The following is a 112,262-nucleotide window of genomic DNA, read 5'->3' as shown; positions in this document are numbered from 1 at the left end:
CCACGTTGGTCGCCTTCACCAGGAAGTGCGGACGACCCTTCACCTCGTAGTAGATGCGGCCGGTGTACTCCCCGATCACTCCCAGCATGACCATCTGCACCCCCGCCAGGGCCGTCACGGCGGTGATGATGGTCACATAGCCCGGAGTCTGGACCCCGTTGATCAGCGCGGCGCCCACGATCCAGGCGGTGTAGAGGCCCGCGCACAGCAGCAGTCCCATGCCCAGCCAGAGGGCGGCGCGCAGCGGGCGGTTATTGAAGGACAGCAGTCCGTCGATGCCGTAGTTGAGCAGTCCACGCAGGTTCCAGGAGCTGTTGCCGGCCTCGCGCGCGGCGTTCTCGTACTCGAAGGTGGTGCTCGGGAAACCCACCCAGGCGAACAGGCCCTTGGAGAAGCGGTTGTACTCGGTGAGGGCCAGCACGGCGTCCACCACGCGGCGCGAGAGCAGCCGGAAGTCTCCGACGCCGTCGACGAGTTCGACGTCGACCAGGCGGTTGACGAGCCGGTAGTACAGGCGTGCGGTGAGGGTCCGGGCGAGACCGTCGCCGGTGCGGCTGCGCCGGGCGATGACCTGGTCGTGGCCCTCCTCGCGCAGCTGGATCATCCTCCGGATCAGTTCCGGCGGGTGCTGGAGGTCGGCGTCCATGACGATCACGGAGTCGCCGGAGGCGTGCCGCAGGCCGGCGAGCAGGGCGGCCTCCTTGCCGAAGTTGCGGCTGAAGGAGACATAGCGGACCCGTGCGTCAAGGTCGGCCAGGTGTTTCAGGACGGCGAGCGTACGGTCGCGGCTGCCGTCGTCGACGTACACGAACTCCATGTCGTGGCCGAGCGGCAGCAGTTCCTCGGCGACGCTCTGGATCTTCTCGTGGAAGCGTTCGAGGACGTCTTCCTCGTTGTAGCAGGGTGCGACGATCGATATCAGCATGGCGGATCCCCCCAGGGGCGCGGTCAGGGTGCGGTGGTCACGCGCTCGCGTGGTGGTGTGGTCGTGGGCGGCACGGGGGCGCGCCGACGGCGGACGGCGGTGAGGGCGGTGAGCACGGCGAGGGCCGCGAGCGAGACGAGGCCGACGATCGTGCCCAGCCGCCGGCCGGGTGGGTGGAAGCTGCAGGTCAGACTGGTCGAGCGGCCGTCGAGGCGGACGGCGATCAGGCCGTGGTAATCGCCGGCGGGCCTGGCCGCGCCGTCGCCGGTTGCGCAGCGCCAGCCGGCGATGCGGGGTGCGGCGACGACCGCGATCCCTTTGCTGCCGGCGGGCAGTCGGGCGTGGACGGTGCCGTCGGAGACGCTCACCTCGGTGGCGCCGGTGGCCTTCAGCCGGGCCGCTGCGGTGTGCAGCCGCGCCGTGTCCAGGCAGCCGACCGCGCCGGGCGGGACACGGCCGGGACGGTCCGGGGTCAGCTCGATCCGCACGCGCCCGGAGGCAGGGGTACGGCCGAGCGGTTCCATGGCGGCGCGGTTGCGGCCGTACTCGAACCGGAAGGGGACGTCGGTGCCGGAGCCCGCGAGCCGCGCGGTGCCGGAGAAGTGCGGGGCCCACAGGTTCACTTGTGTCCCGGCCGGACAGCGGGCGGTGATCGTCGGCCCGGTCATGGCGTTCCCTGAGCCCACGGAGCGGCTCTTCACCGGCTTTCCGAAGTCGTCGTACACGGCGACGCGGGGCACGGTGTAGACCCGGCTGCCGAGCAGCAGTTCCTGGTTTCGGTACGGCGAGGGGCCGAAGGGGGTGCCGTCGGGAGCGGTCCGCACGGTCACCAGGGGCGGCACCTCGCGCCGGGTCACGGTGATCGTCCCGGTGGTCCCGGGCAGCGCCCCCTGGTGCGGGTCCGGCGGGTTGTGCAACCGGGCGCCGACGGAGAAGACCACGTCGGTGACGGCGTTGTCCAGGCTCTGCACACTGCGGCCGCGCGAGGTCCAGCCGCCGCCGAGGGCGGTGAGGGTGCGGCTGAGGACGTCCGGGGTGAGGCTGCTGTAGTACTGGGCGCCCTGGCCGCCGACCAGCATCGGGTCGTTGCCGACCGTCTGGTCGCGGCCGGGGTCGGTGCGGTAGCGGGGCCAGCCGTCGGCCTCGGCGATCGCCGCCGCCTGCCGCCGCTGCCGCTGTCCCCAGGGCGCGTAGTCGTCCAGGTGCTTCAGGCGCAGCTTGGTGGCGACGGCGGAGGTGGCGGCGGTCTCGCCGATCTGTGCGCCGAGGAGGAGTACGACGGCCAGGCCGGCGAGTCGCGTGCGCGGCCCGGCGCGGCCGAGGAGGACGAGTCCGGTCAGGGTGCCCGTGACGGCGAGCAACAGCACCGGCCAGGTGTGCGGCCGCACGAGCGTGCTGCGGCTCGCGACGGCGGTGATCAGGACGAGCAGCGCGGTCGCGGCGCCGAGGGCCCGTCCGTCGGGAAGGCCGTACGACAGGGCGTGCCAGGCGGCGATGACCAGCAGTCCGCACAGGACGAAGGCCTGCCGGTAGGAGCTGCCCTGCGGGGTGGCGAAGGCGTGCCAGACCAGACTGGTGGGCGCCCACTGGAGCGACAGGGCGACCGCGAGTACGAGCGTGGTCCAGCCCGCGCGCACCGGGGCGGGGACCGCGCGGTGGAAGGGCAGGGCGAGGGCGAGCACCAGGGCGGTGATGCCGACGTAGAGGGCCGGGGAGCCGAAACCGTAGGTCGTGGGCAGGAGGCGGGCCAGCAGGTCCTCGCCGGGCACGGGGGTGAACTGCCGTACGCGGCCGGGGTAGGCGTACTTCGTACCGAAGTAGATCACCGTGACGAGCGGGGCGGCGAGGCCGACGCCGAGGGCGACGGTGAGGGTGGCGCGGCCGGCCGCCGCGAGGGCCTGCCGGCGCGGCGGGCGGGCGAGCAGCAGGCGCAGCAACAGGACCAGGGCGGCGCCGAGGGTGGCCATGTAGGCGGTGTAGAAGTTGGCGGTCCAGGCGAGCGCGACTACGGGGACGCCGAGGAGGCGCCGGCGACCCGCGGTCGCCCATTCGCCGACCAGGCACAGCAGCGGCAGGGCGATCAGCCCGTCGAGCCACATCGGGTTGTAGTCGGCGTCGGCCACGGTCCAGCCGCACAGCGCGTAGGAGGCGCCGAGCAGTCCGGCGGCCCACCAGCGCCCGGGCCGCAGGGTGAGCAGCAGCCAGGCCATGGCGGCCGCGGCGCAGGCGATCTTCAGGACCGTGACGACGTAGACGGCGAGGTCGATCCGGTCCCGTGGGAAGACGGCGACGAGCAGGGCGAAGGGGCTGCCGAGGTAGGTGCCGAGGTCGGGCAGGAAGCTAGAGCCGTACCCGGACTGCCAGTTGACCAGGAGGCCGCCGTCGGCGTGGCCGTGCAGCAGGTCCCACAGGTGGGCGTGGAAGGGCACGTACTGGTTGCCGAGGTCGTTGACGCTGCGGGTGCGCGGTCCGAAGGGGTAGCTGCGGGCGAGGACGTCACCCGCGCAGAACGCCGTGATGGCGACGGCCGCGGCGAGCAGGGCGGCGGCACGCCTCGGAGGGGATATCGGTGTCACACCCTGTTGCATTTTCCGGCGTTCCCCCACAAAGGTGTGCCCGTCTTTTTCGCCGACTTAGACGGTCCGTGTTTCGGGTTGGTTGTGCGCGTACCCAAAAGTGGCGCGCTGCCCTCCGAATACGGGAAACACCGCATGAATTTAATGACTTCCTGGAAAAGCTCTGATTTCCGGGAGGTGTTTTTAAGGTGAACTGGACGGACCGGTCTTGCGTGCGGCGTAGGCACGGGCGGCCCGGACCCGGTTGCCGCACTTGGTGGTGCACCAGCGGCGGGCGCCGTGGGAGCGCAGGAACCAACGGGCGCAGCCCTGGGCGGCGCACTCGGTGAGTTGGTCGGCGTCGGCGCCGGTGAGCAGCTCGGTGGCGTCCTCGGCGAGCAGCGAGAGCGCGGCGGCGGCCGGGTTTCCGGTGTCGGGGAGGTCCGCGCGGTGGGGGCCGTCGGCGGTCCAGGCGAGCCGGGGGGTGGCGGGCGCGGCGGCGAGCGCGGTGTTGAGGGTGTCGAGGGCGTCGGCGGGCGGGAGAGCCGCACGGACGCGGGCCTCGAAGAGGGTGCGCAGCGCCTCACGCAGGGTGCGCAGCCTGCCGGACTGCCTGCCGTTGATCACCACCCGGTCGGGCAGCAACTCGTGCCGGACGAGCCAGAGATGCGCGGCCTCGGTGTCGTCGAGCAGGTCGACCTGGCCGTGGCTGACGGTGAAGCGCGTGTTGACCAGCGCCAGCGAGAGATACCGGTCCTCGCCCGGGACCGGGAGCCGATGCAGGTAGACGGGGGCCTCGTGATGCACGGCCCTCATGGTAATCCTTGCGGTTCTCCGTGAGGAGGACTTAGCGTGTCTCACGGAGAACAATAGCGAAAACCGTGAGACAAGACCGTGAGAGGTGAGCCGTCGTGGCCTTCGACGTGCACGCGCTGCGCAAGGACTTCCCGATCCTGGAGCGGACCCTGGACGGCGGCGCCCCGCTCGTCTACCTGGACTCCGGCGCCACCACCCAGAAACCCCTGCAGGTGCTCGACGCCGAGCGGGACTTCTACCTGAACCGCAACGCGGCCGTGCACCGCGGCGCGCACCAGCTGGCGGGCGAGGCGACGGAGGCGTACGAGCAGGCCCGGCAGACCGTCGCCCGGTTCATCGGCGCCGCCGCCGACGAGGTGGTCTTCACCCGCAACACCACCGAGGGCATCAACCTGGTCGCCTACGCGCTGGGCAACGCCGGCCGGCTCGGTCCGGGCGACCGGATCGTGGTGACGGAGATGGAGCACCACGCGAACCTGGTCCCCTGGCAGCAGCTCGCGGAGCGGAGCGGGGCGAGCCTCGACTGGTTCGGGCTCACCGACGAGGGCCGGCTCGACCTGTCCCGAGCCGAGGAGCTGCTGGACGAGCGCACCAAGGTGCTCGCCCTCAGCCACCAGTCCAATGTGCTCGGCACGCTCAACCCGGTGCGCGAACTCGCCGGCCGCGCACATGCGTTCGGCACGCTGGTGGTCGTGGACGGCGCCCAGTCCGTGCCGCACCGCCCGGTCGACGTGACGGAACTGGGCGCGGACTTCCTCGCCTTCTCCGGGCACAAGATGCTCGGCCCGAACGGCGTCGGCGTGCTGTGGGGCCGCGCGGACCTGCTCGCCGGACTGCCGCCGTTCCTGACCGGCGGCTCGATGATCGAGATCGTGGAGATGGACCGCACCACGTTCCTGCCGCCGCCGCAGCGCTTCGAGGCGGGCGTGCCGATGACCTCGCAGGCGGTGGGGCTCGCTGCGGCGGTGGAGTACCTGGAGCGGCTCGGCATGGCGGAGGTGGCGGCGCACGAGGAGGCGCTCACCGCCCGCGCACTGGAGCTGCTCGCCGAGGTCCCGGGCGTCCGGATCGTCGGCCCCACCGAACTCACGGACCGGGGTTCGGCGGTCTCCTTCACGGTCGACGGCATCCACCCGCACGACGTGGGCCAGGTGCTGGACGAGCGGGGCGTGGCCGTCCGCGTCGGCCACCACTGCGCCCGCCCGATCGTGAAGCGGTACGGCATCCCGGCGACGACCCGGGCGAGCTTCTACGTCTACAACACGCCGGCCGAGGCGGACGCGCTGGTGGAGGGCGTGCGGGCGGCCCAGAAGTACTTCGGCGTCTGATCGCCGGACCGCGCTTGACCTGGAGCGCGCTCCAGGTTCTACCGTTCTTGGCATGACCAGCGGACAGCCCCTCCCTGAGGATCGGGAACCGTCGTTACCCATAGCCCAGGTCGCCGAGCGCACGGGTCTCTCGCACGACACCCTGCGGTACTACGAGAAGGCCGGCCTGATCGACCGGGTCGGCCGGACCACCGGCAACCAGCGCCGCTACCGGACGGCGGACCTGGCCTGGCTGGAGTTCCTGCTGCGGCTGCGCGAGACGGGCATGCCGATCGCCGAGATGCAGCGCTACGCGCGGCTGCGGGCGGAGGGGGACGGCACGCTCGCCGAGCGGCTGGCGATGCTCCGCGAGCACCGCGCCGCACTGGCCGACCGGATGCGGGCGCTGCGGCGCAACGCGTCCGCGCTGGACGACAAGATCGCACACTACGAAGGGCTGCTCCACGACGGGCGGCCGGGAACGGACCACCGGACATGAGCCAGAGCACCACCCGTGAAGAGCGCTTCGCCCACGGCCTGGAGGTCCTGAAGAAGGTCGACGGGGAGGCCGGGCAGCGCGTTGTGGACTCGCTCGCCGACATCAACCCGGAACTGGGGCACCAGATCGTCGCCTGGGCGTTCGGGGAGATCTACGACCGGCCCGGACTGGCCCCCCGCGACCGCCAGTTGGTCACCCTGGGCATGCTCACCGCGCTCGGCGGCTGCGAGGCCCAGTTGGACGTCCACGTGAACGCGGCACTGAACGTGGGCCTCACGCCCGAGCAGATCACGGAGGCGCTGCTGCACTCCGCCGTCTACTGCGGGATACCGAAGGCGTTGAACGCCACCTTCGCCGCGAAGAAGGTCTTCGCCGAGCGCGGACTGCTGCCGCTCGGACAGCAGCCCGCGGACGAGGTCCCGGCTACTTCTGCTTGATCACCTCTGCTTGGTCACCTCTGCTTGATACGGAGGAAGGTGATGGAGTTCGCCGGGAAGGTGTAGCTGAACTTGTCGGCGACTTGGGCGAAGGTGGACGTCCGCGGTGCGACCGCCGTGGACGTCTCACTGTTCACCGCGTCCGGTGCGGCGGCGAGCGTGGTCACCTTCGCCCGGGGCGGCGGCGGCCTCGGAGCCCACGGTGAGCCGCCCGGTGGTGCTGGTGCGGCTCGTGGTGAAGGTGGCCTTGTACTGGGCCCAGCCGCCCCTGCGCACGGCGATCCGGCGGGGGTCACCAGCTGTTCGAAATATCAGACACTGGTCATCACTTCGAACGCACGGTAAAGAGGCGGGGCGCGAGCACATCAATGGGGCGAACGCGGTCGGCCGTAGGCTCTCCTCATGGATCTGCAGCCCCGGTACTGGCCGGTCACCGACGTGCCGGCCTATCTGGCCGGCCGCTGGCGGGTCGAGCGCGGCGTGCGAGACCTGGCGAGCGGAGCGGAAGGGCACTTCTCAGGGGCGACCGTCTTCACCGCGCTGAAGGCCGGCGGCCTGCTCCACGAGGAGTCCGGCACCTTCACCTGGCAGGGCGTGGCGCGCCCCGCCACCCGCACGCTGCGCTTTCTGCCAGGGCCCGTGCCGGGCACGGCGGACGTGCGGTTCGCGGACGGGCGGCCCTTCCACGCGCTGGACCTGAGCTCGGGGCGGTACGTCGCCGAGCACCCGTGCGCGGCCGACCTCTACCAAGGCGAGTTCACCGTCCGGGACGCAGACCGCTGGCGCTCGGTGTGGCGGGTCGGCGGCCCGGCGAAGGATCTGGTGCTGACCACGGACTATGTGCGCGAGGGCTGAGCCGAGCCGGCCTCGAGGCGGAGGTTCCAGCGGCCCGCGCGGCCGGTGACGGTGGACGTGGACAGCGGGCGCACGTCGATGTTCCAGTACGTCGAGGGCGGTGCCTTCAGGGCGTAGACCAGGGCCGCGCGGATGACGGCGGGCTCGGCGACGGCGACGATCCGGCCCCCGTCCTCCGCCGGCCGGGTGTCCAGCCAGCCGCCGACCCGGGAGATGAAGGCCAGCAGGGACTCGCCGCCGTGAGGGGTGGCGCGCGGGTCGGCGAGCCAGGCGTCCACCGCGTCCGGCTCTCGGGCCATCGCCTCGCCCAGGGTCAGTCCACGCCAGCGGCCCATGTCGCAGTCCCGCAGCGCCAGCTGGGCCAGCGGGGCGTACCCCAGCGCGTCGCCGGTGGCCCGGCTGCGCGGGGTCGGCGAGCAGTACCGCAGGTCGGCGGCCCCCAGCGGCAGCAGATCCCCGGCGGCGCGTTGCACTTCGTCCCAGCCGGCCTGGTCCAGCGGCCGGTCGTCGTCGAAGCGCTCCGCGAGCAGCGGGGTGCTGCGCGCGGCGGCGACGAACGTCACCCTCAGTGCCATGCGGTGATGGTGAGCCGCAGGTGAGTGCAGGGTCAAGGGGTGCCGCCTGTGAGTTACGGCGGGTGTGCGGCGGCTCACCCGGACTCGAAGCGGTGGACCATCCACTGGTCGGGGCGGTCCAGCGAGCGGAAGCCCAGCTTCTCGTACACCCGGTGCGCGTCCTCCGTGGCGAGCAGGATCCGGCGCAGTCCGTACGGCTTCAGGTGGTCGCGGATGCGGCCGACGAAGGCCGTACCGACGCCCTTGCCGCGCACCGAGGGGTCCACGTACACATCGGCGAGCCAGGCGAACAGCGCCTGGTCGGTGACCACGCGCGCGTACGCCACCTGCTCCCCCGAGGCCCGCTCGTACACCCCGAAGTTCAGCGAGCCCGCCATCGCCCGCTGGTGTTTCTCGCGAGGCCGGCCGATCGCCCAGTAGGCGTCGGTCGACAGCCAGCCGTGGACCCGGTCGACGTCGACGCGGTCGGGGTCGGCGGAGAACTCGTAGCCGTCGGGGAGTTCTGGTGAGCTGTCCATGGCGTGATCCTCGCAGGTCAACGCGGCACCGGTCGAACGGCTTTCGGCGCGCCGCGCAGGCTCTGGAACACCTCGTCACAGGCCGCCCGCAGCCGCCGTACGCCCTCCGTGAGCTCCCCGGTGCCGGCGACCGCCGCGAAGCTCAGGCGGAGGTGGGCGGCGGGGGGTTCGGCGCTGAAGTAGGGGCGGCCGGGGGTGAGGGCGACGCCCGCGCGGAGGCCGGCCGCGGTGAGGGCTGACTCCTCGGTGCCGTCGGGCAGGCGCAGCCACAGGTGGTAGCCGCCGGACGGGACGTGCGGCAGGGCCAGTTCGGGCAGGTGCAGGGCGAGCGCGGTCGTCATGGCCTCGCGGCGGGCCTTCAGCTCGGCCGACAGCGCCCGCAGATGGCGGGGCCAGGCCGGGGAGCCGACCAGTTCGAGGGCGGCCTCCTGCAGCGGCCGGGGGACGAAGAAGCTGTCCACGACCTGGATGGCGCGCAGGCGTTCCAGCACCGGGCCACGCGCGGCCAGCGCACACACCCGGAAGCTGGGCGAGGTCGCCTTGGTCAGCGAGCCGACGTGCACGACCACGCCGTCCGGGTCGTCGGCGGCCAGTGGGCGGGGCAGCGGGCCCGCGTCGGCGTGCACCAGGCGCCGTACGAAGTCGTCCTCGACGACGAAGGCGCCGGCCTCACGGGCGATGCGCAGCACCTCGGCGCGCCGGCCGGGGGCCAGGACGGCGCCGGTGGGGTTCTGGAACAGGGGCTGGCAGACGAACACCCGGGCGCCGCTGGCCCGGAAGGCGTCGGCGAGCAGCTCGGGGCGCACTCCGTCGGGGTCGACGGGCACCGGGACCGGGCGCAGCCCGGCGGCGCGGGCGCAGGCCAGCATGCCGGGGTAGGTGGGCGACTCGACCAGGACGGGTTCGCCGGGCGGGGCGAGGGCGCGCAGGGCGGTGGCCAGGGCGGGCTGGCCGCCGGCCGCGATCAGCACCTCGGCCGCGGTGACGGCCCCGCCGATCTCGCGCGCGAACCACTCCCGCAGCTCCGGCAGGCCCTCCAGCGGCGGCCTCCCCCAGGCGCCCGGCCGCCGCCCGGCCCGGGCCAGGGCCGCCGCCATGGCCCGCTCGGGCTGCAGGGAGGGATGCAGATAGCCGCCGTTGAACTCCAGCACGCCGGGCGGCGGCGCGGCCAGCGAGACGGTGACCCCGGAGGCGTCCACCGTGCGCGGTACGAGCTCGGCGGCGCCGTCGGCGCTCAGCGCGACCTCCTGCCAGGAGGTGTCCCCGACGGGGGTCTCCGTCGTGCGCGGCCGGGCCCGGAAGGCGCCTGCCCCGGGCCGGGTGACCACCAGTCCCTCGGCGGCCAGCTGGGCGAGCGCGCGCGCGACGGTCACCGGGCTCACGTGGAACCGCTCGACCAGCTCCCGGCTCGACGGGAGCTTTCCACCGGGAGAGTAGCGGTCAAGGTCTCGTCGGAGCTGTTCTGCCAGTTCAGTGACGCTGTTACGCTGGTGCATGAGAACACAGAGTAGCGCTACTGCTCCGAGCCCGATAGCGGTCACCGCTCCCCGCGAGCGTCGCGGCCTCGGCACCGGTCTCGCCGCCCTCGGCGTCGCCTCCTTCTCCCTGACCTTCCCGGCCACCGCCTGGGGCCTGGAGGGCTTCGGCCCCTGGTCGCTGGTGGCCGTACGCAGCGTCCTCGCCGCGCTCGTCGCGGGCGGCTGCCTCCTGGTTCTCCGGGTGCGGCTGCCGGAGCGCCGGCATCTGCCGGGTCTCGCGGTCGTCGCCACCGGTGTCGTGCTCGGCTTCCCGATGCTGACGACCCTCGCCCTGCAGACCTCGACCACCGCGCACGCCGCCGTCGTGGTGGGGCTGCTGCCGCTGACCACCGCCGTGTTCTCGGCGCTGCGCATCGGCAGCCGCCCCTCGCGCCGGTTCTGGCTGGCCGCGCTGGCGGGGGCCGCGGCCGTGGTCGCCTTCACCGTCGGGCAGAGCGGCGGCGCGCTGACAGCAGCCGACGGCTATCTGTTCGCGGCCCTGCTGGTGTGCGCGGCCGGCTACACCGAGGGCGGCCGGCTGGCCCGGGTCATGCCGGGCTGGCAGGTGATCGGCTGGGCGCTCGTGCTGTGTCTGCCGCTGAGCGTGCCGGCCGCCGCGGTGGCGCTGACGTACGAGCCCGTCCAGCTCACCGGGCACGCCATCGCCGGTCTGCTGTGGGTGGCGCTGGGCTCGCAGTTCCTCGGCCTGGTCGTCTGGTACCGGGGGATGGCCGTCATCGGCATCCCCCGGGCCAGCCAGTTGCAGTTGGCTCAGCCGCTGCTCACACTGGTGTGGTCGGCGCTTCTGCTGGGCGAGCACTTCACGGCGGCCGCTCCGGTGACCGCCGTCGCCGTGCTCGTGTGCATCGCCGTCACACAGCGGTCGTGACCATGAGGAGGGCCTGCGAGATGCGTGCAGCCAAGGGTGACCACCTCGTCCAGCATGGCAGGGTGGTCGGCCAACACGACCAGGAAGCGGAAGTCCTCGAAGTGCTCGGGGACGAGGGCAACCCGCCCTACCGTGTCAAGTTCCAGGACGGACACCAGGCGATCCTGTCGCCCGGGCCCGACTGCCAGGTCAAGCACAAGGAAGAGCGACAGCGGTAGGTCACCGCCGCGGCTTCACCGCTCCTCCGTAGTGGTCGGTGATCACGCGTGTCATCGCCCCGATCGGATCGGCCGCCACGTCCGCGGCGGCGAAGAACACATGCCCGCGCACCTGCGGGTAGCCGGCGGCGAGGGTGAGGTGCCGGGACAGCTCGACCGGGTCCTGCCAGGCCGAGGGCTGCCCGGCGGCCCCCGCCCGGTACAGGGCCTCGCCGATGTAGAGGTGTGTCTTCGTGCCCTTCGCGACCGCCGCCCACCACTCGACCAGTTTCGCGTAGTCGGCGGCGGCGAAGCCGATGTGCCAGTACAGCTGCGGGACGATGTAGTCGATCCAGTGGCTGCGCACCCAGGTGCGGGTGTCCGCGTACAGGTCGTCGTACGTCTGCGCGCCCGCCTGGGTGTCCGAGCCGCGCGGGTCGGTCGAGGCGTTGCGCCACACCCCGAAGGGGCTGATCCCGAACCGGGTGCCGGGCCGGACTCTGCGGATGCCGGCGGCCATCTCCTTCACCAGCCTGTTGATGTTGTCCCGCCGCCAGGCGGCCCGGCTGGAGAAGTCGCCGCCGTAGCGGTCGTAGGCGTCATCGTCGTCGAAGGTCTGCCCCGCGACCGGGTACGGGTAGAAGTAGTCGTCGAAGTGGACGGCGTCGACCGGGTACCTGACGACCGCGTCGAGCATCGCCTGCTGGACGAAGGCGCGGACCTCGGGCAGGCCGGGGTTGTAGTAGAGCTTCCCGCCGTAGGGCACCGCCCAGTCGGGGTGCCTGCGGGCCGGGTGCGCGGCGGCGAGCCGGCTGCGGTCGGTGTGGTTCGCGATCCGGTACGGATTGAACCAGGCGTGCAGTTCCAGGCCCCGGGAGTGGGCCTCCTGCACCGCGGTGCCCAGCGGGTCCCAGCCGGGGCTGCGGCCCTGGGTGCCGGTGAGGTACTCCGACCAGGGCTCGTACGGAGAGGGCCACAGGGCGTCGGCGGTGGGCCGTACCTGGAAGATCACCGTGTTGAGCCGGTCACGGGCCGCCCGGTCGAGATGGGCGATCAGCTCCCGCCGCTGCGCGGTGGCCGTGAGCCCGGGCCGGGACGGCCAGTCCCGGTTGGACACGGTCGCGAGCCACACGCCCCGCATCTCGGCGGCCGCACGGGGCCGATGCCGCGCGGCCGCAGCCGCCCCCGGCGCTGCGACGGCCCGGGGCCAGCGATCCCCCGCGACCGCCGCGCCAGGCGCGTTGACCAGCGTCGACAGTGCCGCCAAGGCGAAGGTCCGCCGTGCCAGATGCCCCATGCGCACACCCCATACGCTCCGGATCCGTTCCGTCACGGATCGTTCCGCGCCCCAGGATGCCCCCACCCCGCCGATCGATCATCGATACTTGACGGTAACGTGCTCGATCGGAGCAGGCGCCGAACCCGGAGGTCCTGCCAGCGAGCCGGAGAACAGCGAAGGGGACGATGTGACCGACATCGAGCGCGTCGGAGTCGTGGGCTGCGGCCAGATGGGCGCGGGCATCGCCGAGGTGTGCGCCCGCGCGGGACTGGACGTGAAGGTCGCCGAGACCACCGGCGAGGCCCTGGAGATAGGCCGTACCCGGCTGTTCAACTCCCTGGCCAAGGCGGCCGAGCGCGGCAAGATCACCGAGGAGGAGCTGGACGCCACGCAGGCGCGGCTCACCTTCACCACGGACCTCGGCGAGTTCGCGGACCGCGACCTCGTGATCGAGGCGGTCGTGGAGAGCGAGCCGGTGAAGACGGAGATCTTCCAGGTCCTCGACCAGGTCGTGACCCGCCCGGACGCCATCCTCGCCTCCAACACCTCCTCGATCCCGCTGGTGAAGCTGGCGGTCGCCACCTCCCGCCCGGACCACGTGGTCGGCGTCCACTTCTTCAACCCGGCCCCGGTGCAGAAGCTGGTCGAGCTGATCCCGGCGCTCACCACCTCCGAGGGCACGCTCAGCCGCGCCCAGGTCTTCGCCGAGAAGGTGCTCGGCAAGCACGCCATCCGCGCCCAGGACCGCTCCGGCTTCGTGGTCAACGCGCTGCTCGTGCCCTACCTGCTGTCGGCGATCCGGATGTTCGAGTCGGGCATCGCGAGCCGCGAGGACATCGACAACGGCATGGAGATGGGCTGCGCCCACCCGATGGGCCCGCTGAAGCTCTCCGACCTGATCGGCCTGGACACCATCGTCTCCATCGCCAACTCGATGTACGCCGAGTACAAGGAGCCGCTGTACGCCGCTCCCCCGCTGCTCCAGCGCATGGTCGAGGCGGGCCGGCTGGGCCGCAAGACCGGCTCGGGCTTCTACACCTACGGCTGATCACACAGAGCTACTCCTCACGGGCCCGGCACCGCACTCGGTGCCGGGTCCATCTGTTTCACACACCGTGTGCGCGCCGGGCACGCATATGCCCCGCGCACACGCTCCCCACGCGCCCACCAGCAGAGTTCACTCTTCATGCCCACGCAACGGATGTGGCGGACCACATCCGGCTACAGAGAGGAATGAAACGTGACCACCGATTCCGATCATTCCGTGGTCCAGGAGGAACTCGCAGAGTTACGTCGCCGCCTCGACGTCGCGTACGCACGCGTCGAGGGAGGGCTGGCGCTGCTCAGTCACCGCACCAAGGAGACCGCCAAGGAAGTGGACGAGCTGAACTCCCGGATGGTCTCCATGGAACACGCGCGCTGGCCCCTGCCGTCGGTCGCCGCGCTCACGGCGCTGGGAGCGCTCGTCGTGACGGTCTGGCAGGCGCTGGCCCGCTAGGCACCGGGGCCACCAGGCACCGGAACCACTCGGGCCCGCTAGCCCTCGGCGAGCCTGAGGTGGTGCAGCAGGAGTAACGCGGCCGCCATGTTGGCGGCCGGGACCTCCCCACGGGCGATGAGGTCGGGAACGAGTTTGAGGGGGACCCATTCCCGGCGGTCCGACTCGAAGTCGTCCACGGGATGCCCGATGTACTCGCCCCGGTCGGACCAGTAGATGTGGTGCCGGGCGTCGGTGAGGCCGTTGGACGGCTCCACGCTCATGAGGTGGTGCAGGGGCCCCGGCCGCCAGCCGGTCTCCTCCTCCAGTTCCCTGGCGGCCGCGCTCGCCATGTCCTCGCCGTCCTCGACGACGCCCGCGGCCAGTTCCCAGCCCCAGCTGTCGGTGATGAAGCGGTGCCGCCACAGCAGCAGCACCTCGTTCGCCTCGTTGACCACGGTGGCCACGGCCACCGGCCGCAGCCGTATCAGGAAGTGGTCCAGGTGCCGGCCGTCCGGCAGCTCGACATCTGCGAGATTGACGCTGAACCAGCGGTTTGCATACACAGTTTGTTCGTTCTGCTTCGTCCACTGCACGGTTCTGCCACCTTCCGCCGAGTAAGTGGCAATATCGCAGCAGGGACTGTGCACCTACAGGGGGCCTACAGCGGTACGCGCAGTGCCCCGTCGATGAGTTCGGCGGCTTCGGCGGTGCCGGCCGAGCCACAGCGCGCCAGGTGTTCGCGTACCGCGCGGAGTCTGTCGCGCAGCCGCTGGGACTCCATCCCGCGTGCCTGCTCCGCCATCTGCACGGCGGTGACCACCGCCTTGTCGGCGTTGCCCTGGCGCAGTTCGATGGTGCTGAGCATGGCGAGCCGGTGCACCCGCCCCCGGTCGTGGGCCGGGTTGTCGACGGCCGCCGCCGCGTGCTCCCGGGCGGCGGCCAGCTCGCCGAGACTCAGCAGCGCCTCGGCCACCTGCACGTTGACCAGGCCCGGCTGGACATAGCCGGTCTCGTCGGGCTCGTATCCGCGCCGGATCCGCTCGGCCGCCGCCTCCGCGCGCCGGATGCAGGACAGGGCCCCCGCGGAGTCGCCGAGGTGGGCGTAGGCCTTGGCCTGCATCGCGTACAGGTCGGAGGCGAGCGCCGGGGTGATGTGCTTGCCGGCGGCCCGCAGCGCGGCCTCGGCGAAGGCGACGGCCTGCCGGTACTCGCGCATGAACAGCGACTGGTTGACCAGCAGCGCTATGACGTACGCGCCAAGTCCCCGGTCACCGCTGGCCTTTGCCAGCCGCAGCGCCTGGTGGAAGTAGCGCTGGGCGAGACCGTGGGCGTCGGAGTCGTACGCGCAGATGCCCGCGATCGCCACCAGCCCGCCCGTGGCGCGATGCAGTTGGCGTCCGGTGGCATCGGTGTAGCTGCCCCGCAGCAGCGGCGCCGCCTCGGCGTTGAGGAAGCCGACGATCCGGGTGCGGGTCGCGATGCCGCCGGCCTTGCGGTACATCTGCTCGTAGTGCGTCCGCGCGGCGCGCAGCATCTCGATGTCGGCCGGGGTGACCCGGTGCCGGCCGCCGCGGGAGACATCGACGTCCTCGGGCGGGTTCTCCCACTCCCACACCGGCATGACGGCCGGGGTCCCGGTGACGGCGGGGGCGCCCAGCACATGCGGCCGCTGCTGTTCGTCGGAGCGCCACAGGGCGGTCGCCCGCTCCACGAAGCCGCCCAGCGAGCCGGCGTGCGGGGTGCTGGGCTCGCCGGGCACGCCCAGACCGATGTCGTCGAGGGTGACGGGACGGCGGAGACGGGCGGCGAGCACCTCACAGATCAGGTCGGGGACCTGTCCGCGCGGTCTCTGGCCCTTCAACCAGCGTGCCACGGCGGTGTGTTCGTACCGGAGCGCGAGGCCGCGCCTGCGGCCCGCCTGATTGACGTGGGCGGCGAGACCGGCGTGCGAGATCCCCGCCTCGTCCAGGATCGCGTCGAGCAGAGTGTTGGGCTGCATGGGATGCCCCCCGAGTGGCCTGGTGCCGTTCAGCGTAGTGCGCTGCCGTTCACACGGGGTGTGAACGGAACACGTGCATCCGCGCTGTACACGCGCTGTCGCTGAGCGTGCTGTCCCGGTTGACTTAGGTGCCGGCCAAGCCGCCGGCTCCCCCTCGAAAAGCGGTGGCTTGGCCGGGCCGACTACTGAGGTGTTGCCAGCGGTGCGTTGTCGGCTGCGGGTGGCCCGTGGCCGGTCGCGCACGTCCCCGCGCCCCTGATGTCCACACCTCTTTTTCGATCGTTCCGCAGGACCAGAAGTGCTATGTCGTCCGTCGGGCGGCCGGTTGTGTGGTGCAGGAGGGCGGTGAGGACCGTACGCAGGACCCTCTGGGGGGACACCGGATGATCGCGTACGGCCTTGCGCAGCGCGTCCGGCAGCGAGAAGAAGCGGCCCCGGGTGTCCCGGGCGTCCTCCACACCGTCGGTGAAGAGGACCAGGGAGTCGCCGGGAAACAGCTGTCCGCAGGCGCGCGCTTCCAGGGCCGTCGGCAGTGGGAAGGGGCCCAGTGGCGGAAGCGGGTCGACGCGCGTCAACGGCTCGACTCTCGTGCCGCTGAGCAGATAGGGCCACGGGTGACCGCAGTTGAGGGCGCGCAGGTCACCCTCGCCGTCGATCTCCAGGAGCAGGACGGTGACGAACTCCTCGGCGACCGGGTGGTCGGGGGCCCGGCCGCCGTTCGCGGGGTGTTCGGCGCGGGCGCGTTCGCGCAGGTGCCGGGCGAGGGCGCGGTCCAACCGGCCCAGGACGCCGCCGAGTTCGGCCTCGTCGTGGGCGGCCTCACGGAAACTGCCGAGGACGGCGGCGACCGTGCCGAGGGCGGCGAGACCGTGCCCGCGTACGTCGCCCATCACCACCCGCACCCCGTGCTCGGTGGCGATCGCCTCGTACAGGTCGCCGCCGACGCTCGCGCCCCGGTCCGCGGACAGCTGGGCCGCGGCGACGTTCAGCCCGTCCAGGCGTGGCGGCAGGGGACGCAGTACGACGCTCTGCGCCGCCCGCGCCACCCGGCGGGCCTGCCGCAGCTCCCGCAGCAGCGCGCGGCGGACATGGGCTATCAGCCCGGTGCCGACGGCGAGGAAGACGGCGCTGGTGACGATGCGCGCGCCGAGCCCGGTCTGCTGGGCGAGCGGGCAGCCGAACTTGTAGGCGACCGCCGCGGCTCCCCAGACCGTGGGCAGTACGGCTCTCCGCGCGGTGGGTGCCCGTGCCTTGATGCGGATCATGCCTCTGGTCCCCCATGTGGGCCCTGACAGAGCAGACGGACCGACCCCGAAAGGCCGGTCCGATTCTGTCGAGGGCATGGCCCGGGAAGACCAGATCGTCGTCAGTTCCCACCCGAACGAGTGAGTCCGCGTCCGTCAACCCGCATTTATGCAGCTCGCCATGGGGGTGACCGGGTTCCCCGGCCCTCAGCCGACGGCCTTCCGCACGAGCTCGCCGATCCTCGCCTCGTCGGCGGCGGACAGCTCCTTCAGGGCGTAGGAGGCCGGCCACATGGTGCCCTCGTCGAGGTTCGCCCGGTCGCTGAAGCCGAAGGTGGCATAGCGCGACGTGAACTTCTCCGCGCTCTGGAAGAAGCAGACGACCTTGCCGTCCAGGGCGTACGCGGGCATCCCGTACCAGAGCTTCGGGGCGAGCCCGGGCGCGGCGGCCTTGACGACGGCGTGGAGCCGCTCGGCCATGACCCGGTCGGAGTCCCGCATCTCGGCGATCTTGGCGAGCACGGCGGCCTCCTCCTCGGCCGCCTTGGCGGCGCGCGACGCGCCGCGCGTGGCCGCCCTGACCTCCTTTGCCCGCTCCTTCATCGCCGCTCGCTCCTCGTCCGTGAATCCCTCGGACGTGGCGGCGGTGCTCCTGGCGGTCTGCTGCGTGGCCTTCACGGTGGATCTCCTTCGGTTGTCTCAGGGTCGGGCGGGGACGGTGGGTGTCAGCCCCACGCGCCGGCGATCTGGCGGGTGGTGGCGTTGAGCCGGTTGAACAGGTTGGTGACACCGATCATCAGGACGATCGCGGCCAGTTGCTTCTCGTCGTAGTAGGTGGCGGCCGTGTCCCAGACCTCGTCGCTCACCGCGTCGGGACGGTCGGCGAGCCGGGTCGCGGCCTCGGCCAGCGCGAGGGCCGCTCGCTCCTCGTCCGTGAAGTACGGCGCCTCCCGCCAGGCGGCGACCGTGGCCAGCCGCTCGTCGCTCACTCCGGCCTTGCGGGCCGTCTTGGCGCCGGCGTCGACGCAGGCGCTGCACCCGTTGATCTGGCTGACCCGCAGATGCACAAGCTCCAGCGTCTGCCCGTCCACTCCGCCGGAGTGCACGGCCTTGAAGAGCTGCTGGACGGGCTGCATGGCGTCGGACAGGACGACGGCGGGGTTCTGCATACGGGACTGCATCTCGGTCCGCTCCTCCACTGGTTCGCTTGTGGTCGGTGCCCCTGTCGTCGGGGCGTGACTCCATGACAGCCGCACCGGCCTGTCCGGGCCATGGCGATGGGACGCCGTGGGACAGCCGAAAGGGCCTTGACCAGCGGCGAATTGGCTGGGAAGACTTCAGCCGGAACGGGACGGAGACCGGGGGGACAGTGGACGGGCACACACGGACGACGACGACCGACCCGCAGGAGGAACTGGCGGCCCGGCTGCGCCTGCTGCAGGAGCTGTCCGGGCTCGGGGTGCGGGCCCTCGCGCGGGACACCGGCCTCAGCTCCTCCTCCCTGTCGCGGTACCTCAACGGGCAGACCGTGCCGCCCTGGCCCGCCGTGGTGGCCCTCTGCCGGCTCGTCAAGCGCGACCCCCGCCCCTTGCGTCCGGTGTGGGAACGGGCCTCGAACCCCTTGCCCGCGCCCCCGAAGAGCACCCGTCAGGGCCGCCCGCCGGCCCGCAACGACCTGCCGCGCGACGTGCCCGACTTCACCGGGCGCGAGGAGCGGCTCGCCGCCGTGCTGGCCGCCGTCGCGAGCCATCGGGCGGTCTCCGTCGACGGCATGGCGGGCGTCGGCAAGACCTGTCTGGCGGTGCACGCCGCGCATCGGCTCGCCGCCGACTTCCCGGACGCGCAGCTCTATGTGGACCTGCACGGGTTCACCGAGGGCCGGGCGCCGCTCGGCCCCGACGCCGCGCTGCGCATGCTGCTCGGCGCGCTCGACGTGCCGTCCGAGAAGGTCCCGCAGGACGGGCTGGAGCAACTGGCCGCCTGCTGGCGGTCGGAACTGGCCGGCCGGCGGGTCGTCGTGGTCCTCGACAACGCCGCCGACGCCGAGCAGGTGCGCCCGCTGCTGCCCGGTGCCGGTCCCTCCGTCGCCCTGGTCACGAGCCGCAACCGGCTGCTCGGACTGGACGAGGTGCCCCCGGTCTCGCTCGACGTGCTGAGCCCCGAGGAGAGCGCCCGACTGCTGGTCCGGGCCAGCGGCGACCCCGGCGGGCCCGAGGGCAGACTGGCCCGCGATCCCGGCTCCGCCGCCGAGGTGCTGCGGCTGTGCGGCCATCTGCCGCTGGCCCTGCGCCTGGCCGGGGCGCGGCTGCGGCACCGGCCGGGCTGGACCGTGGGCGTCCTCGCCGAACGGATGACGCAGGGCGCGGGCGAGTTCGACGCCGCGTTCAGCGCGGCGCTGGCGATGTCGGTACGGCAGCTGAACCGCTCCCAGGCCCGGCTGTTCCGGCTGCTGGGCCTGCTGCCCGGGGAGTCGTTCGACGAGTACGTGGTGGCGGCGCTGGCGGACGTGCCGCTGCACGGCGCCCGGACGATGCTGGAGGACCTGCTCGACGCGCACCTCGTCCAGCAGCCGACGGTGGGCCGCTACCGGCTGCACGACCTGGTGCACCAGCACGCGCGGCGGGCCGCGGTGGAACAGGACGCGGCGGCCGACCGGGAGCGCGCCCTCGGCCGGGTGCTCGACTACTACGTGCACGCGGCGGCGGCCGCCGACGCCGCGATGCCGTTCCTGTCACCCGGCCGGGCGCCCTCCGCCGGTCACCGCCCGGCCGAGCTGCCGGAGTTCCGGGACAAGCACGCGGCCTTCGCCTGGTTCGTCACGGAGTACGGCAACCTGATGGCGGCCTTCGAGACGGCGGCTGCCGTCGGGGCCGATGTGCATGTGTGCGAGCTGCCGCGCTTCCTGCGGGCCTACTTCGCGCGGCGCTGCGGCACCACGCATCTCAACGTCCTCTTCGAGCGGTCGCTGGCCGCCGCCGAGCGCCTGGACGATCCGGTACAACTGGCCGAGGCACACAGCGATCTGGGCTACGCACGCTACAACGGGGGCCGGACGGCCGAGGCCGCCGCGGCGTACGAGGCGGCCGGACTCCGGCTGTCCCAGGCGGGCGACGCCCGGGCGGAAGCCGAACTTGCCGTCCGCCGCGGCTACTTGAGCTGGGACGCGGGACAGGTCGAGGAGCCGCTCGAACTCTTCCGGCTGGCGGGGAAGCTGTACGAGCAGGCCGGCTGCCCGACGGGAGCGGCCCACGCGGCCGCGTCGGAGGCCTGGACGATGCTCCAGCTGGGACACCGTACAAAGGCGGCCCAGCGGGCCCGGGAGGTGCTGAATCTGCAGCCCACCGACCCCGCCTGGCCGCCCGGTCTCACGGCCCGGATCACACTCGGCCTGTCCATCGCCCCGGAGGACCCCGAGGAGGCGGCGGACCAACTGCGTCAGGCGCTGACGCTGGCCCGCGAGGACGGGCACCTCAACAACCAGGCGTGGTGCCTCAACTGCATGGGCGTGGCGCTGCGGCAGATGGGCCGGTACGAGGAGGCACTGGCCAGCCACCGGGAGGCCTTCGCGCTCCTGGACGAGCTGTTCGAGGAACACTGGAAGATCCATTTCCTCAACGGCTACGCCGAGACCTGCCGCCTCGCGGGCCTCCCGGAAGAGGCGCTACGGCTGCACCGCGAGGCCCTTGAGCTGGCCCGGAGGCTCGGCAACCAGCACGCGGAGGCGCTGGCGCAGGAGGGCATACGGGAACTCACCACTGGGGTTCACTGACAGCGCCCAGAAGGGACGCGGGGCTGTGTTCCATATGTGGCTCCGCCGCGTGGGCGCGGCCGGCCACGAAGAACCCGCAGCCGGCCGCGCACCGAACCCCTACGGCGACTAGCCCCGAAGCACAGCCCCGGTCCGCTCACCGGCAAGGGCAACCGCCGCATCCCGGGCGGCCGACGCCTCGTCGACCGTCAGCGTCCGGTCACCGGCCCGGAATCGCAGCGCATACGCCAGCGACTTCTTGCCCTCGCCCAGCTGCTCCGCGTTCTCGTACACGTCGAACAGCCGGATGGACTCGAGGAGTTCACCCGCACCCTCACGCAGCGCCGCCTCGACCTCCCCGGAGGGGATGGGCTTGTCGACCACGAGGGCGACATCCTGCGTGGCGACCGGGAACGTGGAGATGCTCGGCGCCTGCGGAGCGCCGTCGCCCACCGTCTCCAGGGCGTCCAGGTTCAGCTCCATCGCACAGGTGCGCTCGGGCAGCCCCAGGGCCTTCAGAACGCGCGGGTGCAGCTCTCCCGCGTGGCCGATGACCTGCTCCGCACCGTCGGCGACGACGACCAGCTCGGCACAGCGGCCGGGGTGCCAGGGGCCGTACTGGCCCTTGCGGACGGTCAGTTCGGCACCGGCTTCCCGGGCCACGGCGCGTCCGGCCTCCACCGCGTCCGCCCAGTCCGCCGGACGGCCCTTGCCCCACCAGCCGGCCTGCTCGTGGGCGCCGGTGAGGACGACGGCCACATGCCGCGGCTGCACGGGCAGCGCGGCGTTCAGCACGGCGATCTCCTCGTCGGTGGGACGCCGGTCGACGGGCAGGTGCGTGGCGACGCGCTGCTCCTCGCGGGGGTGGAACACCAGCCCGGTCTCGAACAGCGCCAGGTCGTGCGAGCCCCGGCCGTCGTTGCGCCGCAGCGCGCCGAGCAGGCCCGGCAGCAGCGTCGTACGCAGCGCGGGCTCCTCGTCGCTGAGCGGGTTGACCAGCTTGACGACACGGCGGGCCGGGTCGTCGGCCTCCAGGCCGAGCTGGTCGAAGACCTGCTCGCCGACGAAGGGGTAGTTCGGCGCCTCGACACAGCCCGCGCCGGCCAGCGCCCGCCCGACCCGGCGGTGCAGCCGCTGGCGGTGGGTCAGGCCACGGCCCGAGGGCAGCTTGGGCAGCGTGGAGGGCAGGTTCTCGTAGCCCTCCAGGCGGATGACCTCTTCGGCGAGGTCGTTCGGGTCGACCAGGTCGGGCCGCCAGGACGGGACGGTGACGGTCAGCTCGTCCTGCCCGTAGACGTCGCAGCCGACCTGCTGGAGGCGGCGGACGACCGTCTCACGGCCGTAGACCACACCCGCGACCTTGTCCGGGTGGTCGGCCGGGATGGTGATGGTGTGCGGCGCCGAGGGCGCGACGACCTCGGTGACGCCGGCCTCCGCCGTACCGCCCGCGAGCAGCACCAGCAGGTCCACCGTGCGCTGCGCGGCGGCCGCGGCGGCCTGCGGGTCGACACCGCGCTCGAAGCGGCGGGACGCCTCGGACAGCAGCTTCTGGCGGCGGGACGTCCGGGCGATCGCGACGGCGTCGAAGTGGGCGGCCTCGATGACCACGTCGGTGGTCCCGTTCACCCCGTCCTCGGTGACCTCGTGGTCGGCGATCTCGGTGTTGGCGCCGCCCATCACACCGGCGAGGCCGATGGGGCCGCGGTCGTCGGTGATGACCAGGTCCTCGGCGTGCAGCTTGCGCTCGACGCCGTCGAGGGTGACGAGCTTCTCGCCCTCTTCGGCGCGGCGCACGCCGATGGTGCCCTGGACCAGCTTGCGGTCGTAGGCGTGCAGCGGCTGGCCCAGCTCCATCATCACGTAGTTCGTGACGTCGACGGCGAGCGAGATCGGGCGCATGCCGACCTTCTGCAGCCGGCGCTGGAGCCAGATCGGCGAGCGGGCCTCGGGGCGCAGACCGGTGACCGTGCGGGCGGTGAACCGGTCGCAGCCGAAGGGGTCGGAGACCTGGACCGGGTAGCCGTAGGCGTTCGGGGCCGGCACGTCGATCAGGGCCGGGTCGCGCAGCGGCAGGCCGTAGGCGATGGCGGCCTCGCGGGCGACGCCGCGGATGGACAGGCAGTCGCCGCGGTTGGCGGTGACGGCGATGTCCAGGACCTCGTCGACCAGCTCCAGCAGCTCGACGGCGTCCTTGCCGATCTCGGTCTCCGGCGGCAGCACGATGATGCCGTGGGTGCCGTCGTCGCCCATGTTCAGCTCGTCGCTGGAGCAGATCATGCCGCGGGAGACGCGGCCGTAGGTCTTGCGCTCGGCGATCCGGAAGTCGCCGGGCAGCACGGCGCCGGGCAGGGCCACGACGACCTTGTCGCCGACCGCGAAGTTGCGGGCACCGCAGATGATCTCCTGCGGCTCACCGGTGCCGTTGGCCTGGGCGACGTCGACGGTGCAGAAGCGGATCGGCTTCTTGAACTCCGTCAGCTCCTCGATCGTCAGGACCTGGCCGACGACGAGCGGGCCGGTGAGGTCGGCGCCGAGCTGTTCGACGGTCTCGACCTCCAGGCCGGCCGAAATGAGCTTGGCCTGGACGTCGCGGCCGGTCTCCGTGGCCGGCAGGTCGACGTACTCCCGCAGCCAAGAAAGCGGGACCCGCATCAGATCTCCATCCCGAACGGCCGGGTGAACCGGACGTCACCCTCGACCATGTCTCGCATGTCTTCGACGTTGTGGCGGAACATCAGCATCCGCTCGATGCCGAACCCGAAGGCGAAGCCGCTGTACCTCTCCGGGTCGACGCCGCAGGCGGTGAGCACCCGCGGGTTGACCATGCCGCAGCCGCCCAGCTCGATCCAGCCCTCGCTGGAGCAGGTGCGGCAGGGCCGGTCGGGGTTGCCGACGGACTCGCCCTTGCAGACGTAGCAGAGCATGTCCATCTCGGCGCTCGGCTCGGTGAAGGGGAAGAAGTTCGGCCGCAGCCGGGTCTTCATGCCCTCGCCGAACAGGGACTGGACCATGTGGTCCAGGGTGCCCTTGAGGTCGGCCATGGTCAGGCCCTCGTCCACGGCCAGCAGCTCGACCTGGCGGAACACCGGGGTGTGGGTGGCGTCCAGCTCGTCGGTGCGGTAGACGACGCCGGGGCAGATCACGTAGACCGGCAGCTCACGGTCGAGCAGCGAGCGGATCTGGACCGGCGAGGTGTGGGTGCGCAGCACCACACCGGACTCGGTGCCGCCGTCCGGGCCCTGCACGAAGAACGTGTCGGCCTCGCCGCGGGCCGGGTGGTCCGGGCCGATGTTCAGGGCGTCGAAGTTGAACCACTCCGCCTCGACCTGCGGGCCCTCGGCGACCTCGTAGCCCATGGCCACGAAGATGTCCTCGATGCGCTCCGAGAGCGTGGTCAGGGGGTGGCGGGCGCCGGCCGGGACGCGGTCGTACGGCAGCGTGACGTCGACGTCCTCCTCGACCAGCACGCGGGCGTCCCGCTCGGCCTCCAGCTCGGTCTGGCGGGCGGCGAGGGCCTTGTTCACGGCGCCGCGGGCCATGCCGACGCGTTTGCCGGCCTCGGCCTTGGCGTGCGGGGGCAGGGCGCCGATCTCGCGGTTGGCGAGGGCCAGCGGCGAGGCGGGGCCGGTGTGGGCGACCTTGGCCTCGTGGAGCGCGTCGAGGGAGTCCGCGGCGGCGAAGGCGGCGAGCGCCCCGTCCCGCATGCGCTCGATCTCTTCCGGTTTCAACGCCTCGACCTCTACAGGGTCGTACGACTTATTCGGTGCCGACATCTCTTCCCGTGCTTCCGATTGGCTGGCGGATGGTCCCCGTGACCGGTTGGTGGGCCGTGTGAAGGACACAAAGGTGCCAAAGGCCGAGTCTAACGGGGTGGAGATAGACGAATGGCCCGTGGGCCGCTAGGCGAGATACGCCGGCGCGCCCACGGGCAACGTAAATCGGAACTCGGCGCCGCCGCCGGGGGCGCGGCCGACCGTGATGGTGCCGCCGTGGGCCTCGACGATGCCCTTGACGATGTACAGCCCGAGGCCGGTGCCGCCGCGCTTGCTGCCCCGCCAGAAGCGGGTGAAGACGCGGTTCATGGACTCCTCCGGGATGCCGGGACCCTCGTCGCTCACCGTGACCGACGTGCCGGTTTCCTCGCCCTCGCGCGGGGATGCGCAGGGCGTCACGTCCATGCTGACGGTTCCCTCGCCGTGCCGCACGGCATTTTCGATCAGGTTGCTGAGCACCTGGTCGATCTTGTCGGGGTCGGCCCACAGACCGGGCAGCGGCTGTTCGATGCGGAGCAGGAAGCGGTCGGCGGGCTGGCCGGCGGCGACGTAGGCCTGGATGTGCCGGGAGACGGCGGCCCCGATGTCGACGGGCTGCCGGCGCACCTCCAGCCGCCCGGAGTCGATCCGCGAGATGTCGAGCAGCTCGGCGATGAGCCGGGTGACCCGGTCGGCGTCGGCGTCGACGGTCTCCAGCATCAGCCGCTTCTGGTCGTCGGTGAAGCGTTCCCACTTGGCGAGGAGCGTGGCGGTGAAGCCCTTCACGGAGGTGAGGGGCGAGCGCAGTTCATGGGCGACCGTCGCTATCAGCTCGGCATGGCTGCGCTCGGTACGCCGGCGGGCCTCGGTGTCCCGCAGGGAGACGACGACCCGCTGGACGGGCCCCAGACGCCGCTCCCGCACATACCGGGCGGACACCAGCACCTCCCGCCCGCCGGGCAGCAACAGATTGCGCTCCGGCTGCCGCACCCGGATTGCGAGCCCTCCGTAGGGATCGGTGAGCTGCCACCAGCGGCGGCCCTCCAGATCCTCCAACGGCAGCGCCTTCTCCAGCGGCTGTCCGAGGGCGTCGGCGGCGTGTAGGGCGGTGATCCGTGCGGCGGCGGCGTTGAAGCAGACGACGCGGCCGTGCTCGTCGGCGACGACGAGGCCGTCGGGCAGCTGGTCGGGGTCGAGGCCGGAGCCGTGGTCAGCGTGCCGGGACGCGGGTGTACGCCGCGCGTCCCGCCCCTCCGGCGCGCTGCTCGTGCCGGCCACACTCATCCCCGTACCCCACCTCTCAGACGGCGCAGGGCCCCGAGCTGGTCACCCTACTAGCTCTGGGTGACGGAACGGCACCCTCCGGAGGCGCGCTGTGCACGGGCCGACGCGTAGAGACATACGGCGGCGGCGGTGGCGAGGTTCAGGCTCTCGGCCTTCCCGTGGATCGGCACGCGCACCACGGCGTCCGCGAGCGCGCGGGTCTCCTCCGGCAGCCCCCAGGCCTCGTTGCCGAACACCCACGCGGTCGGCCCGCCCATGGACCCCTTGTCCAGCTCCTCGTCCAGGTCACGGTCCCCCGCCCCGTCGGCGGCGAGGATGCGCACCCCGGCGTCCTTCAGCCCTTCGACGGCCCGCTCGACGGGCACGCCGACGGCGACGGGCAGGTGGAAGTGGGAGCCCACAGAGGCGCGTACGGCCTTGGGGTTGTACAGGTCGACGGAGGCGTCGGTGAGGACCACGGCCTCGGCGCCGGCGGCGTCGGCGCAGCGCAGCACGGTGCCGGCGTTGCCGGGGTCGCGCACATGGGCGAGCACGGCGACCAGCTGGGGCCGGGCGGCGAGGATCTCCTCGAAGGGCGTGTCCAGGAACCGGCACACCCCGACCAGCCCCTGCGGGGTGACGGTGGTCGATATGTCGGCGATGACGTCCTCGGACGCGAGATGCACCCGGGCGCCCGCGTCCCGCGCGGCCCCGATGATGTCGGCGTACCGCTCCGCGGCCTCGGCGGTGGCGAACAGCTCGACGAGGGTGGGCGTGCCGTCGACCCGATGCCCGGCCGCCTCCCGGACGGCCTGCGGCCCCTCCGCGAGAAACAGCCGGTCCTTACCCCGGAAGTTCCGCTTGGCGAGCCGCCGGGCGGCGGACACACGGGCGGAGCGGGGGGAGATCGGGTCGGGGCTGACGGGGGGCATCCTCTTGTTCACCTTCAAGATCTTCTCTTTGTGGCACCGCCCAGGTGTCGCGCCCCGAAGGGGTGCGGGGAACTGCGCGGGCGACCACGACCCACCCGCAGCCGAACGACGGCCGAGGGACCCCAACAACAGGACCCGCAAGCCGTAAAAGCCTGCGGGTCCAGTGAGCGTCGGCTCAAAGCCGGCGCAGCGTCACGCGGCCTTGGGCGCGTTGACGTCCGACGGCAGCGCCTTCTGCGCGACCTCGACGAGGGCGGCGAAAGCGCCCGCGTCGTTCACCGCCAGCTCGGCCAGGATCTTGCGGTCGACCTCGACGTTCGCGGCCTTCAGACCCTGGATGAAGCGGTTGTAGGTGATGCCGTTGGCGCGGGCAGCGGCGTTGATGCGCTGGATCCACAGCTGACGGAAGTCGCCCTTGCGCTTCTTGCGGTCGTTGTAGTTGTAGACCAGCGAGTGGGTGACCTGCTCCTTGGCCTTGCGGTAGAGGCGCGAACGCTGACCGCGGTAGCCGGAGGCCTGCTCGAGGATCGCCCGGCGCTTCTTGTGGGCGTTGACTGCCCGCTTGACGCGTGCCACTTGTTAACTCCTTGTAGCGGGGCCGTGGGGGGTACTCACACGACCCGGAAACGATTCGGTCCCGGTCCAGACGTACGGCGCTCAGACGGCGCCGCGGGTCACTTGCCGAGAAGCTTCTTGATCTTCGCGGCGTCGCCCGGGGCCATCTCGGCGTTGCCGGTGAGGCGACGCGTGACGCGGGACGACTTGTGCTCGAGCAGGTGGCGCTTGCCGGCGCGCTCGCGGAGCACCTTGCCGGAGCCGGTGATCTTGAAGCGCTTGCTGGCACCGCTGTGCGACTTGTTCTTCGGCATAGCGCCGTTATCTCCTCGTCGGTGGCGCTCCGGTGCCCGGTCGCGAAACCGGGCACGGTGGAGCGTCGCTGTTCTGTCGATTACATCCTCGGGGACCCTCGGGTCCCCCGGGATCACGCCTCGGCGGGCTCCTCGGCGGACGCCTCGGCCTCGGCAGGGTTCTGCGAACGCCCGGGGTTGGCCTTCGCCTCCGCCTTGCGGGCTTCCTGCGCCTGTCGGGCCTCGGCCATGGCCTCGGTCTTCTTCTTGTGCGGACCGAGGACCATGATCATGTTCCGGCCGTCCTGCTTCGGGTTCGACTCGACGAAACCGAGGTCCTGGACGTCCTCCGCGAGACGCTGCAACAGTCGGTAGCCCAGCTCGGGCCGGGACTGCTCGCGACCACGGAACATGATCGTGATCTTGACCTTGTCGCCCTGCTTGAGGAACCGTACGACGTGACCCTTCTTGGTGTCATAGTCGTGCGGGTCGATCTTCGGCCGGAGCTTCATCTCCTTGATGACCGTGTGCGCCTGGTTCTTGCGCGCCTCACGGGCCTTCATGGCCGACTCGTACTTGAACTTCCCGTAGTCCATGAGCTTGCACACGGGCGGACGGGCGTTCGCCGCGACCTCGACCAGGTCCAGGTCGTACTCCTGCGCAAGCTCCAGTGCCTTAGCGAGTGGGACGATGCCCACCTGCTCGCCACTGGGACCGACAAGTCGCACCTCGGGAACGCGAATCCGGTCGTTGATGCGGGGCTCGGCGCTGATGGATCCTCCTCGGTAGCACCACACGGTTGTCTGGCGGACAGCCGCGTATGTCTGTTCAGTAGACCTAACCGCGCCGAAGCAGAAAAAATGCCCCGGACGATCACAGGCGGGGCTCCAATGACTACCGGAGCACCGCCGCGGTGACCGCGGGGCGCACTTTCGGGCGACTCCATCGTCCGTACGGAACGATGGTGGCCGCCTGACCGGATGACCCGCCGTCCCGGGGGACGGTCAGGTGGGAGATCGGAGCCTCCACTTGTGGGCCGCACACATGCATGTTCGGCCGGTCGTCAACCAGGTTACCAGGATCGATTGACAAGGCCTAATCGAGAACCCGTAAGCGGGAACCGCTTATCGTGTGGGGCATGAGTGAGACCCCTCTTGAGAGCCCCGACTTCGACGCGATGACCCGCGACATCGCCGAGGTCCCCGCCGTCGAGGTGATCGTGACGGTCGCCGTCAACCTGATGAGCGCCGCCGCCGTGAAGCTCGGGCTGAGCGAGGAGGGCGAGAAGTACAAGGACCTGGACGAGGCCCGCAAGCTGATCACCGCGCTCGCCGGATTGCTGGACGCGGGCACGACCGAGATCAGCTCCTTCCACGCGGCGCCGCTGCGCGACGGCCTGAAGTCGCTGCAGCTGGCGTTCCGCGAGGCGTCGATCGTCCCGGACGAGCCGGGCCAGGGACCGGGCGAGAAGTACACCGGCCCGGTCTACGGCTAGCTATCCCTTCACGTACAGGGGCTCGCCCGGAGGCGTGGTCCCGGCCGGCAGCAGTGCCAGGTCGAGGCCGCGCACCAGGCGGGCCCTCAGTGTTTCGTCGGTGGCGAGCCGCTCGGCGACCGCGCGGGCGGCCTCGGCGGGCGGTGCGGCCGGGTCGAGGACGAGGGCGAGGGTGCCGTCGGCCCGTCCGGGCCCGAGGTGGGCGCGCAGCACGGCGGGCTCCGCCGCCACCGCCGTACGGACGGCCTCGATCACGGCCCGGTCGGCGAGCGGGTCGGTGCTGGTGCGGCCCTCGGCGAGGGCGAGCAGCGCCGGGCCGGTCAGCTCGAAGGGCACCGGTCCGGCGAGGTCCAGCACGACCGTGTCGGCCTTCTCGTGGGCGGCGGCCTGCAGCGCCTGGTGCAGGGGTACGGCGACCGGGCGGGCCCCGGGATCCCAGCGGGCGAGGGAGTCGGTGGAGGTGAAGGCGGGCAGGGCGGTGCGGTGGCCGGCCTTCAGGGTGGGTACGGCCATGTCGCTGGTCTTCTCGCGGCGCAGCCCGACCACCCGTCGCCCGCCACCCTTGTTCGACGCTTCGCGGCCCCCTTCACGGTCCTCCTCGACCTCACCGAGCACGGCGACGACCGGGACCAGCAGACGGGCAGTCTTCAGCGCTTCGAGGACGGGCCCGAGGGCGCTGTGGTCCTCGGCCCAGGCGGCGAGCGCGGCGCTCAGCCGGGGGTCGGCGGAGCCGTCGTCGTCGGAGAAGCCGGGGTCGGGAATGTTCTTGTTCGCCACGGTCACCGACCCTATAGGGGGGAAGCTGCTGCCCTTGTGCGGGGCCGGAAACAGTGCCGTCATCGCTTTCACAGGAATCTCAGTATTCGCTGACCTTGATCTCACGTCCGCCTAACGGGGCGCACAGTCCGCGCCCCGAGCATCGCGGGCATGGAGTCCTCCAGAGCCCGCCGTGGCCGTCGTGCGCGCCCATCCCGGCGCGGTCCGCTGCTGTCCGTCGCGCTCGCCGTGGTCGCCGTGGGCGGGGTGACGGCCGGGGGCACGGTGTATGTGAAGGCACGGGCGCACTCGGGGGCGGCGGCCGTATCGTCGGCGGCGACGCCCTCGGCCTCCCCCTCGGCCGGGGCGGGCGAGGAGGCCTCGGTGGAACCCGTGACGGAGCCGGCGGTGGACCGGGAGGCGCTGCTGGGCAAGGCGATGACGGCGGTGAGCGTGCCCTCGGGTGCGCGGGTGTCGGTGGCGGTGCTGGCGGTGGACTCCGGGGAGAGCGCCGCGTACGACGACGCGGTCTTCGACACGGCGAGCATCGTGAAGGTCGACGTCCTGGCCACACTGCTGCTCCAGGCGCAGGACGCGGGCCGGCAGCTGACGGCGGCCGAGAAGGCGTACGCCACGAAGATGATCGAGAACAGCGACAACGCGTCCGCGACGGCGCTGTGGCACACGATCGGGCGGGCGGGCGGCCTGGACGCGGCGAACAAGCGCTTCGGCCTGACCACGACCTCCGGCGGCGAGGGCGAGCTGTGGGGACTGACGCAGACCACGGCCGCAGACCAACTCGTCCTGCTCCAGCAGGTGTTCGGGGCGAACTCCAAGCTGAACGCGGCCTCCCGGACCTATGCGCAGGGGCTGATGGAGTCGGTGGAGGCAGATCAGCGGTGGGGGGTGTCGGCCGCCGCGGAGGGCAACTCCTGGGCACTGAAGAACGGCTGGCTGCCGCGCAGCACGACCGGGCTGTGGGACGTGAACAGCATCGGGCGGATCATGGTGGACGGCTCCGATTACCTGGTGGCGGTGCTGTCGAAGGGCACGCGGACACAGGCGAAGGGCATCGCGCTGGTGGAGGCGGCGGCGAAGGCGGCGGTGTCGGCGTTCGCCGGTAAGTGATCGGTGTGAACCGATAATTGACGTGGTTTCCGACCCCAAATGATCTAGCCTTTAAGGAACTTGACGATGAGCGGGCCGGACGATGGAGTCCTCTTTACTTTTCGATGTGCGCCTCGGGTCCGGCCACGGAAGGAGCGCGATGCCTCCCGTACGCCCAACTCGCCGTTCCCTCATAGCCGGTGGCCTCGGAGCCGCAGCCGCCCTCGCCGTTCCCTTGTCGGTGTCCGCACCGGCAGCGGCGGCCGATCTCGTCCCCATCCGCCTGGCCGGGCCGACCGGGCCCCTGCCGGTGGGTGCCGTGGAGCTGCACCTGGTCGACCCCTCGCGGACGGATCCCTGGTCGGGGCAGCCGCGCGAGGTGATGGTGACCGTGACGTACCCCGCCGTCGACGTCCATGACCGCAGGATGCTGCCCTGGCTGCCGGCGGGTGCCGAGCGTGCGCTGAAGGCCCGCTTCGGCGGCGCGGTGGACGGCTACGCGCTCCCCCAGACCCACAGCGCGGACCGCGCACCGGCCCGGCCGGGCCGCCGTCCGGTGCTGCTCCACTCGCCGGGCTACCGGTCGGACCGCACCTTCAACACGCTGCTCATCGAGGAACTGGCCTCCTGGGGCTATGTCGTGGCCGCGGTCGACCACCCCTACGACTCGAGCGAGGTGGAGTTCCCGGACGGCCGCGTGGTGGTCAACCGCCCCGACGACGCGAGCGACGAGGCCCGCACGGCCGCGGTCCTGGTGCGCGCCGCCGACCTGCGGTTCGTCCTCGACGCGCTGGCCGTGCTGGACCGGGGCGGCAACCCCGACGCCGAGCGGCGCCCGCTCCCGCGCGGGCTGCGCGGGACGCTGGACCTCACGCGGGTCGGCGCCTTCGGGCACTCCCGGGGCGGCGCCGCGTCGGCGCTCGTGATGTATCTGGACGAGCGGGTGCGGGCCGGCATCGACCTGGACGGCGCCCTGTACGGCCCGGTGGTCGAGCACGGTCTCGACCTGCCCTTCCTGCTGATGGACACGGCGATCCACGACGGGCTGAACCAGGACGGCTCCTGGCCGCCGTTCTGGCGGCACCTGCGTGACTGGCACCGCTGTCTGCGGCTCGCGGACGCGGACCACAACTCCTTCACCGACATCGTGGCCGTCGCCCCGCAGGTGCCCGAGCCGGTGCGGCAGCAGTTGCAGGCCGGCACGATCCCCGCCGACCGGGCGGTCGCGGCCGTCCGGGCGACCGTGCGGGCCTTCTTCGACCTCCAGCTGTGCGGCCGCCCGGACACCGGGCATCTGCTGCGGGGCGCGTCGCAGCGCTACCCGGAGATCCTGTACATCGCCGGTTAGCGGGCTGGCGCCCGGACGCCCTCAGACCCGCTGCCTGCGGCCCCGCCACAGCACCACGCCCGCCACCAGCAGGACCCCGCCGGTGCCGCCGGCCAGGGGGCCCGCCCAGTCGGCGGTCGAGGACGAGGCCTTGGGGGCGTCCGGACCTTCGCCGAAGTACTTCTTCCCGTACGACGCCGCCCGCAGGCTCTGCGACCTGAGCCGCTCGGCCGCCCGCAGCGCGGCCGCCGGGTCGATCATGCCGAAACCGCGGGAGTCGTCCCGGCCGCCGACCGGCGCGTTCCGGGCGGTGTCCTCCAGGAGCTTCTTGACCTGGGCCGGGCTCAGCTCGGGATGGGCGGCCTTGACCAGGGCCGCGGCGCCGGAGACGAAGGCGGAGGCGGCCGAAGTGCCCCAGCCCGCGTAGTACCTGTGGTCGGGGTCGGCGATGACCACGTCGACGCCGGGTGCGCTGACCGCGGCGTACCAGCGGCGGGTCGAGAAGGAGGCGCGGGTGCCGTAGCGGTCGACGGCGGTCGCGGCGATGACTCCGGGGTAGGCGGCGGGATAGGAGACATGGTCGCCCTTGTCTCCGCCGTTGCCCGCGGAGGCGACGACCACCACGCCCTTCTTCAGGGCGTACTGCACGGCCTCGTCCTCGCTGGGTTCGGGGTGCGCGGAGTTCGAGTCGTCGCCGAGGGAGAGGTTGATGACGTCGGCGCCGTGGTCGGCGGCCCAGCGGATGCCGTCGGCGAGGGCGCTGCCGCGGCTGGTGCGGGCCTTGGCGCGGGCGGGGTCGCCGTCCTCCAGGATCACGCGCACGGGCAGGATCTTCGCCTCCGGAGCGACGCCCATGACACCGGCGCCGTTGCCCGGACCGTGGCCGTGCCCGGCGATGATGCCGGCCATGGCGGTGCCGTGCCGGGCCCAGTCGCGGTCGCCCTGCTCGGCACCGAAGCCGATCATGTCCTTGGCGGGTAGGACGTTGCCGGCGAGGTCCGGATGGTCGGCCTCGACGCCGGTGTCCAGGACGGCGACGGTGACGCCGCGGCCCTTGGTGGTCCGCCAGGCCTCGTCCAGGTGCAGCGCGGACAGGCCCCACTGCTGGGCGCGTATGCCGTCCGCGTGGGCCGTGGTGGCCGGCGCCAGGGCGAGGGCGCCGGCCAGCAGCAGGCTCAGCGCCGCGCGGGCGGGTTCCACACGGTGGCGGACGCGTGCCGATTGCCTCGATCGCCTCATGAAGGATTCTCCGTGGCCGTGCCGATGCTCTGGCGCAGGCGCCGTTCGATGCGGTCGGCCAGTCCCTGCGCCTCGTTGCCGAGCCCGGCCTGGGCCGGTGCGGTGGTGGCGCCGGCGCTGACGGCGCCGGCGGCGGGCTGGGGCGAATCGACGCTGCGGCCGTCGGCCCAGCCGGAGACGGCGTAGGCGACGACGGGGGCGTCGGTGAGGACGGAGATGGTCCAGGAGGCGCGCTGCTTGTCGCCGAAGCCGGCCGCGGCGGTGCCCTTGGCCGCGTACGGCCGGGGCATCAGGTCGGCGCGCCGGTCCAGGCGCTCGGTGCGGAAGCGGTGGGCGAGCGCGGACATGGCGGCCGGGTCGGCCTTGGTGAACAGCAGGCCGACGGTGGTGACATAGCTCTGGGTGGCGTCGGTGTACGTGGCGCGCAGGAGTCGCTGGCAGCCGACCGGGGCGAGCACCTTCTGCAGCAGCGGGTCGAAGGCGTGCGCGCAGCCGGTGTCCGGGGCCACGGCGATCCTGGTCCAGGTGCGGTCGGCGCCGCCGGGTCCGGCGCCCGTGCCCTGCACAGTGAGCGGGAACAGCTGGTCGACGGGCACGTTGTGCCACAGCGCCCCGGCGGTGGCGAAGTGGTCGCCGGTGGCGTCGTCCCCGCCGTCGTCGGTGAGCCAACTCCCGGTCACCGCACCGCCGATGAGACCGAGACCGAGCACGAGACAGGCGGCAGCGGCAGCGGTACGGGGTCCCACCCGGTGCCAGGCCCGCTCGCTGAAGGCCTCGGGCTCCCCGAACGTCACGACGGGCCGCGCGGCCGCGGCGACGCTCCAGGACAGCGCGGGGTCCGGCCCGAAGGCACCGGCGGGTGGTGGCGGGCCGACGGGATGGGCGGGCGCCATCGGGCTCCACGCGGGCGCGGCCCGCCCGGCGGTGGGCGCGGCAGCGGACGTCGGGGCGGAGGCGGTACCGCGCTCGCCGGTGGACCCGGCGGCCGAACGACCGGGGACGGCCGCAGTACGACGCTCACCGTTCGTCCCGGCGGACGGACTTCCGGGAGCGGGGGCCGGGGCGGGCGCGGCACCAGGACGCGGTGCCTTCGGGGAGTCGGTGATCGGGCGGAGCCGGGCCGTCGTCTCCGACGCGGTGACGGGGCGGAGCCGGGCCGTCGTCTCCGACGCGGTGACGGGGCGGAGCCGGGCCGTCGTCTCGGCGGGGGTCTCCGCAGGGGCGTCAGGCTTCCCGGACTGCCGTCCGGGGCGGTGGGCGGAGCCCGCGGATCCGACCGCACCGGTCTCGTTCCGGCGCGCCTCGCGCCCCGTGCTGGGCGGGGCGTCGGGGAACCGGGCGGAGGCGGGCGGTGGCGGGGGGCTCACGGGCTCGCCGGCGGCGGGCACGACGGGGTGCGGTACGCCGGGCCGAGCCCCCTGCCCGGCACGAGCACCGGCGCCCCCGCGGGGAGCCTGGCCGTCACGCCCGGCGTCGGTGAAAGGGGAGCCGCTGCCCGCGGACCGACCAGCCGAAGGCGAGCCGTTGCCCGCGGACCCCGCGACCGCAGGCGAGGCGTCGCGCGCGGACCGCCAAGCCGAGGACGAGGCGCCGCCTGTGGACCGCCCGATCGAGGACGAGGCGTTGCCCGCGGACGCCGCGGCAGAAGGCGAGCCCTGACCCGCGAAGCCTCCGGCGGTTGCCCGCCCCTCACCTCCGGCTGTGCCGGCCGAAGACCCGCCTCCACGGGTGAAGCCCTCGGCCGGCGCGTGACCCTCGCTGGCGGCGGCCGCCGAAGAAGCGTCCTCCTCGCGCGCCCCAGCCCCGGTGGACGGGCGGCCGGCTCGCGGTGTGAAGACCGACGGCTCGTCGTCGGCGTCGGCGGGCGGGGTGGACGGGCGCGGTGGGGCCGAGGGGCGTGGGGGTATGGGAGCGTGGCGTGCCTCGGTGGTCATGCACCCCCCGTTTCCTCGTGCCCGGGCCGTCCTCACGTACGCGGGCCGCTGCGCTGCTCGGCCGCGCCCGGCGCGGAAGCTCCGTCCCGGGCACGCATACCCGTACGGCTGGACCGGCATCCCGGTTCAGGTGAAGCGGCCGGGCGCCTTCCGGCGTACGTGCGCGTCACTCTACGGGTTGTCCGGACCAGAATCAGAACCAGTCCGGAGCACCGGGGCATCTGCCCGGAACGTCCCCCTACCCTGCGGTAATCCTGTCTGGCAGGCTTCCGTCATGACTGCGCGCGCCGCCGACCGGGCCCGTTACGACCGGGCCACCGCCCATCTCGACGCCCCTCTCGCGATCGTGGACCTGGACGCCTTCGACGCCAACGCGGCCGACCTCGTCCGCCGGGCCGCCGGCAAGCCGGTCCGGGTCGCCAGCAAGTCGGTTCGCTGCCGGGCCCTGCTGGAGCGCGTCCTGGCCATGGACGGCTTCCAGGGCATCATGTCGTTCACCCTCGCCGAGTCGCTGTGGCTCGCCCGCTCCGGGTTCGACGACGTCCTGCTGGCCTATCCGTCCGCCGACCGCAGCGGTTTCGCGGAACTGGCCGCCGATCCCAAGCTCGCCGGTGCGGTGACCGTGATGGTGGACGATCCGGCGCACCTCGATCTCATCGACGCCGCCCGCGACGGCGGACGCGAAGTGGTACGTGTCTGCCTGGAGTTGGACACCTCGCTGAAGCTGCTCGGCGGCCGGGTCCGGGTCGGGGCGCGGCGTTCTCCGCTGCACTCCCCCGCCCAACTCACCGAGCTGGCCCGGTCGGTGGCCCGGCGCCCGGGCTTCCGGCTGGTCGGGATCATGGCGTATGAGGGGCACATCGCGGGCGTCGGGGACGCGGTGGCCGGGCGGCCGCTGAGGTCCCGGGCCATCCGGCTGATGCAGGCGACCGCCCGCCGGGAACTGGCCGAGCGGCGGGCCGCGGTGGTGCGCGCGGTGCGGGAGGTCGTGCCCGGCCTGGAGTTCGTCAACGGCGGCGGCACGGGCAGTGTGCAGCACACCGCCGCCGAGGACTCCGTGACCGAGATAGCGGCCGGTTCGGGGCTGTACGTGCCGCGCCTCTTCGACAACTACACGTCCTTCACCGGCCGTCCGGCCGCCCTCTTCGCCCAGCCCGTCGTACGCCGCCCGGGCGTCGGCGTCGTCACCGTGCTCGGCGGCGGCTACCCGGCCTCCGGCGCCGCCGGCCCCGACCGGCTGCCGGTGCCGTACCTGCCGGAGGGGCTGCAGTACGACCCCCAGGAAGGCCCCGGCGAGGTGCAGACCCCGCTGCTCGGCTCGCCCGCCGACGACCTGCTCATCGGCGACAAGGTGTGGTTCCGGCACGCCAAGGCGGGAGAGCTGTGCGAGCGGTTCGCGGCTCTGCACCTCGTCGAGGGCGACGAGGTGACAGCGACCGTGCCGACCTACCGGGGTGAGGGGCAGACGTTCCTCTGACGGCGCAGCGTCCTACAGGGGCGTGACGTACGCGCCCGCGATTCCGCCGTCCACCAGGAAGTCGGTGGCGTTGACGAAGGAGGAGTCGTCGCTGGCCAGGAAGGCGACGGCGGCGGCGATCTCCTCGGCCTCGGCGAACCGGCCGACCGGGATGTGCACGAGACGGCGCGCGGCCCGCTCGGGGTCCTTGGCGAACAGCTCCTGCAGGAGCGGGGTGTTGACCGGTCCCGGGCACAGGGCGTTCACGCGGATGCCCTCCCGCGCGAACTGCACACCCAGTTCCCGGGACATGGCCAGCACGCCGCCCTTGGACGCGGTGTAGGAGATCTGCGAGGTCGCCGCGCCCATCCGCGCCACGAAGGACGCGGTGTTGATGATGGAGCCCTTGCCCTGGCGCCGCATGTAGGGGATGGCGGCCTTGCAGCACAGGTAGACGGAGGTGAGGTTGACCTCCTGGACCCGCTTCCAGGCCTCCAGGCCGGTCTCCAGGATGGAGTCGTCGTCGGGCGGGGAGATGCCGGCGTTGTTGAAGGCGACGTCGACGCTGCCGTAGGTGTCGTAGGCCGTCTTGAACAGCACCTCGACCTGCTCGGGGTCGGTGACGTCGACCTTCACGAAGAGTCCGCCGACCTCGTCGGCGACGGCCTTGCCGCGGGCCTCGTCCACGTCCGCGCAGACCACGTGGGCGCCCTCGGAGGCGAGCCGGCGTGCGGTGGCGAGGCCGATGCCGCTGCCGGCTCCGGTCACGACGGCGGTACGGCCGACCAGGCGGCGGCAAACACTGTTGTCGGTCACTGTGCGGGGCCCTCCGTGCTGATGAAGACGTTCTTGGTTTCGGTGAAGGCGGTCAGGGCGTCGGGGCCCAGCTCACGGCCGAGGCCGGACTGCTTGAAGCCGCCGAACGGGGTCCAGTAGCGGACGCTGGAGTGGGAGTTGACGGACAGGTTGCCCGCGCGCACGGCCTGGGAGACGCGCAGGGCGCGGCCGAGGTCCCGGGTCCACAGGGAGCCGGAGAGGCCGTAGGGGGTGTCGTTGGCGAGGCGGATCGCGTCCTCCTCGTCGGTGAAGGGCAGCAGGACGGCGACGGGGCCGAAGATCTCCTCGCGGGCCGCCTGGCCGTCCGGCCGCTCCCCCGTCAGGACCGTCGGCGGGAACCAGAAGCCGGGGCCGTCGGGGGCGCTGCCGCACAGCGCCGGGGCGTCCTCGGGGACGTACGACCGTACGCGGTCGAGCTGCTGACGGGAGATCAGCGGGCCCATCTGGGTCTTCTCGTCGGCGGGGTCGCCCACGACGACGGAGGCGAGGGCGTCCGCGAGGAAGTCCCGGGCCTCCTCCAGCACCGGTTCCTGCACGAGGATGCGGGTGCGGGCGCAGCAGTCCTGGCCGGAGTTGTCCAGGAAGGAGAAGGGGTTCAGGGCGGCCTTGAGGTCGGCGTCGGCGAAGACGACGTTGGGGCTCTTGCCGCCGAGTTCGAGGGTGACCGGCTTGACGAGCCTCGCGCAGCGCTCCATGACCTCGCGGCCGGTGCGGGTGGACCCGGTGAACACGATCTTCGCCACGTCCGGGTGGTCGACCAGGGCGCGCCCGGCGGTTGGGCCGTAACCGGGCAGTACCTGGAACACGTGCTCGGGCAGGCCCGCCCCCAGGGCGAGTTCGGCGAGGCGGAGCGCGGTGAGCGGGGTGGTCTCGGCGGGCTTGAGGACGACCGCGTTGCCGGCCGCGAGCGCCGGGAAGGAGCCCCAGGCGGCGATCGGCATCGGGAAGTTCCAGGGGGCGATCACGCCGACGACACCCAGGGGCTCCTGGAAGGTGACGTTCCAGCCGCCGGGCACCGGGATCTGCTTGCCGAGGAGGCGTTCGGCCCCGCCGGCCGCGTACAGCAGCAGGTCGCGGGCGTTGCCGGCCTCCCAGCGGGCGTTGCCGACGGTGTGGCCTGCCTCGCGGACCTCCAGCTGGGCGAGTTCTTCGAGGTGCGCGTCGACGGTGTCGGCGAAGCGGCGCAGCAGCCGGGCCCGGTCGGCGGGGGCGAGGGCGGCCCATCCGGTCTGGGCGCGCGTGGCCCGTACGACGGCGGCGGCCACGTCCTCCTCGCTCGCGGCGGGGACGGTGGCGACGACCTCTTCGGTGGCGGGGTTGACGACGACGAGTTCGTGCGGGTCGGACACGTGATGACCTTTCACAGGCGTTGTCACAGGCGTTCGAAGGAGCGACGCAGCTCCCAGTCGGTGACCGCGGCGTCGAAGGCCTCCAGCTCGACGCGCGCCATGTTGCGGTAGTGCGCGACGACCGCGTCGCCGAAGGCGGCCTTCGCGATCGGGCTGTTCTCCCACAGCTCGGCGGCCTCGCGGAGAGTCGTCGGCACGTGCTCGAAGTCGGCGGTGTAGGCGTTGCCCGGGCACGGCTCGGGCAGTTCCAGCTTCTGCTCGATGCCGTACAGGCCGGCCGCGACCAGACCGGCGACGGCGAGGTACGGGTTCACGTCCCCGCCGGGGAGGCGGTTCTCGAAGCGCCGGGAGCGGCCGTGGCCGACCACGCGGAGGGCGCAGGTGCGGTTGTCGTGGCCCCAGGCGACGGCGGTGGGGGCGAAGGAGCCCGGCTGGAACCGCTTGTAGGAGTTGATGTTCGGGGCGTAGAGGAGCGAGAAGTCGCGCAGGGCGGCGAGCTGTCCGGCGAGGAAGTACCGCATGACGTCCGACATCCCCTCGGGGCCCGCCATGGCGTTGGTGCCGTCGGCGTCGACGAGCGAGAGATGGATGTGGCAGGAGTTGCCCTCGCGTTCGTTGAACTTGGCCATGAAGGTGATCGAGACGCCCTCCTGGGCGGCGATCTCCTTGGCGCCGGTCTTGTACAGCGCGTGCTGGTCGCAGGTGACGAGGGCGTCGTCGTAGCGGAAGGCGATCTCGTGCTGGCCGGGGTTGCACTCGCCCTTGGCGGACTCGACGGTGAGGCCGGCGCCGGCCATGTCGTTGCGCAGCCGGCGCAGCAGGGGCTCGATGCGGCCGGTGCCGAGGATCGAGTAGTCGATGTTGTACTGGTTGGCCGGGGTCAGGCCCCGGTAGCCCGCGTCCCAGGCCTGTTCGTAGGAGTCCTTGAAGACGATGAACTCCAGCTCGGTGCCGACCTGGGCGGTGTAGCCGAGCTCGGCGAGCCGGTCCAGCTGGCGGCGCAGGATCTGGCGGGGCGCGGCGACGACCGGGGAGCCGTCGTTCCAGGCGAGGTCGGCGACGAGCAGGGCGGTGCCGGGGTGCCAGGGGATGCGCCGCAGGGTGGCGAGATCGGGGTGCATGGCGAAGTCGCCGTAGCCGCGGTCCCAGGAGGACATCGCGTAGCCGTCGACCGTGTTCATCTCGGTGTCGACGGCGAGGAGGTAGTTGCAGCCCTCGGTGCCGTGGCGCAGGACTTCGTCCAGGAAGAAACGGGCGGCGAACCGCTTGCCCTGCAGCCGCCCTTGCATGTCGGGGAAGGCGAGGACGACAGTGTCGATCTCACCGCTTGCGACGAGGGCGTGCAGTTCCTCGACGCTGAGCGGGGGTGTGCGGTCTGCCACGGGAGAGCCTCCTTCGGCGCCTTCGCGCTTTTTCGGCCGGGCCGGGAGCCATAAGGTATTGCTCAGAACCATTGCTTGGGAAGGGGGTACGGCGGATGTCGCGGGAGACGGAGTGGCCCGGGGCGCATGCGCCGGGAGTCGACCGGCTCGCTCCGGTGCTGCGGCCGGTGCGGGCGGGCAACGGCTTCGAGGAGGCGCTGGAGCAGATCCTCCAGGTCGTGCGGCTGGGGCTGGTGCCGGGCGGGGAACGGCTGCCGGCCGAGCGGGAGCTGGCGGAACGGCTCGGGATCAGCCGGGTGACACTGCGCGAGGTGCTGAAGGTGCTCCAGGACCAGGGGCTGGTGGAGGCGCGGCGCGGGCGCTACGGCGGAACGTTCGTCCTGCCGCGCACGGACGCCGGCGGGGAGGACGAGCTGCGGCGGCGGATCGCCGAGGTCGACATCGAGGACGTGCTGCGCTTCCGCGAGGTGCTGGAGGTGGGCGCGGCCGGGCTGTGCGCGGCGCACGGGCTGACGGACGGGCAGGCGGACCGGCTGCGCGAGGCGCTGGCCCGCACGCACGACGCCCCGCTGGCCGACTACCGCCGCCTGGACACCCTCCTCCACCTGACCCTCGCCGAGCTGTGCGGTTCCCCCTCCCTGACCGCGCAGTACGCGGCGGTCCGGGCCACGGTGAACGACCTGCTCGACTGCATCCCGCTGCTGGTGCGCAACCTGGAGCACTCGCAGCGCCAGCACACCGCGCTGGTCGAGGCGGTACTGGACGGGGACGCGGACGGCGCGCGGGAGATGATGCGCGAGCACTGCGCGGGCACGGCGGCGCTGTTGCGGGGCTTCCTCACATGAGTGCACTCTTGTAAAGGTGTGAATGTAAACCTTTTGCTTCCGGGGAGGGCGGCATGACCGTACGACCGCTGATCGGCGTCAGCACGTATCTGGAGACCGGCGCGCGCTGGGGCGTGTGGGAGCTGGACGCGGCGCTGTTGCCGGCCGGCTATCCGCGGCTGGTGCAGCGGGCCGGCGGGCTGGCCGCGATGCTGCCGCCGGACGCACCCGAGCGCGCTGCGGAGACCGTGGCCCGGCTGGACGGGCTGGTGATCGCCGGCGGCCCGGACGTGGACCCGGCCCGGTACGGCGCCGCGCGCGAGCCCCGTACCGGTCCGCCCGCCAAGGCCCGTGACGCCTGGGAACTGGCCCTGATCGAGGCCGCGCTGGACACCGGAATGCCGGTGCTGGGCATCTGCCGCGGCATGCAGCTGCTGAACGTGGCGCTCGGCGGGACGCTGGTCCAGCACCTGGAGGGGCACGCGGAGGTGGTCGGCGTGTTCGGCGGCCACCCGGTGAAGCCCGTGCCGGGGAGCCTGTACGCCGGGATCGTCCCGGAGGAGGCGACCGTGCCCACCTACCACCACCAGGCCGTGGACCGGCTCGGCGCGGGACTGGTGCCGTCGGCCTACGCCGCGGACGGCACGGTGGAGGCGGTCGAGCTGCCCGCGGACCGGGGCTGGGTGCTGGGCGTGCAGTGGCACCCCGAGATGGGCGAGGACCTGCGGGTGATGTCGGCGCTGGTCACGGCCGCCGCACGGGGCACGGCCGGACAGCCGTAGTCCCGGACCGGGTCGGAGCCGCCTTCCGAGCCACTCCAGGGCCGCATCGCCCTGGCCGCGCTGGAACGGGCGCAGGGTGGGCAGTCCCGGCGGTGCCGGGTCTGGGAGCTGCGCGGGAAGTAGCCGGGGGAGGCGCCCCGCCTGCGCGGGCAAGCGAGACCCCTCGGCCGGCAGCACCCCGCACCCTGCCGGTGCCGGGCGAGTGAACCGACCCCCGATCAGCCTCGCCCCGTCACCCCCGCGTCAGCGACAGCAACTCCCGTGCCGGACCGGTCGGTCGGTGTCCCGTCGGCCAGACCGCGCGCAGTTCGCGGTGCAGGGAGACGCCCTCCACGGGGATGCTGACCAGACGCCGCATGGCCAGTTCCTCCCCCACGACCAGCTCGCTGAGGACCGAGGGGCCCGCGCCGCTGACGGCCGATGCCTTGACCGCCGTGGTGGAGGACAGCTCGATCAGGGGGCGGGCGAGGCCGCCGAGCGCCACGTCCAGGACCTGGCGGGTGCCGGACCCGCGCTCGCGGAGGATCAGCGGGGTGCCCGCCAGCTCCGCCGCCGTCACGGGGCGCCGTCGGCGGGCCCAGGGATGGCCGGGCGCGGTGACGACGATCAGGCGGTCGCGGGCGATGACGGCGGAGTCCAGGCCCGTCGGGACCGACAGGCCCTCCACGAACCCGAGGTCCGCCTCCCCGGCCAGCAGGAGTTCCGCGACCTTCGCCGAGTTGCCCGCGAGCAGTGACACGGCCGTGTCGGGCCGCTCGGCGTGCAGCGCGAGGAGCCAGCCCGGCAGCAGGTACTCGGCGATGGTCATGCTCGCCGCGACCCTGAGGCGCGAGTCCCGCCGGTCCCGCAGCGCCCGCGCACCCGCGTCGAAGGCCGCCGCCGCCTCGACCACACGGCGGGCCCAGTCGGTCACCAGGGCGCCCGCGTCCGTGAGCCGGGAGCCACGGGGCGAGCGGTCGACGAGGGCCACGCCCAGTTGCCGTTCCATGGAACGGATCCGGCTGCTGGCGGCGGGCTGGGTGATGCCGACCTCGCGCGCCGCCGCGCCGAGACTGCCCAGCCGCGCCACCGCCAGCAGCAGCTCCAGTGCGGCCAGGTCGGGCACCCGGTGCGCCAGTGACGCCGTGCGCTCCGGTTCCGTCCGCTCTCGCCGCTGCCCCGCCACCTCGCTCATAAGACCAGCTTATGCCCTGATAGAAATGAACTCCCTGGTCAGGGGCGAGCGGCGACGGCACGGTGACACCATGGTCACCGCAGCACAGCCCTTGTCCACCGCTTCCGCCCTCCGCACCGAACGGCTCCGCCACCTGGGCCCCAACTGGTACGCCGCCGTCATGGGCACCGCCATCCTCGGCTCGGCCGGCGTCGCCCTGCCCACGCACGCGGCAGGTCTGCGCCATCTCTTCGCCGGGGCCTGGGTCCTGTCCCTGATCATGCTGGTGATCCTGCTCGCGGCCCGGGCCGTGCAGTGGGCGCACCATCGCGACCGGGCCCGCGCGGATCTCCTGGACCCGGCCGTGGCGCCCTTCTACGGCTGTCTGTCGATGGCCCTGCTGGCGGTGGGCGGCGGTGCCCTGACGGCCGGGCGGAACCTGATCGGCCCCGCTACGGCCGTCGCCCTGGACGCCGTCCTGTTCACCGCGGGTACGGCGATCGGGCTCGCGGCCGCCGTGGCCGTGCCGTACCTGATGGCCGTACGGCATCGCGTCGAGCCCGCGCAGGCGAGCCCGGCCTGGCTGCTGCCGCTGGTCGCACCCATGGTGTCGGCCGCGCTCGGCCCGCTGCTGGTGCCGTACCTGCCGGCCGGCCAGCCCCGCGAGACCCTGCTGCTGGGCTGCCTCGCGCTGTTCGGGCTGAGCCTGCTCGCGACGCTGCTGATGCTGTCACTGGTCTTCGCCCGGCTGGTCTCGGGTCCGCTGCCGCTCGCTCTCACCCCGACGCTGTTCCTGGTCCTCGGCCCGCTGGGGCAGTCCACCACCGCGGTCGGCAGGATCGCGGAGGGGGCTCCGGGCGTCGTACCGGCCGCGGACGCCCGCGGCCTCGCCGTCCTCGCCGTCCTGTACGGGGTGCCGGTCATGGGGTTCGCGCTGCTGTGGCTGGCGCTGGCGACCGCGCACGTGGTGCGGGCCCGTCGGCAGGGCATGCGATTCACGATGAGCTGGTGGGCCTTCACCTTCCCGGTGGGCACGTGTGTCACCGGCGCGATGGCGCTCGCCCGGCACACCGGTCTCGCGGTCTACGACGCGCTGGCCGTCGGGCTGTACGCCCTGCTCGCCGCCGCGTGGCTGGCGGCCGCGACCGGCACCGTACGCGGCCTGCTCAGCGGCGAACTGCTCGCAGCGCCTCGGACAGCACCCGTGGCGCCTCGCACAGAGACGGGCCGTACCAGGTCAGATGCCGCCCGCTGACCAGGGCGCAGGGCAGGCCGGGGAAGGCCTCCGGGCCGTCGTCGGCGGTGAAGCGGTAGGGCTCGTCGGGCAGCACCACCAGGTCCGGGGCCGCTGCCAGAAGTTCGTCCAGGGGGACGCGGGGGTAGCGGTCGGGGTGCCCGGCGTACAGATGGTCGGCGCCGAGCCGGGCCAGGACGTCACCGGCGAAGGTGTCCCGGCCGAGGACCATCCAGGGCCGGCGCCAGATCGGTACCACCGTGGTCGTACGGGCCTCGGGCCGGGGCAGCGCCGCCCAGGCCGCCTCGGCCTCCGCCAGCCAGCGCGGACGCCCCGGCGCGCCGCACGCGGTGAGCACCCTGGCCAGCTCGGCGAAGGCCTGCGGCACGCTCCGCACCTCGGTGACCAGCACGTGAAGGCCCGCTGCGCGCAGGGCGTCCAGGTCGGGGGCGCGGTTCTCCTCCTCGTTGGCGATCACGAGGTCGGGGGCGAGGGCGAGGATGCGGTCGAGCCCGGGGTTCTTGGTACCGCCGACCCGGGTGACGTCCAGGCCGGGTGGGTGGGTGCACCAGTCGGTGGCGCCGACGAGGGCGCCGGGGAGCGTGACGGCCACCGCCTCGGTCAACGAAGGAACCAAGGAGACGATCCGCGCCACCATCAGCGCGACCGGTCCTGAACGGCCTCGATGTGCTCGGCGACCGCCACCACGACGACCCGGGTGTCCGGCACCGTCGCCCGCCAGCGATGACGTACCCCACCGGTCAGATAAAGAGTGTCGCCTCGCCCGAGGCGATACGCGCGCCCCTCGGCCTCGATCTCCACCGCGCCGTCGGCGACGTACATCAGCTCGTCGTTGCGGTGCTGGAACTCGCGGCCGGCGTCGTGGTCGCCGGTGAACTCGGAGGCGTGCAACTGATGGTGGCCGCGGACCAGGGAGCGGGTCCGGGGCGCGAAGTCGCCCTCGGTGGCCGGGTCGGCGCGGACGAGGTCCACGCTGGCCGCCGGGTCGGCGGCGGCGAGGAGTTCGACGGCCGTGGTGCGCAGGGCGTCGGCCAGCTTCTCCAGCGAGGTGCGGCTGGGGCGGGCCCGGTCGTTCTCGACCTGGCTGAGGAAGGGCACCGACAGACCGCTGCGCTCGGCCACGACGGCGAGGGTCAGCTCCAGGGCACGGCGGCGCCGCCGGACGGCCGCGCCCACCCGGACGGGCTGCTGTTCTTTGTGGTCGCCCATCGCTCCGGCTCCCTCCCTCGCTCGTCGTGCCGCTGTCCGGGTGCCCGGGTCGGGACACACCTCTCCTGATGACTTCTCTGCACCCTACGCATGTTCGGCAAACCGTTTCACGCGGCTGTCACATACCCGACATGCTGCCGAGCCGCCACCCTCACGGTTCGCGCCAGCGTGACGGGGCCGCGGGCCGCTCCTGGACGCGGTCCGGACCGGGGCGAACATGCCGACCAGCAGGGCCGGGGGCCGGGGTGGGGGCCAATGATCGTCACGCACCGTGGTTGGCCGGATCGCTGCCGTGTCGGGAGGGTGTGGCGACGGTGCCTGCCGACGCCGCGAGGGGCGGGCCGCGCCGGACGCTCGACGGCGTCCGGCGGTGCCCGCCCCTCGGGTGGCGGTCCGGGAAGGTCAGGTCACCCGGCCGCCTGGCTCTTGGCGCCCTTCTTGGCGGCCGGTGCCCACTTGTCGACCAGGCCGGGGTGCTCGCGCAGCCAGGCGCGTACGGCGTCCTGCTCCTTGCCCTTGCCGGCCTTCTGGATCTGCGCCTCCAGACCGGTGAGCTGCTTCTCGGTCATGGAGAAGTCCTTCAGCCAGCGGCCGACCTGCGGGTTGTCCTGGGCGAAGCCCTTGCGGGCCAGGGTGTGCACGCCGTCGCCGCCGCCCCAGGCGCCCTTGGGGTCCTTGAGCTTCTTCAGGCCGTAGTCGTTGTAGGCCCAGTGCGGGGACCACAGGGTGACGACGACCGGCTGCTTCCTGGCGTAGGCGCGCTTGAGCTCGGCGAGCATGGCCGGCGTGGAGCCGTCGATGACCTGGTACGTGCCGTCGAGGCCGTACTGCTTGAGTACCTTGCTCTTGAGCAGGCCCATCTCGCCCGCGCTGGGCTCGATGCCGACGATCTTCCCGCCGAACTCGGAGGCGTGGTCCTTCAGGTCCGCCAGGGAGTTCACGTCGTGCACATAGGAGGGGACGGTCAGCTCCAGGGAGGTCCGCCCGTACCAGGAGCCGAGGTCGTCGAGCTGCTTGCCGTACTTCTTCCAGTACTCGGCGTGGGTGGTGGGCAGCCAGGAGTCGGTCTCGAAGTCGAGCTGGCCGGTGGCGAGGCCGGTGTAGAGGGGGCCGGCCGCGTACTGGGTGGTGGTGACCTTGAAGCCGCGTTCCTCCAGGATCTCCTTCCAGAGGAAGGTGGAGGCGACGCCCTCGTCCCAGGGGATGTAGCCGATCCGGATCTCCTGGCCCTTGCCGACGTTCGTGCCGGAGGCCTCGGAGGAGGTGCCGGCGGGCGAACCGAAGATCCCCGTACCGCCGGCGACGAGCGCGAGCACGACCACGCCGACGACCGCGACGGCCGGGCGCGGGCGGTACGACCACGCGCGCGTGGGTGCCTTGGCGGCGGCCCTGCGGCCCAGCGGGGAGAGCTGGGTGCCGAGGGCACCGGTGATGCGGTCCAGGTAGATGGCGAGGACGACGATGCCGACGCCCGCCTCGAAGCCGTAGCCGATGTCGAGCTGGCCGATGGCCTCGTTGACGGCACCGCCGAGACCGCCGGTGCCGACCATGCCGGCGATGACGACCATGGACAGGCCCAGCATGATCACCTGGTTGACGCCGGCCATGATGGTCGGCAGGGCGAGCGGCAGCTGGACCCGCCACAGGATGTCGCGCGGTGCGGTGCCGAACGCCTCGGCGGCCTCGACCAGTTCGGCGTCGACCTGACGGATGCCCAGCTCGGTCATGCGGACGCCGGGGGCGAGCGCGAAGATCAGGGTGGCGACGACACCGGCGGCGGTGCCCAGGCCGAAGAACAGCATGGCCGGGATCAGCAGGACCATCGAGGGCATGGTCTGGAGCAGGTCCAGGACGGGTCGTACGGCCGCGCCGACCGCCTTGGAGCGGGCCGCCCAGATGCCCAGCGGCAGCGAGATCGCCAGCGCGATGAGGGTCGCCACCAGGACCAGGGCGAGCGTGGACATGGCCTGGTCCCACAGGTCGAGCGAGTCGACCAGCGCGAATCCGGCGAAGGCGAGGACGCCGGCGAGCAGTCCGCGCAGCCACCAGGCGATGACGGCGAGGATGCCCGCCATCAGCAGCGGCTGGGGCGCGCCGAGGACGGCGTCGATGCCGTCGTACATGCCCTCCATGACCGCCTTGATGGCGTCGAAGAGCCAGGAGAGGTGGTCGACCAGCCAGTTGACGCCGGAGTCGACCCAGTCGCCGAGGTGGATCCTAGGCACGGCTGATCACCTTCTTCCCGCCCTGGTCGCGCCGGTTGTCGCACGCCGCCGGCTCGCCGTGTTCGTCGCCGAGGAAGCCGACGAGGCGCCGGCGGGGTACGACACCGACGAGGGTGCGGCGGGTGTCGAGCACGGCCACCGCGTGGGGCACGCGCGCGCTGATGGCGCACAGCTCGGTGAACGGCGTGTCGGGGGCCGCGGTCTCGCAGCCGCAGTCGGCCTCGTCGCCGCGCAGATCGGTGTCCATGACGGCGGCGGCGGTCAGCACGCGGGAGCGGTCGACGTCCTGGATGAAGGAGGCGACGTAGTCGTTCGCGGGGCGCAGCAGGATGTCCTCGGCGGTGCCGGTCTGCACGATGCGGCCGTCGCGCATGACGGCGATGCGGTCGCCGAGGCGCATGGCCTCGTTGAGGTCGTGGGTGATGAAGACGATGGTCTTCTTCAGGGTCTTCTGCAGTTCCAGGAGCTGGTCCTGCATGTCGCGGCGGATCAGCGGGTCCAGGGCGCTGAAGGACTCGTCCATGAGGAGCAGGTCGGCGTCGGTGGCGAGGGCGCGGGCGAGGCCGACGCGCTGCTGCATGCCGCCGGACAGCTCGTCGGGCCAGGAGCCCTCCCAGCCGGCCAGGCCGCACAGGGCGAGCGCCTCGTCGGCGCGGCGCTCGCGCTCGGCGCGGGGCACGCCCTGCACTTCCAGGCCGTAGGCGGCGTTGTCGCGGACGCTGCGGTGCGGGAACAGCGCGAAGTGCTGGAACACCATGCTGATCTTCTTCGAGCGCAGCTCGCGCAGTTCTCGGGCGGTCAGCGCGGTCAGGTCCTCGCCGTCGAAGCGGACGCTGCCCGCGGTCGGCTCCAGCAGGCCGTTGAGCATGCGCAGCAGGGTGGACTTGCCGGAGCCCGACAGGCCCATGACGACGAAGATCTCGCCCGCCTCGACGCGGAAGGAGGCGTCGATCACGGCGGCGGTGGTGCCGTCGGCGCGCAACTCCTTCCGGTCCGCGCCCTGCCGCAGGCGTTCCACCGCTCGGTCCGGTCCTCTGCCGAACACCTTGAACAGGTGCTCGGCCTCAAGCCTGGGTTGCACGCGTACCTCTCGTCTCGGGGGGCGGGACAGTGACGGCGCCTCCCCGGGATCGAGATGGTCAAACTTTTAAGTGGCTCAGCTCACAGCGCGGTCTACGATGCCCGCCTACCGCTGTTGGGGGGCAACCGTGGATCGACCCGACGACACACGCGCGTCCGCGCTGCGCTTCGTCACCGAACTGGTCGCCTGGGTGGCCACGCCATGGGCCCTTTCGGAGCACTCCTGGCCCCTGGCCGTGCTCGCGCTGGTGGTGCTCGTCGGCCTGCCGACGGTGTTCTCCACTCCGGGCGACAAGGCGAGCGTGATCGTCCCGGTCCCGGGCGGCGTCACCATCCTGTTCGTACTGCTCCAGCTGGTGGCCGCCGTGGTCTCGGCCTGGTGGCTGTGGCCGGCCTGGGCCGCCGTGCCCGTGACCCTGCTGGCCTGCGCGACCCTCGTCACGGAGCGGCCGCGCTGGAGGTGGCTGCTGTCGCCGACCGGGTGACTGTCGGTGCGGTACGGCATGATGCGAACGTGACCGGACGACTCATGCTGCTCGACACCGCATCCCTGTACTTCCGCGCCTACTTCGGCGTCCCGGACTCCGTGAAGGCACCCGACGGCACGCCTGTGAACGCCGTGCGCGGACTGCTGGACTTCATCGACCGGCTGGTCAGGGACCACCGGCCGCAGCACCTGGTGGCCTGTATGGACGCCGACTGGCGGCCGCAGTGGCGGGTGGACCTCATCCCCACCTACAAGGCCCACCGGGTCGCCGAGGAACACGAGGACGCGCCGGACCTGGAGGAGGTGCCGGACACCCTCTCCCCGCAGGTGCCGGTCATCGAGGAGGTGCTGGACGCGCTCGGCATCGCCCGGGTCGGCGTCGCGGGATACGAGGCGGACGACGTGATCGGCACGTTCACCGCGCGCGCCGCGGTCCCGGTGGACATCGTCACCGGCGACCGCGATCTGTACCAGCTGGTGGACGACGCGCGCGGGATCCGGGTGCTGTATCCACTGAAGGGCGTCGGCACCCTGCAGCTGACCGACGAGGCGGTGCTGCGCGAGAAGTATGGGGTCGACGGGCGGGGGTACGCGGATCTGGCGCTCCTGCGCGGCGACCCGAGCGACGGCCTGCCGGGCGTGGCCGGGATCGGCGAGAAGACGGCCGCCAAGCTGCTCGCCGAGTTCGGCGACCTGGCCGGGATCATGGCGGCGGTCGACGACCCGGGGGCGAAGCTCACGCCGTCGCAGCGCAAGCGGCTCACCGAGGCCGGCCCTTATGTCGCGGTCGCGCCGAAGGTGGTGCGGGTGGCGGACGACGTACCGCTGCCGGACGTCGACACGGCTCTGCCACAGGCCCCGCGGGACCCGGCGGGCCTGGAGCAGTTGGCCAAGCGCTGGGGGCTCGGCGGCTCCCTGCAGCGGCTGCTGACCACCCTCGCCGTGGGACCCGCGGGACCGTGACCGGAATATTCCGGCAAAGGGCTCTCCACCGGTGGCCGGGAAAGAGGTGTGACCGCAGGGCGAGATGCTAACTTAGGTAAACCTAACCATCTTGCAGGAGGTCGTGATGGCAGAGCGTCCGGTACGAAAGCCGCGCAAGACCCGCACCGCCCACGTGGTCCGCACCGAGCGGCTGACCCCGCACATGCAGCGTGTGGTGCTCGGCGGCGAGGGCCTGGCCGACTTCGCGGCGGACACCTGCACCGACCACTACGTGAAGCTGCTCTTCGGCCCGGAGGGCGTGACCTACCCGGAACCCTTCGACCTGGAGCGGATCCGTGCGGAGTTCCCGCGGGAGCAGTGGCCGGTGACCCGGACCTACACCGTGCGCGCCTGGAACCCCGAACGCCGCGAGCTGACCCTGGACTTCGTCATCCACGGCGACGAGGGCCTGGCCGGCCCGTGGGCATGCCGTGTGCGGCCGGGCGAGACCGTGCGCTTCATGGGCCCCGGCGGCGCCTACGCCCCCGACCCCGCGGCCGACTGGCATCTGCTCGCCGGTGACGAGAGCGCGCTGCCCGCGATCGCGCGGTCCCTGGAGGCGCTGCCCGCCGGCGCCCGCGTCCATGCCTTCGTGGAGGTGTCCGGCCCCGAGGAGGAGCAGAAGATCGACTCCGATGGGGCGGTCGTCTGGCTGCACCGGGGGGACCGGCCGGTCGGCGAGGCACTGCTGGAGGCCGTACGCGCCCTCGAGTTCCCCGAGGGCCGGATGCACGCGTTCGTGCACGGCGAGGCGGGCTTCGTGAAGGAGCTGCGCCGGCTGCTGCGGGTCGAGCTGAACGTCCCGCGCGAGGACCTGTCGATCTCCGGCTACTGGCGCCTGGGCCACAACGAGGACGGCTGGCAGGCCTCCAAGCGGGAGTGGAACGCCCGTATCGAGGCCGAGCAGGAGAGCGGCGCGGCGGCGGCGTGACAGCGGCCCCGCTCAGCTCTCGTTGATCTTGCCGAACGGGATGTGCACGCTCGGCGTGGTCCGGGACATGCGCTGAAGGTGTGTCACCTGGTCGTCGAAGAAGATGTGCGGCCTGAGCACCTTCATCACCGCGCCTTTCTCGATGCCCCCGAGGAAGAAGGCGCCGTTGACCGTCACGCCCCACTGCTTCAGGCTCCGCACGGCCCTCTCGTGCGCCGGCGCGGCGCGCGCGGTCACGATGGAGACGTGGACCCGGGTCGGGTAGTCGGGGTCGGTCCTGCGTCGTTCCTCCTCCCGGCGCTGTATCCGGTTGACACCGGCGAGGAAGTCCCGCAGCGGTCCGGGGTCGTGCGGGGTCGCCGCGTTACGGCTCTCGTGCGCGCGGAACTCCTCCAGACCGCCGGACTGGTACACCTGCTCGGCGGCATCACTGGCGAGCACCCCGTCGAAGTCGAACGCGATCCGCAGCTCCGGGTCGTCCGGATCGTCCGCGTACGACGATCCGAGCACGTGCCCGGCCGGCAGGCCGGCGGCGACCGCCTCGCGTACGTCGTCGCCGTTCGCGGACAGGAACAGGGACATGTTCAGCGCGGTCATGAACGCGTACGGGGCTCTGCCCTGCATGAACACGGCCCGGCTGACCGGCAGTTCATGGGCCTCGATCGACCGCATGACCCGCAGGCCGGTGTCGGGGTCGTTGCGGGAGAGGATGATGACCTCGACGAGCGGATCTCCCGGCTCGCCGAGGTCGTTGAGCGACAGCAGCCTGCGGATGAACGCGAACGCGACCCCGGGCCGGAGCGTGTTGTCCACGTTCTCCTCCTGGTAGGCCCGGTAGACCTCCTCGCCCTGCTCGCGGAACACGGCGTCCGACTCCCGCAGATCGAACAGGGCGCTGGAGGCGACTCCGACGACGAGCCGGTTCGCGAGGTCGTAAGGCGGCATGTCCTACATCATCACACCGACCGCTGGTAGGAGCGGAAGGTGCGGATCGACAGCCACACCGCCGCGATGGCGAGCGCGAGCAGCGCGCCGCCGCGGCTGAGGACGTCACTCCAGTCGGGATGCCCGGACATCGCGGAACGGCCCGCCACCATGGCCCAGTTGAGCGGGTTGAAGTCGGCGATGTGCCGCATCCAGGCGGGCATCTGCGAGGGGGCCATGAAGGCGCTGGAGAGGAAGGTCAGCGGCAGCAGCAGGAAGGTGTTGATGCCGATGATCGACTCCCGTTCGCGCACGAGCATGCCGAGCGCGTTGGACAGGGCCCCGAAGATGGTGCCGAGCAGGACGGCGGCCACTACGAGGATCGCGATGCCGCCGACGCCGCCGGGGTAGTCGGCGCCGCCGAGCAGGCCGAGCAGCACGATGACCACCGACTGGAACGCCGTGACCAGGCCGTTGTTGACGACGTTGCCGTTCATCAGCGCCGCCCGGCTCACCGGGGTGGTCAGGAACCGGTCGAGGGTGCCGCGCTGGATCTCCTCCAACGTGCCCATCCCCGCCCACATGTTGGAGCTGAGGGCGCTCATCACCACCACGCCCGGTACCAGGTAGTCCAGGTAGGAGGTGGTGCCGAAGCCGCCCAGTTCGACGACCTTCTTGAACAGGTTGCCGAACAGGAACAGCCAGATCACCGGCTGGATCAGGGTGATGACGGCGTAGGCGGGCTGCCGGGCGAACACACGCAGTTGGCGCTGCGTCATGTACCAGGTCTGGGTGAGGGCGGCGCTCATCGGACACCTCCGGCGAGCACGGCGCCGGTCTCGGCCTCCGCCTCGGCGTACCGGCGGCCCGCGTGGCGCAGATAGACGTCGTCCAGCGAGGGCCGGGCGACGGTGGCCGAGGAGACGGTGACCCCGGCCCGGTCCAGCGCGGCGAGCAGGGCGGGCACCGTGGCCGCTCCGTCGTCGGCGCGGACGCTGATCCGGCGCCCCTCGCACAGCGCCTCGTGCACCCCGGGCAGCGCGGTCAGGGCGCCGGTGAGCAGGGTGCGGCCAGCCTCTCCGACCGGTTCGCCCAGCTCCAGGTGGACGGCGTCGCCGCGCAGTTCGCCCTTGAGGGCGTCCGGGGTGCCCTCGACCACGATCCGGCCGCGGTCGACGATGGCGATGCGCTCGGCCAGCCGGTCGGCCTCCTCCAGATAGTGCGTGGTGAGCAGGATGGTCAGCCCCTCCTCGCCGGCCAGCCGGCCGATCTCCTCCCACATCGCGGTGCGCGCCTCCGGGTCGAGGCCGGTGGTCGGCTCGTCCAGGAAGAGCACCTCGGGCCGGTGCACCAGCCCGAGGGCGACGTCCAGACGGCGCCGCATGCCGCCGGAGTAGCCCTTGACCGGCCGGCGGGCGGCGTCGGCGAGGCTGAACCGCTCCAGCAGCTCGTCCACCCGGCGGTTCAGTGCCGCAGCGGTCAATCCGTAGAGGCGGCCCTGGAGTTGGAGGTTCTCCCGGCCCGTCGCGACCGGGTCGGCGCCGGACTGCTGGGCGACCACGCCGATCGCGCGGCGCACCCGGTCGGGGTGGCGCAGCACGTCGTGTCCGGCGACGGTCGCGGTGCCGGAGTCGGGGCGGGCGAGGGTGGTGAGGATCTTGACGGTGGTGGACTTGCCGGCGCCGTTGGGGCCGAGGAGTCCGAAGACGGTCCCCGGTGCCACGGTGATGTCCATGCCGTTCAGGGCGGTGACGTCACCGGGATAGGCCTTGACGAGCCGGCGCGCCTCCACTGCGGGCGCACGGGTGTTCATGACGACTGCTCTCCAGCGTGTGCGAAGGACGGAAGATCCACGTGAAGAGCGCCGGGCTATCCTGGGTGTGCCGCACCTCGATCGCCCGGAGCCGCCGCACGACGGATCCGTTTCGGGGTTCGAGACCCCGGCGGAGCTGCTGCAACAGCCCCGCCGGGGTCGTGTTCTCTCTCAGGTGGACGCGGTGAACTCCGGTGGGAGCTCCCCGGTTTCATGGAAGTGCCGCCAGTCGTCGACGCCCGGCAGGGTGCTCTCCTCGATCTCCGCCAGGAAGCCGCGGACCCACTCGGCCTGCGCCGCGGTCATGTGCAACTGGTACTCGACCTCGACGAGGAAGAGCCGAGGCAGCGTCTCGGACAGCTTCTCCAGCGCTCCCCGCCCGCTCGCCACCTGGACCTCCAGCGCGCTGAGCCGCTCCTGAAGCAGCCGCACCACCTCGTCCGGGTGCAGCGCGCCCATGAGCGAGAGGGCGGTTTCGAAGATCGGGTACTCCTTCACCGGGACGGCCATGAGGTCCGACAGCCACTCGGTCAGCTCCTCGCGCCCGGCGTCGGTCAGCCCGTACACCGTGCGCTCGGGGCGGTTGCCCTGCCGCTCGACGTCGGTCACCTCGACGAAGCCGTGCTTCTCGAGGTTCTGCACGACCGTGTAGAGCGAGCCGTACTTGATCTTCGTGCTGGTGTCCTTGCCCTGGCGGCGCAGGGTCTGGGCGATCTCGTACGGGTGCATGGGCTTCTGCCAGAGGGTCGCCATCACCGCGAGCGCCAGCGGGTTGCCGAGCTTGCGACGTTTCATGGCCACGGCGATCACCTCGCTTCCGAATATCCGCACACGAATATATCGCGTCCCACTCGCGATGGTCAATACACACGATGTATCGCGTCTCCCGAGTGATCGCGCGCGGGGGTCAGTCGCCGCGCACGCGCGCGTGGAGGTGCATGTCGTGCCAGCCGTCGGAATGGAGCAGGGCGCTGCGCTTGGTGCCCTCGGCGGTGAAGCCGGCCTTCACGGCCACGCGGCAGGAGGCCTCGTTGGCGGTGGCGTGGGAGAGTTCGAGGCGGTGCAGACCGATCTCCTCGAACGCCCAGCGGGACAGCGTGGTGGTGGCCCGGACCGCGACGCCCCGGCCACGCGCGCGTGCCACCGTCCAGTACGCGACCTCGGCGCAGCCGTCGTCGAGCAGGATCCGGCGCAGGGCGACGCGGCCCAGCAGTTCGTCGGTGTCCGCGTCCACGACGGCCCACTGGGCCTGGCTCTCGTCCTTCCAGCAGCTCTGCCACCGCGCGATCCAGCCGGCGACCTCCTCCTCGGAGTCGGCGGACCTGATGTGCCACTGGTGCATCAGCGGATCCTGGAAGGCGGCGTACACGGCGGACGCGTCCTTCGCCTGCCAGGGGCGCAGCAGCAGCCCGTCGCCGCCGGGAAGGCTGGGCTGGGGGACACGGGCGAGGGTGCCGGCCGGGACGACCGGGCTGTTGAGATACGGCATGATCCTCATCCTGCCGACCGCACGGCCGCAGGCCCACCGGTTTCCGCCTCGTACCCTTGACCCCGATGAGACGCCGTACGCCACCTCCGCCCGCCCCGCTCCCCCAGCGCGACGGGGTCGACCCCGTGCGGGTGCGGCTGCCGTACGGCGGGATGTGGGCCACCGTGCGGGAGCATCTGGTGGAGCGGCTGACGGGGGCCGCGCCCGGGATGATCGAGTCGATGTTCGACTCCGGGCTGATCGTCGGCGCCGACGGGCGCGCGGTGGCGCCGGACGCACCGTACGAGCCGGGGATGTTCGTGTGGTTCCACCGCGAGCTGCCCGCCGAGGTACCGGTGCCGTTCCCGGTGGACGTCATCCACCGCGACGCGCACATCGTCGTCGCCGACAAGCCGCACTTCCTCGCCACGACCCCGCGCGGCAGCCATGTCGCCGAGACCGCGCTGGCCCGGCTGCGCCGCGAGCTGGGCATCCCCACGCTGACCGCCGCGCACCGCCTGGACCGGCTGACGGCAGGACTGGTGCTGTTCACCGTGCGGCCCGAGGAGCGCGGGGCGTATCAGACGCTGTTCCGGGACCGGCGGGTGCGCAAGGAGTACGAGGCGGTCGCACCGTACGACCCCTCGCTGGCCCTGCCCCGGACCGTGCGCAGCCGGATCGTCAAGGAGCGCGGGGTGCAGGCGGCCCGGGAGGTCGAGGGCGCGCCGAACGCCGAGACGTACGTCGAGTCGGCCGGGCACCGGGGCGGGCTGGCCCGGTACCGGCTGGTCCCGGCGACCGGGCAGACCCATCAGCTGCGGGTGCATCTGAACGCGCTCGGCGTGCCCGTCCTCGGCGACCCGCTGTATCCGGAGGTGACCGCCCCGGTGCCGGCGGACGACTTCCGGCGCCCGCTGCAACTGCTCGCCCGCAGGCTGGAGTTCACCGATCCGGTGACCGGCGCGGAGCACACGTTCGTCAGCGGACGTGTGCTCCGCGCCTGGGAGTCGTACGACAGCTGGGCCGGCCGGAGCTGAGTGCTCGGCGGGCTTACCCGACGGCCCGGTTACTCGCCCCGCCACCAATTCAGCAGCCGCCGCCAGATGTTCTGCCGGCGTGCCACCGGTTCCGGAGCCGGAGCCGTGGGGTAAGGCCCGGGCACCACGGGACGGGGCGGGGCGGGGCGGGGCTCGACGCCCGCGGGCCGGTCGGAGCCCGGGGTGCCGGACTGCCAGCTGCGCTGCGGCGGGACCGGCATGGGCCTCGGCAGGAGGTTGACGTCCTGCTGCGGCTTCGGCTCGAAGCGCACCGGAAGGGACACCAGGTGCCGGGAGGCGATGGACGCACGCCAGCGCAACTCCTCCTCGGCACAGTCGAGTTGGATGTCGGACAGCCGGATCAGCAGCGCGTCGACGCCGACGTCGGCGATGGCGCGGCCGATGTCCTGGCCGGGGCACTCGTGCGGGCCGCCGCCGAAGGCGAGGTGGGAGCGGTTGCCCTGCATGCTCGCGGACAGGTCGGGGCGGATGCGCGGGTCGAGGTTGCCCGGCGCGGGCGCGAAGAGCAGGCCGTCGCCCTTGCGAATCCGCTGCCCGCCCAGCTCGGTGTCCTGCTTGGCGTAGTAGCCCAAGACGGTGCTGAACGGCGGCTCGTCCCACAGCGACTGCTCGATCGCCTCCGGCACGGTCATCTGGCCGCCGTTGAGCTGGGCGCGGAAGCCCGGCTCGGTGAGGACCATGCGCAGCGCGTTGGCGAGGAGGTTCGCGGTGGCCTCGTAGGCCGCGAAGAGGACGAGCCGCAGATGTTCGCGGACCTCGTCGTCGCTGAGTCCGGCCGGGTGGGTGACGAGGTGACTGGTGAAGTCCTCCTGGGGCCGGACGCGGCGCCGGGTGGTGAGCCGGCTGAGCGCGTCCATGACGTAGGCATGGCTCTGGATGGCGGTCTCCGTGCCCTTGAGGGCGTCCCGGGCGGCCTGCACCATCCGGTCGTTGTACTCCTCGGGCATGCCGAGGATCTCGCACATGACGGCCATCGGCAGATGCTCGGCGAACTGGGAGACCAGGTCGGCCCGGCCGCGTTCGCAGAAGCTGTTGACCAGGCCCTGGGTGTGGCGGCCGATGTGGCGGCGCACGGTGCGATGGTCGATGGTGGCCATGGCCGCGGTGACCGCGGCGCGCAACCGCTGGTGCTCGTCGCCCTCGGCGTGCGAGCAGATCGGCTGCCAGGCGATGTGCGGCATCAGCGGGTGGTCGGGCTTGACCATGCCCTCCACCAGCGGGGTCCAGATCCGGCTGTCCCGGGTGTACACGGAGGGGCTGCGCACCAGGTGCTGGTTCTCGGCGTGCCCGAGGACCACCCACATCGGTACGTCGTCGTGCAGCAGCACGGGTGCCACGGGGCCGTGCTGCTCCCGCAGCCGCTCGTAGAGGGCGCCCAGGTCCTCCGCGTCAGGGCCGTAGAGCCGGTGCAGCCCGCCGGGGCCCAGGCGGTGCGCGGGGCAGCCCGGGGGCGGTCCGGGGGTGGGGTCTGTGTCGGTCAGGGACGGGGATTCAGACGTCACGGTGTCGCTCCGGAACGAAAGGGTGTGGGGGTCGGTCGGCCGGGGATCAGGTGAGGGCGCGGGAGAGGGCGATCGAGTGCAGGAAGCGCATCAGGGTCATCAGCACCTCCTTGCTGGAGGCCCGGCGGCGTACGTCGCAGTCGATGATCGGGATCTCCGGGGTCAGGTCGAGCGCGGTGCGCAGTTCCTCGATCGGGTAACGGGGCGCGTCCGGGAAGGAGTTGATGGCGACGACGAAGGGCACGCCGCGCTCCTCCAGCCGGCCCATGACGTCGAAGCTGACCTCCAGACGCCGGGTGTCGACGAGGACGACCGCGCCGAGCGCGCCCTCGAACAGCCCGTTCCACAGGAACCAGAAGCGCTCCTGGCCGGGGGTGCCGAAGAGGTAGAGCACCAGCTTGTCGGTGATGCTGATGCGGCCGAAGTCCATGGCCACGGTGGTGGCCGTCTTGGACTCGGAACCGTAGTTGTCGTCCACGCCGATGCCGGCCTGGGTCATGGTCTCCTCAGTGGTCAGCGGTCTGATGTCGCTGACGGAACCGACCATGGTCGTCTTGCCGACACCGAAGCCACCCACGATCACGATCTTCACCGCGGTCTCGGCCGTGTGCGGCAGATGGTCCTCGGTGCGTGGTCCGGGGATGGTGTCAGAGCCGTTGAAGTCCATGCATCACCGCTTCGAGGAGTGAACGGTCCGGGAGCGCCCGACGGACGACAGGGGCGCGCACCTGCACCAGTTCGGCCGTGATCAGCTCGGTGAGCAGGACGGTCATCGCGCTGAACGGCAGGTTCAGATAGGCCGAGAGTTCGGCCACGGACAGGGGGTTGGCGCAGAGCCGCATGACCGCGGCCTGCTCCGGTGAGGCGGCCATCTGGGGCGCGTCGCGCGCCACGATCAACGTCACGAGGTCGAGGTCGGCGCGTGCGCCGTCCTCGGATCCGGCGACGGTGTACAGCCGTTCGGGGTTCTTGGGCTCGGCCTCTCCGTCGGCCGGCTCGGGCGCCGGTGGCTGCGGTCGTGGAGGCGGCGGGGGCTTCGGCTCGCGCCGTTTGCGTCGTGGAGGAGTCATACGCTCTGCCCGTTCCGCCGGGGCGGACTGGTGAGGTGGGCGCCGATCCGGACGACGAGGTCGCGCATCATGCCGCTCATCCGGCCCGGCTCGCAGGTCACGTCGGCGAGGACGGCGAGGTAGGCGTTGTCGCCGGCGTTCATGAGGTAGAAGTAGCCGCCGTCGATCTCGAAGACGACGACCTGCATGTCGCCGGCGCCGGGGAGCTCCTTGATGATGGCGCCGGCCAGGCTCTGCACGCCCGCGCAGGCGGCGGCCACGCGGTCGGCGGCGTCGGGGTCGCCGCCGTAGCGGGCAATGCGCAGTCCGTCCGCGGAGAGGACCACGATCATCTCGATGCCCGGCACGCCGTCGTTGAGCTGCTTGAGCATCCAGTCGATGTTGCCTCGCTGCTGGATCACTTGGGGTCCCCCTCGTCGTCGGCCTCGGTGGTGCCCTCGACGGGCTCGTCCGCATAGTCGTTGAGCAGGTGCACGTACTTTTCCGGGTGCCTCGTGAAGTCGGTCAGTTCGGGCCCGGTGGCGCCCTCGGGCATGCCCTTGCGCAGGCCGTTCCAGAAGTCCTCGATCCCCTGACCGAGCGGCCGCTCCATGAGCTTCCTGCGCTCGGGGTCCATCTCGGGCTCCCGGTCGGGCTTGGGCTGCGACCAGATGGTGGGCCTGCCCTCGCGCTCGGCCTGCTCGACCTCGGCCTTCTCGGCGAAGCGCTGACTGATCGGGGTCTTCATCCGGCTACGGCGCTGCGGCAGGCCGCCCGCCGTCCACTCGGTGACCACCGGGACGTCGTCCTCCATGGAGATCCCGGCCGGGATCTTGGGGCTGGTGGGGCGGCGCCGCTTCGGCGGGCGCTTGGGGCCCTCGACCGCGCCGAGCGCGGGGATCGGCGTACCGGTGGCGCCGATGCCGTGGGCGGCGCCGACACCGGGCTCGGTGGTCGTCATCACACGCGGTACGACGAGGATCGCGCGGCAACCGCCGTAGGCGGAGGCCCGCAGCGAGACCTCCATGTCGAACATCTTGCACAGGCGGCCGACGACGGCGAGGCCGAGGCGCGGGTTGTCACCGAGGTTGTGGGCGTCGTCGAGGTTCTTGGCGTCCTCGATCATCTTCTCGATGCGGGCGCGGGACTCCTCGCTGAGGCTCACGCCGGCGTCCTCGATCTCGATGGCGATTCCGGTCTGCACCTCGGTGGCGGTGACGTGCACCTTGGCCGTGGGCGGCGAGTAGCGGGTGGCGTTGTCGAAGAGCTCGGCGGCGGCGTGGATGACCGGCTCGACGGAGGTGCCCTTGATGTTGATGTTGACGATGGAGTTCAGCTGGATGCGGCGGTACTCCAGGATGCGCGACATGGCGCCGCGCAGCGTGCTGTAGAGGGAGACCGGCAGCGGCCACTGGCGGCCGGGACGGCCGCCGCCGAGGACGGAGATGGTGTCGGCGAGCCGGCCGATCAGTGAGGTGCCGTGGTCGACGCGCAGCAGGTCGTCGAAGACCTCGGGGTTGCGGCCGTGGTCCTCCTCCATCTCCCGCAGTTCGTTGGACTGCTGGTGGACGATGGCCTGGACGCGGCGGGCGATGCTCACGAAGGACTGCTCGGTGGCGTCGCGCATGTTGATCTCGCGCTCGGCTCCGCGCATCGCGGCGCGGAACAACTCGCGGTAGGAGTCGGGCAGGCTGCGCAGTTCGGGGTCGACGTCGTAGCCGTTGACCATCACGTCCCGCAGCGGTTCTCCGGCCCGCAGCCGCAGATGGCCGTGGGGGATGACGTCGGACGCGAAGCGCCCGATCAGATCGTCGTGGGCGGCGAGCCGGTGCTCCAGGTACGCGGTGTGACGGGCGTGCTCGGCCTGTTCCTCGCGGAGCCTGCGGCCGCGGCGGGCGGCCTCCGCGCCGGTGACGAGGACCAGCAGCAGGGCCACGGCCCCGACCACGCCGACGGCGATCCGGGCCGACGCCGGCCCCAGGGCGACGGCCGCACCGGCCGCGGCGACCATCACTATGGCCGGCGGCAACAGCACGCGTGCGTAAGGACGTTCACGGCCACCGGGAGGCTTCTGAACACTCACCATGGATGCCTTCTGGGATGAATCGGCTGGGTGTCGGGGGAGCTTTCGAGGGAAGGTTCATGGAACTGTCGGGATTTGTCTCATGTTTGGGAACAGGCGCACGAATTCGCCTCAACTCGGTGCGCCGCGGGCGAGCTTAGTCCGAGCGGATCATCGCCGTGTCATATTCGGCAAGCACCTGAAATCGCCCGTACGACCGGAGTACGCTCGGCTCCATTTACACGGTGGGCATTCGTTCGCACACACTGGGTGATGGCGTACGAACGTACGAAAGCCGCTCACCGTGACAGGTGAACGGCTCGTACGACCCCTGACCTCCGGGCCGCCGTCGGGGACGGATCACCCTGACGGTGGAAGCGGTGGTCACCCCACCGAGGAGTAGGCGACAACTCCCCGCAGCAACTGGTCGACGGCCTTGCGCGCCGCCTTCGTCACGGTCGACCCCTCCACGGGAGCCGCCGCCGAGATCTGGCCCAGAACGTCGATGACCTGCTTGCACCAGCGCACGAAGTCCCCCGCGGGCATGTCCGCCTCGCGCAGCACCTCGTCCAGCCCCTTGCCCGAGGCCCACATGTACGCGGCCCAGGCGAAGCCGAGCTCCGGCTCGCGCTGCCCGACGCCCTCGGTCTGGTTGATCCGGAACTCCTCCTCCAGACCGTCCAGCCGGCCCCAGATCCGGACCATCTCACCGAGCGCGGCCTTGGCCTTGCCGGAGGGCACCTTGGGCGCCATCGCGTCGTCGCCGACCCGGGCCTCGTACACCAACGCCGAGACGCAGGCGGCGAGTTCGGCCGGGCTGAGCCCCTCCCAGACCTGCTCGCGCAGGCATTCGCTGGCCAGCAGGTCGAGTTCGCCGTACAGCCGGGCCAGGCGCTTGCCGTGCTCGGTGACCTCGTTGCCGCGCAGGTAGTCCAGCTCGGTCAGCAGGGCCACGATCCGGTCGAAGGTCCGCGCGATGGTGTTCGTCCGGCCCTCGATGCGGCGCTCCAGCTGCGAGGTGTCGCGCAGCAGCCGGTGGTAGCGCTCGGCCCAACGGGCGTGGTCCTCACGGTCGTTGCAGCCGTGGCAGGGATGCGCGCGGATCGCGGTCCGCAGCCGGGCGATCTCGCGGTCGTCGGCGGCCTGCGAGCGCTTCTTGCGGGCCCGCTCCGGCGGGATGTGCCCGGCCTTGGTGCGCAGCGCGGAGGCGAGGTCCCTGCGGGACTGCGGCGAGCGCGGGTTGAAGGACTTCGGGATCCGCATCCGGTCCAGGGGCTCGACCGGCACCGGGAAGTCCATCGACGCCAGCCGCTTGACCTGCCGTTCGGCGGTCAGCACCAGCGGGCGCGGACCGTCGAGGTGGTCAAAGCCGCGGTGGCCGTTGGAGCGGCCGGCGGGCAGACCGGGGTCCAGCACCAGGGCCAGACCGGCGTACTTGCCCGTGGGGACGTGGATGACGTCGCCCGGCTTGAGCCTCTCCAGGGCGCTGGCGGCCTCGGCACGCCGCTGGTTGGCGCCCTGCCGGGCCAGCTCGGTCTCCCGGTCCTTCAGCTCGCGGCGCAGCCGCGCGTACTCCTCGAAGTCGCCGAGGTGGCAGGTCATGGAGGCCTTGTAGCCGGCCAGGCCCTCCTCGTTGCGCTGCACCTGGCGGGAGATCCCGACGACCGACTTGTCGGCCTGGAACTGCGCGAAGGAGGTCTCCAGCAGCTCGCGGCTGCGGTGCCGGCCGAACTGCTCGACCAGGTTGACCGCCATGTTGTACGACGGCTTGAAGCTGGAGCGCAGCGGGTACGTGCGGGTGCCCGCGAGACCGGCGAGGTGCTCGGGGCTCATTCCGCGCTGCCAGAGCACGACCGCGTGGCCCTCGATGTCGATGCCCCGGCGGCCGGCCCGGCCGGTCAGCTGGGTGTACTCGCCCGGCGTGATGTCGGCGTGCTGCTCGCCGTTCCACTTGACGAGCTTCTCCAGCACCACCGAGCGGGCGGGCATGTTGATGCCGAGCGCGAGGGTCTCGGTGGCGAACACCGCCTTGACCAGGCCGCGTACGAACAGCTCCTCGACGACCTCCTTGAAGGTCGGCAGCATGCCCGCGTGGTGGGCGGCGATGCCGCGCTCCAGGCCCTCCAGCCACTCGTAGTAGCCGAGGACGTGCAGATCCTCCGGCGCGATGTGCGCGGTGCGCTCCTCGACCAGGGCGCGGACCTGTTCCCGCGCCTCCTCGTCGTTCAGCCTCAGGCCCGCGTACAGGCACTGCTGGACGGCGGCCTCGCAGGCGGCGCGGCTGAAGATGAACGTGATGGCCGGGAGCAGGCCCTCGGAGTCCAGGCGCTCGATGACCTCGGGCCGGCCCGGTGTCCACACGCGCGAGCGCTGTCTGCGCTCGCGCTCCCGGTCGGCCTCGCGCATCGCGCGGCCGCGTCTGCGGTCCTGGTACGACGGCCGGGTCGCCTCCATGCGGGCGAGGCGGGCGAGGTCGGGGTTGACGGCCTTCTTGTGGCCCTCGCCCTCCTCGAACAGGTCGTACATCCTCCGTCCGGCGAGGACGTGCTGGAACAGCGGCACGGGCCGGTGCTCGGAGACGATCACCTCGGTGTCGCCGCGGACGGTGTCCAGCCAGTCACCGAACTCCTCGGCGTTGGACACGGTCGCGGACAGTGACACCAGCGTCACCGACTCGGGGAGGTGGATGATCACCTCTTCCCAGACAGCGCCGCGGAAGCGGTCGGAGAGGTAGTGCACCTCGTCCATGACCACATAGCCGAGGCCGAGGAGGGTCTGGGAGCCGGCGTAGAGCATGTTCCGCAGGACCTCGGTGGTCATCACGACCACCGGGGCCTCGGAGTTCACGCTGTTGTCGCCGGTGAGCAGGCCGACCTTGCCGGTGCCGTAGCGGCGGCACAGGTCGGCGTACTTCTGGTTCGACAGCGCCTTGATGGGTGTCGTGTAGAAGCACTTCTTGCCCTGCTGCAGGGCGAGGTGGACGGCGAACTCGCCCACGATCGTCTTGCCCGAGCCGGTGGGGGCGGCCACCAGTACGCCCTTTCCCGTCTCGAGTGCCTGGCAGGCCTCGATCTGGAAGGGGTCGAGGCCGAAGTCGTACATCTCGCGGAAGGACGCGAGCGCGGTGGCCTGCTCGGCTGCCCGCCTGCGGGCTGCCGCGTACCGCTCGGCCGGAGAGAGGTCCTCTGTCATCGTGCTTTCGAGCGTACCGGGCCCCACTGACAACAGGACGATCATTATCCGGAACGTGGGCTGATCGACAAAGCCGGATGCCCCCGTCCATCAGGGCGGGGGCATCCGGCGTGGTGCGGTGAGGGGCGGGCTCAGGTCACGTCGTCGTAGCCGTTGACCCGGTCCGTGCCCGCCTGCTCGGGCAGGGCCCGGCTGGCCGCGACGGGCTCGATCTCGCCGATGTCCTCGGGGGTGAGGTCCAGCTCGGAGGCCTCGTCGTCGGCGGGACCCGCCGCCTCGCGTCGGGCCCGGCGGCGGTCGTTGAGCAGCGAGAAGGCCACGGCGATGAAGAACAGCGCCCAGATCGGCGCCGCCAGCGCCAGCATCGTGCCCGGGTCGGGGCTGGGCGTGGCCACGGCCGCGAAGGCGGCGATGCCGACGATCATGCCGCGCCACCAACCGAGCATCCGCCGGCCGGACAGGATGCCGGTGAGGTTGAGCATCACCAGCAGCAACGGCATCTCGAAGGCGAGGCCGAACACGACCACCATGCGCGTGACCAGGTCGAGGAGCTCGTCCAGCGGAAGCAGGTTCTCCGTACCGCTCGGCGTGAGGTCGACCAGGAACTTCGCCGTCACGGGCAGCACGTGGTAGGCGAGGTAGCCGCCGACCAGGAAGAGCGGGAAACCGAGACCGACGAACGCGTAGGCGTACTTCTTCTCGTGCCGGTGCAGGCCCGGTGCGACGAACGCCCACAGCTGGTAGAGCCAGACCGGCGCCGCCAGCACGACGCCGGCCGTCAGCGCGGTCTTCAGGGCGAGAGTGAACGGCCCCAGCAAACCACTGACCGTGATGTGCGCGCAGTGGGCGTTCTTGCTCTTGGCCAGCTGCCCGAAGGTCTGCCCGCAACCGACCGAGTCGAGCACCGGCCGGGTGATGAAGTTGATGATGTCCTTGTAGAAGAAGGCAGAGATCACCGCGACGACGACGATCGCCAGGACGCCCTTCGCGAGCCGGTTGCGCAGCTCACGCAAGTGATCCGCGAGCGGCATCCGCCCCTCGGGATCCTTCTCCTTATTGCGGGCAGGCTTGGGCAACCCACATCCTCATCTCGTGCAGCGGACCGGATGCCCCGGTCCTCGCGTCAGCGCTGGGTCGTGTCCGTCGGCTCGTTGACCGGCCGGGAGCTGGTCACGTCGCCGGGCGCCGCCTGGATCGTGCGCTGAGCCGGGGTCTGCTCCTCGGCGGGCTGGGCGGGGGTGGAAGACTGCTTGCCTTCGTCCTTCATCGCCTTGGCCTCGCTCTTGAGGATGCGCGCGGACTTGCCGAGCGAGCGCGCCATGTCCGGAAGCTTCTTGGAGCCGAACACGAGGACGATCACCAGAACCAGGAGCACCAGGTGCCACGGCTCAAGTGCGTTGCGGAACATAGTCTTCACCTTCTCACTGAGGCGGGGCGGCGGGGCTGTGTCCGGCCGGTCGGACATGTGTCCGAGCATCGTGCTGGCAGCGATCGTAACGCCCGGGGGTGAACGTAGGACAATCCCCGTGCGTACTCCCACTCCCTCTGCGGACCGCGCCTCGTTGTCCGGGCCGCGATCGCCAGCGTACCTGGACGTGCCGGTCGGATGACAGGGCGAAGTGACCCAAAGCGCACGGTCTTGGAGGTATCACAGCGCATCCACGGCACGGCCCGCGCTGACCGCAGCCCGCTCCAGGTCCTCGGCCGCCCGGTTGATCCGGCGCGCGGAGTCCGCGACCTGCTGCCCGAGACGCCGTGCCTCCAGGAAGACCCGGACGGCGAGCACCCCCAGCACCGCGAGACCCAGGAAACCCACCGCTACCGCGAACATCGGCCAGAACATGACGTCGAGACTAGACCGTGGAGTGCAGCCGCAGCGTGCGGACCCCGCCACCGGTGAGCAGTTCGACGATGCGCTCCCCGGCGGGCTTGCGGACGGCGGCCCCGCACTCGGGGCAGGTGAAGGAGTAGAACGTCGTCCGGCTGGTGGCCCCGATGGCGAGGCGCAGCGCGCTCGCGGCTAGCTCGAAGCGGCCCCGGCAGTCCGGGCAGCCCGCCTTGAACACCACGGGGACCACTCTCTTCATCCCGGCGAAGGCGGCCGCCACCGTCATCTCACCCGCACGCTCGCTCACAGCCCTCGCTCCTTGTCCTGGTCGTTCGCCAGCGATCGCCGTCTTCGTCCGCGGCGCCGTCGTGGCCGGTCGCGTCCCCCCAAGTTCTCGGCTTCGCTCGAACCCGGGACGACCCCCATCGCGGCGGGGCCGCACGTCACACACGGCCCGGCGCCCCTTCGGAGCGCCCGCTCACGCCCCGGCGCTCTCCGGTTGCGCCGCGTCATACGCAGCCAGCGCCTCGGCGGCCGCTCTGCGGGCGCTGTCGGCCAGCTCCGGTGGGGAGACGATCCGGCCGTCGCCGCCGAGCCGCAGTGCCAGCCGGCGCAGGGAGGCCGGATCGGGGGTGCGCAGAGTGATACGCAGCCCGCCGTCGGGAAGCTCATCGGCGCTGTCGTGCGGGTAGTACTCGGCCACCCAGCGGCCGCCCGGGCCGACCTCGACCACGACCTCCGGGTCCTCGGCGGCCGGCTGCACCAGGGCCACGGAGAGGTCGCGCAGCTCCATCTCGGGCGGCGCGGACGGCTCGTCCAGGATCCGGATCTCTGCGACCCGGTCGAGCCGGAAGGTGCGCCGCGCCTCGGAGCGGCGGCACCAGGCCTCGACATAGGTGTGGCCGACGCTGACCAGGCGGATCGGGTCGATCTCGCGCTCGGTGACCTCGTCGCGGGCCGGGGAGTAGTAGCGGATCCACAGCCGGCGGCGCTCGGAGATCGCCCGGTCGACGTCCGCGAAGACCCCGCCCTCGGACTCGAAGGTCACCGACAGCCGTGCGCTGGCGCCGGCGGCCTCACCGGCGGCGGCCTCCACCTTGGCCGTCGCCCGCAGCAGGGCCTGACGGTCGCCCTCGCGCAGGCCCGGCAGGGTCGAGACCGCCCGGGCGGCCACCAGCAGCGCGGTGGCCTCGTCCGCGGCCAGCCTGAGCGGCTCGGCCGCCTCCTCGCCGAGCGCGGCCGGGTTGTGCCACCAGATCCGCTCGCCGTCGGTGTCGATGTCCAGCAGATCGCCGCCGCGGAAGCTGGTGCCGCACATCGGCAGCAGATCGAGGTCGGCGACCAGCTCGTCCTCGGTGATGCCGAACGCGCGCGCGACATCCGCGATCCGGGCGCCGGGGCGCTCCCTGAGGTAGGTCACCAGGGAGAGCATCCGCCGGGTCTGGTCGATGGCGTTCACGGGCCTGACCGGTTTGCCTGCCACAGTCCTGCTCCCCTCAGCCCTTGGCCACGGCACGCAGCCGGTCCACCACGTCCGCGCGCAGCTCGGCCGGCTCCAGAACCACCACGTCCGGCCCGAACTCCACCAGCCAGGCGTCCAGGCCGTGCCCGTACGGAATCTCCAACTCGTCCCAGCCGTCGCCGAGTTCCCGCACCCGGCCGGCCTTCGCCCGAAGGGGGTAACCGGCCCCGGCACGCAGCCGGATCAGCGCCGTACCGTCGGCGATCTCGCCCGCCCAGCTCGCCACGGTCTCGCGCACGGTGACGACATCGGGCACGGCAGCGGTGAAGCCCGTACCGCGCGAGCGGACCCGGCCGGTGATCCGGGACAGCCGGAAGACGCGCTCGGCACCCCGGTCCCGGTCGTAACCGGCCAGGTACCAGTGCCCGCGCCAGCACTCCAGCGCCCACGGCTCCACATGCCGGGGCTCGGGGCGGGCGGCGGAGGCCTTGCGGTAGTCGAAGACGACCGGGCGGCGGTCCCGGCAGGCCAGCATCAGCGGCTCGAAGGCGGCCTCGTGCACCGGGATACGCGGCTCCAGGGCGCCGTGCGCCTCGTAGGGGTCGACGTCCTCGGGGAGCCCTGCGGCGCGCAGCTTCTGCAGGGCGCCGCTGGCCGCGCCGGCGAGGCGGGCCTGCTGCCACACCTTCGCGGCGAGACCGAGCGCCGCGGCCTCCTCGGCGTCCAGGGTGATGGGCGGCAGCCGGTTGCTGTCGCGGCGGGCCAGATAACCGACCTCGCCGTCCAGGTTCTCCACGGTCGCGATGACCAGGCCCAGCTCGCGCAGATCGTCCTTGTCCCGCTCGAACATCCGGTTGAAGGAGTCGTCGGAGCCCGCCGCGCCCTTTTCCGGCCTGGAGGCCTCGACGTACGCCTCGATGGAATCCCGCAGCTCGCGCTTGCTGAGTGGCCGCCGTGTGCCGAGCAGACACAGCGCGAGGTTCATCAGCCGCTCGGCCTTGGCAATGGCCATCGACGCCCTTCGCCTTTCCTATGGTGCTTCCGACCGATGACCGTACCGCTCCCGGGTGCGGTGGCAAAAGCCGAGGGCCCATGCCCGGGCAGGCATGGGCCCCAGGTGATCGGAACCGGTCGGACACGGCCGGTCGATCAGGTGTGGATCCCGTGTGGACCGACAGGGGATCGCGCAAGCGATCAGACGCCCAGCAGGTCCACCACGAAGATCAGCGTCTCGCCCGGCTTGATCGCGGGGGTCGGGCTCTGGTTGCCGTAGGCCAGGTGGGCGGGGATGGTCAGCTGGCGACGGCCGCCGACCTTCATGCCCTGCACACCCTGGTCCCAGCCCGCGATGACCCGGCCCGCACCCAGCGGGAAGCGGAACGGAGTGCCACGGTTCCAGCTGGCGTCGAACTCCTCGCCGGTGCTGAAGGCGACACCCACGTAGTGCACGGTGACGTTCTGGCCCGCCTGCGCGACCGGCCCGTCGCCCTCCCAGATGTCCTTGATCTCGAGGTCCGCCGGGGGCTCGCCGCCCGGGAAGTCGATCTCGGGCTTCTCGATGTTCACGTCAAAAGCTCCTGCGTGTGTACGACACGAAACGCGGACAGTCTTTCATCTCCGCAGGCCCGCCGCCCGCCATGGACACCGGCTTCCTTCGCCCGCAACCGACGGCACCGGCTACATCGCCGCGAGGATGTCCACCGTGAACACCAGCGTCGAACCCTTCTTGATGACACCACCGCTCGGCGGAGTGTCGCCGTAACCCAGCTCCGGCGGCACCACGATCAGCACCCGGCTGCCCACCTTCTTGCCGACCAGACCCTGCGCCAGACCCTTGACCGCCTGCTGCATCTGCTGCAGCCCGAACTGGCTCAGCCTGCCCGAGCCGTACGTCCGCTGGAAGGTCTTGCCGCTGTCCCACACCAGCCCCTGGAACTGGCACAGCACCGTCTGGTCCGCCTTCACCTCCGGACCGTCGCCCTCAAGGACGTACGTCGACACCAGCTTCTTCGGCGGGGCCGTCTTCGGGACGGTGACCTTCGGGACGTTGCCGTCGGTGTTCGTGGCCACCTTGGGCAGCGCGGCGTCGCTCTGCGCGACCTGCCGGCCCTTGGCCGAGCTCTTGGAGTTGAACGAATCGATCAGGTCGACGACGAACACCAGCGTGTCCGTGCCCTTGATACCCGCCTGCGGATTGCCCGACGTGCCGTAACCCCAGGTCGGCGGCACCGCCATCAGCACCCGGCTGCCCGTCTTCCTGCCCGCCAGCCCATACCGCCAGCCGTCGATGATGCTGCCCTGGGCCAGCTGCATCACCAGGGGACGCTTGCGGTCGTAGGAGTTGTCGAAGACCTTGCCCGTGTCCCAGATCTGACCCAGGTAGTTCGCCTGGACGAAGTCGTTCTCCGCGACCGTACGACCACTGCCCGCGATCACCGTCTTCACCGTCAGGTTCTTCGACGGCTCACCCGGCCCCTTGGCCACGGTCGGCTTCTCACCGAACTTCGTGCCCGCCGTGATCGCCGGCAACGGCCCGTCCACGATCTTCGGCGGAGGTACCGTCGACACCGACGGCGACGGCGAGACACCGGCCTTGCTGGAGCCGGACTTGCCGTCACCGCATCCGGCGAGCGTGACCAGTCCTGCGGGAACGGCGGCGAGGAGAAGTGAACGTCGGCGCACGGAAGAGCCTCGTAATCGATCGATCTTGCGGATGGCGTGCGCGCAACTCTACGACGCGAGAAGGGCGCCGTACGGGAAACGTACGACGCCCGTGTGGCGTTCCGGCATTTCACACCCGAAACGCTTGACTCACCCGCTTTCGACTACATTCCGGCGATCAACTTCTCCACCCGGTCGTCCACCGAACGGAACGGGTCCTTGCACAACACGGTGCGCTGCGCCTGGTCGTTGAGCTTCAGATGCACCCAGTCGACCGTGAAGTCCCTGCGCTGTTCCTGTGCCCGCCGGATGAAGTCACCGCGCAGCCGCGCCCGAGTCGTCTGCGGCGGAACCGACTTGCCCTCGAAGATCTTCAAGTCGTTGCAGATCCGGGCCGCCTGACCCTTCTTCTCCAGCAGGTAGTACAGGCCACGACGACGATGGATGTCGTGGTAGGCGAGGTCTATCTGAGCGACCCGCGGATGCGACATCGTCATGTTGTTCTTGGCCCGGTACCGCTCGATGAGCTTGTACTTCATCACCCAGTCGATCTCGGTGGCGATCCGGTCCAGTTCCTCGGTCTCGATCGCGTCCAGCGTACGGCCCCACAGCTCCAGGACCTGCGCGACCGTGCCGGTGCGGATCCCCCGGCGGTCACAGAAGTCCACGGCCTTGTCGAAGTACTCCCGCTGCACCTCCAGCGCGGATGCCTCCCGGCCGCTGGCCAGCCGCACCTTTCGCCGGCCCGTGATGTCATGGCTGACCTCGCGGATCGCCCGGATCGGGTTCTCCAGCGTCAGGTCACGCATCACCGTGCCCGCCTCGATCATGCGCAGCACCAGGTCCGTCGCGCCGACCTTCAGCAGCATCGTCGTCTCGGACATGTTCGAGTCACCGACGATGACATGCAGCCGGCGGTAACGCTCGGCGTCCGCGTGCGGCTCGTCACGGGTGTTGATGATGGGCCTCGAACGGGTCGTCGCCGAGGACACGCCCTCCCAGATGTGCTCCGCGCGCTGACTCACGCAGTACACGGCACCGCGGGGGGTCTGCAGCACCTTGCCTGCGCCGCACAGCAGCTGCCGGGTGACCAGGAACGGGATGAGGATGTCCGCGAGCCGGGAGAACTCCCCGTGCCGGGCCACCAGATAGTTCTCGTGGCAGCCGTAGGAGTTGCCCGCCGAGTCGGTGTTGTTCTTGAAGAGGTAGACGTCGCCCGCGATTCCCTCCTCGTGCAGGCGTCGTTCCGCGTCCACCAGGAGTCCTTCGAGAATGCGCTCGCCGGCCTTGTCGTGGGTGACCAGTTCGATCACATTGTCACATTCGGGGGTCGCGTATTCCGGATGTGAGCCCACGTCGAGATAGAGCCGGGCGCCGTTTCGCAGAAAGACATTGCTGCTGCGGCCCCATGACACGACACGGCGGAAGAGGTACCGCGCCACCTCGTCAGGAGACAGGCGGCGCTGTCCCCTGAACGTGCACGTGACGCCGTACTCGTTCTCCAGCCCGAAAATGCGGCGGTCCATGAGTGAACATTACGCCCGATCCCCCGAGCTGAAACGGGGTTCGGCAGCACGATTTGGATCATTTTCCGATGAAGACGCAACGACCCCGCCCCGCGCGGGAGCTGCGAGGACCCGCCCCGTGGCGAGCAGCACCAGCAACGACACCGCCCCCGCCGCACCCGGAACGGCGAACCCCCACACCGTGCCACCGGCCTGGACCACAGGCCCCGCCACGCCCGTACCCACCGAGGCACCCACGGTGAACGTCGTCACAAGCCAGGAGAACGCCTCGGTGACCGTACCGCTCGGCGCATGCCGGTCCACGATGATGAACGCACAGGCGATACACGGCGCGAGGAACACCCCGGAGAGCACCGAGAGCAGCACCATGGCCGGCGCACCCGGCGTCAGCATCAAAGGCAGGTAACACACCGCCAGAAGGGCCACGAGCGCGCTCAGTCGCCGCTCCGGCGAACCACCCCACCGACGGGCCCCGTACACCGTGCCACCGACCAGCGCACCCAGGCCCAGCCCCGCCATCATCCAGCCGTACACCGCGTCACCGCCATGACCGTCGGCGTACGACACCGACGCGACCGTGATCGAGCCCAGCGCGATGCCCACGAACAGGAACGAACCGAGCAGGACCAGCAGACCCGGCGAACGCAGCGCACCCAGCCAGTGCGCCTCACGCGGCGCCGACCGCCACGCGCGCGAGGGCGGCGACACCACCACCGAGAGCGCACCCAGCACCCCCAGCAGGTTCAGCACGAGCAGGGCGGCACGCTCGTCCCACAGGGACACGCACAACGTCACCAGCAGCGGCCCCACCGTGAACATGATCTCCTGCGCGATCGCGTCCATGGCGTACGCCGTGTGCACCTGCTCCTCCCGGCGCAGCACCGACGGCCACAGCGCGCGCAGGCCCCCCTCCAGCGGCGGCGCGAACAGACCGGCCGCCGCCACGGCCGCGTACGCCGCCGGCAGCGGATCGGTGCCGGAGAACGCGAAGACCGCCATGGACAGGGCCGCGAGCACCGCCGCCGGCAACTGGACACGCGGCTGACCGTGCAGATCCACGAGACGGCCCAGCACCGGCTGGCCCACGGCGTTGGCGACGCCGTACACGGCGGCGAGGGCACCCGCCAGGCTGTAGGTACCGCCCTCGGCACGGACGAACAGCACCAGGGCGATCGCGGCCGTTGCGTTCGGCAGCCGCCCCACCAGGGTGCCGGTGAGCAGCCGCAGCGCGTGCCGCGCCCGGAGTATCTCCAGATATCCCGTGGCCATGTGCGCCCTCCAGCCTCAAGTTTTACGTATAACGTCCCCAGTCATACGTACCATGTGCGCTGTTCGGAGGTCCAGACGAAAGGGCAGGCCCACGGTGGCACGCAGCAGCACGCGCCCGACCAGCCGGGACGTCGCCCAGGCCGCCGGGGTCTCCCAGGCCGCCGTCTCACTCGTCCTGGGCGACAAATGGCGCGGCCGAGTCTCCGAACCTGTCGCCGAGCGGGTCCGCGAGGCGGCCCGGGAACTGGGCTACCGGCCCAACCTCGCCGCCCGCAACCTCCGCCTCGGCCACACCCGCACCGTCCTGCTGGTCGTACCCGCCCTCACGACCGAGTTCTTCGCCGGCGTCTACACCGGCGCCGCACGCGTGGCGGCCGACAATGGCTTCGGAGTCGTCCTCTACCCCTCCCCCGAAGGCATCGGCCCCGCCCGCGACCCCTTCGCCTCCGCACAGTCCGCCCTCGACGGTGTCATCGCCTCCTCCATGGCCGCCGACGCCCTCACCGCAATCCGCGGCGACCAACTGCCCCTGGTCATGCTCGACAGCGACCCCGGAGGCAGCCTCGGCGCCGCCACCGTCAACCTCGACATCACCGACGGCATCCGCCAGGTCACCGAACACCTCCTGGACCTCGGCCACCGCCGCATCCTCCACCTCGCCGCCGACGTGCCCTCCTGGACCTTCGAGATACGCGCGCGTGAACTCGCGACACGCATGGCCGCCGTACGGGGGACGGAGGTGCGTACGGCCCGGGCCCCGATCTCCATCGAAGGAGCCCTCACCGCGACCGAGGCCGCGCTCACCACACCCGGCCCCCGGCCCACCGCCGTCGTCTGCGACGACGACAAGCTGGCCGCCGGCGCCTACAAAGCCCTGCGCCGCCTCGGCCTGCGCATCCCCCACGACGTCTCGGTCACCGGCGTCGACGACCTCGGCCTCGCCACCGCCATCGACCCCGAACTGACCACCGTACGACTGGACGCCGAGCTCTTCGGCGAACGCGGCATGCAGGCCCTCCTCGCCGTCCTGGAGGGCCGGGAGCCGGAGAGCGGGGACATCCCGGTCGAACTGGTCGTACGAGGCTCCACGGCCCCGCCACGCACCGCCTAGCCCCCCCGCCGCCCTACGGGAACGCCGTGTGCCCCGGCCAGAAGTACGGCCGGGGCACACGGGAACAGGCAAGGGCGACGGATCACTCCTCCTCGGAGTCCTCCTCCACGGAACTCTCCGCCTCGGTGGCCGCACCGTCCGCCGCCAGCAGACGCGCCAGCTGACGGCCCACGATGCGCTTGAACTTGCGCTTCTGCGGACGCGTACGATCCAGCACCGCCACCTCGAGACGCTCCGCGGGAATCTCCCGCTCGCTGCCGTTGGTGTCGCGCGACAGAGCCTGCACCGCCAGCTTCAAAGCCTCCGCCAGCGACATCCCGTCACGGTGACGCTGGTCCAGGAAGCTACTGATCTGCTCGGCATTGCCACCCACCGCGACCGAGCCGTGCTCGTCCACGATCGACCCGTCATGCGGCAGCCGATAGATCTGGTCACCCTCCGGGGTCTCCCCCACCTCGGCCACCACCAGCTCCACCTCGTACGGCTTCTCAGCGGCCGAGGAGAAGATCGTGCCGAGGGTCTGGGCATAGACGTTCGCCAGACCACGAGCGGTCACATCATCACGGTCATAGGTGTAACCCCGCAGGTCGGCGTAACGGACACCACCGATGCGCAGGTTCTCGTACTCGTTGTACTTACCGGCGGCCGCAAAACCGATCCGGTCATAGATCTCGCTGAACTTGTGCAGCGCACGGGACGGGTTCTCACCGACGAACACAATGCCGTCGGCATACTGCAGCACGACCAGGCTACGGCCACGGGCGATGCCCTTCCGGGCGTACTCCGCCCGGTCGGCCATGGCCTGCTGAGGTGAGACATAGAACGGCGTCGACACCGGTTATCCGTCCCTTTCTGTCATGGTCACTGGATCACCTTCATAAGAACCGGGGCCCGCACTCAGAGCAGGGCGGCCTTCGGGCCGTCCGGCTCCTCCAGGCGCTTCTGCAGCACCGCACGGGCGATCTCGGAGGACTCCTCCCCCGTCAGCCGGCGGAAACCGTCCTCGGTGATCACGGTGATGATCGGGTAGATCCGGCGGGCGACATCGGGACCACCGGTCGCCGAGTCGTCGTCAGCCGCGTCATAGAGGGCCTGCACCACCAGCGTGGTCGCCTGCTCCTCGGACAGATCGTCACGGAACAACTTCTTCATGGCACCCCGGGCGAAGATCGAGCCGGAGCCGGTGGCCGCGAAGTTGTGCTCCTCGCTGCGGCCGCCCGTGACGTCGTAGGAGAAGATCCGCCCCTTCTCGCGGTCCAGGTCATACCCCGCGAAGAGCGGCACGACCGCCAGACCCTGCATCGCCATGGCCAGGTTCGACCGGATCATCGTCGACAACCGGTTCGCCTTGCCCTCCAGCGACAGCTGCGCACCCTCGACCTTCTCGAAGTGCTCCAGCTCCAGCTGGAAGAGCTTGACCATCTCCACGGCGAGACCGGCGGTGCCGGCGATGCCGACGGCCGAGTACTCGTCCGCCGGGAACACCTTCTCGATGTCCCGCTGAGCGATGATGTTGCCCATGGTGGCGCGACGGTCACCGGCCAGCACCACGCCCCCACGGAAGGTCACGGCCACGATGGTGGTGCCGTGGGGCGCCTCGATCACGCCCTGCGTGGGCGGCAGCTGCCGGTTGCCGGGCAGCATCTCGGGCTGGTGCTCGGACAGGAAGTCCATGAAGGAGGAGGACCCAGGCGTCAGGAAGGCAGCTGGTAGACGCCCGGTGCCACGAGTATTGGCTTCCACAAGTTTCCTTCCAGGTAAGCAACGGCACGACGGCCAACGTCAGGGTCGTCTCGCAACTTGCCGATGGCCGAATTGCAGTTGAAGCACAGTACGCCACGGACCCTACCCGTCTTGTGGCAGTGATCCACATGTGCGGGCGGGGCAGCCGGGCAGATCGCACAGAGGCCTCGCTGGGAGGCGATCAACGCGTCACGCTCGGCTTCGGTCAGGCCGCAGTCGCGCTTGAGATGATGCTGCCGACCCTTTATCGCCTCGCAAAGGGTTGCCAGAACGACCGAGGCGCTACTGTTCCGCGTCCACTCGCTGTGCGGTTTGATCTCGCCGCAGGTACGGCAGTACTTGTGGCCCGGTGGTACTGCCACACTCGGCCGAACGTTGCGCCCTTCGGCCACTTGCCGCTGCTGGTGGTACACCGCCGCGCACCTACGGCGATAGACCTGCAGCCCGTCGCGCATCGCCTTGTTCCGCGCGAACGCTGCCCGCGGCTTGTGCTGCTTGCACCGCGAGCAGCGCTTCACGCCTTCGTCGCTTTCCAAGCCAGACTCCCCCGGCACCTTCGATTCGAAGGCTATTGGCCGCCTTTCTGCACGAAGCTACGAACGAAGTCCTCTGCGTTCTCCTCCAGGACATCGTCAATCTCGTCCAACACGGAGTCCACGTCATCGCTCAGCTTCTCGTGCCGCTCCTTGAGGTCCTCCGAAGCCTGCGCGTCCTGCGCCTGCTCCTCGACCTCTTCGGTAGCGCGCGTCGCCTTCTGCTGGCCGCCGCCGGTGTCCTTCGTCGCCATAACCCTCACCCCGCTCAGTTCGCCTGCCGATCGGTGATGATCAGACCCTACAAGCCGGGTCCGACATCGGCCCCGCAGTTTCTCCAACGTACGGGGGCCATCTCGATGATTCCCGGGCGGCGGGATTTCCACCCTGCCGCCCGGGCCGCACCGAGTCCCCCCCTTGTCCGCTCACCCGCCTGACAGGACCCTGACCAGGTCTTCTGCGGTGCGGCAGCGGTCCAGCAGTTCCTTGACGTGATTTCGCGTTCCGCGTAGTGGTTCCAGGGTTGGAACGCGCTGGAGGGAGTCGCGGCCGGGGAGGTCGAAGATGACCGAGTCCCAGCTCGCCGCCGCGACGTCGTCGGCGTACTGCTCCAGGCAGCGGCCGCGGAAGTAGGCGCGGGTGTCCTCCGGCGGCTTGGTGCGGGCCCTGTCGACCTCGGACTCGTCCAGGAGGCGCTTCATGCGGCCGCGGGCCGCGAGGCGGTTGTAGAGGCCTTTCTCGGCGCGTACGTCGGCGTACTGGAGGTCGACGAGGTGGAGGCGGGCGGCGTCCCAGTCGAGGTTGTCGCGGCGGCGGTAGCCCTCCATGAGTTCCCGCTTGGCGACCCAGTCCAGTTCGCCCGCCAGGCTCATGGGGTCGTTCTCGAGCCGCGTGAGGGTGTCTTCCCAGCGGGTCAGGATGTCCTTGGTCTGGTCGTCGGCGTCCGCGCCGTAGCGCTCCTCCACGTATTTGCGTGACAGCTCGTAGTACTCCATCTGGAGCTGGACGGCTGTGAGGGTCCGACCACTGCGCAACGTGATCTGGCGTTTCAGGGACGGGTCGTGGGACACCTGGTGCAATGTCCGTACCGGCTGGTCGACGGCCAGGTCGACGGCGATGAAGCCGTCCTCGATCATGGACAGGACCAGGGAGGTCGTGCCCAGTTTGAGGTAGGTGGAGATCTCGGAGAGGTTGGCGTCGCCGATGATCACGTGGAGGCGGCGGTATTTCTCCGCGTCCGCGTGGGGTTCGTCGCGCGTGTTGATGATGGGGCGCTTGAGCGTGGTCTCGAGGCCGACCTCGACTTCGAAGTAGTCGGCGCGCTGGCTGATCTGGAAGCCGTGTTCGTGGCCGTCCTGGCCGATGCCGATGCGGCCGGCGCCGGCGAAGACCTGGCGGGAGACGAAGAAGGGGGTCAGGTGGCGCACGATGTCCGAGAAGGGGGTTTCCCGCTTCATCAGGTAGTTCTCGTGTGTGCCGTAGCTGGCGCCCTTGTTGTCGGTGTTGTTCTTGTAGAGGTGGATGGGCTGGGCGCCGGGGAGCTGGGCGGCTCGTTCGGCGGCTTCGGCCATGATGCGTTCGCCGGCCTTGTCCCAGAGGACGGCGTCGCGGGGGTTGGTGACCTCGGGGGCGCTGTATTCGGGGTGGGCGTGGTCGACGTAGAGGCGCGCACCGTTGGTGAGGATGACGTTGGCGAGGCCGATGTCCTCGTCGGTGAGCTGGCTGGCGTCGGCGGCTTCTCGGGCGAGGTCGAAGCCTCGTGCGTCCCGTAGCGGGTTCTCTTCCTCGAAGTCCCAGCGGGCCCTGCGGGCCCGGTGCATCGCCGCCGCGTAGGCGTTGACGATCTGGGACGAGGTGAGCATGGCATTGGCGTTGGGGTGGCCGGGGACGGAGATCCCGTACTCCGTCTCGATGCCCATTACTCGCCGTACGGTCATGCGGCCCTCCTTGCCCGGCGGCACCCTCGGTCGTGGGCGCCGCTCACGTACCGCTGGCTCTCCGGTGCGTGTGCGGTGCCCGTCCCCGCACTGCGCGATTCGGCGGTAGGAACGAGCCTAGAACGCCTTTGCGCTGGTGGGGAGATCATTTGCGTCATTGGCTGCTCCGGTCGTGGCCTGAAAACGCGAGGGCTGCGGGTACCCGGTGAGGGCACCCGCAGCCGCCCTGGTGTTACAGGTACTGACCGGTGTTCGCCACCGTGTCGATGCTGCGTCCGGTGTCCGCGCCCTGCTTTCCGGTGATGAGGGTACGGATGTAGACGATCCGTTCGCCCTTCTTTCCGGAGATGCGGGCCCAGTCGTCGGGGTTGGTGGTGTTGGGGAGGTCTTCGTTCTCCTTGAACTCGTCCACGCAGGCCTGGAGGAGGTGGGAGACGCGGAGGCCCTTCTGGTTCTTTTCGAGGAAGTCCTTGATCGCCATTTTCTTGGCGCGTCCGACGATGTTTTCGATCATGGCGCCGGAGTTGAAGTCCTTGAAGTAGAGGACTTCCTTGTCGCCGTTGGCGTAGGTGACTTCCAGGAAGCGGTTTTCCTCGGATTCGGCGTACATCTGCTCGACCGCCGTCTGGATCATGCTCTGGACGGTGGTCTCCTTGCTGCCGCCGTGCTCGCTGAGGTCGTCGGCGTGCAGCGGGAGGCGCTCGGTGAGGTACTTGCCGAAGATGTCCTTGGCGGCTTCGGCGTCGGGCCGCTCGATCTTGATCTTCACGTCGAGGCGGCCGGGGCGCAAGATGGCGGGGTCGATCATGTCCTCGCGGTTGGAGGCGCCGATGACGACCACGTTCTGCAGGCCTTCCACGCCGTCGATCTCGGCGAGCAGCTGGGGGACGATGGTGTTCTCCACGTCCGAGCTGACGCCGGAGCCCCTGGTGCGGAAGAGGGACTCCATCTCGTCGAAGAAGACGATCACGGGGGTGCCCTCGCTGGCCTTCTCGCGGGCACGCTGGAAGACGAGGCGGATCTGCCGCTCGGTCTCACCGACGTACTTGTTGAGCAGCTCGGGGCCCTTGATGTTGAGGAAGAAGCTCTTGCCTGCGGCTTGGCCGGTGACCTCGGCGACCTTCTTGGCGAGTGAGTTCGCGACGGCCTTGGCGATGAGTGTCTTGCCGCAGCCGGGGGGGCCGTAGAGCAGGACGCCCTTGGGTGGGCGCAGCTCGTGCTCCTTGAACAGGTCGGGGTAGAGGTAGGGCAGCTCGACCGCGTCGCGGATGGCCTCGATCTGGTTGCCCAGTCCGCCGATCTGTTCGTAGCCGATGTCCGGGACCTCTTCGAGGACGAGTTCTTCGACCTCGCTCTTGGGGACGACTTCGTAGACGTAGCCGGAGCGGGGTTCGAGCAGGAGGGCGTCGCCGGCGCGGATGGTGATGCCGAGCAGTGGTTCGGCGAGCCGTACGACCCGTTCCTCGTCGGTGTGTCCGAGTACGAGGGCGCGCTCGCCGTCCTCGAGGATTTCCTTGAGGGTGACGATGTCGCCGACGCGCTCGAACTCCATGGCTTCGACCACGTTGAGCGCTTCGTTGAGCATGACTTCCTGGCCACGCCGCATGTCGTCGAGGTCGACGCTCGGGCTGACGTTCACCCGGAGTTTGCGGCCGCCGGTGAAGATGTCGGCGGTGCCGTCCTCGTTGGCCTGCAGGAAGACGCCGAAGCCGGCGGGCGGCTGGGCGAGCCGGTCGACCTCTTCCTTGAGGGCCACGATCTGGTCGCGGGCCTCGCGGAGGGTGTTGGCCAGCCGTTCGTTCTGGGCGGACACGCCGGCCAGGTTGGTCTGCAGCTCGACGATCCGCTCTTCGAGAATCCTCGTGTGTCGCGGAGAGTCGGCGAGCTTACGTCGCAGGACGGCGATCTCCTGCTCAAGGTAGGCGATCTGCCCGGCGGGGTCGTCGGACCCTCGTCCCGGGCGGATGCCGCGGTTCATGTCGTCGTCGTGGGCTGCCACGGTCCTCACCTCCTCCAAGGGGAGCTGGACGCTTCCAGACCCTACCTGGGTGGGTGTCGATTGAAACCCCTAGATCACAGAGACTGTCAAGGTGTGTCGTCGGTCACCCGTTGCGCTCTCCCTCGCACGGAGGGGATACCCACTCAACGTGATAGGGAAGCAGCTTGTTCCGGGCATCGCGTGGTCAAAACCCTTCAGGAGCGGCCGGAGTTGTCCACTCCGGGCGGGTGGGCCCGGAGGTGGGCAACACACAGGGCGCTCGCGTGTTTCATCACGCAGAGCGACGGTTCGGGCGGAGGGGGTCACGGTCGGCCTGGCTTGAAGTGGTGGGTGCCGTGGCCGGGGGCGTCTCTGTCCTGATCGAGCGCTGGTACCCGAGGGGGCGGGGGTGGAAACCCGGTGCCGGTGGGACGTGGCCGGATTGCGGGCGGAGGTAGGGTCGGGGGTGTTCAACAGCCGCTGGTGCGGACCCGGCTGGCCCTGGTGGTGCCGGCTCCGCCCGGCGTACCGACGGCAGGAGAGGTGACCGTGCAGCAGGAGGCCCCGGGCGGGGAGGCGCTGGAGGTCTGGATCGACCAGGATCTGTGTACCGGTGACGGGATCTGCGCCCAGTACGCCCCTGAGGTGTTCGAGCTGGACATCGACGGGCTGGCCTATGTGAAGGGCGCGGACGAGGAACTGCTGCAGGCGGTGGGTGCGGCGGCGCCGGTGCCGTTGCCGCTGCTGGCGGATGTGGTGGATTCGGCGCGGGAGTGTCCCGGCGAGTGCATTCATGTGCGCCGGGTTTCGGACAGGGTCGAGGTGTACGGGCCCGACGCGGAGTGAGTCCGGGCCGGGCCCCGGGTCAGACGCTGTGGGCGTCGGCGGGGGTGGAGCGGATGAACGAGGTGCCGTTCCAGTGCCACTTGGTCGGGGTTTTCAGGTCGGGGCAGCAGTTGGGGACGGCGTCGGAGGAGTAGCCGAGCAGGGTGGCGCCGACGGTGCCCGCGTGGATCGAGAAGTCGGTGACGGTGAGCCGGTCCTTGGGGTCGACGAGGGTGGCGACCACGCGTGGTTGGTCGCTGTCGGTGGAGCGGGTGAGGACGTAGACGCCGTCGGGCGGTGTGCCCATGGCGGAGTCGCAGTGCACCACCGCGACGGTTTCGGGTCTGCCGTCGCCGTCCAGGTCTCCGGCGGCTTTCTTGGCGACCACGGCTTTGACGGGTCCGCACTGCAGGGGGAAGTCCACGCCGGTGGTGCCGGGCGGTGCGATGGCCGCGGGGGCGGACTTGTTGTGTGTGCCGCCCGCGGCCTGGGCGGCCGTGGCCGATCCGGGCTGTACGACGGAGGAGAGGGCGACGACGCCGGCGACGGCCGTGGCGGTGGCGACCCAGTGGATGGGCCGGGTCTGCGTGTGGGCGAGCTCCGGAACGGCGGATTGCTGCACTAGGAGTGTCTCCTGTGAGGGCTGTGCCGGTGGGGGTGGCCAGCATGGTGCCACACGTCACAGTGCGGGGGAACGGCGGGGTCGGGGATTCCCGCAGGCGGGGGCCCGCGCGCGTGACGGGCGTACGAGACGCGGGGCTGGGGAATCCTGGTGCCCTGTCAACGGACGGGCGCCGTGCCGGAGTTCCCGTAGGTGGGCGGGAACTCCCGCACGGCGCCGTTGCGTTGTGCTGTGTGCGGGGTGGGTCAGCGGCCGGTGCCGCCGTCGGCGTTGGGGCCGGCGTAGTCCTCGCCGTAGGCACCCTTGGCGGGGCGGCGGCGGCGCATGGGCGGCTCGACGCCGTCGGCGAGGCGGCGGGCGGTGAGCAGGAAGCCGGTGTGGCCGATCATGCGGTGGTCGGGGCGTACGGCCAGGCCCTCGATGTGCCAGTTGCGGATCATGGTCTCCCAGGCGGTCGGCTCGTTGAAGCAGCCGATCTCCCGGATGGACTCCACGGTCCGGGCGAGCTGGGTGGTGGTGGCCACGTAGCAGCAGAGGATGCCGCCGGGGACGAGTGCCTTGGAGACGGCCTCCAGGCATTCCCAGGGGGCGAGCATGTCGAGGATGACGCGGTCGACGTCGGTGTCGGACAGGTTGTCCTGGAGGTCGCCGACGGTGAGCTGCCAGGCGGGGTGGGGGCCGCCGAAGTAGCGTTCCACGTTCTGCTTGGCGATCTCGGCGAAGTCCTCGCGGCGCTCGTAGGAGTGCAGCATGCCCTGGTCGCCGATGGCGCGCAGCAGGAAGCTGCTGAGCGAGCCGGAGCCGACGCCGGCCTCGACGACGCGTGCGCCGGGGAAGATGTCGGCGAAGGCGAGGATGTGCCCCGCGTCCTTGGGGTAGACGACGGCTGCCCCGCGGGGCATGGACAGGACGTAGTCGGGGAGCAGGGGGCGCAGCGCGAGGTAGGCGACGTTGCCGGTGGTGCGGACAACGCTGCCCTCGGGAGCGCCGATCAGTTCGTCGTGCGGGAAGGAACCCTTGTGGGTGTGGAAGTTCTTCCCGGCTTCGAGCGTGAACGTGTAGTGGCGACCCTTGGGGTCGGTCAGCTGTACCTGGTCCCCGACCTTGAAGGGCCCGCGTCTGCGGGCGGCACCGGTCGGTTCGGACATGTGACCAGCGTACCGGGTCCCTGCCGGGGGCTTGGCCGATGGAGGGGGTGGGGGGTGGGGCGCGTGCGGACTGGGCGGTGGTCTGTGGCGGGTCGCGCCCACGCGGCGGCAGCCGCACATCGACACATCCCCGCGCCCCCTATGGGGGCGCTTTGGTGGAGGGCGCTGTCAGGCGGGCCGTGCCATTGCCTTGACGAAGGCCCGCTCCACGTCTGCTGCCGACAGGACGCCGTAGATCTCGCCGGTTTCCTCGACGACGAGGTATTCGGTGGCGGGGGTGGCGCGCAGGACGTCCAGGAGTTCTTCTCCGGCGAGTTCGGCGGAGACGCGCATGCCGTCGGTGAGCTCCTGGGCGAGGCCGCTGACGGCGACCCAGGGGCGGCGGTGTTCGGGTACGCCGACGATGGCGGACTCGCGGACCAGGGAGAGGGGGTTGCCGTGGGCGTCGACGACGACCAGGGCGCGGGCGCCGGCGGCGTTGGCGCGGCGCAGGGCCTCCGACAGCGGGGTGTCGGTCTGGACGGGGACGGCCCGCCGGGTGAGGGTGCGGGCGCGCAGTTCGGGAAGGTGTTCGCGCAGGCGGGCCATGCGCAGGCTGTTTCCGGCGCCGGTCCAGATGATCGCGGCGAGGATGGCGGCGAGCAGGGCGTCGGTGACGGTGTCCATGCCGCCCGCGTCCTCGCTGCCGCCGCCGAGGGCGCCGGACTGGTTGAGCAGCGGCAGGCCGATGAGGACGGCGACGGCGAGGGCGCGGCCGACCCAGGCGGCGGCGACGGTGCCGCTCATGGGTTTGCCGGTGACGGCCCAGACGACGGCGCGGAGCATGCGGCCGCCGTCGAGGGGCAGGCCGGGGAGGAGGTTGAAGATCGCCACGATGAGGTTGGAGATCATCAGGCCGGCGAGCAGGACGCCGGGTACGGTGCCGGGCTCGACGGGTTTCATGGCGAGGTAGAACAGTCCGGCGAGGACGAGGGAGAGCAGCGGGCCGACGAAGGCCAGGACGAATTCCCGGCCCGGGGTCTCGGCCTCCTTCTCGATCTCGGAGACGCCGCCGAAGAACTGCAGCTGGATGCGGCGGACCGGGAGCTTGAAGCGGATCGCGGCGACCGTGTGGGCCAGCTCGTGGACCAGTACGGAGGCGTAGAAGGCGACGGCGAAGAAGAGTGAGACCAGGTAGCGGGCGGCGCCGAGCTCGGGCAGCACGCGGTCGAGCTGGCCGCCGAAGACCCAGGTGATGAGTGCGGCGACGAGGAACCAGCTCGGTGCGACGTACACCGGCACGCCGAAGGGACGGCCCATGAGGATGCCGCCACCGGGCTCCTTGGGCCGTGGCTGGGGCGGCTCACCCTTGGCGATTCCGGAGTGGGCGAGGGTCCGGTGCTGATCGGGGTGCGATCCGCGCCGGGTGCCAGTGCCGGGGGCGGGGGCGTTTTCGGGTCCGCCGGGGGTGAGGGGCGGGATGGTCGTTTCGCGGGACGGGGTCTCCGAGCCGCCGGTTGCGCCGGTCGTGGCGCCGGTGCCGGTGGCCTCGGAGCCGCGGGTGGGTCCCTCGGCGCCCGCGCCATCACCGGGGCCGGTCGCATCGGTGCGGCCCTCGGCGCCGGTCGCGTCCCAGCCGCTGGTGCCGTCCGGGCCGCTGGCGCCGGTCCCGCCGGTGTCACCCGTCGCGCCACTGGCGTCAGCCGGGCCACCGTCGGCGCCCTCGGCGTCCCAGCCGCCGCCGGTGTCGGGCGTGCCCCCCGGAGGCACAGTGGCCCCCGAGCCGCCGGCGGCGCCGGTGCGGTCCGTGCCCTCCGGAGGAGCAGCGGTGTCCGAGCCGGCGGCGATGCTGTCCGTACCCTCTGGGTTCGCGGTGGTGTCCGCGTCGGTCTGGGCAGGTCGTGGGTCGGCCGGGCGGTCGGCGGCGTGTCCCTGGTTGTCGGTCCCGGCCCGGCTGTGGTCCGCGGTGGGCTGAGGCTCCGGGGCCGCGGGGTCGGTGCGGTCGGTCGTCGGGGCCGTTGGACCTGCGGGGTGCTCGGCCGGCTTGTCGTTGCCGGACCGCGGCTGCCCGCTCCCGCCGCTCACGTCCACGGTGTCCCCTCGTTCGAAGCGTCCTTCCGTACCTGCCGGACGGAAGGGTCTCTGGTCGATGGTATGCGGCCTTGGTGACGCGTTTCGCCCCGGCACCCTTTGAGTTTGCCCAGCGGTCGCGCGGGCCGGATGCGGCGGCGGCTGGGTCACTGTCAGTGGTGGGCCGTAAGGTCTGTGGACATGGACAGCAGCATCGAGGACGCGGGAGCCCTGTCGGGCAGCGCCGAGCAGACGGATCCGGCCGAGGCGCCGCGACCGACGCCCACGGCGGCTTCGGTGCCGGGGCCCTCGACAGCCGTGGAGGCCGCCGAGCCGGACTCGGCCGTGCCGGCTCTGCCGGAGGCCGGTGCCGAGCGCGTCGCCATCCCGCCCACCTCGCTGTCCCCGTCCCGGGCCGGCGATTTCATGCAGTGCCCGCTGCTGTACCGGTTCCGGGTGATCGACCGGCTGCCGGAGAAGCCGAGCGCGGCGGCGACCCGGGGCACGCTGGTGCACGCGGTGCTGGAGCGGCTGTTCGACGCGCCCGCGGCGGAGCGGACCGCGCCCCGGGCGAAGGCCCTGATCCCGGGCCAGTGGGACCGGCTGCGGGAGAGCAGGCCGGAGCTCATGGAGCTGTTCGCGGACGACCCGGACGGCGAGCGGATGACCGGGTGGCTTCAGGAGGCCGAGCGGCTGGTCGAGCGCTGGTTCACGCTGGAGGATCCGACGCGGTTGGAGCCGGCCGAGCGGGAGCTGTTCGTGGAGGCCGAGCTGGAGTCGGGGCTGCGGCTGCGCGGGATCATCGACCGGGTGGATGTGGCGCCGACCGGTGAGGTGCGGATCGTCGACTACAAGACGGGGAAGGCGCCGCGGCCGGAGTACTCCGAGGGCGCGCTGTTCCAGATGAAGTTCTACGCGCTGGTGGTGTGGCGGTTGAAGGGGGTCGTGCCGCGCCGGCTGCAGCTGGTCTATCTCGGTAGCGGCGACGTGCTGACGTACGACCCGGTGCTCGCCGATCTGGAGCGGGTGGAGCGCAAGCTGCACGCGCTGTGGGACGCCATCCGGCAGGCCACGGAGACCGGTGAGTGGCGGCCGCGTCCGACGAAGCTGTGCGGCTGGTGCGATCACCAGGCGCACTGCCCGGAGTTCGGCGGCACTCCCCCGCCGTATCCGCTCCCGGTGAGGGCGCGCGAATCCGGGACCGTGTCGCAGGGCAGAATGGGCCCGGACTAGCGAAGGAGTGTCACGTGGCCATCCGTGTCCTACTGGTCGACGACCAGCCCCTGCTGCGTACGGGTTTCCGGATGATCCTGGAGGCCGAGCAGGACATCGCGGTCGTGGGCGAGGCCGGCGACGGCCTGCAGGCCCTCGATCAGGTGCGGGCCCTGCAGCCGGACGTGGTGCTGATGGACATCCGCATGCCGCGGATGGACGGGGTGGAGGCGACCCGGCAGATCACCGGGCCCGACCGGTCCGGTCCGGCGAAGGTGCTGGTGCTGACCACGTTCGATCTGGACGAGTACGTGGTGGAGGCGCTGCGGGCCGGGGCGAGCGGTTTTCTGCTGAAGGACGCGCCCGCCAACGAGTTGGTGCAGGCGATCCGTGTGGTGGCGGCGGGTGAGGCGATGCTGGCGCCGAGCATCACGCGCCGGCTGCTGGACAAGTACGCCACGCATCTGCCCTCCGGCGAGGAGCCGGTGCCGGACACGCTGAACACCCTCACCGACCGTGAGGTGGAGGTGCTGAAGCTGGTGGCGCGTGGTCTGTCCAACGCGGAGATCGCCGCTGACCTGTTCGTCAGTGAGACCACCGTCAAGACGCATGTCGGGCATGTGCTGACCAAGCTGGGTCTCAGGGACCGGGTGCAGGCGGCGGTGTACGCGTACGAGAGCGGTCTGGTGCGTCCCGGCGCGCAGTGAGCGGTCACGTCGGTACGACGCCGAAGGGCGCCCCTCCCGTGCGGAGAAGGGCGCCCTTGGTGTCGACTGCGTCAGCAGCCGACTGCGTCAACTGGCGTCAGCTCTTGCTGAGTTCCCAGAACCGGAACACCGTGGAGGCGTCGAGGCAGTACTCCAGGCCGTAGACGCCGTCGCGGGCGACCGCGTACTGCTTGGCCTGCCAGACGGGCAGGACGGGCAGTTCGGTGGCGACGATGTTCTGCAGCCGGCCGAAGTCCTTGTCGGTGGCGGCCCGGTCGCTCTGCGCGGCGGTGTCGGGGATGAGGGTGCCGGTGATGGTGCGGTTGCTGTAGTTGTTGTCCAGCACGTTGCCCTTGCCGAAGAAGGGGGCGGTGAAGTTGTCGGCGTCCGGGTAGTCGGGGACCCAGCCCTTGACGTAGACGCCGTACTTGCCGGCCGCGATGTCCTTCTCGTACTGGTCGAAGGCGACCGACTTGACGTCGGCGTCGAACAGGCCGCTGGCGTTGAGCTGTCCGGCGATGGCCTTCAGCTCCTCGTCGGTGGCGGGGCCGTAACGCGAGGGCGTGGACCACAGGGTGAGCTTGACCTTGCCGGTGATGCCGTCGGCGCGCAGTGCGGAGGCGGCCTTGGCCTGGGAGGGGCGGGCGCCGTAGGTGTCGAAGAAGGCCGTGTTGTGGCCGACGATGCCGGCCGGGATGATCGAGTACAGCGGGGTGGCGGTGCCCTCGTAGACGTTCTTGATGAGGGCGTCGCGGTCGACGAGGTAGGCCATGGCCTTGCGGACGCCGAGTTTTCCGGCGACCGGGTCGTTCATGTTGAAGACCAGGTGCTGGACTTCGGCGCTGCTGCCCTCGATGACGTCGACGCCCTTGCCGTCCTGCCCGTCGAGGCCGGCGATGTCGGAGGCGGACAGACCTCGGTAGGCGATGTCGACATTGCCGTCGAGGAGCGCCTTCTTCAGGGCGGCCCGGTCGCCGTGGAAGAACTTCATGGTGACGCCGGAGTTCTTGACCTTGGCGGTGCCCTGGTAGTTGCCGTTGACGGAGAAGACCGCCTGGTCCTTGTCGAAGGAGTCCAGCTTGTAGGGGCCGGATCCGATGGCCTTGTGGTCGGTGCGCAGGCCGTGCGCGTCGTACTGGCGGTGGTCGACGATGGAGCCGGCACCGGAGGCGATCTTGCTGGGGAAGGTCGCGTCGGAGGACTTCAGGTGGAAGACGACCGTCTTGGCGTCCGGGGTGTCGACGCTGCCGAGCATCGGGAACATGATCGCGGGCCCCGAGGGGTCGTTGATCTTCAGCATGCGGTCGAAGGAGAACTTGACGTCCTTCGAGGTGAGCGGGTCACCGTTGCTGAACTTCAGGTCGTCCTTGAGCGTGCACTGGTAGACCGTGGCCCGGGAGTCGGTGAAGGTGCATTGCCTGGCCAGTTCGGGCTGGGGTTCGCTGCCGCCCTTGGGGAAGCTGAGCAGCGTCTGGAAGACGTTGTCGAACAACAGCCAGGAGCCGGGGTCGTAGCCGGAGGCCGGGTCCGTGGCGAGGACGTCGTCGGACATCCCCATCACCACGGAGGAGCCGGTACCCCCGGAATCACCGGACCCCGAGCCGCAGCCGGTCAACAGGCCGGAGGCCAGCCCCGCCACGATGGGCAGGACCGGCCACTGGTTGCGCATGTTCACTTGAAATGTGCCTTGTCGTCGGTTCGTCCCCCGGGGCCACCGTCCTGGCCTCGGGTTGTCCGGGGCAGCCGTCCCTGGCCCCGGACGAGAGAGCCGTCAGCCGCTCACACCGCGGCCGAGCTCCCACAGCTGAAGCGTCGAGGAGGAGTTGAGGGCGTAGGCGACGCCCGTGATGTCGTCCCGTGCGGCGACGTACTGCTTGCCCTGCCACAGCGGCAGGACCGGGACGTCCTCGGCGACGATGTCCTGGATCTCCGTCAGGCTCTTGGCGGCGTTGAGCCGGTCGGCCTCGCGGCGGGACTCCGGGATCAGGGTGCGCTGGATGGTGCTGTTGGAGTACGGGGAGCCGAGGAAGTTGTCCTTGTCGAGGAAGGGCGCGAGGAAGTTGTCGGCGTCCGGGAAGTCGGGGAACCAGCCCATGCCGTAGACGTCGTACTGCCCCTTCTGCTCGGCGGGCCGGAAGGTGTCCCAGGGGTGGCCCTGGATGGAGGCGTCGAACAGGCCGCTGTCGTTGAGCTGCTTCTGCAGGACCTCGAACTCCTTCTTGGTGGCGGAGCCGTAGTGGTCGGTCGTGTAGTGCAGGGTCAGCTTGACCGGGGTGGTGATGCCGGCCTTGGTCAGCAGGGCCTTCGCCTTGGCGGCGCTGGGGTTGCCGTACTTGTTGAAGAACGAGTTGGAGTGGCCGGTGACGGTGGCGGGCACGAGCGAGTACAGCGGCTCGGCCTGGGTGCCGTAGACCTTGGAGACGACTTCCGCGCGGTTGATGAGCTGGGCCATGGCCTGGCGTACGGCCTTGGACTTCACGCTGGGCGCGTTGGTGTTGAAGGCGAGGTAGCGGATCTCCAGGCCCGGCATGTCGACCAGGTCGGCCTTGTCGTCGCCGCCGGCGTCCAGCTTCTGGATCTGGGCGGGCGACATGGTGCGGGTCATGACGTCGATGTCACCCTTGTCGATGGCGGCGCCCATGGCGTCGGCGTCGGCGAAGGAGCGCAGTTCGACCTTGTCGTTGTTCACCTTCACGAAGCCCTTGTAGTTGGGGCTCTTGGTGAAGGTGGCGGTGGTGATCGCGTTGCCGCTGACGTCGGCGTGGAAGCTGTAGGGGCCGGAGCCGTCGACCTCGAAGCCGTCGCGGAGCTTGTCCTTCTCGTAGTCCTTCGGGTTGATGATGCCCGCGACCGGAGTGGACAGCTTGTACGGGAAGGTGGCGTCCGCGGTCTTGAGGTGGAAGATGACCTCGCGGTCGCCCTGCGTCTCGATGGTGTCGATGGTGTTCAGCAGGGAGGAGACACCGCTGCTGGCCTTGATGCGCAGGGCTCGCTCGATGGAGTACTTGACGTCCTGGGCGGTCACCTGGTCGCCGTCGGCGAACTTCAGGCCGTCGCGGAGCTTGCAGGCGTAGCGCTCGCTGCCGCTGTCGGTGAACGAGCAGCTCTCGGCGGCGTCCGGGACGGGTTCGCCCTCGCCCTTGGGCTGGGCCATCAGGGTCTGCACGGTCTGGCGCAGGATGTTCCAGGTGCCGACGTCGTAGGCGTAGGCGGGGTCGAGGGGCGCCGGGGCGTCGCTGGTGGTGGTGAACCGGTCCGTGGTGCCGACGACGATGGCGTCACCGCTCTTGCTCCCGCTGTCGGCTCCGCCGCACGCGGCGAGAACCGGGGTGAGCAGGCCGGCCACCGCCGGCAGCACCAAAGTCTTGCGGTTCATGCGGGAGTTTCTCCAGAGCTGTTCGGGTCCGTGTATCCGGCATGCATGGGTGGTGCGGCGGATCACGGGGGGTTGCGGCGATGTTGTCGCGATGAGATTAGTCCGCGCCCGCAGGAGGGTTCACGGCCCCGTGAGTTGACCCCCCATCACGCAGTGAAACCAGGTGCGGACACACCGAAAACCCGACAGCGGCAGGATTAGTGCAGCATCCCATCAATCGGGACACAAAGACTCGTCACGGCGGGCCGAACAGGGCCGTTCAGCACACTTGACCCGGGTTGTCGAGAGCCGCCAGGGTGGGGAACGTCACACTCCCAACTGTGTGGGGAGTCAGTGGAATTCGGCCGGGCGGTCGGCCGTGAATTCCACTCGGGTGTACTTCCCCGGAAATTTGTCCAACCGGGCCAATGGACTTTTTCACGCTGGGTGAACGGCTAGGGCATTTCCGTCATCAGCCCGCGCAGAAATGCCAGGTCGACCTCTTCCAGAGAGGTCACCACGGTGCGTCTTGCGGCCGGGCTGATGGGGGCGACGGAGGGTACGGCGACGACGCGGCAGCCCGCGGCCTCGGCGGCGGCGACACCCGTCGCCGTGTCCTCGACCACCGCGCATCTGTCCGGCCGGGCGTCGAGCCCCGCCGCGGCGAGCAGGTAGGGGTCGGGGAAGGGTTTGGTGCGCGAGACCTCGTCGCCGGCGACGGACAGGGCGAAGTGGTGGGTGCCGAGGACGCTCAGCACGCGGTCGATGATGCGCCGGTGGGAGGCGGAGACCAGGGCGGTGGGGATGGCCTGCTCGTGGAGTTCGGCGAGCAGGCGGGCGGCGCCCGGCATCAGCGGCAGGGCCCGGTCGATGCGGTCCTCGAAGCCCTCGTTGAGCAGCTCGGTGAGTTCGGCGAGCGTGATGTCGGCGCCGGTGGCCTCGATGAGGAAACCGGCGCTGCGGGTCATGGGTCCGCCGACCACGACGTGCCGCCAGGACGGGTCCAGGGTGTGGCCGAGCGTGGCGAAGACCTCGACCTCGACGTCCCACCAGAAACCCTCGGTGTCCACCAGGGTGCCGTCCATGTCGAGGAGCACCGCCTGCAGGGCGGAGCCTTCGGCCGTAAGGGTTCCGAGCGCGGGGACCGTGCTGGTCATCCGGGCGCACCTCCTTGAGGGACGATCAGGCCGGTTCCCGGACAGGGAACCGGCCTGGTGGACCGACCAGTGTACGTCTCCGGCGCCCGAACCGCCTCGTTTATCACTCGTGGCCGGGGTTGCCCCTCGAAACACCCCTGAGCAGACCAAAGGGGGCTTCAGGCGTACCCGCGGTCAGGCGCCCCAATGGGGCGCGAGGAACTGCGCGACCAGTCCCCGCGCACCCGCGCTCGCGCACAACCGAACCCGGCTCGGCGAGCAGGCGCCCCGGCCGACCTCAGCGGGCGTTGAAGTACTTCGCCTCCGGATGGTGGATGACGATCGCGTCCGTGGACTGCTCGGGGTGCAGCTGGAACTCCTCGGACAGGTGGACGCCGATCCGCTCCGGCCGGAGCAGGTCCGCGATCTTGGCGCGGTCCTCCAGGTCGGGGCAGGCGCCGTAGCCGAGGGAGAAGCGGGCGCCGCGGTACTTCAGGGCGAACATGTCCTCCATGTCGGCCGGGTCCTCACCGGCGAAGCCGAGCTCCGCGCGGACCCGGGCGTGCCAGTACTCGGCGAGCGCCTCCGCCAACTGGACGGACAGGCCGTGCAGTTCGAGGTAGTCGCGGTAGGAGTTGGCCTCGAAGAGCTTGGCCGTCTCCTCGCCGATGCGGGAGCCGACGGTGACGACCTGGAGCCCGACGACGTCGGTCTCACCGGACTCCTCCGGACGGAAGAAGTCGGCGAGGCACAGCCGGCGGCCGCGGCGCTGGCGCGGGAAGGTGAACCGGGTGCGTTCGTTGCCCTGCTCGTCCAGGATGATCAGGTCGTCGTCCTTGGACACGCAGGGGAAGTAGCCGTAGACGACGGCCGCTTCCAGCAGGTTCTCCGTCTGCAGCCGGTCCAGCAGGCCGCGCAGCCGCGGGCGGCCCTCGCTCTCCACCAGTTCCTCGTACGACGGTCCCTCGCCGGTGCGGGCCTGCTTCAGGCCCCATTGGCCCTTGAACAGCGCGCCCTCGTCGAGCCAACTCGCGTACTCCTTGAGCTGGATGCCCTTGACGATCCGGGTGTCCCAGAACGGCGGGGTCGGCACGGGGTTGTCGGTGGCGACGTCGGAGCGGACGTGCCCCTCCTCGGGGCGTTCCTCCACCTCGACGGAGGCCGTGGCCCGCACCCGGCGCTGGCGCAGCTCGGGCAGCTTGGCGCCCGGCACGCCGCGCTTGACGCCGATGAGGGCGTCCATCAGGCGCAGGCCCTCGAAGGCGTCGCGGGCGTAGCGGACCTCGCCCTCGTAGATCTCGTGCAGGTCCTGCTCGACATAGGCGCGGGTGAGGGCGGCGCCGCCGAGGATGACCGGGAAGCGGGCGGCGAGGCCGCGCTGGTTCAGCTCCTCCAGGTTCTCCTTCATGATCACCGTGGACTTTACCAGCAGCCCGGACATGCCGATGACGTCGGCCCGGTGCTCCTCGGCGGCCTCCAGGATCGCGGAGACCGGCTGCTTGATGCCCAGGTTGACGACGTTGTAGCCGTTGTTGGACAGGATGATGTCGACGAGGTTCTTGCCGATGTCGTGGACGTCGCCGCGCACGGTCGCGAGGACGATGGTGCCCTTGCCCTCGGCGTCCGACTTCTCCATGTGCGGTTCGAGGTAGGCGACGGCGGCCTTCATGACCTCGGCGGACTGCAGGACGAAGGGCAGCTGCATCTGGCCGGAGCCGAACAGGTCGCCGACCACCTTCATGCCGTCCAGCAGGGTCTCGTTGACGATGTCGAGCGCCGGGCGGTCCTGCAGGGCCTCGTCGAGGTCGGCTTCCAGGCCGTTGCGTTCGCCGTCGATGATGCGCCGCTTGAGGCGCTCCTCCAGCGGAAGCGCGGCCAGTTCCTCGGCCTTGCCGGCCTTCAGGGACTTGGCGGTGGCGCCCTCGAAGAGCTGCATGAGCTTCTGCAGGGGGTCGTAGCCCTCGCTGCGACGGTCGTAGATCAGGTCCAGGGCCGTGGTGACCTGCTCCTCGTCGAAGCGGGCGATCGGCAGGATCTTGGAAGCGTGCACGATGGCCGAGTCCAGGCCCGCCTTCACACACTCGTCCAGGAAGACGGAGTTCAGCAGGATGCGGGCGGCCGGGTTCAGGCCGAAGGAGATGTTCGACAGGCCCAGGGTGGTCTGGACGGCCGGGTGGCGGCGCTTGAGCTCGCGGATCGCCTCGATGGTGGCGAGGCCGTCCTTGCGGGACTCCTCCTGACCGGTGCAGATGGTGAAGGTCAGGGTGTCGATGAGGATGTCCTCCTCACGGATGCCCCAGTTCCCGCTGAGGTCGTCGATCAGCCGTTCGGCGATCTCGACCTTCTTCTCGGGGGTGCGGGCCTGGCCCTCCTCGTCGATGGTGAGCGCGATCAGGGCGGCGCCGTGCTCCCGGGCCAGCTTGGTGACCTTGGCGAAGCGGGAGTCCGGGCCGTCGCCGTCCTCGTAGTTCACGGAGTTGATCACCGCGCGGCCGCCGAGCTTCTCCAGGCCCGCCTCGATGACGTCGACCTCGGTGGAGTCCAGGACGATCGGCAGGGTGGAGGCGGTGGCGAAGCGGCCGGCGAGTTCCTCCATGTCGGCGACGCCGTCGCGGCCGACGTAGTCCACGCACAGGTCGAGCATGTGCGCGCCCTCGCGGATCTGCTCCCGGGCGATCTCCACGCAGTCGTCCCAGTGGCCCTGGAGCATGGCCTCGCGGAACTTCTTGGAGCCGTTGGCGTTGGTCCGCTCGCCGATGGCCAGGTAGGAGGTGTCCTGGCGGAACGGCACCGACTGGTACAGGGAGGCGGCGCCGGGCTCCGGGCGCGGGTCGCGGGCGGGCGGGGTGAGGCCCTGGACGCGCTCGACGACCTGGCGCAGGTGCTCGGGGGTGGTACCGCAGCAGCCGCCGACGAGGGAGAGGCCGTACTCGCGGACGAAGGTCTCCTGGGCGTCGGCCAGCTCGGGCGCGGTCAGCGGGTAGTGGGCGCCGTCCTTGCCGAGGACGGGCAGGCCCGCGTTGGGCATGCAGGACAGCGGGATGCGGGCGTTGCGGGCGAGGTAGCGCAGGTGCTCGCTCATCTCGGCCGGGCCGGTGGCGCAGTTCAGGCCGATCATGTCGATGCCGAGCGGCTCCAGCGCGGTGAGCGCGGCGCCGATCTCGGAGCCGAGGAGCATGGTGCCGGTGGTCTCGACGGTCACCGACACGATCACCGGCAGGTCCAGGCCGACGGCGTCCAGGCCGCGGCGGGCGCCGAGGACGGCCGCCTTGGTCTGGAGGAGGTCCTGGGTGGTCTCCACGAGCAGCGCGTCGGCGCCGCCGGTGACCAGACCCTCGGCGTTGCGCTGGTAGGCGTCGCGCAGGGTGGTGTAGGGGGCGTGGCCCAGGGTGGGCAGCTTGGTGCCGGGGCCCATGGAGCCGAGGACCCAGCGGGGGCGGCCGTCCTTGGCGGTGAACTCGTCGGCGACCTCGCGGGCCACCCGGGCGCCGGCCTCGGACAGCTCGTGGACGCGCTCGGCGATGTCGTACTCGCCGAGGGCGGAGTGGTTGGCCCCGAAGGTGTTGGTCTCGACGCAGTCGACGCCCACGGCGAAGTACGCCTCGTGGACGGAGCGGACGATGTCGGGGCGGGTGAGGTTGAGGATCTCGTTGCAGCCCTCGAGCTGCTGGAAGTCGTCGAGTGTGGGTTCCTGGGCCTGGAGCATGGTGCCCATGGCTCCATCGGCGACCACCACGCGGGTGGCGAGTGCCTCTCGGAGCGCGGACACACGGGTCCGGCTGTCGGCGGAAGGGGACGGTGGCAACGAGGCCATGAAGGGGCTCCCTAGGTGCGACGGCTGTCGGCTATGCGGTGCCCCGGGCAGGCGGGCAGGCCGCACGGCGCCAGACTAACCGGGAGTCGGCTTGGATGGGCACCTGCGTCCACGAGGCGGACGCCGGTGGCGGGTGCGCCACGCGCAGGTCACCTGTGATGTAACAAGTGCCGACCCACCGTTAGCGGGAGGTCGGTATGGACCGGTAGTGTTCGACATTGCCGAACGGTGTTGAATACACGGCGGCAGTCGAAGGGGACGGAGGCAGGACGGCGATGGCACGGAACATCCAGTCGCTCGAACGGGCGGCCGCGATGCTGCGGTTGCTCGCGGGTGGCGAGCGGCGGCTCGGCCTGTCGGACATCGCCTCGTCACTGGGACTCGCCAAGGGCACCGCCCACGGCATTCTGCGCACCCTCCAGCAGGAGGGCTTCGTGGAGCAGGACGACGCCTCCGGGCGCTACCAGCTGGGCGCGGAGCTGCTGCGCCTGGGCACCACCTATCTGGACGTGCACGAGCTGCGGGCCAGGGCCCTGGTGTGGACCGACGACCTGGCCCGTTCCAGCGGGGAGAGCGTGTACCTGGGGGTCCTGCACCAACAGGGCGTACTGATCGTGCACCACGTCTTCCGGCCGGACGACAGCCGGCAGGTGCTGGAGATCGGTGCCATGCAGCCGCTGCACTCCACCGCGCTCGGCAAGGTGCTGGCGGCCTACGACCCGGTGGCGCACAGCGAGGCGCTGGAGTCCGACCGGAAGCCCTTCACGGACCGCACGGTGTACGACGCCGACGACTTCGAGCACCTTCTCGACATCACGCGCGCGCGTGGGTATGCGGCCGACATCGAGGAGACCTGGGAGGGCGTGGCGTCGGTCGCCGCGCCCATCCACGACCGGCGCCGTATGCCCGTGGGAGCGGTCGGCATCACCGGGGCCGTGGAACGGCTGCGCCCGGACGGGGAGCTGCGTCCCGAGCTGATCGCGGCGGTGCGCGACTGCGCCCGCGCGGTGTCCAGGGACCTGGGCGCGGGACGGTTCTGAGCGCTCGACGCTCCTTGTATGCACGCCTGGGGACGCCTCAGGGGACCACCGGAACGCCGGGCGGCGTTCCGGTTCTCGCCCTACCCTGAAACCGGCATATGGGGCTAATGACCACGTCAGCGCGCGAAGAGTGATAACCGGCAGCGATCAATAACGATCCTGTTTTCGATAACAGAACCCTTGACGCATGCGTAACGCCGAAGCAAGACTCCCGTCCATCGGTCGGCATTGTCGAACACCTACCGGCAATACGCGCTAGAGTGTGGCAACGCCAAGGGCCGGCAATCGCTCTCACCCCCGAGGGCGCCAGAACCACCGGAGGGACCCGGGGTTCGGCTATCCCTGGACGAAGGACAAAGGAGTCGCGGGTGTCCAGCTCCGACATCTTCATCGGCGAGACCATCGGTACCGCCATACTCATCCTGCTCGGCGGCGGCGTCTGCGCGGCCGTCACGCTGAAGGCCTCCAAGGCCCGTAACGCCGGTTGGCTCGCCATCGCCTTCGGGTGGGGCTTCGCCGTCCTGACGGCCGTGTACATCTCCGGACCGCTCTCCGGTGCACACCTCAACCCGGCCGTCACCGTCGCCCTGGCGATCAAGAACAACGACTGGAGCAACGTTCCGACCTATTTCGCCGGCCAGCTGCTCGGCGCGATGATCGGCGCGACCCTGGTGTGGGTCGCCTACTACGGCCAGTTCCACGCCCACCTGACCGACAAGGAGATCGTCGGCGGTCCGGGCGCGCAGGCCACCGCGGCCAAGGCGGTCGAGGCCCAGGAGAAGGGCGCCGGCCCGGTCCTCGGCATCTTCTCCACCGGTCCGGAGATCCGCAACGCGGCGCAGAACCTCGCCACGGAGATCATCGGCACGGTCGTGCTGATCCTCGCGGTCCTCACGCAGGGCCTGAACGACAAGGGCAACGGACTCGGCGTCCTCGGCGGTCTGATCACCGCGCTCGTGGTCGTCTCGATCGGTCTCTCCCTCGGCGGCCCGACGGGGTACGCGATCAACCCGGCCCGTGACCTGGGCCCGCGCATCGTGCACGCCCTGCTGCCGCTGCCCAACAAGGGCGGTTCCGACTGGGCCTACGCCTGGATCCCCGTGGTCGGTCCGCTGATCGGCGGCGCGATCGCCGCAGGCATCTACAACGTCGCCTTCGCTTAGACATCACCTCGAAGCACCGCGCCGTACGCACCGCCCTATCACCACGGATCTTTTGGAGCACACAGTGACCGACGCCCACACCGCAGGCCCGTTCATCGCCGCGATCGACCAGGGCACCACCTCCAGCCGCTGCATCGTCTTCGACCGGGACGGCCGTATCGTCTCCGTCGACCAGAAGGAGCACGAGCAGATCTTCCCCAAGCCGGGCTGGGTCGAGCACAACGCCAACGAGATCTGGACCAACGTCCAGGAAGTCGTCGCCGGGGCCATCGCCAAGGCCGGGATCACCCGTGACGACATCAAGGCCATCGGCATCACCAACCAGCGCGAGACCACCGTGCTGTGGGACAAGAACACCGGTGAGCCCGTCTACAACGCCCTGGTCTGGCAGGACACCCGCACCGACGCCCTGTGCAAGGAGCTGGGCCGCAACGTCGGCCAGGACCGCTTCCGGCGCGAGACCGGCCTGCCGCTGGCCTCGTACTTCTCCGGACCCAAGGCCCGCTGGCTGCTCGACAACGTCGACGGCCTGAAGGAGCGCGCCGAGGCCGGCGACATCCTCTTCGGCACCATGGACACCTGGGTCATCTGGAACCTGACCGGCGGTGTCGACGGCGGCAAGCACGTCACCGACGTCACCAACGCCTCCCGCACCCTTCTCATGAACCTGCACACGATGCAGTGGGACGAGAAGATCGCCGAGTCGATCGGCGTGCCGCTGCAGATCCTGCCCGAGATCCGCTCCTCCGCCGAGGTCTACGGCGAGGTCACCGGCGGCAAGCTCGGCGAGCTGCTCGGCGGCATCCCGGTGGCCTCCGCGCTCGGCGACCAGCAGGCGGCCCTGTTCGGCCAGACCTGTTTCTCCGAGGGCGAGACCAAGTCCACCTACGGCACCGGCACCTTCATGGTGATGAACACCGGTGACAAGATCATCAACTCCTACGCGGGTCTGCTGACCACGGTCGGCTACAAGATCGGCGACCAGCCGACGGTCTACGCCCTGGAGGGCTCGATCGCCGTCACGGGATCTCTGGTGCAGTGGATGCGCGACCAGATGGGCCTGGTCTCCACCGCCGCCGAGATCGAGACGCTCGCGCTCTCGGTCGAGGACAACGGCGGCGCCTACTTCGTGCCGGCCTTCTCCGGTCTGTTCGCCCCGCACTGGCGCTCCGACGCCCGCGGTGTCATCGCCGGTCTGACCCGGTACGTGACCAAGGCGCACCTCGCGCGCGCCGTCCTGGAGGCCACCGCCTGGCAGACGCGGGAGATCGCCGACGCCATGGTGAAGGACTCCGGCGACGAGCTGGTGGCTCTGAAGGTCGACGGCGGCATGACCTCCAACAACCTGCTGATGCAGACCCTCGCCGACGTTCTGGACGCGCCCGTGGTGCGCCCGATGGTCGCCGAGACCACCTGCCTCGGCGCCGCCTACGCCGCCGGCCTCGCCGTCGGCTTCTGGTCCAGCACCGACGAACTGCGCGCCAACTGGCGCCGGGCAGCCGAGTGGACCCCCCAGATGGACGCGGACACCCGCGACCGTGAGTACAAGAACTGGCTCAAGGCCGTCGACCGGACCATGGGCTGGATCGAGGACGAGAGCTGAGCTGCCCAGACAGCTCGGACATCTCTGACGAGGAGTAAGTACCCGACATGACCAGTCAGTCCACCCTGAGTTCCGTGCCTGCCCTGGGGACGCACCCGGCCTCCGGCTCCAACCCGAGCCGGGCCGAGACCAGGGAGCAGCTCTCCAAGGCGTCGTACGACCTTCTGGTGATCGGCGGCGGCATCCTGGGCATCTCCACCGCCTGGCACGCCGCGCAGTCCGGCCTGAGGGTGGCTCTGGTCGACGCCGGCGACTTCGCCGGTGCCACCTCCTCCGCCTCCTCCAAGCTGCTCCACGGCGGTCTGCGCTACCTGCAGACCGGCGCGGTGAAGCTGGTGGCGGAGAACCACTTCGAGCGCCGTGCGGTCTCCCGCCAGGTGGCCCCCCACCTGGCGAACCCGCTCACCTTCTACCTCCCCGTGTACAAGGGCGGGCCGCACGGCGCGGCGAAGCTCGGCGCGGGCGTCTTCGCCTACTCCGCGCTCTCCGCGTTCGGTGACGGCGTGGGCCACCTGCTCTCCCCCGCCAAGGCGGCGCAGGACGTGCCCGAGCTGCGCACCGAGAACCTCAAGGCCGTGGCCGTGTACGGCGACGACCAGATGAACGACGCCCGCATGGCGCTGATGACGGTCCGCGCGGCCGTCGAGGCGGGCGCGGTCGTCCTCAACCATGCCGAGGTCAGCGGGCTGCGCTTCACCAACGGCCGCGTCACCGGCGCCGACCTCAAGGACCGGGTCTCCGGCGAGGAGTTCGGGGTGAACGCCCGCCTGGTGCTGAACGCGACCGGCCCCTGGGTCGACCACCTGCGCCGGATGGAGGACCCGAGCGCGGCGCCGTCCATCCGCCTGTCCAAGGGCGCGCACCTGGTCCTGAAGCGGACGTCCCCGTGGAAGGCCGCGCTCGCGACCCCCATCGACAAGTACCGCATCACCTTCGCCCTCCCCTGGGAGGACATGCTGCTGCTCGGCACCACCGACGAGGAGTACGAGGGCGACCCGGCGGACGTGTCCGTCAACGACAAGGACATAGCGCAGATCCTGGACGAGGCCGCGTTCTCCGTCCGCGACCAGCAGCTGCGGCGCGAGCTCATCACCTACGCCTTCGCGGGCCTGCGCGTGCTGCCGGGCGGCCCCGGTGACACGGCCAAGGCCAAGCGCGAGACCGTGGTGACCGAGGGCAAGGGCGGCATGCTGTCCGTGGCGGGCGGCAAGTGGACCACCTTCCGGCACATCGGCCGCACGGTGATGAAGAAGCTGGAGGCGCTGCCGGGTCACCCGCTCGGCGACGACTTCGAGCCGATCTCCTCGCTGCCGAAGAAGCTGCCGCTGCCCGGTGTCGCCAACCCGCGCGCCGTCGCCCACCGCCTGCTCGTGGACCGCCCGGCTCCGGGCCCGCGCATGGCCGCCGACACCGCCAAGCACCTGGCCACCCACTACGGCTCCCTGGCCTTCGACATCGCCCGCCTGGCGAACGAGAACCCGGAGCTGGCCGAGCGCGTCCACCCCGACGCGCCGGAGATCTGGGCGCAGGTCGTCTGGGCCCGCGACCACGAGTGGGCCGAGACCGCGGACGACGTGCTGCGCCGCCGCACCACGCTGACCATCCGGGGCCTGGCCACGGACGAGGTCCGCGCGGGGGTCCAGGACCTGCTCGACAAGAAGTAGGCCTCGGTGGCGGCCGGTCCGCTCCTGCCCTGACCGGGACCGGCCGCCGCCGCGGTGCCGGACCCCGCCGCACCGGGTCCGGCCCCGTGCGAGGGGCGGCTTCCGCCGATGGAGCCGCCCCTCTCACCTGTTCGGGCGTTGTCAGTGCCCGGTGGTATCCCTGGTGGCATGAACAGTGATCAGGTGGATCCCGGTGAAGTCGCGCTCCTGCGGGAGGCGTTCGGCGTCGACGACGGCGGTGAGTCGGCGCTGGGCTGGGCGGCGGTGCGCGCCTTCGAGGCGGAGCACGGGGTGGTGCTGCCGGAGCCGTACCGGACGTTCGTGGCGGAGGTGACGGACGGGTCGTACCAGGGGCCTTGCGAGTTCGGGCTCGTCGGACTGGCCGAGGGCGGCGGCAAGCAGCGCCTGGGCGAGCCGTTCCCCCTCACCCGGATGTGGCTGTGGGAGGACGACGACGGGGGATACGAGCAGCCGGACGCCGTCATCGAGCAGGTCGCCCGCGACGGCTCGATCGTGCTGGGCACGGACGGCTGCGGCATGGACTGGCACCTGATCGTGAGCGGCCCCCACCGCGGCCACATATGGCTGATCACCGGTGAGGGCGCGGCCCCGTTCGGCGCGGAGTTCGGGCACACCACGGCCGAACCCGGCTTCGCCGGCTGGGTGCGGCACTGGGCGGACGGCAGGGAGTGGTTCGACGCGCCGCCCGCATAATGTGCCTGAGACATCCGATGTCTGAGTCACCGGGCGGGGCGACAGGGAGGCCGTCATGGCAGTCACCGATGAGGCCATCGAGAAGATCAAGGGCATGATCGTCTCCGGTGCGCTGCGGCCCGGGGACCGGTTGCCCAAGGAGAGCGAGCTGGCCGCCGAGTTGGGACTGTCGCGGAACTCGCTGCGGGAGGCCGTGCGGGCGCTGTCGCTGATCCGGATCCTGGATGTGCGGCAGGGCGACGGCACGTACGTCACCAGCCTCGATCCGCAACTGCTGCTGGAGGCGATGAGCTTCGTCGTGGACTTCCACCGCGACGACACCGTCCTGGAGTTCCTCGCGGTGCGCCGGATCCTGGAGCCGGCCGCGACCGCGATGGCCGCCTTCCGGATCAGCGAACAGCAACTGAACGCGCTGTCCGCTCAGTTGGACGCCCTCGGTCACGAACCCTCGGTGGAGGAGCTGGTCGCCGCCGACCTGGAGTTCCATCGCGGCATCGTGCGCGGCGCCGGCAACTCTGTGCTGTGCTCGCTGCTGGACGGCCTGTCGGGGCCGACCACACGGGCCCGGATCTGGCGGGGCCTCACCCAGGAGGACGCCGTCGGCCGCACCCTGCGCGAGCACCGGGCGATCCTGGCCGCGCTGCGCGACCGGGACGCGGAGGCGGCCCGCTCCTGGGCGACCGTGCACATCGCGAGCGTGGAGCAGTGGCTGCGCAGCACGCTGTGAAAATGCTCCGCGGCACCCGGCGAAAGTGCTTCGCGGCACCCCGCGAAAGCGGTGAATCACCTGTGCGGATCCGTCCGGGCTCCCGGTTGACGGGGGGTGTTCCGCGAGGGCGAACGGGGCAGTGATCCGGTCACTGGCCCACGCAAGGGGGCTGCGGGCGCCCCCGCCGGAAGCCGTAAGGTTGGTGAGTCAAGCGAGGGCACGTCGGAAGGAGGCACTGGGTGATCGAGCTGGAGGGGGTTCCCGAGCTGATCGACCCAGTCATGGTGGCCGCGTTCGAGGGCTGGAACGATGCCGGCGACGCCGCCTCCACGGCGGTCGCGCATCTGGACCGCGAGTGGAAGGGCGAGGTCTTCGCGGCGCTGGACGCCGAGGACTACTACGACTTCCAGGTGAACCGCCCCACGGTGTTCATGGACGCCGGTGTGCGCAAGATCACGTGGCCGACGACAAGGTTGTCGGTGGTGCGGGTCGGCGGCGAGAAGCCGCGCGACCTGGTGCTGGTCCGCGGCATCGAACCGTCCATGCGCTGGCGTTCGTTCTGCAACGAGCTGCTCGGCTTCGCGCACGAGCTGGGCGTGGAGCTGGTGGTCATCCTGGGCGCCCTGCTCGGTGACACCCCGCACACGCGTCCCGTGCCGGTCAGCGGGGTGACTTCCGACCCGGACCTGGCCCAGCGGATGGACCTGGAGGAGACCAAGTACGAGGGCCCGACGGGCATCGTCGGCGTCCTGCAGGAGGCGTGCACGCACGCCGGCGTCCCGGCGGTGTCGCTGTGGGCGGCCGTACCGCACTACGTCTCCCAGCCGCCCAACCCGAAGGCGACGCTGGCGCTGCTCAACCGGCTGGAGGACCTGCTGGACCTGCGCATCCCGCAGGGCGAGCTGCCCGAGGACGCGCGTGCCTGGCAGGTGGGCGTGGACCAGCTGGCCGCGGAGGACAGTGAGGTCGCCGAGTACGTCCAGACGCTGGAGGAGGCCCGGGACACCGCGGAGCTGCCGGAGGCGTCGGGTGAGGCGATCGCCCGCGAGTTCGAGCGGTATCTGCGGCGCCGGGACGTGGGCCCTCCGGGCGGGAAGCAGAGGCCTCCGGCGGCTGGCGGCGGGGGCAAGGAAGACGACGAGGACGGCTCGGAGGACTGAGGGTACGGCGAAGGGGCGGTTCCCGTGTTCGGGAAGCGCCCCTTCTTTGCGTTGCCGATGCGCTATGGGGCGCCGCGATATGCCGTCGCGCGTCTGACGGCCCGTCGTGGCTGGTCGCGCGGTTCCCCGCGCCCCTTACGGGGCGCTCCCGCTCGCGCTGCTTAGAGAGCCACCCCGAGCAGCGCGTCCACAGCACGCGTGACGACGCCGGGGGTGCCCGTGTCGGTGCCGCCCTCCTGTTCCTGCCGGGCCGCCCAGCGGTCCACCGCCGCGAGGGCGGCGGGGGCGTCCAGGTCGTTGGACAGGGCCTCGCGGATCTCCTCGACCAGGGTGTCGGCGGGCGGGCCGTCGGGGCGGGAGACGGCCGCGCGCCAGCGGGCGAGGCGGGCCACGGCGTCCTGGAGGACCTGGTCGGTCCACTCCCAGTCGGCGCGGTAGTGGTGGGCGAGCAGGGCGAGCCGGATGGCGGCCGGGTCGACGCCGTCCCTGCGGAGCTGGGAGACGAAGACCAGATTGCCCTTGGACTTGGACATCTTCTCGCCGTGCAGGGCGACCATGCCGGCGTGGACGTAGGCCCTGGCCATGGGGAACTCGCCGGTGAGCACCTGGGCGTGCGAGGCGCCCATCTCGTGGTGCGGGAAGGCGAGGTCGGAGCCGCCGCCCTGGACGTCGAAGCCCATGCCGAGGTGGTCGAGGGCGATGGCCACGCACTCGATGTGCCAGCCGGGTCGGCCCCGGCCGAGGGAGCCGCCGTCCCAGCTGGGCTCGCCCTCGCGGGCCGCCATCCACAGCATCGGGTCAACGGGGTTCTTCTTCCCCGGGCGGTCCGGGTCGCCACCGCGCTCGGCGGACAGCAGCCGCATGGCGGCCGCGTCGAGGTTCGAGACCTTCCCGAAGTTCGGGTCGGACTCGACGGAGAAGTAGATGTCGCCGTCCAGCTCGTAGGCCGCGCCGAGTTCGCGCAGCCGCTCCACGAGGGGAACGATGCCCGGTATCGCCTCGACGGCGCCTATGTAGTGCCGGGGCGGGAGCATCCGCAGGGCGGTCATGTCCTCGCGGAAGAGGGCCGTCTCCTTCTCGGCGAGGGCGACCCAGTCGACGCCGTCCCGCTCCGCACGCTCCAGCAGCGGGTCGTCGACGTCGGTGACGTTCTGGACGTAGTGGACCTGCCGCTTGGTGTCGAGCCACACGCGCTGCACGAGGTCGAACGCGTTGTAGGTCGCCGCGTGCCCCATGTGGGTCGCGTCGTACGGGGTGATGCCGCAGACGTAGATACGGGCGACGGGACCGGGGTCGAGGGTGACGAGGCCGCCGGTCGCGGTGTCGTGGATCCTCAGGTCGCGGCCCTGACCAGGCAGGGCGGGGACCTCGGAAGCGGGCCAGGCATGCATGTACATGAGCCTAACCGGCCGCCCGCCGCGTATACGAACGGGATCGCGCCCGATGGCCGGTTACGCGGTCTTGTACATCGGCGCCCGATGTGCTGACGGTGTTCACACCGGCGGCCAGGGGATGGCGGGCCACCCGCCGTTCGGCTCCGGGTGCACTCCCGTGCCGAGCAGCGCCTCGACACGCGCGCGTGTGGCGTCGATCTCGGCCGCGGTGATCAGTCCGGTCAGGCGTTCGCCCAGCGGCCCGCCCAGGGCCCCGTGCAGCCCCCCGAGGACGTCGACGGCCTCGGTGGTCAGTGGCTCCCCGGCCCAGCCCCACAGCAGCGTGCGCAGCTTGTTCTCGACGTTGAAGGTGACGCCGTGGTCGATGCCGTAGAGCCGGCCGTCGGTGGTGGGCAGCAGATGGCCGCCCTTGCGGTCGGCGTTGTTGATCACCGCGTCGAGGACGGCGAGCCGGCGCAGCCGCTCGTCGTCGGCGTGCACGAGGAGCGCGGTGCGGCCCTCGCCGACCTCGGCCAGGCCGATCGCCTTCCAGCCCGGCTCCGGTTCCTCGGCGTCGACCAGGGCGAGCAGCTCCGCCTCGGCCTGGACGTCGATCCACAGCTGGCACATGCCCTCGCCGTAGGGCCCGTCGCGCAGCACGGTCGGCGGGATCAGCCCCCAGCCGGTGGCCTCGGAGACCTCGTAGGCGGCCACCTCGCGGGCGGCCAGGGTGCCGTCGGGGAAGTCCCACAGCGGGCGCTCCCCGGCCACCGGTTTGTAGATGCAGGAGGCTTCCCGGCCGTCGAGGGCGATGGTGCAGAACAGTGCGGCGTTGGACGCCTCGCGGATCCGGCCGCGCGCGGTCAGCTCACCCCGCGCGAGCAGCTCGGCGGCGGCCGAGTCGGCTGCGGCGTCGGTGGGCGTCACGCTCCGCGGCGGTATCCGTTCTGGCGCGGACATACGTGTCCTTCCGGATCGAGCGGGAGGCTGCACAGCGGGCACGGCGGCCGCCCGGCGTTGACGACGTCGAGGGCACGCTTGGCGAAGGCCCGGGCCTGCGCGCCGGTCAGCCGGACCCGCAGCATCGGGGGCCCGTTCTCCTCGTCCTGGAGCAGGCGCTCCTCGGCCTCGGCGAGGTCTTCCTCGGTGTCGGCGTCCAGCTCCACCAGTGCCTGCGCCTCGACGATCATGCGCTGTTCGTCGCCGTCCCAGGCCAGCGCCATGGTGCCGACGCGGAACTCCTCCTCGATGGGGGTCTCCAGCGGGGCGGTGTCGGCGATCTCGGTGGGCGCCATGGCGGGGACGGCGGCGCTGCCGCCACTGCGCCGTACGACCTCGTCGAGCAGTTCGTCCATGCGCTCGGCGAGGGCGGCCACCTGGGTCTTCTCCAGAGCCACGCTGGTCACCCGGGAGCCTGCGGTGGCCTGGAGGAAGAACGTACGGCGTCCGGGCAGTCCGACCGTGCCGGCCACGAAGCGGTCCGGCGGGTCGTAGAGGAACACCTGACGGGACACGTCCTGTCTCCATTGAGAGTGAGTGCGGAGAGTGGGTTCGAGAGTTTCAGCGGTGCGGGCCGCCCGCGGATACGCGACTGTGTGGATCGCTTCACCCTACTGCGGCCGACGATCACGGTGCGCCCGCACCACCTCCGACCGGTGCGTCGCCCTCACCAGGTTCCTCGCGCGGGACGAGAGAAGCGAAATCCCCGGTGTCGCCGAGGCGAACGAGAAACGGCCGCAGCCGGGTGTAGCGGATCGCGGTGACCGAGCACGGTTCCACGGAGATCCGCTGGAACAGGTCGAGGTGGAGTCCGAGGGCGTCGGCGACCAGGGATTTGATGATGTCACCGTGGGAGCACATGAGGTAGACGGCGTCGGCGCCGTGCTCGCGCTCCACGCGCGCGTTCCACTCGCGTACGGCCTCGGCGGCGCGGGTCTGCATGGCGCGCATGGACTCGCCGCCGGGGAAGGCGGCGGCCGACGGGTGGGCCTGGACGACCTCCATCAGCGGCTCGTCCTTGAGCTCGGCGAGCTTGCGGCCGGACCAGTCGCCGTAGTGGCACTCCCCGATCCGCTCGTCGGTGTGGACGCGCAGGCCGGGGCGGGCCTCGAGCAGCGGCCCTAGGGTCTCCTGGCAGCGCTGCAGGGGACTGGTGACGACTTCGGAGATCGGCAGTGCGGCGAGCCGGCCGGGCAGCGCGGCGGCCTGGGCGGCGCCGCGCTCGTCGAGGGAGACGCCTGGCGTCCACCCGGCGAGCACTCCGGAGGTGTTGGCGGTCGAGCGTCCGTGCCTGACGAGGATCAGCGTGGGCATGCGGCCCAGGGTAGGCGTATCAGCACATGCACCGGTGAACGGGCGAAGGGAGAATGCGCTCCGTGATCGTCGACTGCGCCATCTATCGGCATGGGCACCGCACCGAGGGGCCGGAGGACCTGTCCGACGCGCTCTCCGAGGCGCGGGCCGAGGGCGGGTTCGTGTGGATCGGCCTGTACGAGCCGTCCGAGCGGGAGTTCGACCTGGTCACCCGGGAGTTCGGGCTGCATCCGCTGGCGGTCGAGGACGCGCTCAACGCGCATCAGCGGCCCAAGCTGGAGGTGTACGACGACTCGCTGTTCATGGTGCTGAAACCGGTCGTGTACGAGACGCGGAGCGACACCGTCTCGACAGGCGAGATCATGATCTTCGTCGGCAACTGTTTCGTGGTCACCGTCCGCCACGGCGAGGGCTCGCCGCTGGCCGCCGTACGGCGCCGGCTGGAGGAGGAGCCGGAGATGCTCGACAAGGGCCCGACCGCCGTGCTGTACGCGATCTCCGACGCCGTCGTCGACCACTATCTGGACGTGGCGACGGAGCTGGGGACCGATCTGGAGGAGCTGGAGGCGGAGGTGTTCCTGCCGGACGGCGGCGGCTCGCGGGGCACCGCGTCCCGGATCTACGGCTTCAAACGGCAGATCCTGGAGTTCCGGCGGGCCACCGGCCCGCTGGCGCTGCCGCTGACCCGGCTGGCCGGCACCGTACCGCTCGGCGGCTCGGTGCCGTTCGTGCACGACAAGGCGCGCCCGTTCTTCCGGGACGTGGGCGACCACCTGGCACGGGTGAACGAGTCCGTGGAGGCCCTGGACCGGCTGGTGTCGGACGTGCTGTCGGCGCATCTGGCGCAGATGAGCGTGCGGCAGAACGACGACATGCGGAAGATCTCCGCGTGGGCCGCGATGGCCGCGGTCCCCACGATGATCGCGGGGATCTACGGCATGAACTTCGACCACATGCCGGAGCTGCACTGGTTGTGGGCGTATCCGGCGGTGATCCTGGCGATGGCGGCTCTGGAGGTGCTGCTGTACCGCTTGTTCAAGCACCGCGGCTGGCTGTGAGGCCTTTGTGGTCACCCGGGTCCGCGGCTCAGGCGAACTCGTGGGCGGGGGTGGCGGGGCCGCCGAGGGGGTCGCGGCGCTCGGGCATGCGAAGGGTGACCATGCGGCGCCAGCCGGCGAGGCGCTCGTAGGCGTACACCGCGTGGATGCCGGCGGCGAGCAGGGCGTACCTGGCCCTGGACCAGCCCAGGATGCACCCCATACGGGCCATCACGGCGAGGCTGACGTCCCGGTGGATGCGGATCTCGGCGAGGGCGCACTCGCGCAGGGTGCGCTGGATCAGCCGGCCGTGCCCGGCGGCGGCGAACCGCAGCAGTTCCTCATGGGTGTAGGCGAGGTGGTTGTCCTCGTCGTCGGAGATCATGCGGACGGCCCTGCCCACCTCGGGATGGTCGGCGAACAGCCTGAGCAGTAGCCCCATCTGCTCGGCGGCGCGCTGTTCGGTGACGCGGCTGTGGGAGAGGTAGACGACGATGTCCCGCTCGGTGAGCGGCTCGTTGCGCCTGAGCTTGTCGTGGGCGAGGCCGATGCCGTGCCGCTCCAGCAGCATCGTGTAGTCGGTCTCGGGTGGTACGGCGACGGGGGTGAGCCCGCGCTTCTTCAACAGGGCGGTGAAGATGCGTCCGTGCTTGTCCTCGTCGGCGCCGTGCCGGGCGATCTTGGGCGCCAGTGCGCGTTCGCCCCGCGGCACCAGCGCGGCGATCCGCCCGTTCTCCCAGCCGCCCTGGGACTCTCCGCTGGCGGCGATGGAGCAGAAGAGCCGGAACGACTCGTCGTTGTCGAGGATCTCCCGGAACAGACTCTTGGCCGACAGCATGGACGCCACCTCTCCGCAGGACCCGCAGCACTCTGCGGGCAATTCCGCAGGTTTCCGCAAAGAACGAGTCAAATGCGGGCAGAAGGGAGCCGCAACACGGGTGTGCGGCGACTCGGCCGAAAGAAGGAACGCCAGGGTCGTAACCGCGCGGCGCCTGGCGCGTTGTTCCCGTTGACGGCCGTGGCGGGGAAGACCCCCGAGCCCCCACCACGGCCGCTGAAACTTCCTAGGCCAGCCCGGCGCGCTCCAGGGCCTCGCGGCCGGCCCGCAGGGAGGCGAGCCGCTCCTCCAGGGTGAATCCGGCCGGCGACAGGCTGAGCGTGATGACGCCGGCGGCGGCGTAGGCCTTCATCCGGTCGGCGATGCGGTCGACGGAACCCAGCAGAGTCGTCTTGTCGATGAGGTCCTGCGGGATCGCGGCCGCGGCGCCCTGCTTGTCGCCGGACAGGTACTTCTGCTGGATCTCGGCGGCTTCCTTCTCGTATCCCATGCGCTGGGCGAGCTGGTTGTAGAAGTTCTGCTTGGCGCTGCCCATGCCGCCGACGTACAGCGCGGTGTACGGCCGGAAGGTGTCGGCGAGCCGGGCGACGTCCTTGTCGTCGCCGACGGCGATCGGCAGGGTCGGGCAGACGTCGAACCCGTCGAGGGTCTTGCCGGCCTTCTCACGCCCCGCGCGCAGGTACTTCAGGGTGGTGTCCTCCAGGTGCTCGGCGGCGGGGAAGATCAGCAGGGCGCCGTCGGCGATCTCGCCGGTCTGCTCCAGGTTCTTCGGGCCGATCGCGGCGATGTACAGCGGGATGTGCTCGCGCTGCGGGTGCACGGTCAGCTTGATCGGCTTGCCCGGGCCGCCGGGCAGCGGCAGCGTCCAGTGCTCGCCCTCGTACGTCAGCCGCTCCCGGGTCATGGCCTTGCGCACGATCTCCACGTACTCGCGGGTGCGGGCGAGCGGCTTGTCGAACTTGACGCCGTACCAGCCCTCGGAGACCTGCGGGCCGGACACGCCGAGGCCGAGCCGGAAGCGGCCGCCGGACAGCGAGTCGAGCGTCGCGGCCGTCATCGCGGTCATCGCGGGCTGGCGGGCCGGGATCTGGAAGATGGCCGAGCCGACGTCAATGCGCTCGGTCTGTGCGGCGACCCAGGACAGCACGGTCGCCGCGTCGGAGCCGTAGGCCTCGGCGGCCCAGCACACGGAGAAGCCCAGCCGGTCGGCCTCCTGGGCCACGGCCAGATTGTCCCCGTCCATTCCGGCACCCCAGTAACCGAGGTTGATCCCGAGCTGCATGGCCGATTCCCCTTACTCATGAGTAACGTTCTGCTGGGGCGACCTTAGCGCGGGGACGGCGGTCGGGGGCAGGCGCCAGGCACCTGAAAAAGACGGTTCCACACCCCGATCGGGTTATCCACAGGCAACCCATCACACGGGTTCTGGCCAGTAATCTCGCCCGCATGGAGCAGAGGCATCTCGGCCGTACCGGCCTGCGCGTGTCCCGGATCGGACTCGGCACCCTCACCTGGGGCCGGGACACCGACGAGCACGACGCCGCGGACATGCTGAAGGCGTTCTGGGAAGCCGGCGGAACCCTCATCGACACCGCGGACGTGTACGGCAACGGCGAGGCGGAGTATCTGCTCGGGCAGCTGATGGACGGCCTGGTGCCGCGCCGGGACCTGGTGATCTCCACCAAGGCGGGCAGCGTCCCCGACCCCGACCGCCGCTTCGACGGCTCCCGCGGTCATCTGCTCGCCGCCCTCGACGCCTCCCTGGCCCGCCTGGGCACGGACCACGTCGACGTGTGGCACGTCCACGCCTACGACCCCGGCACCCCCCTGGAGGAGACCCTCCAGGCCCTGGACATAGCGGTCAGCAGCGGCCGCGCCCGGTACGCGGGCGTCTCCAACTTCTGCGGCTGGCAGCTCGCCAAGGCCGCCACCTGGCAGCTCGCGGCGCCTGGCATCCGCACCCGGCTGGCCAGCACACAGATGGAGTACTCACTGCTGCAGCGGGGCGTGGAGCGGGAAGTGCTGCCCGCCGCACTGGATCTCGGCGTCGGCCTGCTGCCCTCCTCCCCGCTCGGCCGGGGTGTGCTGACCGGCAAGTACCGGCACACCACTCCCCCGGACTCGCGGGGCGCCTCCGAGCATCTGGCGCCGTTCGTCGAGCCGTACCTGGACGACACGGCGACCCGCATCGTGGACGCGGTGACGACGGCCGCCGACGGGCTCGCCGTCGCCCCGCTCCAGGTGGCCCTCGCCTGGGTCCGGGACCGGCCCGGCGTGGCCGCGCCGATCGTCGGCGCGCGCAACGCGCAGCAGCTCACGGCGGCGTTGTCAGTGGAGGCCCTTAGTCTTCCTGACGAGATCTGCCGGGCGCTGGACGATGTGTCGGCGCCCGTGCACCGCTATCCCGATCACGACTGGAGCATGCTGTGAGCACGGAGCCGGAGACCACGGAGGAAGCCGGGCCGGGGACGCCGGACACGCCCGAGAACCCGGGCAGGCGGGCCGCGCCCGGGGGGAGCAGTGCCAACGGCCTTGAGGCGAGCGACGCCGAGGGCACGAGCGGCGACGAGGGCGAGGAGGCAGACTCCACCCGGCGGTCCGAGCCCGAGGGCGAACCGGTCGGCTCCGCGCAGCCGTCCAAGCCCGAGGGCGAAGGCACTGATTCCGCCCAGTTGTCCGAGGCCGAGGCCGAGTTGGCCGCGCAGCGGATCGAGCGGGAGCGGATCGAGCGGCGCAAGGCGGAGAAGAAGGGCACGATCGAGAGCGGCACCAGGCTCAGTGGCAAGGCGGCCGACCTGCTCGCGGCGGTGCGGGCGGTGGAGAGCGGCGAGAAGCCCGTGGACACCGTGTTCACCCGGCCCGCGCCGGCCCCGCGCCGCCCGGCCCCGGAGCCCGTAGGCCGGCCGCAGCCCGCGCCCACCCCGGCCGCCGTCACCACCAGTGCCCCGGCACCGGAGACGGTGGAGGGCGTCCGCCGGGTGCTGGCCGAGGGCGGCGCGCCCGAGGCCCTGGCTGCCCAGGTGGCCACGGCACTCGGCGAGGGCGCCGACGCGGCGCTCCGCGAGGACCCCTGGCACCTGCTGCGGATCGGCGGCGTACGGCCCGAACAGGCCGACGGCTTCGCACGCGCCCTGCTCGGCGCCGCCTGCGGCCCGGGCGACGAGCGGCGGGCTCGCGCGCTCACCGTCTGGTTGCTGGAGCAGGCCGCGCTGGCGGG

Annotated in this window: 105 protein-coding genes (2 of these 105 only partly in view); 34 read left to right on the top strand and 71 right to left on the bottom strand. The window is 71.2% G+C overall.

All coding sequences use genetic code 11. The features are described from left to right. From AB0M27_RS03190 to AB0M27_RS03180, 3 genes are all read right to left on the bottom strand, one after another. A protein-coding gene (locus AB0M27_RS03190; RefSeq protein ID WP_365717331.1) for a glycosyltransferase family 2 protein crosses the window boundary here: on the bottom strand, positions 1-925 show its 5' portion. Its footprint begins 26 nt before the window's first position; 925 of the gene's 951 nt are visible here — the first part of the coding sequence; the start codon lies at positions 923-925; its stop codon lies off the left edge, out of view. Positions 926-948: 23 nt separating this feature from the next. Continuing rightward, positions 949-3,501 carry a YfhO family protein gene (locus AB0M27_RS03185; RefSeq protein WP_365717329.1) on the bottom strand — a complete coding sequence of 851 codons (2,553 nt, stop codon included), beginning with the start codon at positions 3,499-3,501 and terminating at the stop codon, positions 949-951. Positions 3,502-3,684: 183 nt separating this feature from the next. Beyond that, positions 3,685-4,296 carry an ABATE domain-containing protein gene (locus AB0M27_RS03180; RefSeq protein WP_365717327.1) on the bottom strand — a complete coding sequence of 204 codons (612 nt, stop codon included), beginning with the start codon at positions 4,294-4,296 and terminating at the stop codon, positions 3,685-3,687. A 95-nt stretch (positions 4,297-4,391) separates the two neighbouring features. Between AB0M27_RS03180 and AB0M27_RS03175 the strand changes: the two genes are divergently transcribed. The 3 genes from AB0M27_RS03175 to AB0M27_RS03165 are packed head-to-tail and all read left to right on the top strand — an operon-like array spanning position 4,392 to position 6,539. Further along, entirely contained in the window at positions 4,392-5,624 is a 1,233-nt protein-coding gene (locus AB0M27_RS03175) for a cysteine desulfurase (protein ID WP_365717325.1), read from the top strand. A gap of 52 nt (positions 5,625-5,676) precedes the next feature. Then, a complete protein-coding gene (locus AB0M27_RS03170) occupies positions 5,677-6,102 on the top strand; it encodes a MerR family transcriptional regulator (protein WP_365717323.1) in 426 nt (141 codons plus the stop codon). Continuing rightward, positions 6,099-6,539, top strand: a complete 441-nt coding sequence (locus AB0M27_RS03165) for a carboxymuconolactone decarboxylase family protein (RefSeq protein ID WP_365717321.1) — start codon at positions 6,099-6,101, stop codon at positions 6,537-6,539. Before AB0M27_RS03170 ends, AB0M27_RS03165 begins: the two co-directional genes overlap by 4 nt. A gap of 14 nt (positions 6,540-6,553) precedes the next feature. On the opposite strand, the gene AB0M27_RS03160 is transcribed toward AB0M27_RS03165, so the two are convergent. Beyond that, positions 6,554-6,706: a hypothetical protein gene (locus tag AB0M27_RS03160; RefSeq protein ID WP_365717541.1), complete on the bottom strand. Its 153-nt coding sequence runs from the start codon at positions 6,704-6,706 to the stop codon at positions 6,554-6,556. A gap of 235 nt (positions 6,707-6,941) precedes the next feature. Here AB0M27_RS03160 and AB0M27_RS03155 point away from each other — a divergent pair, with 235 nt between their 5' ends. Then, entirely contained in the window at positions 6,942-7,394 is a 453-nt protein-coding gene (locus AB0M27_RS03155) for a DUF6314 family protein (RefSeq protein WP_365717319.1), read from the top strand. Here AB0M27_RS03155 and AB0M27_RS03150 read toward each other — a convergent pair. The 3 genes from AB0M27_RS03150 to AB0M27_RS03140 form a co-directional block, all read right to left on the bottom strand. Further along, positions 7,376-7,969, bottom strand: a complete 594-nt coding sequence (locus AB0M27_RS03150; RefSeq protein ID WP_365717317.1) for a histidine phosphatase family protein — start codon at positions 7,967-7,969, stop codon at positions 7,376-7,378. The two genes, AB0M27_RS03155 and AB0M27_RS03150, sit on opposite strands and share 19 nt — an antisense overlap. A gap of 74 nt (positions 7,970-8,043) precedes the next feature. Further along, positions 8,044-8,487, bottom strand: a complete 444-nt coding sequence (locus AB0M27_RS03145; protein WP_365717315.1) for a GNAT family N-acetyltransferase — start codon at positions 8,485-8,487, stop codon at positions 8,044-8,046. A gap of 17 nt (positions 8,488-8,504) precedes the next feature. Next, on the bottom strand, positions 8,505-9,983 hold the full coding sequence (locus AB0M27_RS03140; protein ID WP_365717313.1) for a PLP-dependent aminotransferase family protein: 1,479 nt from the start codon (positions 9,981-9,983) through the stop codon (positions 8,505-8,507). Between AB0M27_RS03140 and AB0M27_RS03135 the strand changes: the two genes are divergently transcribed. Next, positions 9,982-10,893 carry a DMT family transporter gene (locus tag AB0M27_RS03135; protein ID WP_365717311.1) on the top strand — a complete coding sequence of 304 codons (912 nt, stop codon included), beginning with the start codon at positions 9,982-9,984 and terminating at the stop codon, positions 10,891-10,893. The two genes, AB0M27_RS03140 and AB0M27_RS03135, sit on opposite strands and share 2 nt — an antisense overlap. A 20-nt stretch (positions 10,894-10,913) precedes the next feature. Beyond that, positions 10,914-11,111, top strand: a complete 198-nt coding sequence (locus AB0M27_RS03130; protein WP_365717309.1) for a DUF1918 domain-containing protein — start codon at positions 10,914-10,916, stop codon at positions 11,109-11,111. 1 nt (position 11,112) lies between these two features. Here AB0M27_RS03130 and AB0M27_RS03125 read toward each other — a convergent pair whose 3' ends face one another. Beyond that, positions 11,113-12,387 (bottom strand): family 10 glycosylhydrolase, encoded by a 1,275-nt coding sequence (locus AB0M27_RS03125; RefSeq protein ID WP_365717307.1) that lies wholly within the window; start codon positions 12,385-12,387, stop codon positions 11,113-11,115. A gap of 169 nt (positions 12,388-12,556) precedes the next feature. On the opposite strand from AB0M27_RS03125, the gene AB0M27_RS03120 reads away from it, so the two are divergent. Then, positions 12,557-13,417, top strand: coding sequence for a 3-hydroxybutyryl-CoA dehydrogenase (locus AB0M27_RS03120; RefSeq protein WP_365717305.1), 861 nt, complete (start codon positions 12,557-12,559; stop codon positions 13,415-13,417). A 192-nt stretch (positions 13,418-13,609) separates the two neighbouring features. Beyond that, positions 13,610-13,867 (top strand): hypothetical protein, encoded by a 258-nt coding sequence (locus AB0M27_RS03115; RefSeq protein ID WP_365717303.1) that lies wholly within the window; start codon positions 13,610-13,612, stop codon positions 13,865-13,867. Between the two features lie 38 nt (positions 13,868-13,905). Here the strand turns inward: AB0M27_RS03115 and AB0M27_RS03110 are convergent, their stop codons facing one another. The 5 genes from AB0M27_RS03110 to AB0M27_RS03090 form a co-directional block, all read right to left on the bottom strand. Beyond that, positions 13,906-14,442 (bottom strand): NUDIX hydrolase, encoded by a 537-nt coding sequence (locus AB0M27_RS03110; RefSeq protein WP_365717301.1) that lies wholly within the window; start codon positions 14,440-14,442, stop codon positions 13,906-13,908. 65 nt (positions 14,443-14,507) lie between these two features. Beyond that, positions 14,508-15,848, bottom strand: coding sequence for a transcriptional regulator (locus AB0M27_RS03105; RefSeq protein ID WP_365717299.1), 1,341 nt, complete (start codon positions 15,846-15,848; stop codon positions 14,508-14,510). Between the two features lie 182 nt (positions 15,849-16,030). Further along, positions 16,031-17,113, bottom strand: coding sequence for a PP2C family protein-serine/threonine phosphatase (locus AB0M27_RS03100; RefSeq protein WP_365717297.1), 1,083 nt, complete (start codon positions 17,111-17,113; stop codon positions 16,031-16,033). A gap of 186 nt (positions 17,114-17,299) precedes the next feature. After that, positions 17,300-17,695, bottom strand: coding sequence for a DUF1801 domain-containing protein (locus AB0M27_RS03095; protein WP_365717527.1), 396 nt, complete (start codon positions 17,693-17,695; stop codon positions 17,300-17,302). A gap of 122 nt (positions 17,696-17,817) precedes the next feature. Further along, a complete protein-coding gene (locus AB0M27_RS03090; RefSeq protein ID WP_365717295.1) occupies positions 17,818-18,273 on the bottom strand; it encodes a carboxymuconolactone decarboxylase family protein in 456 nt (151 codons plus the stop codon). Between the two features lie 188 nt (positions 18,274-18,461). Here AB0M27_RS03090 and AB0M27_RS03085 point away from each other — a divergent pair, with 188 nt between their 5' ends. After that, positions 18,462-20,861, top strand: coding sequence for a tetratricopeptide repeat protein (locus tag AB0M27_RS03085; RefSeq protein WP_365717293.1), 2,400 nt, complete (start codon positions 18,462-18,464; stop codon positions 20,859-20,861). A gap of 108 nt (positions 20,862-20,969) precedes the next feature. Here the strand turns inward: AB0M27_RS03085 and pheT are convergent, their stop codons facing one another. The 7 genes from pheT to infC form a co-directional block, all read right to left on the bottom strand. Continuing rightward, a complete protein-coding gene (pheT, locus tag AB0M27_RS03080) occupies positions 20,970-23,492 on the bottom strand; it encodes a phenylalanine--tRNA ligase subunit beta (RefSeq protein ID WP_365717291.1) in 2,523 nt (840 codons plus the stop codon). After that, positions 23,492-24,613: a phenylalanine--tRNA ligase subunit alpha gene (gene pheS / locus AB0M27_RS03075; RefSeq protein WP_365717289.1), complete on the bottom strand. Its 1,122-nt coding sequence runs from the start codon at positions 24,611-24,613 to the stop codon at positions 23,492-23,494. The genes pheT and pheS overlap by 1 nt, the downstream gene beginning before the upstream one ends. 126 nt (positions 24,614-24,739) lie before the next feature. Further along, entirely contained in the window at positions 24,740-25,876 is a 1,137-nt protein-coding gene (locus AB0M27_RS03070) for an ATP-binding protein (RefSeq protein WP_365717287.1), read from the bottom strand. 50 nt (positions 25,877-25,926) lie between these two features. Next, positions 25,927-26,787, bottom strand: coding sequence for an RNA methyltransferase (locus AB0M27_RS03065; RefSeq protein ID WP_365717285.1), 861 nt, complete (start codon positions 26,785-26,787; stop codon positions 25,927-25,929). A 192-nt stretch (positions 26,788-26,979) separates the two neighbouring features. Then, positions 26,980-27,363, bottom strand: a complete 384-nt coding sequence (gene rplT, locus AB0M27_RS03060) for a 50S ribosomal protein L20 (RefSeq protein WP_004002577.1) — start codon at positions 27,361-27,363, stop codon at positions 26,980-26,982. 98 nt (positions 27,364-27,461) lie between these two features. Beyond that, the gene (gene rpmI / locus AB0M27_RS03055; protein WP_003977225.1) at positions 27,462-27,656 is read right to left on the bottom strand and encodes a 50S ribosomal protein L35; all 195 of its coding nucleotides are present in this window, start codon (positions 27,654-27,656) and stop codon (positions 27,462-27,464) included. Positions 27,657-27,769: 113 nt separating this feature from the next. Next, positions 27,770-28,432, bottom strand: a complete 663-nt coding sequence (gene infC / locus AB0M27_RS03050; RefSeq protein ID WP_078630469.1) for a translation initiation factor IF-3 — start codon at positions 28,430-28,432, stop codon at positions 27,770-27,772. Positions 28,433-28,773: 341 nt separating this feature from the next. Between infC and AB0M27_RS03045 the strand changes: the two genes are divergently transcribed. After that, positions 28,774-29,130 carry a DUF1844 domain-containing protein gene (locus tag AB0M27_RS03045; protein WP_365717283.1) on the top strand — a complete coding sequence of 119 codons (357 nt, stop codon included), beginning with the start codon at positions 28,774-28,776 and terminating at the stop codon, positions 29,128-29,130. On the opposite strand, the gene AB0M27_RS03040 is transcribed toward AB0M27_RS03045, so the two are convergent. Then, positions 29,131-29,907, bottom strand: a complete 777-nt coding sequence (locus tag AB0M27_RS03040) for an SseB family protein (protein ID WP_365717525.1) — start codon at positions 29,905-29,907, stop codon at positions 29,131-29,133. 150 nt (positions 29,908-30,057) lie between these two features. Between AB0M27_RS03040 and AB0M27_RS03035 the strand changes: the two genes are divergently transcribed. Continuing rightward, the gene (locus AB0M27_RS03035) at positions 30,058-31,014 is read left to right on the top strand and encodes a serine hydrolase (protein ID WP_365717281.1); all 957 of its coding nucleotides are present in this window, start codon (positions 30,058-30,060) and stop codon (positions 31,012-31,014) included. Positions 31,015-31,153: 139 nt separating this feature from the next. Beyond that, on the top strand, positions 31,154-32,341 hold the full coding sequence (locus tag AB0M27_RS03030; RefSeq protein ID WP_365717279.1) for a lipase: 1,188 nt from the start codon (positions 31,154-31,156) through the stop codon (positions 32,339-32,341). A gap of 21 nt (positions 32,342-32,362) precedes the next feature. On the opposite strand, the gene mycP is transcribed toward AB0M27_RS03030, so the two are convergent. Beyond that, positions 32,363-33,559 (bottom strand): type VII secretion-associated serine protease mycosin, encoded by a 1,197-nt coding sequence (mycP, locus tag AB0M27_RS03025; RefSeq protein ID WP_365717277.1) that lies wholly within the window; start codon positions 33,557-33,559, stop codon positions 32,363-32,365. Beyond that, complete coding sequence (locus tag AB0M27_RS03020; protein WP_365717276.1) at positions 33,556-34,926, bottom strand: hypothetical protein; 1,371 nt, start codon at positions 34,924-34,926, stop codon at positions 33,556-33,558. The genes mycP and AB0M27_RS03020 overlap by 4 nt, the downstream gene beginning before the upstream one ends. Before the next feature lie 841 nt (positions 34,927-35,767). Here AB0M27_RS03020 and AB0M27_RS03015 point away from each other — a divergent pair. Beyond that, on the top strand, positions 35,768-36,970 hold the full coding sequence (locus AB0M27_RS03015) for an amino acid deaminase/aldolase (protein ID WP_365717274.1): 1,203 nt from the start codon (positions 35,768-35,770) through the stop codon (positions 36,968-36,970). Between the two features lie 12 nt (positions 36,971-36,982). On the opposite strand, the gene AB0M27_RS03010 is transcribed toward AB0M27_RS03015, so the two are convergent. The 3 genes from AB0M27_RS03010 to AB0M27_RS03000 are packed head-to-tail and all read right to left on the bottom strand — an operon-like array spanning position 36,983 to position 40,517. Continuing rightward, positions 36,983-37,765: a 3-oxoacyl-ACP reductase gene (locus AB0M27_RS03010; protein ID WP_365717272.1), complete on the bottom strand. Its 783-nt coding sequence runs from the start codon at positions 37,763-37,765 to the stop codon at positions 36,983-36,985. Beyond that, positions 37,762-39,135, bottom strand: a complete 1,374-nt coding sequence (locus AB0M27_RS03005; RefSeq protein ID WP_365717270.1) for an aldehyde dehydrogenase family protein — start codon at positions 39,133-39,135, stop codon at positions 37,762-37,764. The genes AB0M27_RS03010 and AB0M27_RS03005 overlap by 4 nt, the downstream gene beginning before the upstream one ends. A 23-nt stretch (positions 39,136-39,158) precedes the next feature. After that, on the bottom strand, positions 39,159-40,517 hold the full coding sequence (locus tag AB0M27_RS03000) for a glutamine synthetase family protein (RefSeq protein WP_365717269.1): 1,359 nt from the start codon (positions 40,515-40,517) through the stop codon (positions 39,159-39,161). Positions 40,518-40,612: 95 nt separating this feature from the next. Here AB0M27_RS03000 and AB0M27_RS02995 point away from each other — a divergent pair, with 95 nt between their 5' ends. Beyond that, positions 40,613-41,362 carry an FCD domain-containing protein gene (locus AB0M27_RS02995; protein WP_365717267.1) on the top strand — a complete coding sequence of 250 codons (750 nt, stop codon included), beginning with the start codon at positions 40,613-40,615 and terminating at the stop codon, positions 41,360-41,362. A gap of 53 nt (positions 41,363-41,415) precedes the next feature. Then, positions 41,416-42,123, top strand: a complete 708-nt coding sequence (locus AB0M27_RS02990) for a gamma-glutamyl-gamma-aminobutyrate hydrolase family protein (protein WP_365717265.1) — start codon at positions 41,416-41,418, stop codon at positions 42,121-42,123. A gap of 232 nt (positions 42,124-42,355) precedes the next feature. Here AB0M27_RS02990 and AB0M27_RS02985 read toward each other — a convergent pair whose 3' ends face one another. Next, positions 42,356-43,297 (bottom strand): LysR family transcriptional regulator, encoded by a 942-nt coding sequence (locus tag AB0M27_RS02985; RefSeq protein ID WP_365717263.1) that lies wholly within the window; start codon positions 43,295-43,297, stop codon positions 42,356-42,358. 70 nt (positions 43,298-43,367) lie between these two features. Between AB0M27_RS02985 and AB0M27_RS02980 the strand changes: the two genes are divergently transcribed. Continuing rightward, complete coding sequence (locus tag AB0M27_RS02980) at positions 43,368-44,531, top strand: TDT family transporter (RefSeq protein ID WP_365717523.1); 1,164 nt, start codon at positions 43,368-43,370, stop codon at positions 44,529-44,531. On the opposite strand, the gene AB0M27_RS02975 is transcribed toward AB0M27_RS02980, so the two are convergent. The 4 genes from AB0M27_RS02975 to AB0M27_RS02960 all read right to left on the bottom strand — a co-directional run bounded on the left by AB0M27_RS02975 (position 44,443) and on the right by AB0M27_RS02960 (position 49,046). Further along, on the bottom strand, positions 44,443-45,168 hold the full coding sequence (locus AB0M27_RS02975; RefSeq protein ID WP_365717261.1) for a helical backbone metal receptor: 726 nt from the start codon (positions 45,166-45,168) through the stop codon (positions 44,443-44,445). The two genes, AB0M27_RS02980 and AB0M27_RS02975, sit on opposite strands and share 89 nt — an antisense overlap. Then, positions 45,168-45,740, bottom strand: coding sequence for an XRE family transcriptional regulator (locus AB0M27_RS02970; RefSeq protein ID WP_365717259.1), 573 nt, complete (start codon positions 45,738-45,740; stop codon positions 45,168-45,170). Before AB0M27_RS02970 ends, AB0M27_RS02975 begins: the two co-directional genes overlap by 1 nt. Before the next feature lie 407 nt (positions 45,741-46,147). Beyond that, positions 46,148-47,965, bottom strand: a complete 1,818-nt coding sequence (locus tag AB0M27_RS02965) for an ABC transporter permease/substrate binding protein (protein ID WP_365717257.1) — start codon at positions 47,963-47,965, stop codon at positions 46,148-46,150. Continuing rightward, positions 47,958-49,046: a betaine/proline/choline family ABC transporter ATP-binding protein gene (locus AB0M27_RS02960; RefSeq protein ID WP_365717255.1), complete on the bottom strand. Its 1,089-nt coding sequence runs from the start codon at positions 49,044-49,046 to the stop codon at positions 47,958-47,960. Before AB0M27_RS02960 ends, AB0M27_RS02965 begins: the two co-directional genes overlap by 8 nt. 127 nt (positions 49,047-49,173) lie before the next feature. On the opposite strand from AB0M27_RS02960, the gene AB0M27_RS02955 reads away from it, so the two are divergent. The 3 genes from AB0M27_RS02955 (at position 49,174) to AB0M27_RS02945 (ending at position 51,447) form a co-directional block, all read left to right on the top strand. Beyond that, on the top strand, positions 49,174-49,530 hold the full coding sequence (locus tag AB0M27_RS02955; protein ID WP_365717253.1) for a hypothetical protein: 357 nt from the start codon (positions 49,174-49,176) through the stop codon (positions 49,528-49,530). Positions 49,531-49,559: 29 nt separating this feature from the next. Further along, a complete protein-coding gene (locus AB0M27_RS02950; RefSeq protein WP_365717251.1) occupies positions 49,560-50,495 on the top strand; it encodes a 5'-3' exonuclease in 936 nt (311 codons plus the stop codon). Between the two features lie 106 nt (positions 50,496-50,601). Next, entirely contained in the window at positions 50,602-51,447 is an 846-nt protein-coding gene (locus AB0M27_RS02945; RefSeq protein ID WP_365717249.1) for a siderophore-interacting protein, read from the top strand. Positions 51,448-51,459: 12 nt separating this feature from the next. Here AB0M27_RS02945 and AB0M27_RS02940 read toward each other — a convergent pair whose 3' ends face one another. The 5 genes from AB0M27_RS02940 to AB0M27_RS02920 form a co-directional block, all read right to left on the bottom strand. Beyond that, positions 51,460-52,392, bottom strand: coding sequence for a 5'-nucleotidase (locus tag AB0M27_RS02940; RefSeq protein ID WP_365717247.1), 933 nt, complete (start codon positions 52,390-52,392; stop codon positions 51,460-51,462). An 11-nt stretch (positions 52,393-52,403) separates the two neighbouring features. After that, positions 52,404-53,180 (bottom strand): ABC transporter permease, encoded by a 777-nt coding sequence (locus AB0M27_RS02935; RefSeq protein ID WP_365717245.1) that lies wholly within the window; start codon positions 53,178-53,180, stop codon positions 52,404-52,406. Beyond that, positions 53,177-54,184 (bottom strand): ATP-binding cassette domain-containing protein, encoded by a 1,008-nt coding sequence (locus AB0M27_RS02930; protein WP_365717243.1) that lies wholly within the window; start codon positions 54,182-54,184, stop codon positions 53,177-53,179. Before AB0M27_RS02930 ends, AB0M27_RS02935 begins: the two co-directional genes overlap by 4 nt. Before the next feature lie 171 nt (positions 54,185-54,355). After that, positions 54,356-54,979: a PadR family transcriptional regulator gene (locus tag AB0M27_RS02925; RefSeq protein ID WP_365717521.1), complete on the bottom strand. Its 624-nt coding sequence runs from the start codon at positions 54,977-54,979 to the stop codon at positions 54,356-54,358. A gap of 112 nt (positions 54,980-55,091) precedes the next feature. Then, positions 55,092-55,673 (bottom strand): GNAT family N-acetyltransferase, encoded by a 582-nt coding sequence (locus AB0M27_RS02920; RefSeq protein WP_365717241.1) that lies wholly within the window; start codon positions 55,671-55,673, stop codon positions 55,092-55,094. Between the two features lie 65 nt (positions 55,674-55,738). Between AB0M27_RS02920 and AB0M27_RS02915 the strand changes: the two genes are divergently transcribed. Next, positions 55,739-56,689, top strand: a complete 951-nt coding sequence (locus tag AB0M27_RS02915; protein ID WP_365717239.1) for an RluA family pseudouridine synthase — start codon at positions 55,739-55,741, stop codon at positions 56,687-56,689. Positions 56,690-56,718: 29 nt separating this feature from the next. On the opposite strand, the gene AB0M27_RS02910 is transcribed toward AB0M27_RS02915, so the two are convergent. The 16 genes from AB0M27_RS02910 to AB0M27_RS02835 form a co-directional block, all read right to left on the bottom strand. Next, entirely contained in the window at positions 56,719-58,212 is a 1,494-nt protein-coding gene (locus tag AB0M27_RS02910; protein ID WP_365717237.1) for a cytochrome P450, read from the bottom strand. A 46-nt stretch (positions 58,213-58,258) separates the two neighbouring features. Then, a complete protein-coding gene (locus AB0M27_RS02905; RefSeq protein WP_365717236.1) occupies positions 58,259-58,879 on the bottom strand; it encodes an ATP/GTP-binding protein in 621 nt (206 codons plus the stop codon). After that, on the bottom strand, positions 58,860-59,282 hold the full coding sequence (locus tag AB0M27_RS02900; RefSeq protein ID WP_365717234.1) for a DUF742 domain-containing protein: 423 nt from the start codon (positions 59,280-59,282) through the stop codon (positions 58,860-58,862). The genes AB0M27_RS02905 and AB0M27_RS02900 overlap by 20 nt, the downstream gene beginning before the upstream one ends. Next, on the bottom strand, positions 59,279-59,683 hold the full coding sequence (locus tag AB0M27_RS02895) for a roadblock/LC7 domain-containing protein (protein WP_365591815.1): 405 nt from the start codon (positions 59,681-59,683) through the stop codon (positions 59,279-59,281). Before AB0M27_RS02895 ends, AB0M27_RS02900 begins: the two co-directional genes overlap by 4 nt. Next, the gene (locus tag AB0M27_RS02890; RefSeq protein ID WP_365717232.1) at positions 59,680-61,347 is read right to left on the bottom strand and encodes an ATP-binding protein; all 1,668 of its coding nucleotides are present in this window, start codon (positions 61,345-61,347) and stop codon (positions 59,680-59,682) included. The genes AB0M27_RS02895 and AB0M27_RS02890 overlap by 4 nt, the downstream gene beginning before the upstream one ends. Positions 61,348-61,707: 360 nt before the next feature. Next, positions 61,708-64,560 carry a DEAD/DEAH box helicase gene (locus AB0M27_RS02885; protein WP_365717230.1) on the bottom strand — a complete coding sequence of 951 codons (2,853 nt, stop codon included), beginning with the start codon at positions 64,558-64,560 and terminating at the stop codon, positions 61,708-61,710. An 86-nt stretch (positions 64,561-64,646) separates the two neighbouring features. Next, positions 64,647-65,591: a twin-arginine translocase subunit TatC gene (gene tatC, locus AB0M27_RS02880; RefSeq protein WP_365717228.1), complete on the bottom strand. Its 945-nt coding sequence runs from the start codon at positions 65,589-65,591 to the stop codon at positions 64,647-64,649. A 47-nt stretch (positions 65,592-65,638) separates the two neighbouring features. Further along, on the bottom strand, positions 65,639-65,923 hold the full coding sequence (gene tatA / locus AB0M27_RS02875) for a Sec-independent protein translocase subunit TatA (RefSeq protein WP_365717227.1): 285 nt from the start codon (positions 65,921-65,923) through the stop codon (positions 65,639-65,641). Positions 65,924-66,163: 240 nt separating this feature from the next. After that, positions 66,164-66,358 carry a hypothetical protein gene (locus tag AB0M27_RS02870; protein WP_356311310.1) on the bottom strand — a complete coding sequence of 65 codons (195 nt, stop codon included), beginning with the start codon at positions 66,356-66,358 and terminating at the stop codon, positions 66,164-66,166. Between the two features lie 10 nt (positions 66,359-66,368). Beyond that, positions 66,369-66,629 carry a hypothetical protein gene (locus AB0M27_RS02865; protein ID WP_365717519.1) on the bottom strand — a complete coding sequence of 87 codons (261 nt, stop codon included), beginning with the start codon at positions 66,627-66,629 and terminating at the stop codon, positions 66,369-66,371. A gap of 192 nt (positions 66,630-66,821) precedes the next feature. Further along, positions 66,822-67,826: a WYL domain-containing protein gene (locus tag AB0M27_RS02860; RefSeq protein ID WP_365717225.1), complete on the bottom strand. Its 1,005-nt coding sequence runs from the start codon at positions 67,824-67,826 to the stop codon at positions 66,822-66,824. A gap of 13 nt (positions 67,827-67,839) precedes the next feature. Further along, complete coding sequence (locus AB0M27_RS02855) at positions 67,840-68,817, bottom strand: WYL domain-containing protein (RefSeq protein ID WP_365717223.1); 978 nt, start codon at positions 68,815-68,817, stop codon at positions 67,840-67,842. A gap of 182 nt (positions 68,818-68,999) precedes the next feature. Further along, positions 69,000-69,371, bottom strand: coding sequence for an FKBP-type peptidyl-prolyl cis-trans isomerase (locus tag AB0M27_RS02850; RefSeq protein WP_351804217.1), 372 nt, complete (start codon positions 69,369-69,371; stop codon positions 69,000-69,002). A 111-nt stretch (positions 69,372-69,482) separates the two neighbouring features. Continuing rightward, positions 69,483-70,487, bottom strand: coding sequence for an FKBP-type peptidyl-prolyl cis-trans isomerase (locus AB0M27_RS02845; RefSeq protein ID WP_365717221.1), 1,005 nt, complete (start codon positions 70,485-70,487; stop codon positions 69,483-69,485). A gap of 143 nt (positions 70,488-70,630) precedes the next feature. Beyond that, positions 70,631-71,992: a Pup--protein ligase gene (gene pafA, locus AB0M27_RS02840; protein WP_365717219.1), complete on the bottom strand. Its 1,362-nt coding sequence runs from the start codon at positions 71,990-71,992 to the stop codon at positions 70,631-70,633. Positions 71,993-72,001: 9 nt separating this feature from the next. Further along, a complete protein-coding gene (locus tag AB0M27_RS02835) occupies positions 72,002-73,261 on the bottom strand; it encodes an MFS transporter (RefSeq protein WP_365717217.1) in 1,260 nt (419 codons plus the stop codon). Positions 73,262-73,355: 94 nt separating this feature from the next. On the opposite strand from AB0M27_RS02835, the gene AB0M27_RS02830 reads away from it, so the two are divergent. After that, a complete protein-coding gene (locus AB0M27_RS02830) occupies positions 73,356-74,372 on the top strand; it encodes a LacI family DNA-binding transcriptional regulator (protein WP_365717215.1) in 1,017 nt (338 codons plus the stop codon). Positions 74,373-74,454: 82 nt separating this feature from the next. Here the strand turns inward: AB0M27_RS02830 and prcA are convergent, their stop codons facing one another. The 6 genes from prcA to arc form a co-directional block, all read right to left on the bottom strand. Next, complete coding sequence (prcA, locus tag AB0M27_RS02825; protein WP_365717213.1) at positions 74,455-75,207, bottom strand: proteasome subunit alpha; 753 nt, start codon at positions 75,205-75,207, stop codon at positions 74,455-74,457. Between the two features lie 62 nt (positions 75,208-75,269). Next, complete coding sequence (gene prcB, locus AB0M27_RS02820) at positions 75,270-76,115, bottom strand: proteasome subunit beta (protein ID WP_365717211.1); 846 nt, start codon at positions 76,113-76,115, stop codon at positions 75,270-75,272. Further along, on the bottom strand, positions 76,067-76,651 hold the full coding sequence (locus AB0M27_RS02815; protein WP_365717209.1) for an endonuclease VII domain-containing protein: 585 nt from the start codon (positions 76,649-76,651) through the stop codon (positions 76,067-76,069). Before AB0M27_RS02815 ends, prcB begins: the two co-directional genes overlap by 49 nt. Positions 76,652-76,683: 32 nt before the next feature. Further along, positions 76,684-76,902: a ubiquitin-like protein Pup gene (locus tag AB0M27_RS02810; RefSeq protein WP_023551933.1), complete on the bottom strand. Its 219-nt coding sequence runs from the start codon at positions 76,900-76,902 to the stop codon at positions 76,684-76,686. Positions 76,903-77,073: 171 nt separating this feature from the next. Next, on the bottom strand, positions 77,074-78,585 hold the full coding sequence (dop, locus tag AB0M27_RS02805; protein ID WP_365717207.1) for a depupylase/deamidase Dop: 1,512 nt from the start codon (positions 78,583-78,585) through the stop codon (positions 77,074-77,076). Positions 78,586-78,817: 232 nt separating this feature from the next. Beyond that, a complete protein-coding gene (gene arc, locus AB0M27_RS02800; RefSeq protein WP_365717205.1) occupies positions 78,818-80,584 on the bottom strand; it encodes a proteasome ATPase in 1,767 nt (588 codons plus the stop codon). A 522-nt stretch (positions 80,585-81,106) separates the two neighbouring features. Between arc and AB0M27_RS02795 the strand changes: the two genes are divergently transcribed. Then, a complete protein-coding gene (locus AB0M27_RS02795; protein WP_356311329.1) occupies positions 81,107-81,409 on the top strand; it encodes a ferredoxin in 303 nt (100 codons plus the stop codon). Positions 81,410-81,428: 19 nt separating this feature from the next. Here the strand turns inward: AB0M27_RS02795 and AB0M27_RS02790 are convergent, their stop codons facing one another. From AB0M27_RS02790 to AB0M27_RS02780, 3 genes are all read right to left on the bottom strand, one after another. Continuing rightward, on the bottom strand, positions 81,429-82,010 hold the full coding sequence (locus tag AB0M27_RS02790; RefSeq protein WP_365717203.1) for a hypothetical protein: 582 nt from the start codon (positions 82,008-82,010) through the stop codon (positions 81,429-81,431). Between the two features lie 245 nt (positions 82,011-82,255). Next, entirely contained in the window at positions 82,256-83,158 is a 903-nt protein-coding gene (locus AB0M27_RS02785; RefSeq protein ID WP_365717202.1) for a tRNA (adenine-N1)-methyltransferase, read from the bottom strand. Between the two features lie 168 nt (positions 83,159-83,326). Next, a complete protein-coding gene (locus AB0M27_RS02780) occupies positions 83,327-85,228 on the bottom strand; it encodes a site-2 protease family protein (protein ID WP_365717200.1) in 1,902 nt (633 codons plus the stop codon). A 180-nt stretch (positions 85,229-85,408) separates the two neighbouring features. On the opposite strand from AB0M27_RS02780, the gene AB0M27_RS02775 reads away from it, so the two are divergent. Both AB0M27_RS02775 and AB0M27_RS02770 read left to right on the top strand, forming a co-directional pair. Next, a complete protein-coding gene (locus tag AB0M27_RS02775) occupies positions 85,409-86,440 on the top strand; it encodes a RecB family exonuclease (protein WP_365717198.1) in 1,032 nt (343 codons plus the stop codon). A 14-nt stretch (positions 86,441-86,454) separates the two neighbouring features. Next, positions 86,455-87,126 carry a response regulator transcription factor gene (locus tag AB0M27_RS02770; protein WP_228618649.1) on the top strand — a complete coding sequence of 224 codons (672 nt, stop codon included), beginning with the start codon at positions 86,455-86,457 and terminating at the stop codon, positions 87,124-87,126. Between the two features lie 97 nt (positions 87,127-87,223). Here AB0M27_RS02770 and AB0M27_RS02765 read toward each other — a convergent pair whose 3' ends face one another. From AB0M27_RS02765 to metH, 4 genes are all read right to left on the bottom strand, one after another. Further along, positions 87,224-88,801: an ABC transporter substrate-binding protein gene (locus AB0M27_RS02765; RefSeq protein ID WP_365717196.1), complete on the bottom strand. Its 1,578-nt coding sequence runs from the start codon at positions 88,799-88,801 to the stop codon at positions 87,224-87,226. 96 nt (positions 88,802-88,897) lie between these two features. Next, on the bottom strand, positions 88,898-90,502 hold the full coding sequence (locus AB0M27_RS02760; protein WP_365717194.1) for an ABC transporter substrate-binding protein: 1,605 nt from the start codon (positions 90,500-90,502) through the stop codon (positions 88,898-88,900). Positions 90,503-90,936: 434 nt separating this feature from the next. Then, positions 90,937-91,638, bottom strand: coding sequence for an HAD family phosphatase (locus AB0M27_RS02755; protein WP_365717192.1), 702 nt, complete (start codon positions 91,636-91,638; stop codon positions 90,937-90,939). Positions 91,639-91,915: 277 nt separating this feature from the next. Further along, positions 91,916-95,431, bottom strand: coding sequence for a methionine synthase (metH, locus tag AB0M27_RS02750; RefSeq protein ID WP_365717190.1), 3,516 nt, complete (start codon positions 95,429-95,431; stop codon positions 91,916-91,918). A gap of 275 nt (positions 95,432-95,706) precedes the next feature. Between metH and AB0M27_RS02745 the strand changes: the two genes are divergently transcribed. The 7 genes from AB0M27_RS02745 (at position 95,707) to AB0M27_RS02715 (ending at position 103,484) form a co-directional block, all read left to right on the top strand. Further along, entirely contained in the window at positions 95,707-96,471 is a 765-nt protein-coding gene (locus tag AB0M27_RS02745) for an IclR family transcriptional regulator (protein ID WP_365717188.1), read from the top strand. A 368-nt stretch (positions 96,472-96,839) separates the two neighbouring features. After that, positions 96,840-97,634 (top strand): MIP/aquaporin family protein, encoded by a 795-nt coding sequence (locus AB0M27_RS02740; protein ID WP_356311343.1) that lies wholly within the window; start codon positions 96,840-96,842, stop codon positions 97,632-97,634. 64 nt (positions 97,635-97,698) lie between these two features. Continuing rightward, complete coding sequence (gene glpK, locus AB0M27_RS02735) at positions 97,699-99,237, top strand: glycerol kinase GlpK (protein WP_365717186.1); 1,539 nt, start codon at positions 97,699-97,701, stop codon at positions 99,235-99,237. A 47-nt stretch (positions 99,238-99,284) separates the two neighbouring features. After that, a complete protein-coding gene (locus AB0M27_RS02730; RefSeq protein ID WP_365717184.1) occupies positions 99,285-100,901 on the top strand; it encodes a glycerol-3-phosphate dehydrogenase/oxidase in 1,617 nt (538 codons plus the stop codon). A gap of 168 nt (positions 100,902-101,069) precedes the next feature. Further along, positions 101,070-101,615, top strand: coding sequence for an SMI1/KNR4 family protein (locus AB0M27_RS02725; protein WP_365717182.1), 546 nt, complete (start codon positions 101,070-101,072; stop codon positions 101,613-101,615). Between the two features lie 55 nt (positions 101,616-101,670). Further along, a complete protein-coding gene (locus AB0M27_RS02720; RefSeq protein WP_365717180.1) occupies positions 101,671-102,342 on the top strand; it encodes a FadR/GntR family transcriptional regulator in 672 nt (223 codons plus the stop codon). Positions 102,343-102,563: 221 nt separating this feature from the next. Continuing rightward, positions 102,564-103,484, top strand: coding sequence for a PAC2 family protein (locus tag AB0M27_RS02715; protein ID WP_365717178.1), 921 nt, complete (start codon positions 102,564-102,566; stop codon positions 103,482-103,484). 161 nt (positions 103,485-103,645) lie between these two features. Here the strand turns inward: AB0M27_RS02715 and mshC are convergent, their stop codons facing one another. From mshC to AB0M27_RS02695, 4 genes are all read right to left on the bottom strand, one after another. After that, entirely contained in the window at positions 103,646-104,875 is a 1,230-nt protein-coding gene (mshC, locus tag AB0M27_RS02710; RefSeq protein WP_365717176.1) for a cysteine--1-D-myo-inosityl 2-amino-2-deoxy-alpha-D-glucopyranoside ligase, read from the bottom strand. A 102-nt stretch (positions 104,876-104,977) separates the two neighbouring features. Next, complete coding sequence (locus AB0M27_RS02705) at positions 104,978-105,817, bottom strand: SCO1664 family protein (protein WP_365717174.1); 840 nt, start codon at positions 105,815-105,817, stop codon at positions 104,978-104,980. After that, on the bottom strand, positions 105,781-106,371 hold the full coding sequence (locus AB0M27_RS02700) for a DUF3090 domain-containing protein (protein ID WP_365717172.1): 591 nt from the start codon (positions 106,369-106,371) through the stop codon (positions 105,781-105,783). The genes AB0M27_RS02705 and AB0M27_RS02700 overlap by 37 nt, the downstream gene beginning before the upstream one ends. Before the next feature lie 112 nt (positions 106,372-106,483). Beyond that, complete coding sequence (locus tag AB0M27_RS02695; protein WP_365717170.1) at positions 106,484-107,170, bottom strand: histidine phosphatase family protein; 687 nt, start codon at positions 107,168-107,170, stop codon at positions 106,484-106,486. A gap of 62 nt (positions 107,171-107,232) precedes the next feature. Here AB0M27_RS02695 and corA point away from each other — a divergent pair, with 62 nt between their 5' ends. Continuing rightward, the gene (gene corA, locus AB0M27_RS02690; protein WP_365717168.1) at positions 107,233-108,228 is read left to right on the top strand and encodes a magnesium/cobalt transporter CorA; all 996 of its coding nucleotides are present in this window, start codon (positions 107,233-107,235) and stop codon (positions 108,226-108,228) included. Positions 108,229-108,256: 28 nt separating this feature from the next. Here the strand turns inward: corA and AB0M27_RS02685 are convergent, their stop codons facing one another. After that, the gene (locus AB0M27_RS02685) at positions 108,257-109,045 is read right to left on the bottom strand and encodes a ferritin-like domain-containing protein (RefSeq protein ID WP_365717167.1); all 789 of its coding nucleotides are present in this window, start codon (positions 109,043-109,045) and stop codon (positions 108,257-108,259) included. Positions 109,046-109,271: 226 nt separating this feature from the next. Further along, positions 109,272-110,327: an LLM class F420-dependent oxidoreductase gene (locus tag AB0M27_RS02680; RefSeq protein ID WP_365717165.1), complete on the bottom strand. Its 1,056-nt coding sequence runs from the start codon at positions 110,325-110,327 to the stop codon at positions 109,272-109,274. A gap of 164 nt (positions 110,328-110,491) precedes the next feature. Here AB0M27_RS02680 and AB0M27_RS02675 point away from each other — a divergent pair, with 164 nt between their 5' ends. Together AB0M27_RS02675 and AB0M27_RS02670 are read left to right on the top strand one after the other, a co-directional pair. Next, a complete protein-coding gene (locus tag AB0M27_RS02675; protein ID WP_365717163.1) occupies positions 110,492-111,475 on the top strand; it encodes an aldo/keto reductase in 984 nt (327 codons plus the stop codon). After that, positions 111,472-112,262 carry the start of a helix-hairpin-helix domain-containing protein gene (locus AB0M27_RS02670; RefSeq protein ID WP_365717161.1) on the top strand. The gene runs 1,474 nt beyond the window's last position, so only the first 791 of its 2,265 coding nucleotides appear in the window; it begins with the start codon at positions 111,472-111,474; the stop codon falls past the right edge of the window. The genes AB0M27_RS02675 and AB0M27_RS02670 overlap by 4 nt, the downstream gene beginning before the upstream one ends.

It is taken from the genome of Streptomyces sp. NPDC052107 (genome assembly GCF_040680215.1).
Classification (GTDB): Bacteria; Actinomycetota; Actinomycetes; order Streptomycetales; family Streptomycetaceae; genus Streptomyces.
This window is presented reverse-complemented; position numbering and strand designations above follow the sequence as displayed.

Excerpts from the sequence above, each read along its gene's own strand:
- AB0M27_RS03180 (WP_365717327.1), bottom strand. The coding sequence starts at position 4,296 with ATGAGGGCCGTGCATCACGAGGCCCCCGTCTACCTGCATCGGCTCCCG.
- AB0M27_RS03170 (WP_365717323.1), top strand. The coding sequence starts at position 5,677 with ATGACCAGCGGACAGCCCCTCCCTGAGGATCGGGAACCGTCGTTACCC.
- AB0M27_RS03165 (WP_365717321.1), top strand. The coding sequence starts at position 6,099 with ATGAGCCAGAGCACCACCCGTGAAGAGCGCTTCGCCCACGGCCTGGAG.
- AB0M27_RS03155 (WP_365717319.1), top strand. The coding sequence starts at position 6,942 with ATGGATCTGCAGCCCCGGTACTGGCCGGTCACCGACGTGCCGGCCTAT.
- AB0M27_RS03150 (WP_365717317.1), bottom strand. The coding sequence starts at position 7,969 with ATGGCACTGAGGGTGACGTTCGTCGCCGCCGCGCGCAGCACCCCGCTG.
- AB0M27_RS03145 (WP_365717315.1), bottom strand. The coding sequence starts at position 8,487 with ATGGACAGCTCACCAGAACTCCCCGACGGCTACGAGTTCTCCGCCGAC.
- AB0M27_RS03135 (WP_365717311.1), top strand. The coding sequence starts at position 9,982 with ATGAGAACACAGAGTAGCGCTACTGCTCCGAGCCCGATAGCGGTCACC.
- AB0M27_RS03140 (WP_365717313.1), bottom strand. The coding sequence starts at position 9,983 with ATGCACCAGCGTAACAGCGTCACTGAACTGGCAGAACAGCTCCGACGA.
- AB0M27_RS03130 (WP_365717309.1), top strand. The coding sequence starts at position 10,914 with ATGCGTGCAGCCAAGGGTGACCACCTCGTCCAGCATGGCAGGGTGGTC.
- AB0M27_RS03125 (WP_365717307.1), bottom strand. The coding sequence starts at position 12,387 with ATGGGGCATCTGGCACGGCGGACCTTCGCCTTGGCGGCACTGTCGACG.
- AB0M27_RS03105 (WP_365717299.1), bottom strand. The coding sequence starts at position 15,848 with ATGCAGCCCAACACTCTGCTCGACGCGATCCTGGACGAGGCGGGGATC.
- AB0M27_RS03100 (WP_365717297.1), bottom strand. The coding sequence starts at position 17,113 with ATGATCCGCATCAAGGCACGGGCACCCACCGCGCGGAGAGCCGTACTG.
- AB0M27_RS03095 (WP_365717527.1), bottom strand. The coding sequence starts at position 17,695 with ATGAAGGAGCGGGCAAAGGAGGTCAGGGCGGCCACGCGCGGCGCGTCG.
- AB0M27_RS03090 (WP_365717295.1), bottom strand. The coding sequence starts at position 18,273 with ATGCAGTCCCGTATGCAGAACCCCGCCGTCGTCCTGTCCGACGCCATG.
- pheT (WP_365717291.1), bottom strand. The coding sequence starts at position 23,492 with ATGCGGGTCCCGCTTTCTTGGCTGCGGGAGTACGTCGACCTGCCGGCC.
- pheS (WP_365717289.1), bottom strand. The coding sequence starts at position 24,613 with ATGTCGGCACCGAATAAGTCGTACGACCCTGTAGAGGTCGAGGCGTTG.
- AB0M27_RS03070 (WP_365717287.1), bottom strand. The coding sequence starts at position 25,876 with ATGAGTGTGGCCGGCACGAGCAGCGCGCCGGAGGGGCGGGACGCGCGG.
- AB0M27_RS03065 (WP_365717285.1), bottom strand. The coding sequence starts at position 26,787 with ATGCCCCCCGTCAGCCCCGACCCGATCTCCCCCCGCTCCGCCCGTGTG.
- rpmI (WP_003977225.1), bottom strand. The coding sequence starts at position 27,656 with ATGCCGAAGAACAAGTCGCACAGCGGTGCCAGCAAGCGCTTCAAGATC.
- AB0M27_RS03045 (WP_365717283.1), top strand. The coding sequence starts at position 28,774 with ATGAGTGAGACCCCTCTTGAGAGCCCCGACTTCGACGCGATGACCCGC.
- AB0M27_RS03035 (WP_365717281.1), top strand. The coding sequence starts at position 30,058 with ATGGAGTCCTCCAGAGCCCGCCGTGGCCGTCGTGCGCGCCCATCCCGG.
- AB0M27_RS03030 (WP_365717279.1), top strand. The coding sequence starts at position 31,154 with ATGCCTCCCGTACGCCCAACTCGCCGTTCCCTCATAGCCGGTGGCCTC.
- mycP (WP_365717277.1), bottom strand. The coding sequence starts at position 33,559 with ATGAGGCGATCGAGGCAATCGGCACGCGTCCGCCACCGTGTGGAACCC.
- AB0M27_RS03015 (WP_365717274.1), top strand. The coding sequence starts at position 35,768 with ATGACTGCGCGCGCCGCCGACCGGGCCCGTTACGACCGGGCCACCGCC.
- AB0M27_RS02995 (WP_365717267.1), top strand. The coding sequence starts at position 40,613 with ATGTCGCGGGAGACGGAGTGGCCCGGGGCGCATGCGCCGGGAGTCGAC.
- AB0M27_RS02990 (WP_365717265.1), top strand. The coding sequence starts at position 41,416 with ATGACCGTACGACCGCTGATCGGCGTCAGCACGTATCTGGAGACCGGC.
- AB0M27_RS02985 (WP_365717263.1), bottom strand. The coding sequence starts at position 43,297 with ATGAGCGAGGTGGCGGGGCAGCGGCGAGAGCGGACGGAACCGGAGCGC.
- AB0M27_RS02980 (WP_365717523.1), top strand. The coding sequence starts at position 43,368 with ATGGTCACCGCAGCACAGCCCTTGTCCACCGCTTCCGCCCTCCGCACC.
- AB0M27_RS02975 (WP_365717261.1), bottom strand. The coding sequence starts at position 45,168 with ATGGTGGCGCGGATCGTCTCCTTGGTTCCTTCGTTGACCGAGGCGGTG.
- AB0M27_RS02970 (WP_365717259.1), bottom strand. The coding sequence starts at position 45,740 with ATGGGCGACCACAAAGAACAGCAGCCCGTCCGGGTGGGCGCGGCCGTC.
- AB0M27_RS02945 (WP_365717249.1), top strand. The coding sequence starts at position 50,602 with ATGGCAGAGCGTCCGGTACGAAAGCCGCGCAAGACCCGCACCGCCCAC.
- AB0M27_RS02940 (WP_365717247.1), bottom strand. The coding sequence starts at position 52,392 with ATGCCGCCTTACGACCTCGCGAACCGGCTCGTCGTCGGAGTCGCCTCC.
- AB0M27_RS02935 (WP_365717245.1), bottom strand. The coding sequence starts at position 53,180 with ATGAGCGCCGCCCTCACCCAGACCTGGTACATGACGCAGCGCCAACTG.
- AB0M27_RS02930 (WP_365717243.1), bottom strand. The coding sequence starts at position 54,184 with ATGAACACCCGTGCGCCCGCAGTGGAGGCGCGCCGGCTCGTCAAGGCC.
- AB0M27_RS02925 (WP_365717521.1), bottom strand. The coding sequence starts at position 54,979 with ATGAAACGTCGCAAGCTCGGCAACCCGCTGGCGCTCGCGGTGATGGCG.
- AB0M27_RS02920 (WP_365717241.1), bottom strand. The coding sequence starts at position 55,673 with ATGCCGTATCTCAACAGCCCGGTCGTCCCGGCCGGCACCCTCGCCCGT.
- AB0M27_RS02915 (WP_365717239.1), top strand. The coding sequence starts at position 55,739 with ATGAGACGCCGTACGCCACCTCCGCCCGCCCCGCTCCCCCAGCGCGAC.
- AB0M27_RS02905 (WP_365717236.1), bottom strand. The coding sequence starts at position 58,879 with ATGGACTTCAACGGCTCTGACACCATCCCCGGACCACGCACCGAGGAC.
- AB0M27_RS02900 (WP_365717234.1), bottom strand. The coding sequence starts at position 59,282 with ATGACTCCTCCACGACGCAAACGGCGCGAGCCGAAGCCCCCGCCGCCT.
- AB0M27_RS02890 (WP_365717232.1), bottom strand. The coding sequence starts at position 61,347 with ATGGTGAGTGTTCAGAAGCCTCCCGGTGGCCGTGAACGTCCTTACGCA.
- AB0M27_RS02885 (WP_365717230.1), bottom strand. The coding sequence starts at position 64,560 with ATGATCGTCCTGTTGTCAGTGGGGCCCGGTACGCTCGAAAGCACGATG.
- tatA (WP_365717227.1), bottom strand. The coding sequence starts at position 65,923 with ATGTTCCGCAACGCACTTGAGCCGTGGCACCTGGTGCTCCTGGTTCTG.
- AB0M27_RS02870 (WP_356311310.1), bottom strand. The coding sequence starts at position 66,358 with ATGTTCTGGCCGATGTTCGCGGTAGCGGTGGGTTTCCTGGGTCTCGCG.
- AB0M27_RS02865 (WP_365717519.1), bottom strand. The coding sequence starts at position 66,629 with ATGACGGTGGCGGCCGCCTTCGCCGGGATGAAGAGAGTGGTCCCCGTG.
- AB0M27_RS02855 (WP_365717223.1), bottom strand. The coding sequence starts at position 68,817 with ATGGCCATTGCCAAGGCCGAGCGGCTGATGAACCTCGCGCTGTGTCTG.
- pafA (WP_365717219.1), bottom strand. The coding sequence starts at position 71,992 with ATGGACCGCCGCATTTTCGGGCTGGAGAACGAGTACGGCGTCACGTGC.
- AB0M27_RS02835 (WP_365717217.1), bottom strand. The coding sequence starts at position 73,261 with ATGGCCACGGGATATCTGGAGATACTCCGGGCGCGGCACGCGCTGCGG.
- AB0M27_RS02810 (WP_023551933.1), bottom strand. The coding sequence starts at position 76,902 with ATGGCGACGAAGGACACCGGCGGCGGCCAGCAGAAGGCGACGCGCGCT.
- dop (WP_365717207.1), bottom strand. The coding sequence starts at position 78,585 with ATGACCGTACGGCGAGTAATGGGCATCGAGACGGAGTACGGGATCTCC.
- AB0M27_RS02785 (WP_365717202.1), bottom strand. The coding sequence starts at position 83,158 with ATGTCCGAACCGACCGGTGCCGCCCGCAGACGCGGGCCCTTCAAGGTC.
- AB0M27_RS02775 (WP_365717198.1), top strand. The coding sequence starts at position 85,409 with ATGGACAGCAGCATCGAGGACGCGGGAGCCCTGTCGGGCAGCGCCGAG.
- AB0M27_RS02760 (WP_365717194.1), bottom strand. The coding sequence starts at position 90,502 with ATGAACCGCAAGACTTTGGTGCTGCCGGCGGTGGCCGGCCTGCTCACC.
- AB0M27_RS02755 (WP_365717192.1), bottom strand. The coding sequence starts at position 91,638 with ATGACCAGCACGGTCCCCGCGCTCGGAACCCTTACGGCCGAAGGCTCC.
- metH (WP_365717190.1), bottom strand. The coding sequence starts at position 95,431 with ATGGCCTCGTTGCCACCGTCCCCTTCCGCCGACAGCCGGACCCGTGTG.
- AB0M27_RS02745 (WP_365717188.1), top strand. The coding sequence starts at position 95,707 with ATGGCACGGAACATCCAGTCGCTCGAACGGGCGGCCGCGATGCTGCGG.
- AB0M27_RS02730 (WP_365717184.1), top strand. The coding sequence starts at position 99,285 with ATGACCAGTCAGTCCACCCTGAGTTCCGTGCCTGCCCTGGGGACGCAC.
- AB0M27_RS02725 (WP_365717182.1), top strand. The coding sequence starts at position 101,070 with ATGAACAGTGATCAGGTGGATCCCGGTGAAGTCGCGCTCCTGCGGGAG.
- AB0M27_RS02720 (WP_365717180.1), top strand. The coding sequence starts at position 101,671 with ATGGCAGTCACCGATGAGGCCATCGAGAAGATCAAGGGCATGATCGTC.
- mshC (WP_365717176.1), bottom strand. The coding sequence starts at position 104,875 with ATGCATGCCTGGCCCGCTTCCGAGGTCCCCGCCCTGCCTGGTCAGGGC.
- AB0M27_RS02705 (WP_365717174.1), bottom strand. The coding sequence starts at position 105,817 with ATGTCCGCGCCAGAACGGATACCGCCGCGGAGCGTGACGCCCACCGAC.
- AB0M27_RS02695 (WP_365717170.1), bottom strand. The coding sequence starts at position 107,170 with ATGCCCACGCTGATCCTCGTCAGGCACGGACGCTCGACCGCCAACACC.
- AB0M27_RS02685 (WP_365717167.1), bottom strand. The coding sequence starts at position 109,045 with ATGCTGTCGGCCAAGAGTCTGTTCCGGGAGATCCTCGACAACGACGAG.
- AB0M27_RS02680 (WP_365717165.1), bottom strand. The coding sequence starts at position 110,327 with ATGCAGCTCGGGATCAACCTCGGTTACTGGGGTGCCGGAATGGACGGG.
- AB0M27_RS02675 (WP_365717163.1), top strand. The coding sequence starts at position 110,492 with ATGGAGCAGAGGCATCTCGGCCGTACCGGCCTGCGCGTGTCCCGGATC.